General features: G+C 70.8%; 100 protein-coding genes and 3 tRNA genes (2 of these 103 running past the window's edge). 55 read left to right on the plus strand and 48 right to left on the minus strand.

Annotated elements, in window-relative coordinates; genetic code table 11:
• Nucleotides 1–406: the 5' end (the start) of a molybdopterin oxidoreductase family protein gene (locus ACWFR3_RS04600; protein ID WP_453733073.1), read on the minus strand. The gene continues 1,715 nt to the left of window position 1, outside the view; the window shows 406 of its 2,121 coding nt (coding positions 1–406); its start codon is at nt 404–406; its stop codon lies beyond the left edge, outside the window.
• 204 nt (nt 407–610) lie between these two features.
• The gene (locus ACWFR3_RS04605; protein WP_453733074.1) at nt 611–1,390 is read right to left on the minus strand and encodes a SanA/YdcF family protein; all 780 of its coding nucleotides are present in this window, start codon (nt 1,388–1,390) and stop codon (nt 611–613) included.
• Between the two features lie 163 nt (nt 1,391–1,553).
• Between ACWFR3_RS04605 and ACWFR3_RS04610 the strand changes: the two genes are divergently transcribed.
• The 5 genes from ACWFR3_RS04610 to ACWFR3_RS04630 all read left to right on the plus strand — a co-directional run bounded on the left by ACWFR3_RS04610 (nt 1,554) and on the right by ACWFR3_RS04630 (nt 8,653).
• On the plus strand, nt 1,554–2,498 hold the full coding sequence (locus ACWFR3_RS04610; protein WP_453733075.1) for a sirohydrochlorin chelatase: 945 nt from the start codon (nt 1,554–1,556) through the stop codon (nt 2,496–2,498).
• A gap of 57 nt (nt 2,499–2,555) precedes the next feature.
• Nucleotides 2,556–3,869, plus strand: a complete 1,314-nt coding sequence (locus ACWFR3_RS04615) for a deoxyguanosinetriphosphate triphosphohydrolase (RefSeq protein WP_453733076.1) — start codon at nt 2,556–2,558, stop codon at nt 3,867–3,869.
• 128 nt (nt 3,870–3,997) lie between these two features.
• Complete coding sequence (locus tag ACWFR3_RS04620; RefSeq protein WP_453733077.1) at nt 3,998–5,260, plus strand: NAD(P)/FAD-dependent oxidoreductase; 1,263 nt, start codon at nt 3,998–4,000, stop codon at nt 5,258–5,260.
• Nucleotides 5,261–5,304: 44 nt separating this feature from the next.
• Nucleotides 5,305–7,212: a DNA primase gene (gene dnaG, locus ACWFR3_RS04625; RefSeq protein WP_453733078.1), complete on the plus strand. Its 1,908-nt coding sequence runs from the start codon at nt 5,305–5,307 to the stop codon at nt 7,210–7,212.
• Between the two features lie 118 nt (nt 7,213–7,330).
• A complete protein-coding gene (locus ACWFR3_RS04630) occupies nt 7,331–8,653 on the plus strand; it encodes an RNA polymerase sigma factor (protein WP_453733079.1) in 1,323 nt (440 codons plus the stop codon).
• Between the two features lie 31 nt (nt 8,654–8,684).
• On the opposite strand, the gene ACWFR3_RS04635 is transcribed toward ACWFR3_RS04630, so the two are convergent.
• From ACWFR3_RS04635 to ACWFR3_RS04650, 4 genes are all read right to left on the minus strand, one after another.
• Nucleotides 8,685–10,607: an ABC transporter ATP-binding protein gene (locus ACWFR3_RS04635; protein WP_453733080.1), complete on the minus strand. Its 1,923-nt coding sequence runs from the start codon at nt 10,605–10,607 to the stop codon at nt 8,685–8,687.
• A complete protein-coding gene (locus ACWFR3_RS04640; RefSeq protein ID WP_453733081.1) occupies nt 10,607–12,340 on the minus strand; it encodes an ABC transporter ATP-binding protein in 1,734 nt (577 codons plus the stop codon). Before ACWFR3_RS04640 ends, ACWFR3_RS04635 begins: the two co-directional genes overlap by 1 nt.
• A 177-nt stretch (nt 12,341–12,517) precedes the next feature.
• Nucleotides 12,518–13,954, minus strand: coding sequence for a xylulokinase (locus ACWFR3_RS04645; RefSeq protein ID WP_453733082.1), 1,437 nt, complete (start codon nt 13,952–13,954; stop codon nt 12,518–12,520).
• Between the two features lie 62 nt (nt 13,955–14,016).
• Nucleotides 14,017–14,319, minus strand: a complete 303-nt coding sequence (locus ACWFR3_RS04650) for a YtxH domain-containing protein (protein WP_453733083.1) — start codon at nt 14,317–14,319, stop codon at nt 14,017–14,019.
• A 181-nt stretch (nt 14,320–14,500) separates the two neighbouring features.
• On the opposite strand from ACWFR3_RS04650, the gene ACWFR3_RS04655 reads away from it, so the two are divergent.
• The 3 genes from ACWFR3_RS04655 (at nt 14,501) to ACWFR3_RS04665 (ending at nt 14,901) form a co-directional block, all read left to right on the plus strand.
• A tRNA-Asn gene (locus tag ACWFR3_RS04655) sits at nt 14,501–14,573 on the plus strand.
• A gap of 5 nt (nt 14,574–14,578) precedes the next feature.
• Nucleotides 14,579–14,651 (plus strand) — tRNA-Asn (locus tag ACWFR3_RS04660).
• Nucleotides 14,652–14,827: 176 nt separating this feature from the next.
• A tRNA-Ile gene (locus ACWFR3_RS04665) sits at nt 14,828–14,901 on the plus strand.
• Between the two features lie 154 nt (nt 14,902–15,055).
• On the opposite strand, the gene ACWFR3_RS04670 is transcribed toward ACWFR3_RS04665, so the two are convergent.
• Nucleotides 15,056–15,457 (minus strand): nitroreductase family deazaflavin-dependent oxidoreductase, encoded by a 402-nt coding sequence (locus tag ACWFR3_RS04670; protein ID WP_453733084.1) that lies wholly within the window; start codon nt 15,455–15,457, stop codon nt 15,056–15,058.
• 242 nt (nt 15,458–15,699) lie between these two features.
• Between ACWFR3_RS04670 and ACWFR3_RS04675 the strand changes: the two genes are divergently transcribed.
• The 22 genes from ACWFR3_RS04675 (at nt 15,700) to ACWFR3_RS04780 (ending at nt 39,575) form a co-directional block, all read left to right on the plus strand.
• Complete coding sequence (locus ACWFR3_RS04675; protein ID WP_453733085.1) at nt 15,700–15,933, plus strand: hypothetical protein; 234 nt, start codon at nt 15,700–15,702, stop codon at nt 15,931–15,933.
• 386 nt (nt 15,934–16,319) lie between these two features.
• On the plus strand, nt 16,320–16,928 hold the full coding sequence (locus ACWFR3_RS04680; protein WP_453733086.1) for a response regulator transcription factor: 609 nt from the start codon (nt 16,320–16,322) through the stop codon (nt 16,926–16,928).
• 325 nt (nt 16,929–17,253) lie between these two features.
• Entirely contained in the window at nt 17,254–17,946 is a 693-nt protein-coding gene (locus ACWFR3_RS04685) for a dTDP-4-dehydrorhamnose 3,5-epimerase family protein (RefSeq protein WP_453733087.1), read from the plus strand.
• A gap of 54 nt (nt 17,947–18,000) precedes the next feature.
• Complete coding sequence (locus ACWFR3_RS04690) at nt 18,001–19,500, plus strand: FAD-dependent monooxygenase (RefSeq protein ID WP_453733088.1); 1,500 nt, start codon at nt 18,001–18,003, stop codon at nt 19,498–19,500.
• A 50-nt stretch (nt 19,501–19,550) separates the two neighbouring features.
• Nucleotides 19,551–19,880: a TcmI family type II polyketide cyclase gene (locus tag ACWFR3_RS04695; protein WP_453733089.1), complete on the plus strand. Its 330-nt coding sequence runs from the start codon at nt 19,551–19,553 to the stop codon at nt 19,878–19,880.
• A complete protein-coding gene (locus ACWFR3_RS04700; RefSeq protein ID WP_453733090.1) occupies nt 19,877–21,148 on the plus strand; it encodes a beta-ketoacyl-[acyl-carrier-protein] synthase family protein in 1,272 nt (423 codons plus the stop codon). Before ACWFR3_RS04695 ends, ACWFR3_RS04700 begins: the two co-directional genes overlap by 4 nt.
• A complete protein-coding gene (locus tag ACWFR3_RS04705; protein WP_453733091.1) occupies nt 21,145–22,359 on the plus strand; it encodes a ketosynthase chain-length factor in 1,215 nt (404 codons plus the stop codon). The genes ACWFR3_RS04700 and ACWFR3_RS04705 overlap by 4 nt, the downstream gene beginning before the upstream one ends.
• Before the next feature lie 82 nt (nt 22,360–22,441).
• A complete protein-coding gene (locus tag ACWFR3_RS04710) occupies nt 22,442–22,708 on the plus strand; it encodes an acyl carrier protein (RefSeq protein WP_453733092.1) in 267 nt (88 codons plus the stop codon).
• A gap of 15 nt (nt 22,709–22,723) precedes the next feature.
• Nucleotides 22,724–23,509: an SDR family NAD(P)-dependent oxidoreductase gene (locus tag ACWFR3_RS04715; protein ID WP_453733093.1), complete on the plus strand. Its 786-nt coding sequence runs from the start codon at nt 22,724–22,726 to the stop codon at nt 23,507–23,509.
• 48 nt (nt 23,510–23,557) lie between these two features.
• Nucleotides 23,558–24,505 carry an aromatase/cyclase gene (locus ACWFR3_RS04720; protein ID WP_453733094.1) on the plus strand — a complete coding sequence of 316 codons (948 nt, stop codon included), beginning with the start codon at nt 23,558–23,560 and terminating at the stop codon, nt 24,503–24,505.
• On the plus strand, nt 24,502–26,865 hold the full coding sequence (locus ACWFR3_RS04725) for an SDR family oxidoreductase (RefSeq protein WP_453733095.1): 2,364 nt from the start codon (nt 24,502–24,504) through the stop codon (nt 26,863–26,865). The genes ACWFR3_RS04720 and ACWFR3_RS04725 overlap by 4 nt, the downstream gene beginning before the upstream one ends.
• Before the next feature lie 23 nt (nt 26,866–26,888).
• Nucleotides 26,889–28,169 (plus strand): activator-dependent family glycosyltransferase, encoded by a 1,281-nt coding sequence (locus tag ACWFR3_RS04730; RefSeq protein ID WP_453733096.1) that lies wholly within the window; start codon nt 26,889–26,891, stop codon nt 28,167–28,169.
• Nucleotides 28,170–28,194: 25 nt separating this feature from the next.
• Nucleotides 28,195–29,478, plus strand: coding sequence for a nucleotide disphospho-sugar-binding domain-containing protein (locus ACWFR3_RS04735; RefSeq protein WP_453733097.1), 1,284 nt, complete (start codon nt 28,195–28,197; stop codon nt 29,476–29,478).
• On the plus strand, nt 29,460–30,671 hold the full coding sequence (locus ACWFR3_RS04740) for a nucleotide disphospho-sugar-binding domain-containing protein (protein ID WP_453733098.1): 1,212 nt from the start codon (nt 29,460–29,462) through the stop codon (nt 30,669–30,671). The genes ACWFR3_RS04735 and ACWFR3_RS04740 overlap by 19 nt, the downstream gene beginning before the upstream one ends.
• Nucleotides 30,668–31,819: a nucleotide disphospho-sugar-binding domain-containing protein gene (locus ACWFR3_RS04745; RefSeq protein WP_453733099.1), complete on the plus strand. Its 1,152-nt coding sequence runs from the start codon at nt 30,668–30,670 to the stop codon at nt 31,817–31,819. Before ACWFR3_RS04740 ends, ACWFR3_RS04745 begins: the two co-directional genes overlap by 4 nt.
• 85 nt (nt 31,820–31,904) lie before the next feature.
• Nucleotides 31,905–32,972: a glucose-1-phosphate thymidylyltransferase gene (locus ACWFR3_RS04750; protein WP_453733100.1), complete on the plus strand. Its 1,068-nt coding sequence runs from the start codon at nt 31,905–31,907 to the stop codon at nt 32,970–32,972.
• Nucleotides 32,969–33,955 (plus strand): dTDP-glucose 4,6-dehydratase, encoded by a 987-nt coding sequence (gene rfbB / locus ACWFR3_RS04755; RefSeq protein WP_453733101.1) that lies wholly within the window; start codon nt 32,969–32,971, stop codon nt 33,953–33,955. The genes ACWFR3_RS04750 and rfbB overlap by 4 nt, the downstream gene beginning before the upstream one ends.
• Entirely contained in the window at nt 33,942–35,009 is a 1,068-nt protein-coding gene (locus tag ACWFR3_RS04760) for an NAD-dependent epimerase/dehydratase family protein (protein WP_453733102.1), read from the plus strand. Before rfbB ends, ACWFR3_RS04760 begins: the two co-directional genes overlap by 14 nt.
• Entirely contained in the window at nt 35,009–36,343 is a 1,335-nt protein-coding gene (gene rfbH / locus ACWFR3_RS04765) for a lipopolysaccharide biosynthesis protein RfbH (RefSeq protein WP_453733103.1), read from the plus strand. The genes ACWFR3_RS04760 and rfbH overlap by 1 nt, the downstream gene beginning before the upstream one ends.
• A 1-nt stretch (nt 36,344) precedes the next feature.
• Complete coding sequence (locus tag ACWFR3_RS04770) at nt 36,345–37,094, plus strand: NAD-dependent epimerase/dehydratase family protein (protein WP_453733104.1); 750 nt, start codon at nt 36,345–36,347, stop codon at nt 37,092–37,094.
• A gap of 43 nt (nt 37,095–37,137) precedes the next feature.
• On the plus strand, nt 37,138–38,571 hold the full coding sequence (locus ACWFR3_RS04775) for an NDP-hexose 2,3-dehydratase family protein (RefSeq protein WP_453733105.1): 1,434 nt from the start codon (nt 37,138–37,140) through the stop codon (nt 38,569–38,571).
• Complete coding sequence (locus ACWFR3_RS04780) at nt 38,568–39,575, plus strand: Gfo/Idh/MocA family protein (RefSeq protein WP_453733106.1); 1,008 nt, start codon at nt 38,568–38,570, stop codon at nt 39,573–39,575. The genes ACWFR3_RS04775 and ACWFR3_RS04780 overlap by 4 nt, the downstream gene beginning before the upstream one ends.
• Nucleotides 39,576–39,699: 124 nt before the next feature.
• Here the strand turns inward: ACWFR3_RS04780 and ACWFR3_RS04785 are convergent, their stop codons facing one another.
• Nucleotides 39,700–40,650: a transposase gene (locus ACWFR3_RS04785; protein WP_453733107.1), complete on the minus strand. Its 951-nt coding sequence runs from the start codon at nt 40,648–40,650 to the stop codon at nt 39,700–39,702.
• A gap of 193 nt (nt 40,651–40,843) precedes the next feature.
• On the opposite strand from ACWFR3_RS04785, the gene ACWFR3_RS04790 reads away from it, so the two are divergent.
• The 4 genes from ACWFR3_RS04790 to ACWFR3_RS04805 all read left to right on the plus strand — a co-directional run bounded on the left by ACWFR3_RS04790 (nt 40,844) and on the right by ACWFR3_RS04805 (nt 45,871).
• A complete protein-coding gene (locus tag ACWFR3_RS04790) occupies nt 40,844–42,361 on the plus strand; it encodes an MDR family MFS transporter (RefSeq protein WP_453733108.1) in 1,518 nt (505 codons plus the stop codon).
• A 134-nt stretch (nt 42,362–42,495) separates the two neighbouring features.
• Nucleotides 42,496–43,083 carry an NADPH-dependent FMN reductase gene (locus ACWFR3_RS04795; protein ID WP_453733109.1) on the plus strand — a complete coding sequence of 196 codons (588 nt, stop codon included), beginning with the start codon at nt 42,496–42,498 and terminating at the stop codon, nt 43,081–43,083.
• 175 nt (nt 43,084–43,258) lie between these two features.
• Nucleotides 43,259–44,641 carry an MFS transporter gene (locus ACWFR3_RS04800; protein ID WP_453733220.1) on the plus strand — a complete coding sequence of 461 codons (1,383 nt, stop codon included), beginning with the start codon at nt 43,259–43,261 and terminating at the stop codon, nt 44,639–44,641.
• A 33-nt stretch (nt 44,642–44,674) separates the two neighbouring features.
• On the plus strand, nt 44,675–45,871 hold the full coding sequence (locus ACWFR3_RS04805) for a nucleotide disphospho-sugar-binding domain-containing protein (RefSeq protein ID WP_453733110.1): 1,197 nt from the start codon (nt 44,675–44,677) through the stop codon (nt 45,869–45,871).
• A gap of 31 nt (nt 45,872–45,902) precedes the next feature.
• Here ACWFR3_RS04805 and ACWFR3_RS04810 read toward each other — a convergent pair whose 3' ends face one another.
• Together ACWFR3_RS04810 and ACWFR3_RS04815 are read right to left on the minus strand one after the other, a co-directional pair.
• A complete protein-coding gene (locus tag ACWFR3_RS04810) occupies nt 45,903–46,685 on the minus strand; it encodes a hypothetical protein (RefSeq protein ID WP_453733111.1) in 783 nt (260 codons plus the stop codon).
• Nucleotides 46,686–46,810: 125 nt separating this feature from the next.
• On the minus strand, nt 46,811–47,563 hold the full coding sequence (locus tag ACWFR3_RS04815; protein ID WP_453733112.1) for a response regulator transcription factor: 753 nt from the start codon (nt 47,561–47,563) through the stop codon (nt 46,811–46,813).
• A gap of 299 nt (nt 47,564–47,862) precedes the next feature.
• Here ACWFR3_RS04815 and ACWFR3_RS04820 point away from each other — a divergent pair, with 299 nt between their 5' ends.
• On the plus strand, nt 47,863–49,122 hold the full coding sequence (locus ACWFR3_RS04820) for a nucleotide disphospho-sugar-binding domain-containing protein (RefSeq protein WP_453733113.1): 1,260 nt from the start codon (nt 47,863–47,865) through the stop codon (nt 49,120–49,122).
• A gap of 15 nt (nt 49,123–49,137) precedes the next feature.
• On the opposite strand, the gene ACWFR3_RS04825 is transcribed toward ACWFR3_RS04820, so the two are convergent.
• The 7 genes from ACWFR3_RS04825 to ACWFR3_RS04855 all read right to left on the minus strand — a co-directional run bounded on the left by ACWFR3_RS04825 (nt 49,138) and on the right by ACWFR3_RS04855 (nt 55,833).
• Nucleotides 49,138–50,934 carry an ABC transporter ATP-binding protein gene (locus ACWFR3_RS04825; RefSeq protein ID WP_453733114.1) on the minus strand — a complete coding sequence of 599 codons (1,797 nt, stop codon included), beginning with the start codon at nt 50,932–50,934 and terminating at the stop codon, nt 49,138–49,140.
• A 24-nt stretch (nt 50,935–50,958) separates the two neighbouring features.
• A complete protein-coding gene (locus ACWFR3_RS04830; protein WP_453733115.1) occupies nt 50,959–52,701 on the minus strand; it encodes an ABC transporter ATP-binding protein in 1,743 nt (580 codons plus the stop codon).
• A 120-nt stretch (nt 52,702–52,821) separates the two neighbouring features.
• Nucleotides 52,822–52,974 (minus strand): hypothetical protein, encoded by a 153-nt coding sequence (locus ACWFR3_RS04835; RefSeq protein WP_453733116.1) that lies wholly within the window; start codon nt 52,972–52,974, stop codon nt 52,822–52,824.
• 40 nt (nt 52,975–53,014) lie between these two features.
• A complete protein-coding gene (locus ACWFR3_RS04840; RefSeq protein WP_453733117.1) occupies nt 53,015–53,143 on the minus strand; it encodes a lasso RiPP family leader peptide-containing protein in 129 nt (42 codons plus the stop codon).
• Nucleotides 53,144–53,214: 71 nt separating this feature from the next.
• Complete coding sequence (locus ACWFR3_RS04845) at nt 53,215–53,652, minus strand: lasso peptide biosynthesis B2 protein (protein WP_453733118.1); 438 nt, start codon at nt 53,650–53,652, stop codon at nt 53,215–53,217.
• Nucleotides 53,652–53,906 carry a lasso peptide biosynthesis PqqD family chaperone gene (locus tag ACWFR3_RS04850; RefSeq protein WP_453733119.1) on the minus strand — a complete coding sequence of 85 codons (255 nt, stop codon included), beginning with the start codon at nt 53,904–53,906 and terminating at the stop codon, nt 53,652–53,654. Before ACWFR3_RS04850 ends, ACWFR3_RS04845 begins: the two co-directional genes overlap by 1 nt.
• 82 nt (nt 53,907–53,988) lie before the next feature.
• A complete protein-coding gene (locus ACWFR3_RS04855; RefSeq protein WP_453733120.1) occupies nt 53,989–55,833 on the minus strand; it encodes an asparagine synthase-related protein in 1,845 nt (614 codons plus the stop codon).
• Between the two features lie 269 nt (nt 55,834–56,102).
• Between ACWFR3_RS04855 and ACWFR3_RS04860 the strand changes: the two genes are divergently transcribed.
• Together ACWFR3_RS04860 and ACWFR3_RS04865 are read left to right on the plus strand one after the other, a co-directional pair.
• Complete coding sequence (locus tag ACWFR3_RS04860; protein ID WP_453733121.1) at nt 56,103–56,879, plus strand: class I SAM-dependent methyltransferase; 777 nt, start codon at nt 56,103–56,105, stop codon at nt 56,877–56,879.
• The gene (locus ACWFR3_RS04865) at nt 56,880–57,908 is read left to right on the plus strand and encodes an NAD-dependent epimerase/dehydratase (protein WP_453733122.1); all 1,029 of its coding nucleotides are present in this window, start codon (nt 56,880–56,882) and stop codon (nt 57,906–57,908) included.
• Between the two features lie 39 nt (nt 57,909–57,947).
• Here ACWFR3_RS04865 and ACWFR3_RS04870 read toward each other — a convergent pair whose 3' ends face one another.
• The 3 genes from ACWFR3_RS04870 to mreB all read right to left on the minus strand — a co-directional run bounded on the left by ACWFR3_RS04870 (nt 57,948) and on the right by mreB (nt 60,966).
• The gene (locus ACWFR3_RS04870) at nt 57,948–59,546 is read right to left on the minus strand and encodes a GAF domain-containing sensor histidine kinase (protein WP_453733123.1); all 1,599 of its coding nucleotides are present in this window, start codon (nt 59,544–59,546) and stop codon (nt 57,948–57,950) included.
• On the minus strand, nt 59,543–59,809 hold the full coding sequence (locus ACWFR3_RS04875; protein ID WP_453733124.1) for a CBU_0592 family membrane protein: 267 nt from the start codon (nt 59,807–59,809) through the stop codon (nt 59,543–59,545). Before ACWFR3_RS04875 ends, ACWFR3_RS04870 begins: the two co-directional genes overlap by 4 nt.
• A gap of 119 nt (nt 59,810–59,928) precedes the next feature.
• Entirely contained in the window at nt 59,929–60,966 is a 1,038-nt protein-coding gene (gene mreB, locus ACWFR3_RS04880; RefSeq protein WP_453733125.1) for a rod shape-determining protein MreB, read from the minus strand.
• Nucleotides 60,967–61,216: 250 nt separating this feature from the next.
• On the opposite strand from mreB, the gene ACWFR3_RS04885 reads away from it, so the two are divergent.
• Nucleotides 61,217–62,479 carry an MFS transporter gene (locus ACWFR3_RS04885; RefSeq protein WP_453733126.1) on the plus strand — a complete coding sequence of 421 codons (1,263 nt, stop codon included), beginning with the start codon at nt 61,217–61,219 and terminating at the stop codon, nt 62,477–62,479.
• Nucleotides 62,480–62,496: 17 nt separating this feature from the next.
• Here the strand turns inward: ACWFR3_RS04885 and ACWFR3_RS04890 are convergent, their stop codons facing one another.
• Nucleotides 62,497–62,904, minus strand: a complete 408-nt coding sequence (locus tag ACWFR3_RS04890) for a CU044_2847 family protein (protein ID WP_453733127.1) — start codon at nt 62,902–62,904, stop codon at nt 62,497–62,499.
• A gap of 232 nt (nt 62,905–63,136) precedes the next feature.
• Here ACWFR3_RS04890 and ACWFR3_RS04895 point away from each other — a divergent pair, with 232 nt between their 5' ends.
• Complete coding sequence (locus tag ACWFR3_RS04895; protein ID WP_453733128.1) at nt 63,137–66,859, plus strand: S8 family serine peptidase; 3,723 nt, start codon at nt 63,137–63,139, stop codon at nt 66,857–66,859.
• A gap of 560 nt (nt 66,860–67,419) precedes the next feature.
• Here ACWFR3_RS04895 and ACWFR3_RS04900 read toward each other — a convergent pair.
• Entirely contained in the window at nt 67,420–69,108 is a 1,689-nt protein-coding gene (locus ACWFR3_RS04900) for a protein kinase domain-containing protein (protein ID WP_453733129.1), read from the minus strand.
• A 267-nt stretch (nt 69,109–69,375) separates the two neighbouring features.
• Between ACWFR3_RS04900 and ACWFR3_RS04905 the strand changes: the two genes are divergently transcribed.
• The 4 genes from ACWFR3_RS04905 (at nt 69,376) to ACWFR3_RS04920 (ending at nt 72,928) form a co-directional block, all read left to right on the plus strand.
• Nucleotides 69,376–69,657 (plus strand): hypothetical protein, encoded by a 282-nt coding sequence (locus tag ACWFR3_RS04905; RefSeq protein ID WP_453733130.1) that lies wholly within the window; start codon nt 69,376–69,378, stop codon nt 69,655–69,657.
• Nucleotides 69,658–69,757: 100 nt separating this feature from the next.
• A complete protein-coding gene (locus tag ACWFR3_RS04910) occupies nt 69,758–70,492 on the plus strand; it encodes an HAD family hydrolase (protein WP_453733131.1) in 735 nt (244 codons plus the stop codon).
• Nucleotides 70,493–70,631: 139 nt separating this feature from the next.
• Entirely contained in the window at nt 70,632–71,516 is an 885-nt protein-coding gene (locus ACWFR3_RS04915) for an ATP-grasp domain-containing protein (RefSeq protein WP_453733132.1), read from the plus strand.
• Between the two features lie 218 nt (nt 71,517–71,734).
• On the plus strand, nt 71,735–72,928 hold the full coding sequence (locus tag ACWFR3_RS04920) for a Cmx/CmrA family chloramphenicol efflux MFS transporter (protein ID WP_453733133.1): 1,194 nt from the start codon (nt 71,735–71,737) through the stop codon (nt 72,926–72,928).
• Here ACWFR3_RS04920 and ACWFR3_RS04925 read toward each other — a convergent pair.
• From ACWFR3_RS04925 to ACWFR3_RS04970, 10 genes are all read right to left on the minus strand, one after another.
• Complete coding sequence (locus tag ACWFR3_RS04925) at nt 72,870–73,511, minus strand: hypothetical protein (RefSeq protein ID WP_453733134.1); 642 nt, start codon at nt 73,509–73,511, stop codon at nt 72,870–72,872. The two genes, ACWFR3_RS04920 and ACWFR3_RS04925, sit on opposite strands and share 59 nt — an antisense overlap.
• On the minus strand, nt 73,492–74,352 hold the full coding sequence (locus tag ACWFR3_RS04930) for an FkbM family methyltransferase (protein WP_453733135.1): 861 nt from the start codon (nt 74,350–74,352) through the stop codon (nt 73,492–73,494). Before ACWFR3_RS04930 ends, ACWFR3_RS04925 begins: the two co-directional genes overlap by 20 nt.
• Nucleotides 74,349–74,576 carry a Trm112 family protein gene (locus ACWFR3_RS04935; protein WP_453733136.1) on the minus strand — a complete coding sequence of 76 codons (228 nt, stop codon included), beginning with the start codon at nt 74,574–74,576 and terminating at the stop codon, nt 74,349–74,351. The genes ACWFR3_RS04930 and ACWFR3_RS04935 overlap by 4 nt, the downstream gene beginning before the upstream one ends.
• The gene (locus ACWFR3_RS04940) at nt 74,576–75,481 is read right to left on the minus strand and encodes a hypothetical protein (RefSeq protein WP_453733137.1); all 906 of its coding nucleotides are present in this window, start codon (nt 75,479–75,481) and stop codon (nt 74,576–74,578) included. The genes ACWFR3_RS04935 and ACWFR3_RS04940 overlap by 1 nt, the downstream gene beginning before the upstream one ends.
• Nucleotides 75,482–75,497: 16 nt before the next feature.
• Complete coding sequence (locus ACWFR3_RS04945) at nt 75,498–76,232, minus strand: class I SAM-dependent methyltransferase (protein ID WP_453733138.1); 735 nt, start codon at nt 76,230–76,232, stop codon at nt 75,498–75,500.
• Nucleotides 76,229–77,881 carry a condensation protein gene (locus ACWFR3_RS04950; RefSeq protein WP_453733139.1) on the minus strand — a complete coding sequence of 551 codons (1,653 nt, stop codon included), beginning with the start codon at nt 77,879–77,881 and terminating at the stop codon, nt 76,229–76,231. Before ACWFR3_RS04950 ends, ACWFR3_RS04945 begins: the two co-directional genes overlap by 4 nt.
• Entirely contained in the window at nt 77,878–82,437 is a 4,560-nt protein-coding gene (locus ACWFR3_RS04955; protein WP_453733221.1) for an alpha-(1->3)-arabinofuranosyltransferase domain-containing protein, read from the minus strand. Before ACWFR3_RS04955 ends, ACWFR3_RS04950 begins: the two co-directional genes overlap by 4 nt.
• On the minus strand, nt 82,434–83,153 hold the full coding sequence (locus ACWFR3_RS04960; RefSeq protein ID WP_453733140.1) for a class I SAM-dependent methyltransferase: 720 nt from the start codon (nt 83,151–83,153) through the stop codon (nt 82,434–82,436). Before ACWFR3_RS04960 ends, ACWFR3_RS04955 begins: the two co-directional genes overlap by 4 nt.
• Entirely contained in the window at nt 83,150–84,352 is a 1,203-nt protein-coding gene (locus ACWFR3_RS04965) for a glycosyltransferase family 4 protein (RefSeq protein WP_453733141.1), read from the minus strand. Before ACWFR3_RS04965 ends, ACWFR3_RS04960 begins: the two co-directional genes overlap by 4 nt.
• Nucleotides 84,353–84,587: 235 nt before the next feature.
• A complete protein-coding gene (locus ACWFR3_RS04970; RefSeq protein WP_453733142.1) occupies nt 84,588–85,622 on the minus strand; it encodes a DUF3068 domain-containing protein in 1,035 nt (344 codons plus the stop codon).
• A gap of 135 nt (nt 85,623–85,757) precedes the next feature.
• Here ACWFR3_RS04970 and ACWFR3_RS04975 point away from each other — a divergent pair, with 135 nt between their 5' ends.
• From ACWFR3_RS04975 to ACWFR3_RS04990, 4 genes are all read left to right on the plus strand, one after another.
• Nucleotides 85,758–85,976, plus strand: coding sequence for a hypothetical protein (locus ACWFR3_RS04975; RefSeq protein ID WP_453733227.1), 219 nt, complete (start codon nt 85,758–85,760; stop codon nt 85,974–85,976).
• 12 nt (nt 85,977–85,988) lie between these two features.
• Nucleotides 85,989–87,293 (plus strand): PucR family transcriptional regulator, encoded by a 1,305-nt coding sequence (locus ACWFR3_RS04980; protein WP_453733143.1) that lies wholly within the window; start codon nt 85,989–85,991, stop codon nt 87,291–87,293.
• 27 nt (nt 87,294–87,320) lie between these two features.
• The gene (locus ACWFR3_RS04985) at nt 87,321–88,169 is read left to right on the plus strand and encodes an SMP-30/gluconolactonase/LRE family protein (RefSeq protein ID WP_453733144.1); all 849 of its coding nucleotides are present in this window, start codon (nt 87,321–87,323) and stop codon (nt 88,167–88,169) included.
• Between the two features lie 145 nt (nt 88,170–88,314).
• Nucleotides 88,315–89,019: an SCO2400 family protein gene (locus tag ACWFR3_RS04990; RefSeq protein ID WP_453733145.1), complete on the plus strand. Its 705-nt coding sequence runs from the start codon at nt 88,315–88,317 to the stop codon at nt 89,017–89,019.
• 24 nt (nt 89,020–89,043) lie between these two features.
• Here the strand turns inward: ACWFR3_RS04990 and ACWFR3_RS04995 are convergent, their stop codons facing one another.
• The gene (locus tag ACWFR3_RS04995; RefSeq protein WP_453733146.1) at nt 89,044–89,493 is read right to left on the minus strand and encodes a MarR family winged helix-turn-helix transcriptional regulator; all 450 of its coding nucleotides are present in this window, start codon (nt 89,491–89,493) and stop codon (nt 89,044–89,046) included.
• 127 nt (nt 89,494–89,620) lie between these two features.
• On the opposite strand from ACWFR3_RS04995, the gene ACWFR3_RS05000 reads away from it, so the two are divergent.
• Both ACWFR3_RS05000 and ACWFR3_RS05005 read left to right on the plus strand, forming a co-directional pair.
• A complete protein-coding gene (locus ACWFR3_RS05000; RefSeq protein WP_453733147.1) occupies nt 89,621–90,667 on the plus strand; it encodes an NADP-dependent oxidoreductase in 1,047 nt (348 codons plus the stop codon).
• A 117-nt stretch (nt 90,668–90,784) separates the two neighbouring features.
• Nucleotides 90,785–91,213 carry an organic hydroperoxide resistance protein gene (locus ACWFR3_RS05005; RefSeq protein WP_453733148.1) on the plus strand — a complete coding sequence of 143 codons (429 nt, stop codon included), beginning with the start codon at nt 90,785–90,787 and terminating at the stop codon, nt 91,211–91,213.
• Between the two features lie 99 nt (nt 91,214–91,312).
• Here the strand turns inward: ACWFR3_RS05005 and ACWFR3_RS05010 are convergent, their stop codons facing one another.
• Entirely contained in the window at nt 91,313–92,470 is a 1,158-nt protein-coding gene (locus tag ACWFR3_RS05010; protein WP_453733149.1) for a serine hydrolase domain-containing protein, read from the minus strand.
• Between the two features lie 258 nt (nt 92,471–92,728).
• Complete coding sequence (locus ACWFR3_RS05015) at nt 92,729–95,338, minus strand: M14 family zinc carboxypeptidase (RefSeq protein WP_453733150.1); 2,610 nt, start codon at nt 95,336–95,338, stop codon at nt 92,729–92,731.
• 134 nt (nt 95,339–95,472) lie between these two features.
• Here ACWFR3_RS05015 and ACWFR3_RS05020 point away from each other — a divergent pair, with 134 nt between their 5' ends.
• A complete protein-coding gene (locus ACWFR3_RS05020) occupies nt 95,473–96,303 on the plus strand; it encodes an EI24 domain-containing protein (protein WP_453733151.1) in 831 nt (276 codons plus the stop codon).
• On the opposite strand, the gene ACWFR3_RS05025 is transcribed toward ACWFR3_RS05020, so the two are convergent.
• From ACWFR3_RS05025 to ACWFR3_RS05040, 4 genes are all read right to left on the minus strand, one after another.
• Nucleotides 96,284–97,504: a pyroglutamyl-peptidase I family protein gene (locus tag ACWFR3_RS05025; protein ID WP_453733152.1), complete on the minus strand. Its 1,221-nt coding sequence runs from the start codon at nt 97,502–97,504 to the stop codon at nt 96,284–96,286. The two genes, ACWFR3_RS05020 and ACWFR3_RS05025, sit on opposite strands and share 20 nt — an antisense overlap.
• A 144-nt stretch (nt 97,505–97,648) precedes the next feature.
• Nucleotides 97,649–98,551: an aminoglycoside phosphotransferase family protein gene (locus ACWFR3_RS05030; RefSeq protein ID WP_453733153.1), complete on the minus strand. Its 903-nt coding sequence runs from the start codon at nt 98,549–98,551 to the stop codon at nt 97,649–97,651.
• A gap of 104 nt (nt 98,552–98,655) precedes the next feature.
• Nucleotides 98,656–98,997: a DUF5713 family protein gene (locus ACWFR3_RS05035; protein WP_453733154.1), complete on the minus strand. Its 342-nt coding sequence runs from the start codon at nt 98,995–98,997 to the stop codon at nt 98,656–98,658.
• Between the two features lie 75 nt (nt 98,998–99,072).
• Nucleotides 99,073–100,068, minus strand: coding sequence for a LysR family transcriptional regulator (locus ACWFR3_RS05040; RefSeq protein WP_453733155.1), 996 nt, complete (start codon nt 100,066–100,068; stop codon nt 99,073–99,075).
• Between the two features lie 58 nt (nt 100,069–100,126).
• On the opposite strand from ACWFR3_RS05040, the gene ACWFR3_RS05045 reads away from it, so the two are divergent.
• Both ACWFR3_RS05045 and ACWFR3_RS05050 read left to right on the plus strand, forming a co-directional pair.
• Nucleotides 100,127–100,945 (plus strand): NAD(P)-dependent oxidoreductase, encoded by an 819-nt coding sequence (locus tag ACWFR3_RS05045; RefSeq protein ID WP_453733156.1) that lies wholly within the window; start codon nt 100,127–100,129, stop codon nt 100,943–100,945.
• Nucleotides 100,946–100,973: 28 nt separating this feature from the next.
• The gene (locus tag ACWFR3_RS05050; protein ID WP_453733157.1) at nt 100,974–101,357 is read left to right on the plus strand and encodes a RidA family protein; all 384 of its coding nucleotides are present in this window, start codon (nt 100,974–100,976) and stop codon (nt 101,355–101,357) included.
• Here ACWFR3_RS05050 and ACWFR3_RS05055 read toward each other — a convergent pair whose 3' ends face one another.
• The gene (locus ACWFR3_RS05055; RefSeq protein WP_453733158.1) at nt 101,358–101,951 is read right to left on the minus strand and encodes a TetR/AcrR family transcriptional regulator; all 594 of its coding nucleotides are present in this window, start codon (nt 101,949–101,951) and stop codon (nt 101,358–101,360) included.
• A 157-nt stretch (nt 101,952–102,108) separates the two neighbouring features.
• On the opposite strand from ACWFR3_RS05055, the gene ACWFR3_RS05060 reads away from it, so the two are divergent.
• Nucleotides 102,109–104,562, plus strand: coding sequence for a beta-glucosidase (locus tag ACWFR3_RS05060; RefSeq protein WP_453733159.1), 2,454 nt, complete (start codon nt 102,109–102,111; stop codon nt 104,560–104,562).
• Nucleotides 104,563–104,589: 27 nt separating this feature from the next.
• On the opposite strand, the gene ACWFR3_RS05065 is transcribed toward ACWFR3_RS05060, so the two are convergent.
• Entirely contained in the window at nt 104,590–105,579 is a 990-nt protein-coding gene (locus ACWFR3_RS05065; protein WP_453733160.1) for an aldose epimerase family protein, read from the minus strand.
• 44 nt (nt 105,580–105,623) lie between these two features.
• The gene (locus tag ACWFR3_RS05070) at nt 105,624–106,532 is read right to left on the minus strand and encodes an SGNH/GDSL hydrolase family protein (protein WP_453733161.1); all 909 of its coding nucleotides are present in this window, start codon (nt 106,530–106,532) and stop codon (nt 105,624–105,626) included.
• 302 nt (nt 106,533–106,834) lie between these two features.
• Here ACWFR3_RS05070 and ACWFR3_RS05075 point away from each other — a divergent pair, with 302 nt between their 5' ends.
• On the plus strand, nt 106,835–107,329 hold the full coding sequence (locus tag ACWFR3_RS05075; RefSeq protein WP_453733162.1) for a DUF3145 domain-containing protein: 495 nt from the start codon (nt 106,835–106,837) through the stop codon (nt 107,327–107,329).
• Nucleotides 107,330–107,416: 87 nt separating this feature from the next.
• On the opposite strand, the gene fabF is transcribed toward ACWFR3_RS05075, so the two are convergent.
• The 5 genes from fabF to fasR form a co-directional block, all read right to left on the minus strand.
• Nucleotides 107,417–108,679 carry a beta-ketoacyl-ACP synthase II gene (fabF, locus tag ACWFR3_RS05080; RefSeq protein ID WP_453733163.1) on the minus strand — a complete coding sequence of 421 codons (1,263 nt, stop codon included), beginning with the start codon at nt 108,677–108,679 and terminating at the stop codon, nt 107,417–107,419.
• A 102-nt stretch (nt 108,680–108,781) separates the two neighbouring features.
• A complete protein-coding gene (locus ACWFR3_RS05085; RefSeq protein ID WP_453733164.1) occupies nt 108,782–109,030 on the minus strand; it encodes an acyl carrier protein in 249 nt (82 codons plus the stop codon).
• 97 nt (nt 109,031–109,127) lie between these two features.
• Entirely contained in the window at nt 109,128–110,159 is a 1,032-nt protein-coding gene (locus tag ACWFR3_RS05090; protein WP_453733165.1) for a beta-ketoacyl-ACP synthase 3, read from the minus strand.
• A 17-nt stretch (nt 110,160–110,176) separates the two neighbouring features.
• Nucleotides 110,177–111,124 carry an ACP S-malonyltransferase gene (locus tag ACWFR3_RS05095; RefSeq protein ID WP_453733166.1) on the minus strand — a complete coding sequence of 316 codons (948 nt, stop codon included), beginning with the start codon at nt 111,122–111,124 and terminating at the stop codon, nt 110,177–110,179.
• An 89-nt stretch (nt 111,125–111,213) separates the two neighbouring features.
• Entirely contained in the window at nt 111,214–112,353 is a 1,140-nt protein-coding gene (gene fasR / locus ACWFR3_RS05100; RefSeq protein ID WP_453733222.1) for a fatty acid biosynthesis transcriptional regulator FasR, read from the minus strand.
• A 185-nt stretch (nt 112,354–112,538) separates the two neighbouring features.
• Between fasR and ACWFR3_RS05105 the strand changes: the two genes are divergently transcribed.
• Nucleotides 112,539–113,204, plus strand: coding sequence for a pirin family protein (locus ACWFR3_RS05105; RefSeq protein ID WP_453733167.1), 666 nt, complete (start codon nt 112,539–112,541; stop codon nt 113,202–113,204).
• 36 nt (nt 113,205–113,240) lie between these two features.
• Here the strand turns inward: ACWFR3_RS05105 and ACWFR3_RS05110 are convergent, their stop codons facing one another.
• Nucleotides 113,241–113,376 carry the end of a serine hydrolase domain-containing protein gene (locus tag ACWFR3_RS05110; protein WP_453733168.1) on the minus strand. 680 nt of this gene lie beyond the right edge of the window, so the window shows 136 of its 816 coding nt (coding positions 681–816); its start codon lies off the right edge, out of view; it ends in the stop codon at nt 113,241–113,243.

Here is a 113,376-nt window from a genome sequence, read left to right on the forward strand (position 1 = left end):
ACCGGCCGTTGTAGTCGATCTGCGACGTGCCGAGCGCCACCCGCGCGAACTTCCCCAGGGCGTACGCCTTCTCATTGGTCAGCCCGCCGCCGCCGAACACCCCGCACGCGTCCGCGCCGTGCTCCGTACGTGTGCGGGAAAGCCCCCCGGCGACGCGGGCGATCGCCTCCTCCCAGGTGGCCGGTTCGAGCCGGCCCGTGGCGTGGGATCGGATGAGTGGCTCGGTCAGGCGCACCCGGGAGGAGAGCACAGCGGGTGCCGTGCGGCCCTTGCCGCACAGCGCGCCCCGGTTCACGGGGAACTCCGGACGCTCCACGACCTCCACCCCGCCGGGGCCGCCGGCCAGGCTCATCCCGCATTGCAGCGCGCAGTACGGACAGTGGGTGGGTGTCGCCTCGGTGTGCATGCGGTCCAGCGTCCGCCGAGCGTGTTACGCGCCCCGACGCGATCGCGTTACACACGCGGTAAGCCGACCTCAGCGAGGACTGCACCCCGCTGTGAGCCCCTTCAGGGGCGCGGGGAACTGCGCGAGGACGGACCACGACCCGCACCCGGCCGACGAGCGAAAGCAGGCAGACGCAACCCCCGCTCAAGGCCCGGGGGCCAGGGATCAGCGGGGTGCGGCCAGCGCCCGGTCCACGCCCGGCTCCCGGGGGCCGAGGAAGCGCGGATCCGGTTGAAACGCCGAGTCCAACGCCGCCTTGCCCGCCGCGAACACTTCCCTCGCGCCGCCGTAGTACCAGGTCGCGTCGTGCTTGGCGTCGACCCCGACGCCGTACGACGTGACGCCCGCCGCGCGGCAGAGCGCGACGGCCCTGCGTATGTGGAAGCCCTGGCTGATCAGCACCGCACGGTCGACGCCGAACACCTTCTTGGCGCGCACGCAGCTGTCCCAGGTGTCGAAGCCGGCGTAATCACTGACGATCCGCCGGTCCGGCACACCGCGCTCGGTCAGATACGCGCGCATGGCGTCCGGCTCGTCGTACTCCTCGCGGCTGTTGTCGCCGGTGACGAGCACGACCTCTATCCGTCCCGCCTCGTACAGCTCGGCCGCCGCGTCGAGCCGGTGCGCGAGGTAGGGCGAGGGCTCGCCCTTCCACAGGCCCGCGCCGAAGACGACCGCGACCCGCGTGCGCGGCACGTCGGCCGTCGTGCGCAGGCCCCCCTGCGCCGTCACGAACAGCCAGGTCGCGGGCAGCAGCGCGAGGACGCAGACGGCCATGAAGACCTGCACGGCCCGCCGCTGTCCCCGCCGTGTGCGCGGCAGCCTCACATACGGCCGCAGTCGCGACCGCAGGCGGCCAAGCCGGGCCGCACCGCTGCGGGCCCCGGCCCGCACGCCGGAGCGCACGCCCGTCCCCGACCGCCGCATCCATCCCGGCAGCTCCATCCCGTTCCCCCGTGCCCCGATGCCGGATCCCCCCGATCCGATCACTGTGCACAACGGTAAGCGACCGCACTGACAACGCCGCGGCGCCGCCGGTGAGCCAGGCCGAAAGGACCCGTCACCGGCGCGCAACGCGACCGAAATGCGGCACGGCCATCCTCGGTCCATGACGCCGTCGAACCTTCTTCGCGACGAGTCCGGCAGCAACCCTCTCGAAAGTACGGCGCAAATCATGGACCGGATCACCAGCCAGCTCGGCAGCCAGCTGAACCTCGTCTCCCTCGACGGCAGGCGCCGCCCCGCACCCCGCACCGCACCCCGCCCCGCACCGCCCGCCGCACCGGCGCCCGACCTCGTCGTGGTCGCCCACGGCAGCCGTGACCCCCGCGCGCTCGCCACCGTCACGGCGCTCCTCGAACAGGTCCGTGAGCTGCGGCCCGGACTCGCCGTGCGCCTCGGCCACATCGAGCTGAACGAGCCGCTGCTCACCGACACCCTCGCCGCGACGACCGGTGCCGCCGTCCTCGTGCCGCTGCTGCTCGGCCGCGGCTACCACGTCAAGCACGACATCCCCGGCGCCGCCGCACAAGCCCGGCACCTCGACACGCGGGTCGCCGCCCCGCTCGGCCCGCACCCCCTGCTCGTCGACGCGCTGTACGACCGGCTCGTCGAAGCGGGCTGGCCCGCCGGGTCCGGCGGCCGTCGCACCGACGCGGTGATCCTGGCCGCCGCGGGCTCCCGCGACCCGGACTCCGCCGCGGACACCCGGCGCACGGCGGACCTCCTCGCCCGGCGGCTCGGCGTGCCGGTGGTGCCCGCGTACGCGTCGCCGACCGACGCCTCCGCGCTCAGCGTGCCCGCGGCGGTGCGTGCCCTCGCCGCCCGTGGCCGCCACCGCACCGCCGTGGCCTCGTACTTCACGGCGCCCGGCCGCTTCGCCACCCAGTGCGCCGATGCCGCCCCCCGGATCGCGTCGGCCCCGCTCGGCGCCCACCGGGCCATGGCCCGCCTCCTCCTGCACCGCTACGACCAGGCCCGCGCGAACGCCGCCGTGACCCCGGCGACACCTGCCGCCACGCAGGTTCCGCCCCGTCAGCTGACCTCCGCCTGACGGCCGCGCAGGGCCCCTGAAGCCCTCTTTGTCACTGCTTGCGTTTACTGTCGGTGCATGGAAGGCACTGCATCGAATGCGTACGGCGCTGAGGCGGCCTATGACGAGGCCGCCGTCGAGCGATGGGCCACGGAGCCGGACAAACGGCCGGGGCGCACCGCCTTCCAGCGGGACCGCGCGCGCGTTCTGCACTCCTCCGCGCTGCGCCGCCTCGCCGGAAAGACCCAGGTGGTCACCCCGGGCACGCGCAGCAACGAGGCGTGGGACGCCAGCGCTCGCACCCGACTGACGCACTCCCTGGAGTGCGCCCAGGTCGGCCGCGAGCTCGGCGCCGCCCTCGGCTGCGACCCCGACCTGGTGGAGACCGCCTGCCTCTCCCACGACATGGGCCACCCGCCCTTCGGGCACAACGGCGAGCAGGCGTTGAACGAAGTCGCCGAGAGCTGCGGCGGTTTCGAGGGCAACGCCCAGTCCCTGCGCCTGCTCACCCGCATCGAACCGAAGCGCTTCGTCACGAACGAGGACACGGGCGAACCGGTCAGCGTGGGGCTCAACCTGACCCGTGCCGCCCTGGACGCCGCCACCAAGTACCCCTGGCCGCGCGGCGCGCACCCCACCGATCCAGATTCCCCCAAGTTCGGGGTCTATGAAGACGACCGGCCGGTCTTCGACTGGGTCCGCAAGGAGGCACCGGGCCGCCGCACCTGCTTCGAGGCCCAGGTCATGGACTGGTCGGACGACGTCGCGTATTCGGTGCACGACATCGAGGACGGCCTGCACGCCGGGCACCTCGACCCGAACCTGCTGCACGCTGAGCCCGAGCGCCGGGACATCTTCGCCGTCGCCATCGGTCGCTACGTACCGGCGGACACCGACCCCGAAGAGCTCTCCGAGGCCCTCGACCGCCTCCTGGACCAGGAGTGGTGGCCGCACGGGTACGACGGCTCGGCGATCGCCCAGGGCCGCCTGAAGGACGCGACGAGCCAGCTCATCGGCCACTTCTGTCTCGCCGCGGAGAGCGCCACCCGCGAGCGGTACGGCAAGGGCCCCCTCACCCGGTACGCGGCCGAACTCGTCGTCCCGCGCGAGGCCCGCCACGAGTGCGCGGTCCTCAAGGCCGTCGCCGACCGATATGTGATGCAGCGCCCCGCCCAGGAGCGGCTGCGCGCGGACCAGCGGATCGTCGTCGCCGAGCTGGCCGAGGCGCTCACGGCGCGCGCCCCCGAAGGACTCGACCCGCAATTCCGCGCGCTGTACGACACCGCGTCCGACGACCGCGCGGCGCTGCGCGTGGTCGTCGACCAGATCGCCTCGCTCACGGACGCCGCCGCGCGTTCCCTGCACGCGCGGCTCACGGCAAGACACCCCTGACATATGCGAAATGAGCCGTTCGACCACGGGGCGTGACGAAAACTGGCCGGATCGGTTCGCAACCCCTTCCCCCATCACGCTCCGTGCGGGACGCTCCCCCTGACGGCAAGGCTTTGAGGAGGCATCAAGTGGTCGACGCGGATCAGACGTTCGTCATTGTCGGAGGAGGTCTCGCGGGCGCGAAAGCGGCCGAGACACTCCGGTCCGAGGGCTTCACCGGCCGGGTGATCCTCATCGGCGACGAACGCGACCACCCGTACGAGCGCCCACCTTTGTCGAAGGGGTACCTCCTGGGCAAGGAGGAGCGCGACACCGTCTTCGTCCACGAACCCGCCTGGTACGCGCAGTCGGACGTGGAGCTGCATCTCGGCCAGACCGTCGTCTCCATCGACCGCGCCGCCAAGGCCGTCCACCTCGGTGACCGGGCCGTCATCCACTACGACAAACTCCTCCTGGCCACCGGCGCCGAGCCGCGCCGCCTGGACGTCCCCGGCACCGGCCTGGTGGGCGTGCACCACCTGCGCCGGCTCGCGCACGCCGACCGGCTGCGCCAGGTTCTCGCCGGTCTCGGCCGGGACAACGGCCACCTGGTGATCGCCGGTGCGGGCTGGATCGGCCTCGAGGTCGCCGCCGCCGCGCGGACGTACGGCGCCGAGGTCACCGTCGTCGAGCCCGAGACCACCCCGCTGCACGCGGTGCTCGGCCCCGAGATCGGCCAGATGTTCACCGACCTGCACGCCGAGCACGGCGTGCGCTTCCACTTCGGCGCCACGCTCACCGAGATCGCGGGCCAGGACGGCATGGTCCTCGCCGCCCGCACGGACGACGGCGAGGAGCACCCGGCGCACGACGTGCTCGCAGCGATCGGCGCCGCACCGCGCACCTCGCTGGCCGAGGCCGCGGGACTCGAGATCGCCGAGCGGGCGCACGGCGGAGGTGTCGTGGTCGACGCCTCCCTGCGGACCTCGGACCCGGACATCTACGCCGCGGGCGACGTGGCCGCCGTCCACCACCCGCTCTTCGACACCAGACTGCGCGTGGAGCACTGGGCGAACGCCCTGAACGGCGGCCCGGCCGCGGCCCGCGCGATGCTCGGCAAGGACGTGGCGTTCGACCGGGTGCCGTATTTCTTCTCCGACCAGTACGACGTGGGCCTGGAGTACTCCGGCTGGGCGCCGCCCGGGTCGTACGACCAGGTCGTGGTCCGGGGCGATGCGGGCAAGCGGGAGTTCGTCGCCTTCTGGCTGAGCGAGGGACGCGTCCTCGCGGGGATGAACGTGAATGTGTGGGACGTCACGGACACCATCCAGAAGCTGATCCGCACGGGCGCACGACCGCCCGCCGAGTCGCTCTCGGACCCGTCCGTCCCCCTGGAGTCGCTGCTCGGGTGACGGGGCAGGGCGGGAGTGTCGGAGCAGGGTCGTAGTATTCCAACGTGGCTGGCAGGATCAATGACGAGGACGTGAAGGCGGTTCGGGACGCGGTCCCGATCGACGCCGTGGTCTCCGACTACCTCCAGCTGCGGAACGCGGGCGGAGGCAACCTCAAGGGCCTGTGCCCCTTCCACGACGAGAAGTCACCGTCCTTCCAGGTCAGCCCGGGCAAGGGTCTCTTCCACTGCTTCGGCTGCCAGGAAGGCGGCGACACGATCGCCTTCGTGATGAAGATCGACCACCTCACCTTCTCGGAGACGGTCGAGCGCCTCGCCGCCCAGGCGGGCATCACGCTGCGGTACGAGGAGGGCGGGTACAACCCCACCAGCCAGCGCGGCGAGCGCATCCGCCTGGTCGAGGCCCACAAGATCGCCGCGCAGTTCTACATCGACCAGCTGGAGAGCCCCGAGGCCGAGATCGGCCGGAAGTTCCTGGCCGAGCGCGGCTTCGACCAGGCCGCCGCCGCGCACTTCGGCGTCGGCTACAGCCCGGCGGGCTGGGACCACCTCACCCGGTTCCTGCGCGGCAAGGGCTTCTCCGACAAGGAGCTCATCCTCTCCGGCATCTCCCAGGAGGGCCGCCGCGGTCCCATCGACCGCTTCCGCGGCCGGCTGATGTGGCCGATCCGCGACATCAGCGGCGAGGTCGTCGGCTTCGGCGCGCGCAAGCTGCGCGAGGACGACAACGGCCCGAAGTACCTCAACACCCCCGAGACGCCGATCTACAAGAAGGGCCAGGTGCTCTACGGAGTCGATCTGGCCAAGAAGGAGATCGCCAAGACCTCCCGCGCGGTCGTCGTCGAGGGCTACACGGACGTCATGGCCTGCCACCTCGCCGGTGTCACCACCGCCATCGCGACCTGCGGCACCGCATTCGGCGGCGACCACATCAAGATCCTGCGCCGCCTCCTGATGGACAACGGCTCGGCCCGGGTGATCTTCACCTTCGACGGTGACGCGGCGGGCCAGAAGGCCGCCCTGCGCGCCTTCGAGGACGACCAGAAGTTCGCCGCCGAGACGTACATCGCCATCGCGCCCGAGGGCATGGACCCCTGCGAGCTGCGCCTGGCCAAGGGGGACGGGGCCGTCGCCGACCTCGTCGAACCCCGCACGCCGCTCTTCGAGTTCGCGCTGCGCCAGATCGTCGGGCGGTACGACCTGGAGACCCCCGCGGGCCGCGCCGCCGCCCTGGACGAGGCGGCGCCGGTCGTGGCCCGCATCAAGAACAGCGGCGCGCAGCACGAAGTGGCCGTACAGCTCGCGGGGATGCTCGGCATCATGGACACCCAGTTCGTGGTCAAGCGCGTCGGCCAGCTCGCGCGCTGGGCCCGCGACCGGGGCGGCCGGGGCCCGGCCCCGCAGCAGCAGCGGCCGCACCAGGGCCAGCAGCACACGGCCTCGGCGCCGTCCGCGCCCTCCGGCCCGGCGCTCACGCTCCGCAGCCCGGCGCACCGCACCGAGCGCGAGCTGCTCAAACTGGCCCTGCAACGCCCGGAGCTGGTCTCCCCGGCCTTCGACGCGTATGGGGTGGACGAGTTCACCGCCCCGCCGTACGCAGCGGTGCGCCAGTGCGTGGAGGAGGCGGGCGGCGCGGAGGCGGGCATCCCCGAGCCGCAGACCTACCTCGCCCGCGTCCTGGACGCCGCACCGGACAACACGGTCCGCGCCATGGTCACCGAGCTGGCCGTCGAGGCGATCCTGCGCAAGCAGGTCGACGAGATCTACGCGGGCATGCAGCTCGTCCAGGTCAGGCTGCGTGCCGTCGACCGCCGCATCCGCGATGTCCAGGGCAGCCTGACCCGCCTGACCGCCCAGGGCGACGCCGCTCAACTGGCGGCCGTGCAGAACGAGTTGTGGGTCCTCCAGCAGTACGGCAGGGCGCTTCGCGAGCGCGGCGCAGACGCTCTCTGAGGTTCACGTAGCGCGGGACTGGTTACCCGCGGGGTAACCACGCGGTTACGGACCGGACTCAAAAAGTCACCGCACGCCCCTCGTGGCGGCCGTGTGTCGTGCCCCACACTGGGTTGCGGTGCCTGAGTCCTCGGAGCGCGGCCGGCCCGCAGACAGCGGATGCGGATCCGGTGAACCCGCGATTCCACACATCGTGTTCGGGACGGACAGCGGCGAGGCCGTCGAAGCCGATCCCGCTGTACCGCTGCCGCACGCCTCAGCAGCGATCATCATGGAGGTCGCCCCCGTGCAGACCCAGACCCTCACCCAGACCGAGACCGCCGTTGCCGCGGAAGCGGAGGCGGAGGCGGATACGGACGTCATCGCGGCCGTGCCCCCACAGAGCCGCGCCGCACGGCACCCGGAAGCGGGGCCCGAAAGCCCCGAAGCGGAGACCATCCCCGACCCGCGGGAAGCCCCGGAGGCACTCGAACCGGAGAGCGGCACGCTGCCGCTGCCGCCCGCCCCCCGCGGCCGCGCCGACACCGGCGGCCCCTCGTCCGACCTGTTCCGGCAGTATCTGCGCGAGATAGGCCGCATCCCGCTGCTCACGGCGGCGGAGGAAGTGGAACTCGCGCGCGGTGTGGAGGCCGGTCTCTTCGCCGAGGAGAAGCTGCGCCTTGCCACCGACCTGGACTCACAACTCGCCCTTGATCTGGACAAGTTGGTCGTCATGGGCCGCATGGCCAAGCGCCGCCTGATCGAGGCCAACCTCCGCCTGGTCGTCTCCGTCGCCAAGCGGTATGTCGGGCGCGGACTGACCATGCTCGACCTCGTCCAGGAGGGAAACCTCGGCCTGATCAGGGCCGTCGAGAAGTTCGACTACGCACGCGGCTACAAATTCTCCACGTACGCGACCTGGTGGATCCGCCAGGCGATGTCGCGGGCCCTCGCCGACCAGGCCCGCACCATCCGCGTCCCCGTGCACGTCGTCGAGCTGATCAACCGCGTCGTCCGCGTCCAGCGCCGCATGCTCCAGGAGCGGGGCTACGAACCGACCCCCGAAGAGGTCGCCGCCCAGCTCGACCTGCCGCACGAGCGCGTCAGCGAAGTCCTGCGCCTGGCCCAGGAACCGGTGTCGCTGCACGCGCCCGTGGGCGAGGAGGACGACGTCGCGCTCGGCGACCTCATCGAGGACGGCGACGCGACGAGCCCCGTCGAATCGGCGGCGTTCCTGCTGCTGCGCGAACACCTGGAGGCGGTGCTCTCCACGCTCGGCGAGCGCGAACGCAAGGTCGTCCAGCTGCGCTACGGCCTCGCGGACGGCAGGCCCCGCACCCTGGAGGAGATCGGCCGGATCTTCGGCGTGACACGCGAACGCATCCGCCAGATCGAGTCCAAGACCCTCAACAAGCTGCGGGACCACGCCTTCGCGGACCAGCTTCGGGGCTATCTGGACTGAGGCTCAGGTCGGCTGAACCCCGGTCCCGCCCTCAGTCGACCTCGGCCACGGCCTGCGCGAACTGAGCGGCATACAGACGGGCGTAAGCCCCTTCCTGCGCCAGCAACGCGTCATGCGTGCCCTGCTCGACGATCGCGCCGTCCTCCATCACCAGGATGGTGTCCGCGTCGCGGATCGTGGAGAGCCGGTGGGCGATGACGAACGAGGTCCGCCCGTGGGCGAGCCGCGACATCGCCTTCTGGATGAGCACCTCGGTGCGGGTGTCGACCGAACTCGTCGCCTCGTCGAGCACCAGGATCACCGGGTCGGAGAGGAACGCCCGCGCGATCGTGATCAGCTGCTTCTCGCCCGCGCTCACCCCCGTGCCCTCGTCGTCGATCACGGTGTCGTAGCCGTCGGGCAGCGTGCGGCAGAAGCGGTCGGCGTGGGCCGCCCGCGCCGCCTCCTCGATCTCCTCGCGCGTGACGTCCTTGGCGGCTCCGTACGCGATGTTCTCGGCGATGGTGCCGCCGAACAGCCAGGTGTCCTGGAGCACCATGCCGATGCCGGAGCGCAGTTCGTCGCGCGACATCTTCGCGATGTCGACCCCGTCCAGGGTGATGTGTCCGCCGGTGACCTCGTAGAACCGCATCAGGAGATTGACCAGCGTGGTCTTGCCCGCGCCGGTCGGTCCGACGATGGCCACCGTGTGACCGGGCTCGACCTTCAGGGACAGGTCCTCGATGAGCGGCTTGTCCTTCTCGTAGCGGAAGGAGACCCGCTCCATCTCGACCCGGCCGCGCAGCTGGTCGGGGCGCTCGCCCGGCACCGGGTCGGCCTCCTGCTCCTCCGCGTCGAGCAGCTCGAAGATCCGCTCGGCCGACGCGACACCGGACTGCACCAGGTTCGCCATCGACGCGACCTGCGTGAGCGGCATCGAGAACTGCCGCGAGTACTGGATGAAGGCCTGCACGTCACCGATCGACAGGGCGCCGGACGCGACCCGCAGACCGCCCACCACGGCCACGAGGACGTAGTTGAGGTTCGACATGAAGAACATCAGCGGCTGCATGGCCCCGCTGTTGAACTGCGCCTTGAACCCGGCCTCGTACAGCGCGTCGTTCTGCTCGGCGAAGGCCTTCGCCGACTCCTCCTGGCGCCCGAAGACCTTCACCAGGGTGTGCCCGGTGTACATCTCCTCGATGTGCGCGTTGAGCTTGCCGGTGGACTTCCACTGCTGCACGAACTGCGGCTGCGACCGCTTGCCGACCTTCGTCGCCACGAAGAACGAAAGGGGCACGGTGACCAGGGCCACCAGGGCGAGCAGCGGCGAGACGTAGAACATCATCACCAGTACGCCGACGATGGTGAGCAGGGAGTTCACCAGCTGGCCCATGGTCTGCTGCAGGGTCTGGCCGATGTTGTCCAGGTCGTTCGTCGCCCGGCTGAGCACCTCGCCGCGCTGCCGCTTGTCGAAGTACGAGAGCGGGAGCCGCGACAGCTTCGCCTGCACGTCGCCGCGCATATGGAAGACGGTCTTGTTGATCGCACGGTTCGAGAGCCGCGTCGCCACCGCCATCAGCAGTCCCGCGATCAGGAACGCGCAGAGAGCGAGCAGCAGGACTTCGCCCACGGCGCCGAAGTCGATGCCCTTGCCCGGCGTGAAGTCGACCCCGGAGAGCATGTCGGCCATGCCGCCGTCGCCCTTGTCGCGCAGGCCCTCGATGGCCTGGTCCTTGGTGATGCCCGCCGGCATGTCACGGCCGACGATGCCCGCGAAGAGCAGGTCGGTCGCCTTGCCGAGGATCTTGGGGCCGAGCACGCTGAGCGCCACGCTGAGCACTCCGGCGGCGAGCATCCCGTACATCGTGGTGCGCTCGGGCCTGAACTGCGCGAGCAGCCGTTTGCCGGACCCCTTGAAGTCCATCGACCGGGAGTCCGGCCCCATCATCTGTCCGCCACCCGGACCGGCCATTACGCGGCCTCCGCTTCCGTCAGCTGGGAGAGCACGATCTCCCGGTAGGTCTCATTGCTCTCCATCAGCTCGTGATGGCGTCCCGTCCCCACGACCCGGCCCTCGTCGAGGACGATGATGCGGTCGGCTTCCCGGATCGTCGCCACGCGCTGGGCGACGATCACGACGGTCGCCTCGGCGGTCTCGCGGCCGAGCGCGGCGCGCAGGGCGGCGTCGGTCGCGTAGTCCAGGGCCGAGAAGGAGTCGTCGAAGAGATAGATCTCGGGGCGCTGCACCAGGGTCCGCGCGATCGCGAGCCGCTGGCGCTGGCCGCCGGAGACGTTCGTGCCGCCCTGCGAGATGGGCGCGTTCAGCCCCTCTTCGAGACCTTCCACGAAGCCCTTGGCCTGGGCGACCTCAAGCGCGTGCCAGAGCTCCTCGTCCGTCGCGTCCGGGTTCCCGTAGCGGAGGTTGGTGGCGACCGTGCCGGCGAAGAGGTACGGCTTCTGCGGGACCATGCCCACCGTCCGCGCCAGCAGCGCGGGCTCGATGGTGTGCACCGGGACGCCGTCCACCAGGACCTCGCCCTCGGTGCTGTCGATGAGCCGCGGCACGAGGCTCAGCAGCGTCGACTTGCCGCTGCCGGTCGAGCCGATCACGGCGGTCGTCTCACCGGGCCGCGCGACCAGGTCGACGGCCTTGATGACGGGCTCCTCGGCGCCGGGGTAGCGGAAGCCCGCGTCGCGGATCTCCAGGTGGCCGTGGCTGCGCAGCTCCGTCACGGGGGAGGCCGGGGGCACCACGCTGCTCTCGGTGTCCAGGACCTCCTCGATGCGCTCGGCGCAGACCTCGGCGCGCGGCACCATCATGAACATGAAGGTGGCCATCATCACGGACATCACGATCTGCATCAGATACGCGAGGAACGCGGTGAGCGCCCCGATCTGCATGCCGCCGCTGTCGATGCGGTGCGCGCCGAACCAGACCACGGCGATCGACGAGACGTTCACGACCGTCATGACGATCGGGAACATCAGCGCGAGCAGCTTGCCGGTGCCGAGCGACACGTCGGTCAGCTCGGAGTTGGCCTTGCGGAAGCGATCCTTCTCGTAGTCGTCGCGGACGAAGGCGCGGATCACGCGGTTGCCGGTGATCTGCTCGCGCAGCACGCGGTTCACGGTGTCGAGGCGCACCTGCATGGTGCGGAAGAGCGGGCGAAGGCGCTTCACGATCAGACTCACGCAGATCGCGAGTACGGGCACGACCGCGACCAGGACACCCGAGAGCGGTACGTCGAGCCCGAGGGCCATGACGATGCCGCCGACGCACATGATCGGCGCCGACACCATCAGCGTGAACGACATCAGGACCAGCATCTGTACCTGCTGGACGTCGTTCGTGGTCCGGGTGATCAGCGACGGCGCCCCGAAGTGCCCCAACTCGCGGGCGGAGAACGACTGCACGCGGTCGAAGACGGCGGCCCGGACGTCGCGGCCGAGCGCGGAGGCGGTGCGGGCGCCGTAGTAGACGGCGCCCACGTTGCAGACCACCTGGGCGACGGTGACGGCGATCATGATGCCGCCGAACGAGAGGATGTAACCCGTGTCGCCCTTTACGACACCCTTGTCGATGATGTCGGCGTTGAGGGTGGGCAGGTAGAGCGAGGCGCAGGTCTGCAGGAACTGCAGCAGCACCAGCAGGGCGATGGGCTTCTTGTACGGGCCCAGGTGGGCCCGAAGGAGTCGTATGAGCACGGAGTCTCTTCGAGAGGCGTGGGCGGGGTTCTTGGCGAGGTCGCCCCCATACTCCGGCACCGCACCCGGGTACGTGCAACCGATTAAGCCATGACCCGGTAAAAATATGGGCTGGGTCAAGAAGTGGTGTGCTCTTCTGCGGGTGCGTCGTGGCTGATCGCGCAGTTCCTCGCGCCCCTAGAAGCCGCTCGCTTCGAACGCCCCCGGATGCGACTGCTCGCGCACTGTCCGGTACTGCTGGCGCACCGCCTGGCCCACGGAGTGTTCCTCGCCCGGCTCGAAGACCTGTGCCGATGCCCCCTGCCAGTACGGCAGCTGGCCGTTCAGTGCCCAGGCCGCCTGGCGTGCCGCGCCGATCGCCGCGTAGTCCGCAGGCTGCGGCACCACGACCTGCGTGCCGAACAGCATCGGCGCCGCGGCCTGCACCGCGGGCAGCTCGGCCGCCGCGCCGAGCAGGAAGACCCGGCGCACCTCCACGCCACGGCCCCGCAGCACGTCGAGCGCGTCGCCGAGCCCGCACAGCATGCCCTCGAACGCGGCCCGCGCCAGATGCTCGGGCCGCATCGACTCGCGCCGGAGGCCGGTCAGGGTGCCCGCCGCGTGCGGCAGATTCGGCGTCTTCTCGCCCTCCAGATACGGCAGGAGTACGAGCCCGTGCGCACCCGGCGTCGACTTCATGGCCAGCTCGGAGAGTGCTTCGAGGTCGGCCGCCCCGAGCATCTCGGCGGCGCCGCGCAGCACGCGCACCGCGTTCAGCGTGTGCACCACCGGCAGATGCATGCCGGTGGCGTCCGCGAGCGAGGTGATGGTCCCGCTCGGGTCGACGAGCGCCTCGTGGTGCACGGCCATCACGGAACCCGAGGCCCCCAACGAGACGACCGCGTCGCCCTGTTGCACCCCGAGCCCGAACGCCGCCGCCATCGTCTCGCCGGTCCCCGCCGAGATCAGCAGCCCCTCGGGCGTCGTCCCTGCGGCCTCTGCGGGGCCGATCACCTCGGGCAGCATCGCCTGGTGCCCGAGCGCGAGATCGACGAGATCGGGGCGGTACGAACCGGTCGCCGCCGACCAGTAACCGGTCCCGGAGGCGCCGCCGCGGTCGGTCGTGCGCCGCGCGGGCCTGCCGAGCAGCTGCCACACCAGCCAGTCGTGTGCCTGCATGAGGGCGGCGACGCGCTGCGCGGCCTCCGGCTCGGACTTCGCCAGCCAGCGCAGCTTCGTCACGGGGTGGGCCGCCTGCGGGACGCAGCCCACGGCCTGTGCCCAGGCCTCGCGGCTGCCGAGTCCGTCGATCAGATCGGCGGCGGCGACCTGCGCCCGACGGTCGTTGCCGACGAGCGCGGGCCGCACCGTGTTGCCGTGCCGGTCGAGGGGGACGACCGCGTTCTGCTGCGCGGAGACGCCGATGGCCTGCACGCCTTCGAGCAGACCGCCGCCGGCCGCCTCGCCGAGAGAGAGCAGCCAGGCCTGCGGATCCACGTCCGAGGGGCGCCCGCCGTCGGGGTTCTCCGTCGGATGCGGGGCATAGCCCTGCTTGAGTACGGCACCCGTGTCCGCGTCACAGACCACGATGCGTGTGAAATCGGGCGAACTGTCCAACCCTGCGACTATCCCCATGCCTGGAATTCTGCCGCACCGCGCGACGTGTCCCGTACCTCAGCTCCCGGGAGTTGTCCCGGCTACGTGTTGCTGGTGCCCCAGTCGTCCTCGCCGCTGCCCTGCCCGCGCTCGCGCAGCGAGCGCACCCGGTCGCTCACCGAGTCGGGGACCCGGTCGCCCACCTTCTCGGACACGGAGTGGAAGGCCTTGCCCGCCACGTCCCTGCCCTGCTGGGTCGCGGACTCGACGGTGTTGCGCACGGCCGGGTTCTGCGCGATCTCCCGGGCGGACTTCTTCAGCTTCTCGTAGCGCTCGCGGCCGGCCCGGGTACCGAGCACGTACCCGAGAGCCAGACCCGCCACGAATGTGAGCCGGTAGCGCATGTCTGCCACCCTTCCCTTACGTCGGCGTCGAGCGTCTGTTCGCTCGTCTGCTGGTCTGTGTCGGCGGTGGGGGGATACCGATTGGCGGAGCACCCCCCTGCTTGCGCTAATGTATGTGTCGCAGCGACCGCCCGCCGCCTGGAGAGTTCCCGGTTCGGTGCGATCGATGCAAACGAGACGATCCCCTGTAGCTCAATTGGCAGAGCAGCCGGCTGTTAACCGGCAGGTTACTGGTTCGAGTCCAGTCGGGGGAGCTCGGTCTCCTGTAGCTCAATTGGCAGAGCAGCCGGCTGTTAACCGGCAGGTTACTGGTTCGAGTCCAGTCGGGAGAGCAAGTGAGAAGGGCCCTTGAGATTCCACTCAGGGGTCCATTTTCATGCCTGGTGGAACCATGCGGGCAGCCCTGCGGTCCTCATGGTCGAGCGATGCCGACCATCCGAAGCAGGAGATCGTATGAGCGGCTATGCTGCGGCAGACGGCGCGCACAAATGTGCGCGACGCGCCGTTAGGGGCGGTAGCTCAGCCGGTTAGAGCAGCGGACTCATAATCCGTCGGCCGTGGGTTCGAGTCCCACCCGCCCCACCGAAGCGCTGGGGCGCAGGAACGATTCCACCTGCGTCAACAGTGCAAACCTCCTGGTCCTGCTCTTTGCGGTGACATCCGGGTGCGGGACAAGCGGTGGCCCCGCCGATCGGCGCGGGGTGCCACCGCGTCCCGTCGCTTGTGGCTCCGGCCCTCAGACGCGCTCCAGGACCACGACCGGGATCGACCTGTCGGTCTTGGTCTGGTACTCGTCATAGGCGGGCCACGTCGCGGCCATGGTCCGCCACATCCCCGGCTTCTCGTCCGCCGTCGCGGTGCGCGCGCGGGCGGTGAAGCGGTCGCCCTTGATCTGCACCTGCACCTCGGGGTCCGCCTCCAGATTGCGGAACCAGAGGGGCGGGGTGTCGGCTCCGCCGTTCGAGGCGACCACGAGCACCGCGTCTCCGTGCGGCCGGTAGATCAGCGGGGTGCTGCGCTGCTCGCCGCTCTTGCGGCCGGTCGTGGTGAGGATGAGCACCGTGGTGCCCTGCCAGTCGTGGCCTTCCTCGCCGTCGGTCTCGACGTAGCGCTTGACGTGTTCCTTGCCGAACAGCATCTGCTCTCTCCTTCGTGTCTCGTCCTCGCGGGCTCGCGCCGGGCCGGCCCACGTCATGGACACCCTGCGCTTTCCCGCCCGCCCGGCGCCGAACCGACGCGCCCGATCACGAAGTGAGCTTCCTGATCGTGAAGCGGGCATCAGGTCCGTGATCCGGGGAACCCGGGCATCATGAAGATATTGATCGTCCTGGTGGTCATAGGCCTTGCCGCGGCCTGGTATCTGCAGTCACGGAAGCGCCGGTGAGCGCGCACACCGGACGTACGTCCGCCGCACCGGTGACCGTGCATCCGCCGCTGGGCACGGGTGGCCGCAGGGTGACGGTCGAGGGGGAGATCCTCGGCCTCGCGCACTGCGATGCCGATGTCGTCGAGTTCCTGCGTCAGGCCGGGCTGACGGACGCGGAGGGGCTGCTCGACGATCCCGGCTGGGTGAAGTGGCGGGGCGGGGACGCGCATCACTACGAGGCGGCATGAGCGGCGCCTGACGCCCGGCGGCGAGACGTTCCGCAGAGGTGTCGCCCGGCAGGGGATCGGACGCGGGGCAGTGGATCTTGGCGTTCGTCATTGGCATATGCCAAAAGGTGGGCGGGGTGATCGCGAAGCCTGGTGCGGGGGTAGCGTCTGTTAGCGTAGAACTGGCTTGTCCGATGAGCCGATTGACACTACGGGGAGGTCCGTCGATCGCGCATTGCGGACGGCGTATTCAAGGTCTTAACGGGGATTCACTAAATACATTTCGCGGTCTCACTCTCTGGAAAGATCTGCGTCGACGTCGGCTCATGCGTGTGCAACAGGCGATGGGTTGATTTTCTCACCGGTAGTAATAACCGGCTCCTGGCTCTCCGGAACCTGGAGGATCCATGACGCGTGTTGTACGCGCGCTCATCGCCAGCGATCAACTCTGGCTGAGCGACGCGGTCGCAGGGCTGCTGGAGACACAGGGTAGTGCCGCTGTTGTCGGCTGGTCCGCCGACGACGGTGAAGTGGAATCCCTGGCTGGTGAGTTACAACCCGATGTCGTCCTTATTGCAATGCGTACGGGAACCGCGGGACCTCTCATCAGACGCGTCCGTGTCAGATCGCCTTCCGCTCGAGTGGTGGCGCTGCAATTGGGTCGGCGTCCGGACGCCCGACTGCAACTTATGCGCGCCGGTGCGCACTTCTTCATTCCGTGGTCCGCCAGGCTGGGAGATGTTCTCGACGTACTGCACGGCGCGGTGCCGGATACGTCGGCACAGGTTTCGTCCCCGATCCTGACCGAACGGGAGCAGCAGGTCCTCAACTTCGTCGCGCGTTCCTGGACCAACCGGCAGATCGCCAAGGAACTGCAGTTGAAGGAGGGGACCGTGAAGCGGCATCTGCACAGCGTCTTCCAGAAGTTAGGGGCCACGTCCCGGCTGGACGCCGTCACGAAGGCGGTGCGCGCCGGCCTCCTGTCGGGCCTGCAGGTTCCGGACGTCGCCTCGTGACCGTGACGGGCCACGATCCGGCTTCCACCTGCTGGCCTTGGTAGTTGACGATTCTCTGACCTGGATCTGCCGGACTCTTCCGCAGGTAAATACTCCCCGATCCTGAATTGACACAAGTCTGACATGGAGGCCATTGAGATCCTGACCTCGGGCGAAGAAACTTATAACTAGCTTCCAAAGTATTGCGCCTTCAGCCGGTGCACGGTGTGAAGCGATGCCCCCGAGCCCGTTCACGGGCACGGGGGACTTTTCATGGCCCGAGTCGGCGGATTCTTCTTCCGTGGGCCTGGCTTTTGCCCCCGTACGCCTGCCCCCGGAGGGACTTATGAAAGCGCGGAAACTTGCGGTCGAAGGCGCGATCGAGTTCACCCCGCGTGTGATTTCGGACGCGCGTGGAGTGTTTGTTTCCCCGTTCCAGCGCGAGGCCTTCGAAGAGGCGAAAGGCGGGGAAATGTTCCGCCTGGCGCAGAGCAATCACAGTACTTCTCGCAGGGGTGTTGTCCGTGGAATTCATTACACCCTCACGCCGCCGGGTTCCGCGAAATATGTGTACTGCCCGCAGGGCAGGGCCCTGGACATCGCCGTCGACATCCGGATCGGCTCACCGACCTTCGGCAAATGGGAGGCGACAGTCCTGGACCCGGTCGAATTCCGCGGCGTGTACCTGCCCGTCGGCGTCGGCCACACCTTCATCGCGCTGCAGGACGACACCGTCATGTCCTATCTGATGTCGGAGTCCTACGTGGCCGAGCACGAACTGGCGGTCAACGTCCTGGACCCCACGCTCGGCCTGCCCGTTCCCGACGACATCGACCCGATCCTCTCCGAGCGGGACACGGTCGCTCCCACCCTCGCAGAAGCCCGGGAGCGCCGGATGCTGCCGGACTACCGGGACTGCCTCGAACTGGAGGCGTGGCTCAGCCGGGCAGGGCAGCGCGACGAGCCCCCGGCGCCGGGGGGCGCGCGACAGGCGGCGGAAGGCATGCCGGGGGAGCGGGGAGTGACGCGGGCTCGCTGAGCCGGGTCCCTGGCCCCTCATCCCGAGCGATCACCGATATCGGAGGAGCAGTCCATGGACGCAGCAGTCATTGTGGTGGGCGCGGGCCCGACAGGTATGACGCTTGCCGCCGAACTGAGGCTGGCGGGTGCGGAAGTCATCGTGCTGGAGCGGCTCGCGCAGCGGACGGGAGAGTCGCGTGGGCTGGGATTCACGGCCCGCACGATGGAGGTCTTCGCCCAACGCGGGCTCCTTCCCCGCTTCAAGGGCCTCGAACTCAACAACCTGGGGCACTTCGGCGGGCTCCCCGTGGACTTCGGCGTGCTGGCCGGACACCGTGCGGCCAAGGCGATCCCCCAGTCGGTCACCGAAACAGTGCTGGAGGAGTGGGCCGTCCAACTGGGTGCCGACATCCGCCGCCGTCACGAGGTGCTCTCGCTGCGCCAGACCGACGAGGCGGCCGAGGTCACGGTGCGCGGCCCCGAAGGGGAGCAGACACTGCGCGCCCGCTACGTGGTGGGCTGTGACGGCGGACGCAGCCTGATACGCAAGAAGGCCGGGTTCGAATTCCCGGGGACCTCCGCGACCCTGGAGATGTTCCTGGCGGACGTAAGGGGCGTCGAGCTCGAGCCGCGGTTGATCGGGGAGACCCTCGCCGGCGGCATGGTCATGGTCGGTCCCATGCCCGGCGGGGTCACGCGCCTGATCATCTGTGAGCGCGGCACACCGCCCCAGCGGCGTACGACGCCGCCGTCCTGGGAAGAGGTTGCCACGGCGTGGAAGCGGCTGACCGGGAGCGACATCTCGCACGCCGAGCCCGTGTGGCTGTCCTCGTTCGGGGACGCCACCCGGCTGGCCACCGAGTACCGCAGGGGCCGTGTGCTGCTGGCAGGGGATGCCGCGCACATCCATCTGCCTGCCGGCGGCCAGGGGATGAACACCGGGATCCAGGACGCGATGAACCTCGGCTGGAAGCTCGGAGCGGTGGTACGGGACCGCGCGCCGGAGGGCCTGCTGGACTCGTACCACGCCGAGCGGCATCCGGTCGGGGAGCGGCTGATGCTCAACACCCGAGCGCAGGGACTGCTTTTCCTGTCGGGTCCGGAGGTGCAGCCCGTACGGGATGTACTCGCTGAACTGATCCGCTACCCCGAGGTCAGCCGGCACTTGGCCGGAATGGTGTCGGGCCTGGAGATCCGCTACGACGTCGGCGGCGGGTCGAGCCCGCTGCTCGGTTCGCGCATCCCGCCGGCCGAGCTGACGCGACGGGCCGACGGCTCGGCCGGCGGGTCCGCGACCGACACCCACCGGGAACTGCACCGCGCTCGCGGAACTCTTTTCGACTTCGCCGACAGTGCCAGGCTGCGCGAGCGCGCGCGCCCCTGGCGGGACCGGGTCGACATCGTCACCGCGGCCCCCCGCGACCAGGAAGCGGCGGCCCTGCTGCACGGTACATCGGCGGCGCTCGTCCGCCCTGACGGCTACGTCGCATGGGCGGCGCCCGGTACGCACTGTGGGCTCAGCGCCGCGCTGAACCGCTGGTTCGGTCCCGCGGCCCCGTCGGCGACCACGTGAGCCCAGCAACTCATCGATTCCCTACCCGGCCGGAGAGAACGAGGAAGAGCATGTACAGCACACTGATCGTGGCCCGCATGGAGCCCGGTGCGAAAGCGGACGTGGCGCGCCTGTTCGATGCCTTCGACGAGACGGAGATGCCCCACCTCATGGGCACCCGTCGACGCCAGCTCTTCGCCTATCGAGGGCTGTACTTCCACGTACAGGACTTCGACGGCGAGAACGGTGGCCAACGGATCGAGGAAGCCAAGGACGACCGGCGCTTCACCGCCATCAGCGCCGACCTGAAGCCGTTCATCCAGGCGTACGACCCCGCCACCTGGCGCTCGCCGGCCGACGCCATGGCCGAGCGCTTCTATCACTGGAGGGCCGGCGCGTGACGGACAAGCGCGTGGTCGTGACCGGAATGGGCGTGCTCGCGCCGGGCGGCACGGGGACGAAGGACTTCTGGAGTCTGCTGAGCGAGGGGCGCACCGCGACCCGGGCCATCACCTTCTTCGACCCCACGCCCTTCCGGTCCCGGGTGGCAGCGGAGATCGACTTCGACCCTGAGGTCCACGGCCTGAGCCCCCAGGAGGCCCGCCGCATGGACCGGGGCGCGCAGCTGGCCGTCGTCGCCACGAGGGAGGCACTCGCCGACAGCGGTCTCGACCCGGGGGGCCGCAACCCGCACCGGATGGGCGTCAGCATCGGCACTGCCGTCGGGGCCACCATGGGCCTGGACACCGAATACCGGACGGTCAGCGACGGCGGCAGGCTGGAGCTGGTCGACCACACCTACGCCGTGCCCCACCTCTACGACTACCTGGTCCCCTCCTCGTTCGCCGCCGAAGTGGCCTGGACCGCGGGGGCCGAGGGCCCGGCCACGGTCGTGTCCACGGGCTGCACCTCCGGAATCGAGGCGGTGAGTTACGCGGCCGAACTGATCCGGGAGGGTTCCGCGGACGTGATGGTGGCCGGTGCTTCGGACGCGCCCATATCGCCGATCACCATGGCGTGCTTCGACGCGATCAAGGCGACGACCCCCCGTTGCGACGAGCCCGGCTCGGCGTCGCGGCCCTTCGACGGGACACGCAACGGGTTCGTACTCGGTGAGGGCGCCGCCGTGTTCATCCTCGAGGAACTCCAGGCGGCGCGGGCCCGTGGGGCGCGCGTGCACGCGGAGATCGCGGGCTTCGCCACCCGCAGCAACGCGTACCACATGACCGGGCTGCGCCCCGATGGAGCCGAGATGGCCGAGGCCATCCGCGTCGCACTGGACGAGGCACGGCTCGATCCGGCCGACATCGACTACGTCAACGCGCACGGCTCGGGCACCAAGCAGAACGACCGGCACGAGACGGCGGCGTTCAAGTCGGCGCTGGGCCACCACGCCTACGACGTACCCGTCAGCTCCATCAAGTCCATGATCGGGCACTCCCTCGGCGCCGTCGGCGCTCTGGAGATCGCCGCGAGCGTGCTGGCCATGGAGCACGACACCGTCCCGCCGACGGCCAACCTCCACACTCCCGACCCCGAGTGCGACCTGGACTACGTCCCGGTGACGGCAAGGGAGCAGCGGACCGACACCGTGCTCACCGTGGGCAGCGGATTCGGCGGGTTCCAGTCGGCCATGCTGCTCAGGAGCGGGAAGAGGAACGCCGCGTGAGCCGGAGAACCGTCTTCACGGGCATCAGCGCCGTCGCACCCAACGGCCTGGGGACGCGCGCGTTCTGGGACGCGACCTGTGCGGGCACCAGCGGCATCGGCCCGGTCACCCGTTTCGACGCGAGCGGCTATCCGGCGACGCTCGCGGGAGAGATCAGCGGCTTCACCGCCGGCGAGCATCTGCACTCCCGCCTCATTCCGCAGACGGACCACATGACGCAGATGGCGCTCGCGGCGACGGACTGGGCGCTCGCCGACGCGGCCCTCTCGCCGCAGGACCAGGAGCCCTTCGACATGGGAGTGGTCACGGCCAGTTCCTCGGGGGGATTCGAGTTCGGACAGCGGGAGCTGGCCAAGCTCTGGAGCCTGGGCCCGGGAAGAGTGAGCGCCTACCAGTCGTTCGCCTGGTTCTACGCCGTCAACACCGGCCAGATCTCCATCCGTAACGGGATGAAGGGCCCGAACGCCGTCGTCGTCAGCGACCAGGCGGGCGGTCTTGACGCGCTCGCCCACGCACGGCGGCTGATCCGCAAGGGCAGCCGGATCGTCGTGTCGGGCGCCGTGGACGCCTCGTTGTGCCCCTGGGGCTGGGTGGCTCAGCTCACCAGCGGCAGGGTTTCCACGGGCAGCGACGCGCAGACGGCCTTCCTGCCGTTCGACGCGCGGGCCGCGGGACATGTGCCGGGCGAGGGCGGCGCCATCCTGATCACGGAGGAGGCCGCCGCCGCCAGGGAGCGCGGTGCCCGCGTGTACGGCGAACTCGCGGGATACGCCGCCACCTTCGACGCCAGACCGGGCAGCGGGCGGCCCGCCGGATTCCGGCGCGTGATCGAACTGGCCCTGGAGGACGCGGGGGCGACGCCCGGCGACATCGATGTTGTCTTCGCCGACGCGGCTGCCGTGCCCGAGCTGGACCGTGCCGAAGTCAACGCACTGACATCGGTCTTCGGCCCCGGCGGGGTCCCCGTCACCGCGCCGAAGACGATGACGGGACGCCTCCACTCGGGCGGTGCACCGCTGGACGTGGCCGCGGCGCTGCTCTCGCTCGGCGAGGGCATCATCCCACCCACCGTTCACGTCGAGACAGCGCCCGACTACGCGATCGACCTGGTCACCGGTACCGCACGGCGTAGGGACCTGCGCGCGGCGCTCGTGCTGGCGCGTGGCCAGGGCGGCTTCAACTCGGCCGCCGTCATCCGCCGCGCCGACTGAACGAGGCCGGCTGCCCCGGCGCACCCCACGACCACCCCCCTCAACGTCCATCCCCTCCCCTATCGGAAGGACCCATGCCGTCATGGAACAGCCAAAGTTCACCGTCGAACGCCTGAAGGAGATCCTCGTCGAGGTCGCGGGAGCCGACGAGAACGTCGACTTCGACGGCGACATCCTGGACACCGACTTCGAAGCGCTCGGCTACGAGTCCCTGGCGCTGCTGGAGACCGGCGGACGCATCGAGTCCGAGTTGAAGATCACCCTGGCGGACGACGCGTTGATCAACGCGACCACTCCCCGCGCCCTCGTGGACCACGTCAATGCCGAGCTGGTGAGTCTCACCGCCTGACCGAAGGAGAAGGCCATGGAACGAACGAACCAACCCCTCGCTCTCGTCACCGGCGCCACCAGCGGAATCGGGCTCGCCGTGGCCCGGCTGCTGGGCGAAGGCGGCTACACAGTCTTCCTGGGAGCGCGGAGCGCCGAAAGCGTTCAGGCAACGGTCAAGCAACTGCGCGAGGAGGGCATCAGCGCCGACGGCATGCCCATGGACGTGCGATCCGACGCCGACGTCAAGGCGTTCGTCGCCGGAGCCGTCGGCCGGTACGGCAGCGTCGACGTACTGGTCAACAACGCGGGCCGCAGCGGCGGCGGCGTTACGGCGGACATCACGGACGAGCTGTGGCACGACGTGATCGACACCAACCTCAACAGCGTCTTCCGCGTCACCAGGGAGGTCCTCGGTACCGGACGGATGCGGTACAAGAGCAAGGGCCGCATCATCAACATCGCCTCCACCGCAGGCAAGCAGGGCGTGGTGCTCGGCGCCCCGTACTCGGCGTCCAAGCACGGGGTCGTCGGTTTCACCAAGGCGCTGGGCAACGAACTCGCCCCGACCGGCATCACCGTCAACGCGGTCTGCCCCGGCTACGTCGAGACCCCCATGGCACAGCGGGTCCGCCAGGGCTACGCCGCGGCATGGCAGACGACCGAGGACGCCGTGCACGCGAAGTTCCGGGCCAAGATCCCGCTCGGCCGGTACTCCACGCCGGAAGAGGTCGCGGGCCTGGTCGGCTACCTGGTCTCCGACACCGCCGCCTCGCTCACCTCGCAGGCGATGAACGTCTGCGGCGGCCTGGGCAACTTCTGATCCCTTCGAGCAGCAGGCCGCGAACGGCCTCCAACCGAGGAGCAGTACATGTCTCAGCACGGTCCGCGCGATGTGGAGCACACCGTCACGGTCTCGGCACCTGCCGAAACCGTCTACCTGCTGCTCGCCGAGGTGCGGAACTGGCCCCGGATCTTTCCCCCCACCATCCATGTCGACCAGATCGAGCGCGAGGGGAACGAGGAACGGATACGGATCTGGGCGGTGGCCAACGGCGAGCCCAAGAACTGGTCGTCGCGTCGCGTCCTGGATCCGGAACGGCGCCGCATCGGATTCCGCCAGGACGTTTCGACCCCACCCGTCGCCGAGATGGGCGGCGAGTGGATCGTCGAGGAGCTGTCGCCCGCCGAATCCCGGATACGACTGCTGCACGACTACCGCGCGATCGACGACGACCCCGCGGACCTGGACTGGATCGACCGGGCCGTGGACTCCAACTCCCGAGCCGAACTGGCCTCGCTCAAGGGCACTCTGGAGGCCGCGCACGCGGCCGAGGAGCTGACGTTCTCCTTCGAGGACACCGTCCGCGTCGCCGGCAGCGCCAAGGACGTCTACGACTTCATCAACGAGGCCCACCTGTGGTCCGAGCGGCTGCCCCACGTGGCCAGGGTGAAGTGCGAGGAGAAGGCGCCTGGCCTCCAGACCCTGGAGATGGAGACCAGGGCGAAGGACGGCTCGACCCACACCACGGTCTCCCACCGGGTGTGCTTCGACGCCCGGGGCATCGCCTACAAGCAGGTCACGCTGCCGGCGCTGATGACCCTGCACACCGGCTACTGGACCTTCGACGAGGACGACGACGGGAACACCGTGGCGTCCTCCCAGCACACGGTCACGCTCAACCCCGCCAACATCGCCGCTGTGCTGGGATCCGACGCCACGGCCGAAGACGCCCGGCAGTACGTGCGCAACGCGCTGAGCACCAACAGCCTGGCCACCCTCGGCCATGCCAAGGAGTACGCGGAGCTGCGGCGTTGAGCCCGGCCGGCGGGCTCGACACCGAGATTGTCGTCGTCGGAGCCGGCCCCGTCGGCCTGCTGCTCGCCGCCGAACTGCGGCTGGGCGGTGCCTCGGTCACCGTGCTGGAACAGCGGCTCGCCCCCACCACCGAATCCCGCGCCTCCGTTCTGCACGCGCGCACCATGGACATCCTCGACAGCGCGGGGCTGCTCGAGCGGTTCGGGCAGCTGCCCGGCACACCGCGGGGCCACTTCGGCGGCATGCCCCTCGACCTGAGGACGCCGGGACCTCACGCCGGACTGTGGAAGATCCCGCAGACGCGCACCGAAGAGCTCCTTGAGGAGTGGGCCCGCGAACTGGGTGCCGGGATTCGCCGTGGCCACCGGCTGACCTCCCTGACGGTGCGCCCGGAGTTCGTCGAGGTCGGTTCGGAGACCGGAGGCGGCGCCGGTCGGCTGCGCGCCGGCTACGTCGTCGGTTGCGACGGCGAGCACAGCACAGTGCGCCGGCTGGCCGGTGTCGCCATGGCGGGGCAGGAGGCCCGCAGGGAGCTGCTGCGGGCCGACGTGAGCGGGGTCCATATCCCGGCGCGCAGGTTCACCCGCTCGGCGCGCGGGCTCGCCAACGCGGCTCCGGGCCCTGACGGGATCACCCGGGTGATGGTGCACGAGTTCGGCAGGCCACCCGGGCGGCAGCTCACGGACGGGGACTTCGCTGAGGTCGGTGCGGCATGGCAGCGGGTGACCGGGGAGGACATCAGTGCCGGGACCCCGCTGTGGGTCAACTCCTTCACCGACGTCAACCTGCTGGCCGATCGCTATGTGGCGGGCCGGGTGCTGCTGGCGGGCGACGCGGCCCACCGGCAGATGCCCGTCGGCGGGCAGGCCCTCAACCTCGGCCTCCAGGACGCCTTCAATCTGGGCTGGAAACTCGCGCTCCGGGCGCGCGGTCCGGCCGACGACGGACTGCTGGAGAGCTATCACGAGGAACGGCACGCCGTGGGGCTGCACACTCTGGGCAACATCCACGCCCAGGCCCAGCTGCTGCTGGGCGGGCCCGAGTCGGAGGGGCTGCGCGCGCTCTGGCGGGAGCTCCTCGACGGCGAGGGCGAGGGCAACGCCGGCGGGGACACTCGTGCCCGGCTGGCCGGCCTCATCTCCGGCCAGGACACCCGGTACGCGCATGACCCTTCGGGGCACCCCCTGGTGGGCCGCCCCGTGCCGCACACCCGACTGGTCCTGGCGTCGGGGGAGACCACCACGCCCGCCGCCTTGTTGCGGAGCCGGCGCGGCCTGCTCCTGCACCTGAGCGCGGACGGCTCGTCCGGCCCAGCGGGGCGGGAGGCCCTGGACTGGTCGGACCGGGTGATGACGGTCGCTGCCACCGCGCCGCGCGGCGCGCCCCTGGCTGACTGCGGCGCGCTGCTCGTCCGGCCGGACGGCCACATTGCCTGGGCCGGCGATCGGGAAGGCCGGAGCCTGCCCGAAGTTCTGCGGCGCTGGTTCGGGCCGCCCTCCGCACGGAGCGCCCCGGCAGCGAACCCCACGGGCGTACGGAAGCCCACCAGCAAACCGACCAGCAGACCGACCAGCAGACCGAAACGAAGGGAAGGCCGCATGGCCCAGCTCACAGGACGAACCGCACTGGTCACCGGGTCGAGCCGCGGCATGGGGCGGGCCATCGCGCTCCGCCTCGCCTCCGAGGACGCGCTCGTGGTGGTGCACTGCGCCACCGGCGAGGAACAGGCCGCACGGACCGTGGAGCGGATCGAGGAGGAGGGCGGCAGCGCTTTCGCCGTCGCCGCGGACCTTGCGGCCCCCGGCGGTGTGCACGAACTGTTCCTCGCGCTGGAAGAGGGGCTCACCGAGCGCACCGGGTCCAACGGGCTCGACATCCTGGTCAACAACGCGGGCGTCATGGGCGGGGTCAAGCCCGAGGACACCACACCCGAGGAGTTCGACCGGCTGATCGCGGTCAACGCGAAAGCGCCGTTCTTCCTGATTCAGCGGGCGCTGCGGAACATGCCTGATGGCGGCCGCATCGTCAACATCTCCTCGGGACTCACCCGCATGGCCAACCCGCAGGAGATCGCCTACGCGATGTCCAAGGGCGCGCTGGAACAGCTCGCCCTGCACTTCGCCAAGCACCTGGGCCCGCGCGGGATCACGGTCAACAGCGTCGCACCGGGGATCACCCGCAACGACAGCCCCGTCTTCTCGATGCCGGAGGCCGTCGAGCAGATGGCAGGGATGTCCGCCTTCAACAGGGTCGGCGAACCGGAGGACATCGCCGACGTGGTGGCGTTCCTCGCCTCGCCCGAGGCGCGCTGGGTCACCGGCGCCTTCCTCGACGCCAGCGGCGGAACGCTGCTCGGCTGACGAGAACGGAGACCTGATATCTGATGCGTGTCCTATTCACGATCATGCCGGCGGCATCCCACCTCCAGCCCACCGTGCCGCTGGCCTGGGCCTTGCAGAGCGCGGGGCACGAGGTGTGCGTGGCCAGCCACCCCGACATGAATGACGTCATCACCAGCGCCGGGCTGACCGCTGTATCGCTCGGCCAGGCGGAGGATCTCGGGGCCCTGATGCGCGGCGCCGGGGACAATCTGATGCTGGAGGAGATCACCGAGGCGCTGCGCATCGACCCGCAGGACCTCAATTTCCGCAACGCCCTGCGCCATTACCAACTGGCGGCGTTCTCGCTGTACTACCCGGGGAAGCCGCACGCGCCCGGATACCGGCCGTTCGCCGATGATCTGGTCGAATTCGCCCGGGCCTGGCGTCCCGACCTGGTCCTGTGGGACCCGCTGAGTTTCCCGGGGCCGCTGGCCGCGCGCGCCTGCGGCGCCGTACACGGGCGGTTGCAATACGGCCTTGACTACACCGCGTGGGCGCGGCAGCGGTTCGCCGAACTGGCGACCGCGGCAGGCCGCCCCGCCGGTGAGGACCCGATGGCCGACGCCATGCGGCCCGAACTCGACCGACTCGGCGAGGAGTTCGACGAGGAGCTGGTGCAGGGGCAGTTCACCGTCGATGTCGTGCCGCCGCGGATGCGGCTGCCGCTGGACCTGACCTGCGTACCGATGCGGCGGGTTCCCTACGACGGCGCGCACATGTACCCGCAGTGGCTCCACGAGCGACCCGAGCGCCCCCGGGTGTGCCTGACCCTGGGCCTGAGTACCCGCAAGTTCCTGGCCGCCGACAGTGTGGCCCTGGTCAACGACCTGTTGGAGATGGCGTCGGGAGTGGACGCCGACTTCGTCGCCACCCTCGACGCCGCCCAGCTCAAGAACGTCAGCCGCGTCCCGGACAATGTCGCCGCGCTCGACTACGTGCCCCTGAGCCTGCTGCTGCCGTCCTGCTCGGCCATCGTGCACCACGGGGGCGGCGGCACCTTCGCGAGCGCCGTGACGTACCGGGTGCCGCAGCTCATTCCCTCGCCGGGGGAGGGCGGCGACCGGCTGGCCTACGCCGACTACACCCACGAGCGCGGTGCCGGACTGAAGCTCGGCAGGGGCGAGTTCACCGTGCCCGAGCTGCGCAAGCAGATCCTGCGACTGCTCCACGAGCCCGCCTTCAGGCAGGGCACCGACGATCTGCACGCCGACATGCTCGCCACCCCGGCCCCGCAGGAGGTCGTTCCCATCCTGGAGCGGCTTGTCGCGGAGCGCGGGTGCTGAGACCGGAACCAGAGAGGAATCAGGCATGCGTGTCCTGTTCACCGTCTTCCCCAGCGTCTCCCACCTGTTTCCGGTCGTGCCGCTCGCCCGCGCCCTGCGTACGGCGGGACACGAGGTCTGCGTCGCGGCACACGACGGCATCGCCGAGTCGGACATGGCGGCGGCCATCACCGCCACTGGCCTGACGGCCGTACGACTGGGACCGCGTGAGGAGCTGCGGGAGATGGTGGCCGCGCACCGCAGCGACGATTCGAGCCGTGCGCGAGAAGCGCTGGCGCTCGACCCGCTGGGGGAGACCGGCTGGGAGCCCGTCAGGGACGTACTCCTTGGCATGTTCTCGAACTACTACCCGACCCGTCCCGGGCCCGAGCCCTGGCCGATGCTCGACGCGCTGGTCGGCTTCGCCCGTTCCTGGCGCCCCGACCTCGTGCTGTGGGACCCGTTGTGCCCCCCGGCGGCCATCGCGGCGCACGCCTGCGGCGCCGCGCACGGGCGGCTGCTGTGGGGCCTGGACAACATCGGCTGGATAAGCCAGGCGCAGGCACCGGGCGACGACAGGTTCGCGGAGTGGATGCGGCCGCTGCTGCGCCGCTACGGCCAGGACTACTCTCCCGAGGCCCTGCTCGGGCAGTGGTCCGTGGATCTGCTGCCGCCCCGGATGCGGTTGCCGGTGGAGGGGCGCTCCCTCTCCGTCAGGCGCGTGCCGTACGCCGGAGCCGTCACCCTGCCCCCTTGGCTGCACGAACCGCCGAGCCGTCCACGGGTCGTGCTCACGCTGGGGATGAGCGCCCGGAAGGAACCCGAGGGGAACAGCGGACTGCCGCTCGGCGACGTGCTCGACGCGGCGGCCGGGCGGGACATCGAGCTGGTCGCGACGCTGGACCCCGGGCAGCTTCCCGCGCGTGAGCTGCCGGACAACGTCCGTGCGGTCGGATACATGCCACTGGATGTCCTGCTGCCCGGTGCATCCGCCGTCGTGCACCACGGCGGTGGCGGAACCTTCGCCGCCGCCGTGGCCCACCGGGTGCCGCACGTCATCGTGCCCGTGCCCAAGTGGGACGAGCGGGCCACGGCCCGCTATGTCCGGGAACGCGGCGCGGGTGCCGTACTCGCGCGCGACGGCCTGTCCGTCGACGAGTTGTACCGGCAGATCGAACGGGTACTGAAGGACTCCTCCTGCCAGGAGGGAGCCACCGCGCTGCACCACGAGTCGCTGGCCCTGCCGGGACCGCCGGAGACGGCCGTGCTGCTGGAGCGGCTCACCGCCGAGCACCGGAGAGGCGGTATCCGATGCGGGTCCTCATCCTGAGCAGCCCGATCCCGACCCACTGCACCCCCATGCTGCCGCTCGCCTGGGCACTGCAGGGAGCGGGCCACACGGTGTTGGTCGCCGGGCAGCCTGACGTCCTGGACGCGGTGTGCGGGGCGGGAGTGAGTGCCGTCAGCGTGGGCGATCGCTTCGACGTCCTCGGGATGCTCGCCGCCGGCCTGGGCGAGGAGGAGCGTCCGCTGCAGGCACGGCCGCGCCCCGCCCGCACTTCCTGGGGAGGGTACGGCCAGGTGTGGTGGGCGAACGCCGGAAAACATCTCGACGAAGTGCTGGAGTTCGCGCGGGGCTTCGGGCCAGATCTGATCGTCGCCGACCCGCTGGAGTACACCTCGCTGTTCGCCGGGGCAGTGCTCGACGTGCCGGTCGTGCACCACCGCTGGGGTGTCGACGCGTTCTCCGGTCCGGCCCTGGAGTTCGTCCGCGAGCCCCTGCGCGAGGAGGGCGAGAGGCGGGGCATCGAAGTGCTCGAACGCCCCACCGCGATGCTCGACCCCTGCCCGCCCGCCCTGCAGAACCCGGATGCCGAGCCCGGCATCCCCATGCGCTATGTGCCGTCCAACGGCAGTGGCGTGCTGCCCGGCTGGCTGCGCGCGGATGCGGCGAAGGGGCGCACCCGAGGGCTGCGGGTCGCTGTTTCCTTCGGCACACAGATCCTGGCGCTGAACGGCGTCCCCTTCACGCGCCGGGTGCTGCGGGCGTTCGAGGACTTCCCGGGGGTGGAGGTGGTCGCCACCATCCCGGCCGAGTACCGCGCGGCCATCGGCCCGGTGCCCGGCAACGTGCGGATGGTCGACCCGGTGCCGCTGCGGCTGTTCCTGGACACCTGCCGGGCCGTGATCCACCAGGGCGGTGCCGGCACCAGCATGACCGCGAACGCCTTCGGCCTCCCGCAGCTCGCTCTCCCGCAGCTCGCCGACGGCTTCGAGCACGGCGACCGGCTGGCCGCCGTGGGTGCGGGGATCACCATCGACGACGCGGCGGAGCAGGACAGCCCCGAGCGGCTGCGTACGGCGCTGACCGTGTTGCTCCAGGACACCGGGATGGCGACCCGTGCCCGGGAGCTTGCGCGTGCGATCGAGGCGGCACCTTCGCCCGCCGACGTCGTCGCACACCTCGAAGCCCTCACCCGTCAGGACCCGACCGAGCGATCGCGCACACCTACCGAGGAGTGAATCCGTTGAGAGTTCTCTTCGTCGCCGCGGGCAGTCCGGCGACCGTCTTCTCCCTCGCACCCCTGGCCACCTCGGTCCGCAACGCGGGACACCAGGTCCTGATGGCGGCGAACGAGGACATGATGCCGTTCGTCGCGGGCGCGGGGCTGGCGGGAGTACCCACCACGTCGCTGCCCATCGCGCACTTCATCACCCTGGACCGCGAGGGCAACCGGGAGGAAATACCGGCGGACCCGGTCGAGCAGGCGCTGTTCACCGGGCGTTGGTTCGCCAGGATGGCCGCCTCCAGCCTGCCGCACATGGTGCGGGTGGCCGAGGAGTGGCGCGCTGACCTCGTCGTCGGCGGCACCATGAGCTACGTCGCGCCGCTGCTCGCCGCCCGCCTCGGCATCCCCTTCGTCCGGCAGGCGTGGGATGCCGTCGAGGCGGACGGCATCCACCCCGGTGCCGAGGCCGAACTCCGCGGCGAACTGGCGGACCTGTCGCTGAGCGGGCTTCCCGAGCCCGACATGTTCATCGACATCTGCCCGCCGAGTCTGCGGCCCGTCGACGCACCACCCTCGCGGCTGATGCGCTACGTCCCGGCGAACGGGCAGCGGCAGCTCGAGCCCTGGATGTACCGGAAGGACGGCCGCGGCCGGCTGTGCGTCACCTCGGGCAGCCGGGTGGCCAAGGACAGCTATGACCAAAGCTTCGGCTTTCTGCGCGGGCTCGCCCGCGAGGCCGCGGGATGGGACACCGAACTGATCGTCGCCGCGCCGGAGAGCGTGGCCGGGCAACTGCGCGAGGAACTGCCCGGTGTCCGCGTGGGCTGGGTGCCGCTGGACGTTCTCGCCCCGACCTGCGATCTGCTCGTCCACCACGCGGGCGGTGTCACGACGCTGACCGGGCTTCAGGCGGGTGTTCCCCAACTCCTCATTCCGCGCGGTGCCGTCCTGGAGAAGCCGGCCCAGCGCGTCGCCGACCACGGCGCGGCGATCACGCTCCAGCCGGGCCAGGACGAGCCCGAGGCGATGGCGGCCGCCTGCCGCGAGCTGCTGGAGGAGGCCTCGTACGGCCTGCGTGCCAAGGAGATCTCGGCCGAGATCAACGCCCTCCCCGCGCCCTGGGAGCTCGTGGGCGACCTGGAGAAGCTGACCGCCGCCTGACGCCCCGCCCGGGGCGGTCGGAAGCGCGGTCCGCCGGCTCCTGATCCCTGACCGCACAACCATCTTTCCGAAAGCAGGAGATTTCATGAAAGCGCTGGTGCTCTCAGGCGGGTCTGGCACCCGCCTGCGCCCCTTCAGTCATTCGATGCCCAAGCAACTCATCCCGATCGCCAACAAGCCCGTACTGGAACATGTGCTGGAAAACATCCGAGAACTCGGAATCACCGACATCGGCGTCGTGGTCGGAGACCGCGGGGCCGAGATCGCCGCCGGTGTGGGTGACGGATCGCGGCTCGGAGTCCGACTCACCTACCTGCAGCAGGACCGACCCCGTGGCCTGGCGCACACCGTGGTCGTGGCACGCGAGTTCCTGGGCGAGGAGGACTTCGTCATGTACCTCGGGGACAACATGCTTCCCGAGGGCGTGCGCTCCATGGCCGAGGACTTCGAGGCCGAGCGGCCCGATGCGCAGATCGTGGTCCACCGCGTCGCGGACCCGCGGGCCTTCGGCGTCGCGGAGCTGGGACCGGAAGGCGAGGTCCTGCGGCTGGTGGAGAAGCCCGCCGAGCCGAAGAGCGACCTTGCGCTGGTCGGCGTGTACTTCTTCACCCCTGCCATCCACCGGGCGGTCGCCGCCATCGAGCCCAGCAAGCGCGGCGAACTGGAGATCACCGACGCCATCCAGTGGTTGGTCGCCGACGGCGCGCGCGTGCGGGCCAGCGAGTACGAGGGCTACTGGAAGGACACCGGCGAGGTCGACGACGTGCTGGAGTGCAACAGCTATCTGCTCCAGCGGCTGAAGCCGTCGGTGCGGGGCGAGGTGGACGCCGAGAGCGTGCTGACGGGCTCCGTCGTCGTCGAGGACGGGGCGCGCGTGGAGCGGTCCCGCATCGAGGGCCCGGCCATCGTCGCGGCCGGCTCGCTGGTCGAGGACAGCGACATCGGACCGGACACCACGATCGGCCGCGACTGCCTGGTCCGCGGTGCGCTGCTCGAATCGACGATCGCTCTGGAAGGCGCCTCTCTCGTCGACGTCCGCGGGATGCACGGTTCGATCATCGGCCGGGGTGCCTCCGTCGGCCCGGCCGACGGCGGCTCGGACCAGCACCGGATGGTCGTGGGGGATCACACAAGGGTGGAGTTCGTGGCATGAGAATCCTGATCACCGGCGCGGCCGGTTTCATCGGCTCACATTTCGTCCGCACGCTGCTCCAGGACGGGTTCCCCGGTTGGGAGGGCGCCCGCGTCACGGCACTGGACAAGCTGACCTACGCGGGCAACCGCGACAGCCTGCCGCCCGACGGGCCGCGGCTGGAGTTCGTACGCGGCGACATCTGCGACCGCGCGCTCCTGCGCGAGGTCATGCCGGGACACGACGCGGTCGTGCACTTTGCGGCCGAGTCCCACGTCGACCGGTCGATCGCGGCGTCCGAGGAGTTCTTCCGTACGAACGTGATGGGCACCCAGTCGGTGCTGGACGCCGTCCTGGCCACCGGCGTCGAGCGGGTCGTGCACGTCTCCACCGACGAGGTCTACGGCTCGATAGCCGAGGGTTGCTGGACGGAGGACAGGCCGCTCGAGCCCAACACGCCCTACGCCGCCTCCAAGGCGGGCTCCGACCTGGTGGCCAGGGCAGCCTGGAAGACACACGGGGTCGACGTGTCCATCACCAGGTGCTCCAACAACTACGGCCCCTACCAGCACCCGGAGAAGCTGATCCCGCTGTTCACCACGCGGCTGCTCGCGGGCGAGACGGTGCCGCTGTACGGGGACGGGAGCAACGTCCGCGAGTGGCTGCACGTCGACGACCACTGCCGCGGCATTCACCTGGTGTTGAACAAGGGCCGGGCCGGCGAGATCTACAACATCGGCGGCGGCGACGAGCGGACCAACCGGCAGATCACCGAGCGGTTGCTCGAACTCACCGACTCCGGACCGGAGTTGATTCGCTGGGTGGCCGACCGCAAGGGGCACGACCTGCGCTATGCCATCAACGAGGACAAGATTCGCGGAGAACTGGGCTACGCGCCGCGTGTCCCCTTCGAGCAGGGCCTGGCCGAAACCGTGGCCTGGTACCGCGACAACCCCGGCTGGTGGAAGGAAGCGGAACAGGGGACCGGGCATGCGGCTCACTGAGGCCGGAGCACCGGCTGGATCCGGGGCCCAGTCCCCGGCCGCGCCCCGCGCCCTGGCCGCCTCTTCGCTGCGGGGACGGAGGGTTGTCCTGCTGGGCAGCACCGGGTTCGTCGGCCGGCACCTGCGCCGTTCACTGCTCGCCGAGGGCGCCCGGCTGCTGGAGGTGTCCCCTTCCGCCACCGTGTCGCAGGGCTCGTCGCACGGGCCGCCCGTCGGCGCCGTCGCACTCGACCTGCTGCATACGGACGCCGCCGGCATTGCCGAACTCCTCGATTCCTTCCGGGCAGAGGTCGTCGTGAACGCGGCGGGCCGACTGTGGGAAGTGAGCGAGGAGGCCATGTGGCGCAGCAACGTCGAGCTTGTCCGTCAGCTGGTGGCCGCGCTCACGTTGCTCGACCGCCGGCCCAGGCTGCTGCAACTCGGCAGCGTGCACGAATACGGCCTCGGCGACCCGCGGATCGCCACGAGTGAGGACCAGGAACCGGCACCGCTCGGCGCCTATGGGCGCAGCAAGCTGGCCGCCACCCGAGCAGTGCTGGCGGCGTCCGGTCCTTCCGGGCTCGACGGCGTTGTCCTGCGGGTCGCCAACGTGACGGGCAGCGGCCAGCCCCCGGGCAGCTTGTTCGGCCGGATCAGCGCGCACCTCGCGGAGGCGGGGAGCGCCCGGGGGAGGGGGGAGCAACCGGATCCGCTGACGCTGAAGCCGTTGCGCGCCCACCGGGACCTTGTGGATGTGGCGGACATGTTCGCCGCGGTGGCCGCGGCGGCCTGCGTACCGGAGGAACGGCTGAGTGAGCGGCTGTTCAACGTCGGCAGCGGCCGTGCCGTCGTGATGCGGGACGTGGTCGAGGACATGATCCGGCTCAGCGGACTTCCCGTGCCGTTGGTGGAGGTTCCCGACGAGCGGCCCGCTCCCGAGTCCCCCGACTGGCAACAGCTGGACATTGCTCGCGCCCGGCGGGTCCTGGGCTGGGTTCCGCGGTACGAACTGCGTGAGTCGCTGCGGGACATGCTCCCGCGGACGACGGCTAGTGGCGAAGAGGGGACATGGTAATGAGCGAGGCCAAGGAACTCCTCCTGGACCAGGTGCGGAGTTACCACGACAGCAGCGAGCCCGGCCGGGAGTTCATCCCCGGAGTCACCGAGATCTGGCCCTCGGGCGCCGTACTGGACGCGAATGACAGGGCGTCGCTGGTCGAGGCGGCTCTCGATCTGAGGATCGCGGCGGGGAGCAGCTCGCGAAAGTTCGAGTCGCGGTTCGCCCGTCGGCTGGGGCGGCGCAAGGCGCACCTGACGAACTCGGGATCGTCGGCCAACCTCCTGGCGACCTCCGCGCTCACCTCCCACCTGCTCGGTGACGCCCAGCTGCGTCCGGGCGACGAGGTGATCACCGTGGCGGCCGGCTTTCCCACCACGGTCAACCCGATCCTGCAGAGCAAGCTGGTGCCGGTCTTCGTGGACGTGGAACTGGGGACCTACAACACCACGGCGGAGCGGGTGGCGGCCGCCATCGGCCCCAGGACGCGCGCGATCATGATCGCCCATGCCCTCGGCAATCCCTTCGAGGTCACGGAGATCGCCCAGCTCGCGGCCGAGCACGAGCTCTTCCTGATCGAGGACAACTGCGACGCGGTCGGTTCCCTCTATGACGGGAAGCTGACCGGCTCGTTCGGCGACATGTCGACGGTCAGTTTCTATCCCGCGCACCACCTGACGATGGGTGAGGGCGGCTGCGTTCTCACCTCGAACCTGGCGCTCGCCCGCATCGTGGAGTCACTGCGCGACTGGGGGCGGGACTGCTGGTGCGAGCCCGGCGAGAGCAACAAGTGCCTCAAACGGTTCGACTACCAAATGGGCAGCCTCCCGGCCGGATACGACCACAAGTACATCTTCTCCCATCTGGGCTACAACCTGAAGACGACCGATCTCCAGGCATCGCTGGGGCTGTCGCAGCTGGCCAAGCTGGACGACTTCATCGCGGCCCGGCGGCGCAACTGGGCGCGGCTGCGGGACGGGCTCGACGGGCTACCCGGTCTGATCCTTCCGCGCGCCACCCCGCGCAGCGAACCGAGCTGGTTCGGGTTCGCGCTCACCGTCGATCCGAAGGCGCCGTTCTCCCGGGCCGAGCTGGCGAACTTCCTGGAGGGGCGCAAGATCGGCACCCGTCGGCTGTTCGCGGGCAACCTGACCCGGCACCCGGCCTACACGGGACAACCACAGCGTGTGGTGGGGGAGTTGACCAACAGCGACATCATCACCGACCACACCTTCTGGATCGGCGTCTATCCGGCGCTCACCACGGAGATGCTCGACTACATGACCTCCTCGATCAAGGAGTTCGTCGCCGCACACAGCTCGCACGTGACCTCACCCGGCAGCAGGACGTGACATGGAGATAGTGGGAAACGGCTTCCTCGCCCGCAATCTGCGGCCCATCAGCGACCGGCACCCCGACACGCTCGTGCTGGCCGCCGGGGTCTCGTGGGCGAGCGGCACCTCCGAGGCCGACTTCGCGAGAGAGGAGGCACTGCTGAGGGATGCCGCCCGGCGGTGCGTGGCCACCGGCCGCAGACTGCTGTTCTTCTCCACGGCGGCCACCGGGATGTACGGCAACGCCGGCGCGCCGGGCCGTGAGGACATGCCCATTGTGCCCGGCACGCCCTACGGGGCTCACAAGCTCGCGTTGGAGGAGCAGCTGCGTGCCGACGGCGCCGACCACCTGATCCTGCGCCTGGGCCATCTGGCGGGACCGGGTCAGCCGACGCACCAACTGCTGCCCACGCTGGTCGAGCAGATGCGCGGCGGTGTCGTGCGCATCCACAAGGGCGCGGCACGCGACCTGATCGCGGTGGCCGACGTGATCGAGATCGTGGACCGGCTGCTCGAACTCGGGCTGCGGGCCGAGACGGTCAACGTCGCGTCAGGCCACGCGGTGCCGGTGGACGACATCGTCGACCACCTCGGCCGGAACCTCGGCCTCACCTTCCGGCGGGACTACCGGGGTGAGGGCAGTCACCACACCATCTCCATCGACAAGATGCGCTCCTTGGTTCCCGAGGTCGAGTCCATGGGCTTCGGCCCCGGCTACTTCCGGCGCGTACTCGACCTCTTCACGCAGTCCCGCCCGGCCATCGCCTGAGAGCGAGCGAATGAAGCAGAAGACAGGAACCGGAGGATTCGGCATGCTCACGGGCGCCGAGAACACGACAGAGCGAGCGGGCACGCGCGGCATCCGGCCGCGGGAAAACCCCGGTCCAGGGGAGCGCCTTGCGCTGTCCGCGGCTGCCACGAGCGGTGCGTACATGACGTCCGGGGAGGTGCGTGACTGGCTGACGGAGCGCAGGGCAGCGGGCGGTTTCCACGTCGAGCGCATTCCCTTCGCCGCGCTCGACGGATGGTCGTTCGAGGAGGGTACGGGCAACCTCGCCCATCGCAGTCGGCGGTTCTTCACCGTGGAGGGGCTGCACGTCGTGGAGAACGGCGAGCCCTACGGCGACGGCCCGTACCAGGAGTGGCAGCAGCCTGTGATCAAGCAGCCCGAGGTCGGGATCCTGGGCATCCTGGCCAAGGAGATCGACGGCGTGCTGCACTTCCTGATGCAGGCGAAGATGGAGCCCGGAAACCCGAACCTCCTGCAGCTCTCGCCCACGGTGCAGGCGACGCGCAGCAACTACACCAAGGCGCACCGCGGCGCGGACGTGAAGTACATCGAGTACTTCATCGATCGCGAGCCCGACGGGATCGTGGCCGACGCGCTCCAGTCCGAGCACGGCGCGTGGTTCTACCAGAAGTCCAATCGGAACATGGTGGTCGAGGTGACCGGCGAGGTGCCGTTGCTGCCGGACTTCTGCTGGCTGACACTCGGACAGATCGCCGAACTCCTGCACGACGACAATGTCGTGAACATGGATGCGCGCACCGTGCTCTCCTGCCTTCCGTACCCGGCCGTCTCCGACGAGGGGCTGCTGTCCGACACACAGGTGCTGGCCTGGTTCACCGGCGAGCGCAGCCGGCACGACGTACACGCCTCCCGTGTGCCGCTCGACTCGGTTCCGCTGTGGAGCAGGGACGAGCGCTCGATCCGGCACGACGAGGACCGCTACTTCCAGGTCGTCGCCGTCGCCGTGCGGGCTGGAAACCGCGAGGTGAGCGGCTGGACACAGCCGCTGTTCGAGCCGATGGGCCGCGGCGTGACCGCGTTCCTCACCCGGACCTTCGGCGGGGTGCGGCACGTCCTTGTGCACGCACGCGTCGAGGGAGGATTTCTGGACACGGTCGAACTGGCCCCCACCGTGCAGTACACCCCGGAGAACTACGCCCACCTGCCCGCCGGGCGACGGCCCCTCTTCCTGGACCATGTGCTGAACTGCGCCCCCACAGACATCCGGTACGAGGCGGTGCACTCCGAGGAGGGCGGGCGCTTCCTCAACGCGGAGAGCCGTTACATGATCATCGACAGTGACGGGGATCCGGCGGTGCCGGCCGACCCGCCGCGCGGCTACGCCTGGATCACCCCGGACCAGCTCACCTCGCTCACCAGGTACGGGCATTACCTCAACGTGCAGGCTCGCACCCTGCTCGCCTGCCTGCACGCCTCCCGGAGCGTGCGGCGATGAGCGTCCTGCCGCTGCGCTTCGGGATCCTGGGCGGCGCCGACATCGCGGTCCGGCGGATGCTGCCGGCCATGGCGGCGCTGCCGGAGACCAGAATCACGGCCGTCGCCAGCCGGACAGCGGCCAAAGCCGCAGTGGTCGCGGAACCCTATGGCGCGGCACCGGTGGAGGGGTACGAGGCGCTGCTGCGGCGCGACGACGTGGACGCGGTGTACATCCCGCTGCCGGCGGCCCTGCATGCCGAGTGGGCCGAGGCGGCCCTGTGGGCGGGCAAGCACGTGCTCGGGGAGAAACCGCTGACCACCGATGTGGCGGCCACGGCACGGCTGACGGCACTGGCGGAGGGCGCGGGCCTTGCACTGATGGAGAACATCATGTTCCTCCACCATCCGCTGCACGAGGCCGTACGCGGGCTCGTCGCGCGGGGCACGATCGGTGAGGTCCGCTCGTTCCAGGCCGCCTTCGCGATTCCGCCGTTGCCGGAGAACGACATCAGGTACGACCCGGAGCTTGGTGGCGGAGCGCTGTGGGATGTGGGTGTCTACCCGCTTCGCGCGGCGCAGCACTTCCTCGACGGGCAACCCGGGCCGGGCGGCGACGGCTCCGGCGCCCTGGAGGTGATCGGTGCCTCGCTCCACGGTGGCGAGGGCCGCGGCGTGGAGACCTCGGGTGCCGTGCTGTTGCGTGCTCCCGCGGGGGTGACGGCGCAGCTCACCTTCGGCATGGAGCACGCCTACCGCTCCTTCTACGAACTGTGGGGCAGCGCGGGGAGGATCACTGTGGAGCGCGCCTACACACCGCCGTCCGACCGGTGCCCCGTGATCAGAGTGGAGTGCGGTGGTGAGGTTGAGGAGATTCTTCTGGATCCCGCGGATCAGGTCACCCGTACTCTGCGGGCCTTCGCGCTGTCGGCGAGCTCGGGCACGGGGCAGGCCTTTGACAGGGCAGCCCCCCTGAGACTGGCGCAGTTGCTCGAGGCGGTTCACCGAGCGGGGAGAGGTCGTTGATCCAAAGGTAAGCTTCCGGGGGTGGTTTCTTTTGGATCACTGGACATGACCCGGACCTCGGCGGTCGGTCCAGTACGCGGGCGTCGGGGCCCGGCGCGGCTGCGCGGCCCGCGCGCACGGGCCCCTAGTGCCGGGCCCCGGCGGCATGCCGAGGGCCGTGAGCGACGGCGGAGTCGGCCGACGCGACCCAGGTCAGGTCCTCGTCGGCGCCGGCTCCGGCCAGCAGCGCGTCCACCACCTTCTCCCAGGTGCCGTCGGCCACCCACTTGCGCAGCCGGTTGTGCACGCCCTTCCACGAGCCGTACTCGGCGGGCAGGTCCATCCATGCGCAGCCGGTTCGGTACTTGCAGGCGATCGCGTCGATCACCTGCCGGTGATCCCGCCATCGGCCGCCCCGCTGCGGCGTCCTGTCCGGCAGGAGCGGTTCGATCCGTGCCCACTGTGCGTCGGTCAGAGAGGTGTCCGGCTCGGCCGTTGCGCGATCCGAAGGAAACGGCTCACGGGAACCCGCCGGGTAGGCGGAATTGAGCATGTCGGTCGCGCAGCCGAGCAGAGCCTTGCGCTTCTCCTCGGCGTCACCCTCGATGTTCTGGATCGCGAAGACGCCGAAGTGCAGCGTGAGCAGGGCACTTACGGAGCGTACCTGGACCTCGACGGAGGCATCCGGCTCTTTGAGCAGGTCCGCGATGGTGCTGGTTCTGAGGCCGAACTGCTGCCCCACGGACAGTTCGCTGATGGTTGCGTGATTCTGTTGGATCATGGCCACAAGCGGTGCGGCATCGCTGAAGATCACGCTGTACCGAGCGAGCAGCTCCCGCTTGGTCTCCGGCGTGCGGGGACGGCTGTTCACCCACGTGATGAGCCCGTCGAGATCGTCGATCACGGTCTGGGCCAGGCTGATGAGGATGTCTTCCTTGGTCTTGAAGTGGTGGTACAAGGCGGCCTTGGTGACCCCCAGTTCCTCGGAGATCTCCCGTAGGGAGGTCTCCGCGTAGCCGCGCTCGCAGAACAGCTCCAGGGCTGTCTTCCTGATGCGTTCCCGGGTGCCGCTCACGGGTGCCTGCGTGATGGTCATCTGTGCCCTTCTCCTTCGGTCCCTACTTGACGACCGGCTAGGCCATGCCTACGCTCTCAATCTATCGGCCCTGTCGGCCGGCAGGTAACCACATACCCGCAGAGATGGGGGAAGCATGCCTGAGGGCAGCACAGCAGCTGGTCAGCCCGCCGAGGCGGCGGTACAAGCTCTCCCGCAGCCGCGAGGACTGTGGATGGCGCTGTTTCCTCTGGTTCTCACGATGGCCCTGTCGCAGCTCGACCACCTCGTTCTGACGTCGGCGACGCCCGCCGTCGTCTCCGAGTTGGGCGGGCTCGACTATCTGGCGTGGATGGCGACCTCCTACACACTCACCGTGGCGGTCACCACCCCCGTGTGGGGCAAGCTCGGTGACATGTACGGCCGCAAGGGCGCGTTCATGACATCGATCGGCATCTTCCTGCTCGGCTCGGTGCTCGGGGGGATGTCGCAGTCCATGGGGCAGATGGTGGCCTTCCGTACCCTCCAGGGGCTCGGTGCCGCCGGGCTGATGGTGGGAACGTTCGCCATTGTCGGCACGCTCGTGCCGGGTCGGGACAGAGCGAAGTACCAGGGCCTGTTCTCCGGAGTCATGGCTGTGGCGATGGTGGGGGGCGGGCCCGTCGGCGGCCTCGTCACCGACACTCTCGGCTGGCGCTGGGCCTTCTACATCAACGTCCCGATCGGCGTCGCCGCCCTCCTTCTCACCGCCGGCTGCGTACGACTGCCGCACAACCGGCTCAAGGCCCGCCCCGACTACAAGGGTGCCGCGCTGCTGGCCGTTTCGGTGGCATCGGTGCTGCTGCTCAGCACCTTGGGCGGTCGGCAGTTCGACTGGCTGAGCCCGCAGGTCGTCGGGCTCGCGCTGCTCTCACTGGGCGCCGGCTTCTATTTCGTCCGCGTCGAGCGCCGGGTCGAGGAGCCGGTCCTCTCGCTCCGCCTCTTCCGCGACATCAACTTCACGCTCGGGACCCTCATGGGCTTCCTGGTCGGCCTCGTGCTCTTCGGCGCGATGACGTACTTACCGCTGTTCCAGCAGGTGGCGCAGGGCGCTTCTCCCACCCGGGCCGGGCTGCTGCTGCTTCCGATCATCGGCGCGATGACGATCGTCAACGTGATCGTGGGCCAGGTGATCAGCAGGACGGGCAAGTACCGCACCTTCATGATCGTCGGCTCTGTGCTGATCCCCGTCGGCCTGCTCCTGATGACCCGGATAGGGCCCGACACACCACAGTCGGTCGCCGGCGGATACATGGCGGTCTTCGGTTCGGGCCTCGGCCTGCTGATGCAGGCCACGATGCTCATATCGCTGGAGGCCGTGGAGATGAAGGACCTCGGAGTCGCCTCCTCGACCGCACTCCTCGCCCGCACCGTGGGCGGCTCGGTGGGCGCCGCCGTCATGGGCACGCTCTTCACCGACCGGCTCGAGACCAGCCTCGCCGAGCACGCGGGGGAGCCCGGTGCATCAGGCCTCCCCGCTGCGCAGCAGCTGGACACCGCCGTGGTGGCGAAGCTGCCCGAAGCGGCACGAAACCTCTACGAGCAGGCCGTTGCCGACGGAATGCAGCTCGTGTTCCTCGTCGGTGCGCTGATAACCATCGGGGCCGCCATATCGGCCTGGTTCATCAGAGAGGTCCCGCTACGCGGTACGGAAGCACCACAGGAAGACGCCCCGGAACCCTCCCCCGGAGGAGCGCCGGCCCCGCGTCCCTAGAACCGCCCCTCGGGGCGCCGGTGGTGCGGCCCTGTCCCCCGTCGGGGCCGCACCACCACTCCCGGATTTCCAGCGGGGCACCTCCGGTATCGAACAAGCCCCGCATGCTCACCAGTTGGACCAAGGAGACAGTCATGACTGACAACCCGCTGCGCCTCGCCGTCATCGTGGGAAGTATCAGGCCCCAGCGATTCGGGCCCACGGTCGCCCAGTGGTTCGTCGACATCGCCCGGCGCAGGGACGATCTGGAGATCGACCACATCGACCTGTCGGACTTCCCCGTGGGGGCCGGCGCCCCCTCGATGACCCCGCCCGAAGACGTCGTCGAGGTGCTGGGCGAGCTGTCGCCCCGCCTGGAGGCCGCGGACGGTTTCGTGGTGGTGACGCCCGAGTACAACCACAGCTACCCGGCCTCCCTCAAGGCCGCGATCGACTGGCACCAGGCGCAGTTCCACGCGAAGCCCGTGGCGTTCGTCTGCTACGGCGGCATCTCGGGAGGGCTGCGGGCCGTGGAGCACCTGCGTGGTGTCTTCGCCGAGCTGCACGCGGTCACCACGCGCGACACCGTCAGCTTCCAGCACTGCCACGGCCAGTTCGACCCCCAGGGGCAGCCCGTCGACACGGAGGGCCCCGCCGGCGCGGCCAAGGCGCTTCTCGACCAGGTCACCTGGTGGGCCCGCGCACTCAAGGATGCCAAGGCCAAGACCCCGTACGGGGAGTGAGCGGCACGCTTCCGCCGTGAGGGCGGCAGTTTCGGAGCACGGGAGGAGGGGTGGCTCCATGGCACCGGGCATATCCGGCACTTCGGCGGCGCCAGACGGACCAGGGGTCCCCGCTCGGCCGACCGCACGCCCTCCCGTGGACTGGGACGACCGCCTCCGCGGAGGGCTGTTGGCGGTGCTGGCCGGCAACATGCTCATCGATGCCACCGAGGTGGCGGTCGCCGTCGTCGCCCTGCCGTCGATGCGCGCTGATCTGCACCTCTCCCTGGCGTCGGCGCAGTGGCTGGTCACCGGGTTCGCGGCGGGGTTCGGCGGGCTGATGCTCTTCGGGACGCGCCTTGTGCACCGGTACGGACGCCGCCGCGTCTATCTGACGGCGATTGTCGCCTTCGCCGTCGTCTCCCTGCTCGGCAGCCTGGCCCGCGATCCCGGACTGCTGCTGACGGCCCGGCTGGTCAAAGGGTTCTGCGTCGCCCTCACCGCGCCCACGGGACTGGCCATCATCACCAGCGCGGGGCCCGGGGGCAGGGTGCGGGACAGGGCGATATCGGTTTACACGCTGTTCGGGGCCGTGGGATTCTCCGCGGGACTGGTGCTGTCCGGCTTTCTCACCGTGGCGAGTTGGCGCTGGACCTTCGTGCTGCCGGGCCTCGCCATGCTCGCGCTGCTCCCCGGAGCGCTCAGACTCATTCCGCCGGACCCCCCGCGGACACCGGCTGCCGAAGGGCGAGCGCGAAACGGCGGGGCGGGAAGTCCGCGCACCCTCGAAGCGCTCTGCTTCACCGGGGCTCTGGTGGCGCTCGTTCACGGAGTCACCGGCGTACCCGCCCACGGCTGGCTTGCTGTCCGGAGCGTCACCTCGCTGACGCCGGCCGTGCTGCTGCTCGCCTTCGTCGCGTGGAGGGGCGCAGGGACTCCCGACAAGCTGTTGAAGGTGTCGCGGTTCGGCAACCGTGATCTGCGGGGCGCCGCGTTCTGCGCCGCCTCGCTCAACGGCTCCTATCTGGGGCTGTTGCTGGTGGCCACTCTCCAGTTGCAGGAAGAGCAGGGTTGGAGTCCTCTGACTTCGGCCTTGGCGTTGCTGCCGGCCAGCCTGCCGCTCGCGCTCTCCGCGCCGTTCGCCGGTCGCCTGGTGCGCCGGTTCGCCCCCGCGAGGCTGATCGCGGTGGGGCTGTTCTTCCCGGTGCTCGGCTACGGCTGGTACCTCTGGCGTCACGAGCCCTTCAGCTATGCCACCGGGCTGCTGCCGACGCTGCTCCTGGTCGCTGCCGGATTCGTGCTGTCCTTCACGGCGCTGAACGTGGAAGCGACCGCCGGGGCTCCTGCCGAAGACAAGGCGGAGATTTCCGGCACTTACCAGACCGCCGTCCAGCTCGGTGCCGTGTTCGTCCCCGCCGTGGTGGCGGCCCTGCTGAGCGACGCGAGCGGCGGCGTCACCGTGGGACGCCCCGCGCTTGCCGTGGTGTGTGCGGTCGGGGCGGCCGGCTTCCTGCTGGGGTTGTCAGGGCTGCGCCGGGCGCACCGGGCGGGAGACCGCCACGTGACCGGGGCCCCGTGATCGGCGTCATACGAGACTTCTGGGAGGAAACCGATGCGTGTCCTGATGCTGTCCACACCGGTGCCGACGCACTTCACTCCGCTCGTCCCGCTGGCGTGGGCCCTGCGGGTGGCCGGGCACGAGGTGCTGATCGCCGTGCAGCCGGACGTCCTGCCCGCCGTCGAGGCGGCAGGCCTTGTCGGCGTGAGCGCCGGTGTCGGATTCCACTACGAGGAGCGCCAGGGCGCGGAACTGGACCCGGGACAGCGGCCGTTGGAGCGCCACGGGCGCGCCGCGCTGGAGGACGGCAGCCCCGGCTTCGTGTTCGCCACGCACTCCCGCTACCTCTGGAAGGAGTACCTGGACATCGCCCGTGCCTTCGGGCCCGACATCGTGATGTCCGACGCGCTGGAGTTCACGGCGCTGATGGTCGGCGGGGCACTGGATGTGCCGGTCGTGCAGCAGCGCTGGGGCGTCGACCCGTGGTCCGCCACGGCCCATCAACAGGCTTCAGCGATGCTGCTCGGACCCTGTCGGCGGCTGGGTCTCGAAGGTCTGCCCGAGCCCACCGCGCTGCTGGACCCTTGCCCGCCCTCGCTCCAGCTGCCGGAAGCCGCGTCCGGCCTGCCCATGCGGTTCGTGCCCTACAACGGCCCGGGCAGGCAGCCCCCGTGGGCGCACCGGCCGGCTTTCGCGGGGACACGACCGCACCGGGTGCTGGTGACGCTGGGGGGACGCACCCTGGAACTGAACGGTGTGCCGTTCGTACGGAAGTTCCTGCAGGCCTTCGGCGAGATGCCGGGGACGGAGGTGTTCGCCACCGTGGCGGCGCGGCACAGGAAGCAGATCGGCCCGCTGCCGGACACGGTCCGCCTGGTCGACCCCGCGCCGCTGAACCTGGTGCTCGACAACTGCGACGCGGTGGTGCACCACGGCGGGGCGGGTACGGCCATGACCGTCACCGCCTACGGCGTCCCGCAGTTGATACTGCCCCAGCTCGCGGACCAGTTCGCGCACGGCGACCGGCTGGCGGCGGCCGGCGCCGCACTCGCCTTCGATACCGCGGAACAGCAGAACGACCCGGAGTGCCTGACCGACGCGCTCGGCACCCTGCTGTCCGCCCCGCGCTACGCCAAGGCGGCGGCGGAGTTGCGGCGGGAGATGCGGGACATGCCCCCTCTGGGCCAGGTCTGCGACGAACTGGCCGCAAACCTGGCGAACAGGCGGAACGCGCGTGCTGTACCCCGCTGAACAGCGCCGGACCGAGGCCGGCGGCCCGGACTCAGGACGCCGGTGTCCCGTGGTCCGCGAGGCTGGAGCGGATGTCCGTGACCGCGTAGTAGGTGCGGCCGGCGTGCCGGCGTCTGCGCCACGCGTGCTGGGAGGCCAGCCGGTAGACGGTTCCGGTGGGGGTCGTGAAGAGCGCGGAGACTTGCGACGCCGTCAGCCACTTCTCGGTGGTCGCTCCCGTCCGACCGGCCTCCTCTCCCGCATCGCCGGTCTCCGAGCCTGTCCTGCCGGCCTCCGCTCCGGCAGGACCGCTCTCCAGGAGTTGCTGCAACCGGGTCCACTCGTGGCCTGGCCAGGAGTGTGCGGGATCCAGATCGCAGACGATCGTGTCGGAGCGCTCGCCGGCGCGCCCGTACAGGAGGGCGTTGAGTGTTCCCTCGCATCCGCGCTGCGCACACGGGCCGACGGTGAGCCGGTGCGGGACCTCGGGGCGGGCGACGCGACGCGCCCTGGCGTGCGCGCGGGCGATCTCCTCGCTGGCCTCACCCACCGCCGGGTGGGCACCGAGCCAGGAGACATGGCGGCTGAGGAAGGCCGTCATGCCGTCGACGGTGTACGGAGGAGGGGTGACCCGGCGCTCCTCGGCGACCAGACAGCTCCATGTGGCGAGGAGCGTGAGTACCTCGCTTCGTACCTCGACCGCGGCCGTGTTGAGAGGTATGCCCGGAAGCGAGCCACCAGTGATCTTGCTGCGCAACCGGACGGAGCGGGTGCCCGTGAGCACGTCCTCGCACTCCCGGTACAGCCCCGGAAGCTGCTGGATCTCCATGGCCATGCGTCGTCGGCACATGTCGCACAGGTGCTCTCGGGCGGCTGCTCTGCCGGCGGGGCCCCCGGTCGCGGGCGGCCGGCAGCCGGGGCCCGGGCATGCGGCGGGGTCGCCGCTCTCAGCGGCCCGGGTCACGAGCACCCCAGTCGGAAGCCGACGCCACGCACCGTCGTTATCCACTGTGAGGAACCGAGCTTGCTGCGCAGGCTGTTGATGTGCGTGTCGAGTGTTCTGCTGCGGCTGTTTCCCGGGTCGTCCCACACCTGCCGCAGGATCTGGCGTCGCGAAATGATCAGGCCCGGTTTCGTGGCGAGCAGGTGGAGCAGGTCGAACTCCTTGCGCGTCACCGGCACGTCGGCGCCGCAGACCTTGACCGTCCGCGTCGCCGCCTCGATGGTGAGCCCGCCGAGGGTGAGGCTCTCGGCCACCGGGGCGGGAGGCGCGGCGCGCCGCATGACTGCCTCCATCCGGGCGAGCAACTCCCTGAAGCTGTAGGGCTTGGAGAGGTAGTCGTCGGCTCCCGCCTGAAGGCCGAGGACGCGGTCGACCTCGCTGTCGCGCGCCGTGACGATGAGCAGTGGGGTCTCGCTCGTGGCGCGGATGTCCCGGCACAGATCCACGCCGTCCATGTCCGGCAGGTCGAGGTCGAGCAGCATCAGGTCGGCGGTGCCGTAGTTGAGCGCCGCGGCTCCGGTCTCGGCCACGTGGACCGTGTGCCCGTGCCGCCGCAGCCCTTCCTCCAGGAAGAGGGCTTCGCCGGGTGTCTTCTCGGTGATCAGTATGTGCCAGCTCGGCCGAACCGGGTGAGTACGAAATCCGGTTCTTTGATTGTGAATTTCGGACGACAGGGTCAGATCGTGCAGCTCGGGTGCTTCCTGGGACATCTACTTCTCCTGTGGGGGATTTGGAAGTGGTGGCCGAGGGGGTGGTCTTCGCCGTAGTTCATTCCGTGATTCACCTGGACGTTGAGCCGCTCCAGGCCAGCCGCAGTGGAAGCCGGTGTTCTGGATCCTGGCACAGGGGAGCGAGAGGCAGTTGATAAGGGAACGAAAGTTGGGGTGAAAAAGTATGTGTGTAACTAGCAGTGACAATCGGAGTCTTTAATTCCGCCATCGGGGATTTTGTAATCCAGCCGATATTGCGTCCTCTCTGTTCTGCGTTCTTCCTTTCACAGGAGACCAACATGCGTGTACTCTTCACCGTTTATCCCGCCACCGCTCACGTCCACGTGCTGGTTCCGCTGGCGTGGGCTCTCAGGAACGCCGGGCACGAGGTGTATGTCGCCCTCCACCCCGACGCGCAGGAGCTGGTGACTCATGCCGGCCTCAACGCTGTCCCGGTCGGCTCTCCCGACCATCTGTGGCAGATCATCGAGGCCAACAAGAACGCCGAGATGCTGGGCACCCTGGATGATTCGCTGGCACTTGACCTCGACCGCGCCGACCGGTGGGAGGAGCAGTGGAGCCGGCTCACCCGGATCCTCTCCGTGTACCTGCCCGTACTGCCCGACCTGGTGGACGTCTGCCGGCGCTGGCAGCCCGATCTCGTGCTGTGGGACCCCTTCTGCATCCCGGCGGCCGTGGCCGCTCGCGTGACCGGCGCCGCGCAGGCACGGCTGTTGTGGAGCAGGGACAACATGGGGTGGCTGTTCGCCAAGTCCCGTGAGCGCAGGGCATCGGGCACTTCCGGGCTGGGGGAGGAGCCGGGCCGCACCCTGCTTGAGCCGATGCTCACGGCCCACGGACTCGACTATGACGAGGAACTGCTGATGGGCCAGTGGACGATCGACCCCTCGCCCTCCGGGATGCGGCTGCCGCTCGACCTGACGTACTTGCCCATGCGCCGTATTCCGTTCAACGGCACCGCCTCCACCCCTGCCTGGGTCTACGAGAAGCCCGATCGGCCCCGGGTGTGCCTCACGCTCGGTATCGGCGGGCGCGGGCGGCAGCTCTTCCAGGAGAGCGGGGTGTCCTTGGGGAGCCTCGTCGAGCAGATCGCGCGACTACCCGTCGAGTTGGTGGTCACCGCGGACGCCGAGCAGCAGGCGACGGTCGGCACCGTGCCCGAGAACGTCCGCATGGTCGACTACGTGCCGCTCAACACGTTGCTGCCCACCTGCTCGGCCGTCATCCACCACGGTGGGGGAGGCACCTTCGCCGCCTCGGTCGCCGGCGAGGTTCCGCAGTGCGTCATACCGATGCAGTTCTGGACCGAGCGGGAGATCGGCGAGTACGTCGTCAAGCGCGGTGCCGGAGTGCTCCTCGACAGCGGTGAGATCTCCGCCGAAGGCGTGCGGCGCGAGGTCGAACAGCTCCTTGCCGATCCCTCCTACCAGGAGGGCGCCCGGGAATTGCACCGCGAAATGCGAGACACCCCCTCGCCCGCCGACGTCGTGGGGAGCCTGGAGGAATTGGTGGGGCAACACCGTGCGGGCAAGAGCTGACAGGGGCCGGACGCCTCAGCCGTGCGCTTCCTGCCAGGCGCCCGCCAGGTCCGCGTAGGTCTCGGACTCGCGCAGCAGGGTGCGGTGTTCGCCGAGTCGAGCGGTGTTCCCGTCGAGGACGAGGACCTGATCGGCGCGCAGGGCCGAGCTGATGCGGTGAGCCACCACGATCAGCGTGCCCGGGCGCTCGGCGAAGGCGGCCTCGACCCGCGCCTCGGAGGTGGGGTCGAGGTGGCAGGTCGCCTCATCCAGCAGGACGATCCGCGCCGACGAGACGTACGCCCGGGCCAGCGTGATGAGTTGGCGCTCTCCTTGGGAGAGCCGGCCGTGGGACCCGGTGAGGTCGGCGTCCAGCCCGCCGACCTTCTCCGCGGCCGCCCGCAGCCGGAGCCTGTCCAAGGCGTCCTCCAGCAGGGCGTCGTCCGCCTCGGGCGCCAGATACCGCAGGTTCTCCCGCAGAGTCCCCGCGAACACGTAGTCCTCCTGCGGGATCAGGGCCACCTCGTGCCGCAGCCGGGCCTGCCCCAGCGCGGACAGCGGTGTGCCGCCCAGAAGGACCGTGCCACGCTGCGCGGTCTCCAGGCCCGCGATCAGGTTCACCACCGTCGACTTGCCGATGCCGCTCGGGCCCACCACCGCGAGGTGCCCGCCCTCCGGGACGCGCAGGTCGAAGTCCCGCACGATCGGGCACGAGTAGGGCCCGTACGCGAATGTCACCCCGCGCAGCTCCACGGCGAACCCCCCGCCGTCGGCGTCCCGCGAACCTCCCTGCTCACCACGGGGGTCGGGGCCCGGCTGGGCGGCGGCCACGGTGTAGCGCGTCAGATGGCGCAGCACCACACCGAGCCGCAGCCCGGTGTTGCCCAGGCTCTGCACGATCTGGCGCAGCGCGGGTTCGAGGCCCTGGACGAAGTACATTCCGGCACCGATGATCTCGCCCGGGGTGGCCGCTCCCGAGCGCACCAGGCCGGGCGCCATCAGCAGGGTGATGGCCAGCGGCACCCGGGCGCCCACCGCGACGATGCCGACCCGACCCGCCCCCAGCCGCGCCGTGTCCATCGCCCGTTCGGCGTGCTCGTCGATCATCCGTCCCACTTCGGCCGATGCACGCTCCTCGGCGCCGCCCGCGCGGATGTCGCGCAGCGCCGAGATGACGCGGGCCGCCGACGCGGTAGCGGCCTCCTCGGCGATCAGTTCGGCTTCGCAGCGCCGGCGGAGCCTGCGTGAGAGCAGGGAGAGCAGCACCCCGGACAGGAGGAGTGAGGCCAGCGTGAACCAGGCCAGTTGCGGCAGCAGCGTCAGCATGCCGATCAGCGCCGAGGCGATGGTGAACACCACCGAGCGCACGACGATCAGCATGGCACCGGAGATCTGGCGCACCGACTCCGCCTGCCGGGTGGCACGGTTGACGACCCGGGTGTCCTGCGGGGTGTTGGTGACGGCCGCCGCACGCAGGCTCGCGGTGACGACTTGGTGCACGATGTGGTCGCGGACCGACTCGACCACCGAAGCCAGCGGGCCGAGCACCTGTCGTGAACCGAAGGCGCCCAGCAGCATCACCATCCCGTAGAAGACCAGCAGTCCCAGGCCGGTGACCAGGTCGCCGGAGAGGAAGCCCCGGTCGACGGCGCGCGCGAGGAGCTGGCCGGACAACAGGATCGGCGCCGCCTCGACCAGCGACCAGCCGGCCAGGGCCGCTATCGAGCGGCGCTCGGCCTTGGCCACCGGGCGGATCAGCACCCATGTGCGGCCCCGGGGCGACTCCCGTGCCGGGTCCGCAATCGCCGTGGGAGCCCTCTTCAGGTCCGTCACCCTCTTCGTCCTCTTCGGCAAGGCTCAGCTCTCGGTCCGGGTGGGCCCCGGCCCGGCGTCCGCGTGGAAAAGCGCCGTGTAGCGGGGGTCGGCGAGCAGGTCGGTGTGCCGCCCCGCGCCGGCGATGCGTCCGCCCTCCAGCCAGAGGACCAATTCGGCGCGGGACGCCGTGGACAGCCGGTGGGTGACGAGGAACCGGGTGCCGGTCTGCTCTTGGAGCGCGCGGGTGATCCGCGCCTCGGTCGCCGTGTCCACGCTGGACAGCGCGTCGTCGAGCACCGTCACCCGGGTCTCGCGCGCAAACGCGCGCGCCAGGCCCAGGCGCTGGGCCTCGCCGCCGGAGATACGCAGGTCCTCCAGCGCCGTATCGAGTCTCCGGGGAAGCCGGTGGACGAACTGGTCGGCCGCACCGGCCCGCAGCCCCGAGGTGACGGCTGCCGCGCCGGGCGGCCGGTCCGCGTAGGCGAGTGCGTCGCCGACCGTACGGCCCAGCAACACCGGGCGTTCGAACGCGTACGAGACGACCTCGGCAGTGGCGCCGGACACGGCCGTGGCCGTATCCACGCCGTCGATGGTGACCCGCCCGGTGTCCGGCCGGCGCAGGTTGCCGATGAGCGCGGCGAGCGTCGACTTGCCCGAGCCCGAAGCCCCCACCACTGCGACGGTGGTTCCGGCGGGGACGGTGAGCGTGATGTCTTCCAGGAGTGTCGCGCCGGTGGCCGGATCATGCGCTCCCGCACCGTGCAGCCGTACCTCACCGCCGCCCGCCGGGAAGACGGTGTTCCCGGCGGCCGCCACCGGTAGGGCGAGCAACTGCTCGACGCGGTCGGCGGAGCCGCGCACCCTGCCGTACATGGCGGCCACGTTCACCTGCCGGAAGATGCCGCCCGCGAAGGCGAGGTAGCCGGTGACGGCCAGCATCTGGCCGGGGGCGAGCCGGCCGTTCAGGAGCCCGGTGCCGGCCGTGCACAGGACCGCCACGTTGAGCACCGGCAGGATCACCCCGATCTGCCATCCCGCGTCTCGCTGTACCCGCCAGAACTCCAGTCCCGCGGCCCGTAGTCGGGGCAACGGCGCGAGTACGCGGCGTACCTCGCGCTCCACGGTGCCTGCCGCGCGGATCGTGCGATGGCCGCCCACCGCCTCCAGGAGCCGCCCGGTTATCTCGCTCTGGACCCGCTGATAATCCCGTGTCAGCGCGCTGGACCTGCGCAGGAAACCTCGCGCTATCGCCCATACGAGAGGGGCGCCGAGGCAGAAGACCGCACCCGTCCAGATGTCGATGACGGCAAGTGCCACCACACCGCCGACCGCCGTCAGCAGCGAGACCAGCGCCGAGACGCCGGTAGGGATCACCAGTGCTGCTGTGCCCGCGCTCTCCAGCAGCCGGTTCAGCATGTCGCCGCTCGTGTAGCGCCGCTGACCGGCCAGATCGAGGCGGACCAAGTGCTCGGTCAGCACCCTGCGCAACCCGGCTTGTGCCCTGGTGCGGGTGGTCACCTCCAGCAGCTCGCTGAGAAACTCTGCAAGCGTGGCCGTGGCGAGCAGGGCGCACAGCGGCACGAGCGCCTGCCAACCCCCGCCTTTTCCGAGCGCCGCGTTCACCGCCTCGCCCAGGAACGCGGGTATCAGCAGTCCCGAGCCCGCCAGGAGCAAGGCCGTGGCCAGGTACCCGAGCAGAGTCAGCGGATGCGACCACAACAGCCACCCCAGCAGCCCGCGCCGCAACGGGCCGGGGGCACTGCCTGATGAGGTCGATGCGGTCACTGCCGGCTCCTCGTCGCATGGCTGGCGCGGAAAGGGCGGGGCCCCGGGGAAGCGCGTCCGATACGGCATCGCCGCACGTCCGGCCCTCCGGGGCCCCTGTGGCACTGGAGGGGAGGGACGTCAGTCCCTGCTCTCCAGGCTGTGGTAGACCCAGTCGAAGACCGGGTACCCCCACTCCTCCTTGCTGGCCTGGCCCTCGCCCGTCTCCACGGCGAAGTCGCCGAGGAGACTGACCTCAGGAGCCTCGTAGGCCATGCCTGTCACGTTCTCCATGGTGGGTCCCTTCTGTAGGGGAGATACCTGGCCGGGGGGCTCAGCTGAAGTCGAGCTGGTCCCAGTAGGACTCCAGGGTGTTGCCCAGGTCGAATCCGGTCTCCTCGCTGAAGGAGCCGAGCTGGTCGATCCGGGGGGCCTCGTAGACCTCGAAGGTCGTGTTCTCCATGAGCCGTTCTCCTTTTCGTGGGTGTTTCTCTCCCGACCGGCGAACGCCGGCCAAGTCTGTGTGTGCCGGGCTCAGGTGCGGGGCACGGAGCCGGGCGGCGCGACCCTGAAGAAGCTGCGGTAGAAGTCACTGCCGATGGGCTCGTCGACGATGTCCCCGTCCACTTCCAGCCACGCGTGGGCGCCGAACGGTGGCGAGGCGACGACGCCGACGCACCAGGTCGGCCAGATCCCCCGGGTCCGGCACAAGAGCGCCGTGGAGATCGACCGCGGCAGGCAGGCGTTGCGGCCTCTGCAAGCCGGGCTGATCATGAGGATCTCGTCTCTGGCGAGCTTGGCCTCTTCGTAGGTGGCGGCACGGGCCCCCGAGCTGGCCCGCACGAGGATCTCCCTCAGCCGCTTGGGCGGCTTGCCCGCCAACTTCCCGGCCGCCGCGACCGCCAGCCGACCGGTCAGCCGAGTGGCGGGTGACACCCGCACGGGCACCTCGGGGAGCACGAACTCGGCCATCAGGCGACGACCCCCAACCGGCGCAGCTGTTCGACGACGAGGCGCACGTCGCCCCGGGCGGTTTCCGCGTCGGTGTCGAAGGTCTTCACGATCACGCTGACGGCGCTCTCGATTTCGCCGCTGTCCTCGATCGCGTCGAGGACCATCGCCGCGGTCGCGTTCGCCTCCCAGTAACGGCCGTCGACTTCGTCGAGCAGCACTGAGCCGTACTCGGTGGTGACCCGGGAGACCCCCGGGCGTAGCCGCAAGGCCATCGTCTCTTCCTCCTGCTCGCTGCTGCTCGGTGGTATCGGGATCGCGGTGGTCAGTCGTTCGCGAGGGTGGCCGCTCGGGCGCTCACGAGGCATTGGCGCGCTGCTCGTCGGCAACTCGCGGCCCGCCGTGCACGGCGCCGTGACGACGGTAATTACGCAGGAAAACGCTGGAGTTGACGACCTCGTGCACATGGGAGTTCGGTGGCTTGCTCGCATGCGGGCGCGTGCTGCGCCGGAAGGCGGCCAGGTCGATGATTCCGGAGCCGACCAGCGCGGACTCCTCGCACATCTCCAACAGGCGCGGATAGTGCGCCTGGTAGCCCTTCACGGCCTGCGGAGAGCCTCCGACCTTCGACGTACGCCGCAGTGACGCATCCGGCAGCGAGCCGCGCATGGCTTCCTTCATCAGCGGCTTGAACTCCACCGGCGTGACCCGCTCCTCCCGGCGGACCGCGAAGCATGCCTCCACCACCCGGTCGTCGAGCAGCGGTGAGTCGTAGCTGACGCCCCAGACGGCGCCGAGCTGCATGTTGGTGCGGACGATGCGCGCACCCTCACGGATCGCGTACAGCTCCATGTGCGCCGCACGGTCGCGGCCCAGCTGTTCGGGCCGCGCGCAGGTGTCCTCCAGCGCCTTGCCGATGGCGGCCACCGCGTCGTCACTGAGCCAGGAGGGCCAGGAGAACTGGACGGACCAGTCGGCCAGGCTGGGCGGCTCGTCCAGCGGATCCCCTTCGAGCGCCAGCTGTCTGGCGTCCCGCAGCCAGGTGCGGTAGTCGCGGTTGTCCCTCAGCTGCCGGAAGGTGGTGCGCAGGGACTGGCCTCTGGCGATCTGCATCTCGCGTGCCCGGCGCCAGCCGAGCAGGGGCCTGTTCCGGAACAGTGCGTGCTCCCAGTTGGGGCGGCCCACCGTGATGTGGTCGCCGCCGAGCCCGTTCAGGTACATCGAGATGCCGTCTTTGGCCGCGACCTGGATCTGCGCCTTGGCGCGCGGGCCGGCCGAATAGCTCTGGTTCGGCTCGTCAAGTAGCTCGGGCAGCCCGTCGAAGCCGCCGAAGAACCCGGGAAGGTCGGCCAAGTCCCGCAGGACGTGCCGGATGCCGGGCATGCTCGGCAATGCCATACGGGCCCAGCGCAGGTCCTCCATGCCGCCGGGGTCGTCGTTGTAGGCGGTCGTGGCCGTGAGACCGCCGGGCGCCCGCGCGGCGAAGTAGCACAGGGGAGTGGAATCGAGGCCGCCGGACAGATCGGCACCGACCGGAGCGCCGTCGCGGGTGCGCACGTGCACGGCGGATTCGATCGCGCTGTGCAGTCGCCTCGCGCCCTCGGCACGGCTCAGTTCCGGATCGGGCCTGCGCCACCAGAGGGTGGTCCGTGTCGAGCGGCCGTCCCTGTCGACCACGAGAGAGCTTCCCGAGGGGACGGGCTCCACGCCGCGCCACATCACCCGGTCGCCCAGCGGCGCCGGCAGCGCCCGCACTTGTCGCAGCGCCAGGGTGGTCTCGTCCAGCGGGAAGCCGCCGAGCTCGGCCAGCACGTCCGCGCGGTCACTGATGACGCGGACCCCGTCGATCAGGGAGTGGAAGATCCGCCGTACGCCGGAAGCAGTGCCCTGTGCGACCAGCCTGCCGTCGACGGCGCTCACGGCGCAGAAGCTGCCCGCATGGTGCGAGGAGACGGCTCCCAGATCCCTCGCGTGCCGAGCCAGGTCCCCCGGCGTCGCCGAGCTGGAGCCCAGCACGGCCACCCGCTCCGAGCGGCCGCGGTGGATGACCGCTTGTCCGGCGGGGAGGTGTCCGATGAGCCAGGGGCGTCCCGAAGGGTGGTCGACCACGAACGCGGCGCCGACGCTCGCCCGCTGCGCGATACGGGCAGCCTCGGTCCTGTCGGGCAGGGCAAGGAAATACCAGCCCATTTGATTCGCCATCCCGCCGTCCTCTCGTGGCACGCACTTTGTGTACGGGAGCGGTGCACGAACATCGAATTGCCGTTCGTGCTGGATGAAGCCTAGGGAGGCGGAAGGCCCGGTGGATAGGCCCGGAAAGTGAATTCGAGGAAAGATCGGGACGGCTTGATCACGTCTGTGCAAGACGTCGGTCAGCGGAACGTCAATTCCATGTAAGCCCACTCTGATGAGTGATGGAAAGAGAGGTGCGCTGCTAATCTCGGCGAGGAATTCCACGAGAGGGGAAGCCCATGACCGCAGGGGAATACAGGGATCCGCGCACGGTTCCGCACGAGTCGGACAGGGAGCGCGAGTCACGGGAGCGGCTTGCGGGCCTCTTGGCCGAGACGCCCATCCCCGTCGAATACCTCATCGACAATCTTCCGGTGTATCTGCGCAGGAACCAGCTTGCCGATCTGCTCGCCATCGACGCCCTCTACAAGATGGTGGCCGATGTGCCGGGGACAATCATGGAGTTCGGTGTGCTGCACGGGCGTCACCTGGCGTCCTTCACCGCTCTTCGCGGCATCTACGAGCCGTACGACTCCATCCGCAGGATCATCGGATTCGACACCTTCCAGGGCTTTCCCGATATCGCGGAGATCGACCGCGCGACACCGAGCGCCGAAGTCGGGAGGTTCGCCGTTCCCGACGGTGAGATCGCACATCTGCGGGAGGTGCTGACCGCGCACGAACTGTCGGAGCCACTGGGTCACATGCAGCGCAGTTTCGTGGTTCCGGGTGATGTGCGCAAGACGGTTCCGCAGTACCTGGAGGAAAACCCGGAGACCGTCGTCGCACTCGCCTATTTCGATCTCGATATCTATGAGCCGACACGCGAGATCCTCGACGTCATACGTCCCCATCTGGTGGAGGGGAGCATCCTTGCCTTCGACGAGATAGCGCATCCCAAGTGGCCTGGTGAAACCCGTGCGCTGAGCGAGTTCTGCGGACTTGGAAATGTCAGGCTGCGAAAACTTCCGCACCGCGAGTCCCCCATCACCTACCTCGAATGGCGAGGGAACTGAATGGCCGGGCAAGCGCGGCGTCCGCTGATCGTCGTCCTGGGGGCTTCCGGGTTCATCGGCTCGGCTGTCACCGCGGAGTTCGCCGGGCAGCCCGTGCGGCTGCGGACGGTAGCCCGCAGACCCGTCGTCCTGCCGCCGGGTTCCTTGGCCGAGCACGAGCACCACGGCGCCGATCTCACGGAACCCGGCAGCATCGCCGCGGCAGTGGCCGGGGCCGACGCGGTGATCTACCTCGTCGCGCACATCAGCGGGCAGTCGGCGTGGCGCGCCTCCGCCGACGATCCCGAGGCCGAACGGGTCAACCTCCAGCCCGTGCGCGACCTGGTCGAAGCCCTGCGCGCCCGGGGCGGCTCCGACACGTCGGGCGGATGCCCCGCCGTCCTGTTCGCCGGTACGACGATGCAGGCCGGTCTCAAGGACACGCTCCGGATCGACGGGTCCGAGTCCGACGCGCCCCACACGGCCTACCCCCTCCAGAAGCTGTCGGCCGAATGGACCCTGAAGTCGGCCGGTTCGGAGGGCGTCCTGCGCGCCGTCTCGCTCCGCTTTCCCACTGTCTACGGGCGGCCGCGCGGAGAATCCGCCGAGGCCAAGGGCGTTGTCTCCGTGATGGCGCAGCGTGCGCTGGAAGGCCGGCCGCTGACCATGTGGGACGGCACGGTTCGGCGCGACCTCATCCACGTGGACGATGTCGCCCGCGCGTTCACCGCCGCGCTGCGCCACACGGATGTCCTCGCCGGGCGGCACTGGGTGGTGGGCAGCGGACAGGGCGTACGGCTGAGCGACCTGTTCGGCGACATCGCCGCTGCCGTGGCTGCCCGTACGGGGGAGCCACCCGTACCGGTGGAAACCGTCGAACCACCGGACTATGCCGAGGCGATGGACTTCCACAGCGTGGAGATCGACTCCTCGGCCTTTCGGCAGGCGACTGGCTGGGAGCCCCGTGTGACCCTCGCCGAAGGGCTGCTCCGTACCGTGGAGTCGCTGGCCCCGACTCCGGCTTCTGCCCGGCCGGGGCCACTGCGCTGACTGCGGGGCGGCCTCTGGAGGGGGCTTGCCGAGGGGGCGTCAGAGAGGCGACTGCCACGTCGTCGTCGTGCCGGAGCCCGCGCCCTCCGTCGTGCCGTCGTCGTACACCGTCAGGCGCACCGCCGTCCGGCCGTCGGGGAGCGTCGCCCGTGCGTCCACCGCGACCTCGATGCGGGTCACGTCGGGGCGGCGCGACGCGGTGGCCAGGGCGCGGCGCAGGGCGGCGAGGAGATGGCCGGCCGCCGGGTCCGTGACGCGGGTGTCGACGGCGCCGGAGAAGTGCACCGAGGGCTGTACGCCGACGACCGCGGCGGCGCCCGCCGTCTCGCGCAGCACCTTGCCGCGGAACGTGGTCGGGGCGTCGGCGGGCGGCTGCTGGAGCGCGAAGATCGCCGTACGGACTTCCTGGATGGTGGACTCCAGCTCGTCCACGGCCTGGTCGAGGGTGGTCCCGACCTGGGGCGAGTTGTCCCTGCGCCGGGTCGACTCCAGCATCATGCCGGTGGCGAAGAGCCGCTGGACGACCAGGTCGTGCAGATCGCGGGCGATGCGGTCGCGGTCCTCGAACACCGCGAGGCGCTGCCTGCTCTGCTGGGCGTCGGCCAGGACGAGGGCCAGGGCGGCCTGTGAGGCGAACTGGGTGGCGAGGAGACGCTCCACGGAGGTGTAGGCGCGCTCGCCCCTGCGGCGGGGCAGCGCGAGCGTCCCGATGAGCCGTCCGCCGGCCTGCAGCGGCAGCATCAGGCTGGGGCCGAAGTTGGACCGTACGTGGGTGGTCATCCGGGGGTCGGTCGCGGAGTCCTCGATGAACACCGGCTCGCCTCCGAGCAGTTGTTCGAGTACCGCGCTGCCGGGCTCGATGGTGGTGCCGATGAGGTCGTTCTGGAGGTCGGCGGAGGGGGCCGGTGCGGTGCTCGGCGGATCGTCGGTGTCCTGCGCCGTCGCCGCCGCGACGATCCGCATGCCGCCCTGGTCCGTGGGCTGCAGGATCACCCCCGCGGAGGCGTTCGCGAGGACGCGGGCCTTCTCGGCGACCGTCATCAGGGCGTCGGCCGCCGGTTCGCCGGTGAGCAGCGCCGTGGTGACCGCGGCCGCCCCGTCGATCCACCGCTCGCGCTGCCTGGCCGCCTCGTAGAGACGGGCGTTGCCGATCGCGATGCCCGCCTGGCTCGCCAGGACGCGCAGGAGTTGCAGGTCCTCGTCGGTGAAGGGGCCCCCGCGCTTCTCGGCGAGGTAGAGATTGCCGAACGCCTCGTCGTGGACGTGCACGGGAACGCCCAGGAAGCTGTGCATCTCCGGGTGCCCCGGCGGTACGCCGCACGAGCGCGGGTCCGCCGTCAGGTCGTCCAGGATGAGCGGCCTCGGCTCGCGGATCAGGGTGCCGAGCAGGCCCGAGTGGCCGTCGGGGAGCGGGCCGATGCGCTCCCGCTCGGCCTCGGTCAGGCCCGCCGTGAACAGGTCGGTCAGCCTGCCGTGCGCCGGGTCGATGACGCCGAGCGCGCCGTACCGGGCACCGGTCAGCTCGGCCGCGCTCTCCACGATGTGCTGGAGCGTGGTGTGCAGTTCGAGGTCCGAGCCGACGCCGAGCACCGCGTCCAGGAGCGGCACGAGGGGCAGGGGCAGGTCGGTGCCGCTCATCGCGCGGCACCGGCCGGGCTCCCGGCGCCTCCGCCGCGCCCCGCCTTCTTGATCAGGCTCAGCAGCGAGACCACCATCCATGCCCCCTCCAGCAGCAGAAACCCCCATTGCTCTTCGTAGAGAGCATCGCCCGCCGTGAGTCCCGACCCGGCGAAGTTCAGCCAGAGGTAGGACCAGGTGCCGGTGCCGAGCCTGCCCGCCTGGGCCAGGACGAAGGCGAGCAGGATCAGCGCGGAGCCGACCAGCTGCACGGTCATCGACATACGGGAACTCTTCCGCGGGGTGCTGCGATCAGCGGGGTGCTGCGATCAACTGGGGGAGAGGAGCAGCGGGGGAGCAGAGCAGCGAGGGAGGAGGGCGGCGTGGGAGCGGAGAGCCGGGATCAGCCGGACAGGGGGTTGAGGGCCAGCGGCTGGATCTTGCCCTCCAGCATCGCCCCGAGCCCCATCACGGCGCACACGTCGGGCCGCTCGGCGATCTCCACGGGCATCCCCGTCGCGTCCCGCAGCATCTGGTCGAGCCCCGGCAGCAGCGCGCTGCCGCCGACCATCATGATCCCGCGATCGGCCAGGTCGGCCACCAGGTCCGGCGGGCAGTCCCGCAGCACCTTGCCGATGCCGTCGAGCACGGCGGTGAGCGGGGTGTGGATCGCGTCGCGGACGGCGGCGGTGTCGACGTGCACCGAGCGGGCGAGCCCCGTGGCGACGTCGCGGCCGTGGATCTCGGTCGACTCGGGCCCCTGCGAAGTGAGCCCGTTGCCGCGCAGGGCGAGCTGAAGGGGGCGTACCGACTGGCTGGGCAGCATCAGTTCGTGGTGGTGGCGCAGGTGCTGGACGATCGCCTCGTCGATCACCTCGCCGCCGACCGGGATCCGCTGGGCGGTGACGATCGACCCCATCGACAACACGGCGACCTGCGTGGTCGCGGCCCCGCACACCAGGATCATGGTCGCTTCCGGCCGCTCCACGGGCAGCCCGCAGCCGACGGCGGCCGCGATGAGCGTGTCCACGAGTTCGACCCTGCGCGCCCCGAGCCCGACCATCGTCTCCACGGCGGCGCGGCGCGCCAGCGGGTCCGCGTCGTGCGGAGTGCAGGCGGCGGCGCGAAGGCGCGGTTTGCGGCGCAGGTTGCGGCGGAGCTTCTCGCCGATCAGGTGCCGCAGCATGCGCTGGGCCATCTCGATGTCCACGACGGTGCCGCCGGAGACCGGCCGTACGACCCGGATGTAGCCCGGCGTACGTCCCGTCATCTGCTCGGCGAACCGGCCGACCGCGATGAGCGCGCCCGTCCGTGTGTTCACGGCGGCGGCGCTCGGCTCGTCGACGACGAGACCCGCGCCCTTCACGAACACCCGGGTCCTCGCGGCACCCAGGTCGACGGCGATGTGGCAGCGGCGCAACTGCTCCAGACTGACGGTCATGGCAGATCCTCCCGAGAGCGCAGACCGTACGGACCGCCGGACGACGGTCCCAACTCGCATCGTGCGGTGGCCGCGGGCGGCGCGCGCGTTGGACTGAGCCGGGCGGGGTGCCGCCGCACGGGTGGTCTTGATCGCGTCGCGGGCGGCGCAGTTAGCATCCCGTGTGAAGCAAACGCCCCCTGAAGAAGACGAAGCCGACGGCCCCCGCATACCCGAAGCCGCCAGCAACCCCCCGCTGTCCCCGCTACCAGTGGAGCCCCGGGAGCCCGTCACGAAAAGGCGGATACTCGCCGATCTGACGCCTTTGCGTACGTCCGTCGACTACCGCCGGCTCTGGGTCGGCAACACCATCTCCTGGATGGGGCAGGCGATGACCGCCCTCGCGGTCTCGCTCCAGGTGTACGACATCACGCACTCCAGCTTCTCGGTCGGCCTGGTGGGGCTCTTCTCGCTCGTCCCGCTCGTGGTGTTCGGCCTGTACGGGGGCGCGATCGCCGACACGGTGGACCGGCGGAAGCTGGGTCTCTACTCGTCGCTCGGCTCGTGCGGACTCTCGGTCGCCCTCGCCGCGGGCGCCTTCGCGGGCTTCCACCACGTGTGGTTCCTGTACTCCGTGGTCGCGCTGCAGGCGGTCTGCGGGGCGCTGAACTCACCGGCGCGCTCGTCGATGATCCCGCGCCTCCTGCCTCCCGAGCAACTGCCCGCGGCCAACGCGCTCTCGTCGATCACGACCACGTCGGGCACGATGCTCGGCCCCATGCTGGGCGGACTCTTCGTCGGCCTGTGGGGATACCAGGCGGCGTACACGGTGGACGCGGTGGCCTTCAGCGCGGCGCTGTACGCGATGTGGCGGCTCCCGGCGATGCGGCCGGAGGGCTCGGAGGAGGGGGTTCGCAGGAAGCGGGCCTCGGTCCTGGACGGGCTGCGGTTCCTGGCCACGCGGCCGAACCTGCGGATGACCTTCTTCACGGACATGTGCGCGATGGTGCTCGCGCATCCGCGGGCGTTGTTCCCCGCGGTCGCCGTGGTGTGGTTCGCGGGCGACGCGAAGACGGCGGGCCTGCTGGTCGCCGCGCCCGCGGTGGGCGCGCTGCTCGGCGCGGTGTTCTCCGGGTGGCTCGGGCGGATCCGGCGGCACGGGCTCGCGATCCTGTGCGCGGTGGCCGGGTGGGGCGCGGCGATCGCCGTCTTCGGCCTGACGCGGAATCTGTGGCTGGGGCTGTTCTTCCTCGCCCTCGCGGGGTGCGCGGACACCGTCTCGATGGTGTTCCGGAGCACGATGCTGCAGGCGGCCGTGCCGGACGAGATGCGGGGGCGGCTCCAGGGAGTCTTCATCGTGGTGGTGGCGGGCGGACCCCGGCTCGGGGACTTCATCGCGGGGTCGGTGGGGGACCTGAGCTCGCCGGGAGTGGCGGTGGTGGGCGGCGGCGTCGCGTGCGTCGTCGCCGTGGGGCTGCTTGCGCTGCGGTGGCGGGGCTTCGCGCGGTACGACTCGCGGGTGCCGGAGGCGTGAGGGCCCCGGCGGTCCGCTCACGGGGTGGGGCCGGCCTCCGGCGGGCTCGCGGGCACGGGCGGCGCGGCGGCCGCTTCCGCGGTCGTCACCGCACCCCGCGTCGCGGCGGGCCCTTCCGGGGTCCACGCCAGGCGTACCACCAAGTGGCCCTCCGCCGTGCCCTTCACGATCACCGCGCCGGACTCGGCCGACATCCGTACGCCGAACTCGATCTCCACCGAGTCCGGGCGGAGGCTGCCGTCGCGGAACACCCGCAGCGCGGATTCCGCGGCCGCGCGTGCCCCGGCGAGCGACTGCTCGAAAGTGCGGACCGCCCGGGAGGGGCCGTTGCCGCGGGAGACGAGGTGGGAGCCGTGTGTGTCCTCCACGTCGGCCATGACGACGCTCGTTCCGTCGTCGGTCGTGAACTCCACCAGATCGTCCATCAACGCCCCCGTCGGACTCTCGTCGCACACTCGCCAACTGCATTGTCACGGACGGCCCTTGCGGCTGTCAGCCAAGTCACGGGCAACGCGGGCGCGCGTACACGGCTGGCGGGAAGGTGCCCTGGCGGCTTCCCGCCAGCACCGGTCAACACCCCCGCAACACAAGCCCCCTGACACTCATCGCAGCACCCGGGAACCACCCCCGCCCGGGTCCGACGAAGAGAGGGCACCCATGACCCGATCACCCGCCAAGCGAAGAGCGAGGCTGCTGCCGGCCGTCGGCCTCGCGTTCGCGCTGCTCCCGGCGGGGCAGAGCGCCACCGCCGCCCCCGCGGACGCACCGCAGGCGCGGGCCACCCCCGCCGCCCGCGCCGCCCACACGGTCACCTTGGTGACCGGCGACAAGGTCACCGTCACGGACCTCGGCGGCGGCAAGAAGACCGTCACCGTCGACCGGCCCGCCGGGGCCACCGGAGCCGTCCGGAGCGAGATCGCGGGCGACCGCATCACCGTCGTACCGGACGAGGCGCGGCCCTATCTGAGCGCCGGCACCCTCGACAAGCGGCTCTTCGACGTGACGGAGCTGATGCGCCAGGGGCTCGGGGACGAGAAGGGCGGCGCGCTTCCGCTCATCGTCACGTACGAGAAGAGCGCGCGCCGCGACGCGGGTCCGGCGACGCCCCGTGGCGCCGAGAAGGTGCGCGCGCTGCCGAGCGTGGGCGGTGTGGCGGTGAAGGCGGAAAAGCCGGGCACGTTCTGGCGGGATGTCGCGCCGGACGCCGCCAAGTCGGCACGCAAGAGCGCCACTTCACGCGGCGCCCTCGCCGACGGCATCGACAAGATCTGGCTCGACGGCCGTGTCGAGGCCGACATGGCGCAGAGCAACGAGCAGATCGGCACCCCCGCGGCGTGGGAGGCCGGGCTCACCGGCAAGGGCGTCAAGGTCGCCGTACTCGACACGGGCGTCGACGTCGGCCACCCCGGTCTCAAGGACCGTGTGGCCGCCACCAAGAGCTTCATACCCGGCGAGGAAGTCGCCGACCGCAACGGCCACGGCACCCACGTGACCTCGACCGTCGGCGGCAGCGGAGCCGAGTCCGAGGGCAACAAGGAGAAGGGCGTGGCGCCCGGCGCCGACCTCTCCGTCGGCAAGGTGCTCAGCGACGAGGGCTCCGGCAGCGAGTCGCAGATCATCGCCGGGATGGAGTGGGCGGCCAAGGACGTCGGCGCCAAGGTCGTCTCGATGAGTCTCGGTTCGCAGGAGGCGAGCGACGGCACCGATCCGATGGCCGCCGCCGTCAATACGCTCTCCAAGGACACCGGCGCCCTCTTCGTCATCGCCGCGGGCAACAACGGCGCCCCCGCCTCGATCGGCTCGCCCGGCGCCGCGGATTCCGCGCTGACCATCGGCGCAGTCGACTCCGACGACCGGGCCGCGTATTTCACGAGCCAGGGCCCGCGCTACGGAGACAACGCCCTCAAGCCCGACCTCTCCGCACCGGGCGTCGACATCCTCGCCGCCCGTTCGCAACTCGCGCCCGGCGAGGGCTACTACACCGAGATGAGCGGTACGTCGATGGCGACCCCGCACATCGCGGGCGTCGCCGCCCTGCTCGCCGAGAAGCACCCGGACTGGAGCGGGGTACGCCTCAAGGACGCGCTGATGTCGACGTCAAAGCAACTCGACGCTTCCGTCTATGAGCTGGGCTCCGGGCGCGTCAGTGTGCCCGACGCCATCGACGCGCAGGTCACCGCGAGCGGGAGCGCCGACCTCGGCTTCTACTCCTGGCCCTACGAGGACAACAAGCCCGTCACGAGGACGGTTACGTACAGCAACTCGTCCGACGCAGCAGTGGAGTTGAGCCTCGCCGCCGAAGGTGCGGCGGAGGGTGTCGCGACCCTCGCCGACAAGACGCTCACCGTCCCCGCGCACGGCACCGCGTCGACCACGGTGACCGGTGACGGCGCGAAGGCGACCGTCGGCAACACCAGTGGCCGTATCGTCGCGAGCGCCGCCGGGAAGCCGGTCGCCCACACCGCGTTCGGCCTGGTCAAGGAGGAGGAGCGGTACACGCTCACCGTCCGCGTCAAGGACCGTGACGGCGCCGCGACCGGCGCCGGTCTGGTGCTGCAGCGACTCGCCGAGCAGGTCGACCCCTTCCCGGCCGAGGTCGGTGAGTCCGGCACCCTCCAGCTGCGCCTGAAGCCCGGAACGTACGCCCTCTCCTCCTTCCTCGACGTACGCGGCAGCAAGGGCAAGGACTCCCTCGGCCTCGGCTTCCTCACGGCGCCGGAGATCGTCCTCGACAAGGACCGCGAGGTCACTCTCGACGGGCGGAAGCTGCGCGAGGTCGGCGTGGACGTCGGCAAGCGGACCGAGACCCGCCAGCTCCTGATGGAGTACGACCGCCGGGCGAACGGCGCCAGGCTGCAGGGCGCGGTCCAGGTCCCGGTCAAGTACGACAGCATCTTCGCGGCGCCCACCGCGAAGGTGGCCGACGGCAGCTTCGAGTACCGCACCGTCTGGCGCCTCGGGAAGCCGACCCTGCACGTGAAGGGCCTCGGCGAGGTCGTCGCGCAGCCCGGCGGCACGGTGACCGACGGCCGGAGCAAGCTGCGGCTCGTGGATGTGGGCGGCGGCACCGAGGCCGAGTACGCGGGCAAGGACGTGAAGGGCAAGGCGGTCGTCGTACGGCGGACCGCGGCCGCCGACGTGACGCCCGCTCAGCTCGCGCAGTACGCCCAAGACGCGGGCGCCAAGGCGCTGTTCGTCACCGATGACGAGCCGGGGCGGCTCAACGCGTGGTTCGGCACGGACGACAACGCCGACCGGCCGCTGCAGATCGGCACGGTCAACGCGGCGGACGGCGCGCGGCTGCTCGCGGCGGCGAAGGCGGGCCGGACCGTGCAGACGACGGCGACGTCCCGCACGCCCTTCGTCTACGACGTGTCCGAGGGCCACAAGGGAGCCGTGCCCCGCGACCTCACGTACGAGCCCTCCAAGCGGGAACTTGCGGTACTCGACACGAAGTTCCACGCGGTGAAGCCGGTGGCGGGCGGCGAGTTCCGCTACTCGCTCACGGACACCTTCGACGTCGGATTCGGCTTCCAGGAGAAGATCGACTACCCGGTCGAGCGCACGGACTACGCCTCCACCGGGACCGGCCAGCTGTGGCACGAGTCGGTGTCGGTCGGACCCGGCGCCCTGGAGGAGCGCAGCGGTCTGGTCAGTTACCGGGGCGGCAAGCACGGCGAGCTGAACTGGTTCAAGCCCGTGTGGCACCCGTGGCTGGGTACCGGCCTCGGCTGGGGGCAGCAGCGGACCGGGAACTCGCTGCAGTTCAACGTCCCCGGCTGGGGCGATTCCGGACCCGACCACACGGGATTCGGCGACGTCTGGAACGACGACTCGATGACGCAGGTCAGCGAGGTCTACGCGGACGGGAAGCTGGTCGACCGGAAGCAGAGCTCGGGTGTGTACGTGTGGGACGCGAATCCGGCGCTGACGACGTACAAGGTCGTCACGGACACGACGCTCGATCCCGGGCGGTGGCGGCTCGCCACGAAGGGCCACTCGGAGTGGACCTTCAAGTCGAAGGAGACGGCGGCCGACCGGAAGACGTTCCTGCCCCTGCTGAACCTCGGCTTCGACGTGGACACGGATCTCGCGGGGGATGTCCGCGGCGGGCGTTCCGTGGGCGTCGGGATCTTCGCCGAGTACGTGAAGGGGGCCGTCGACACCGGGGCCGTCGGCGGCGGAAAGCTGGAGGTGTCCTACGACGAGGGCAAGACCTGGAAGGGCGTCGACCTGGACCGCGACGGCAGCAGGGCCGCGTGGGACGGGAAGCTGAAGGTGCCCGGCTCCGCCGAGTTCATCTCGCTGCGGGCCTCGGCGAAGGATGACCGGGGCGGCTCCGTCACGCAGGAGATCGTGCGGGCGGTGGGGGTGAAGTAGAGAAGGGCCGAACGCGGCGACGCCGCCTCCCCTGGGACGGGGGAGGCGGCGCCGCTGTGTGAGTACCCGGGGTGCGTGCCCGGGCGAGTCTCCGGGTGACGTCAGATCAGCCAGCCGAGGAAGTGGGCGATACCGGCGACGACGTCAGTGATGATGTTCATGGTGGTGCTTCTCCTTGTGGGACTTTCTCAGGATCTTTCAACTACCGGCCCTCGTATGGGACATGGACCGGGAACGCGGCAACTACGGTCTGCAGCCCGTTGCTTGCGTTCCGTAATCATCGTCAATCGCATGCGTCACATGCAATCCCTGGCGGAACGATCACCTGTTCCAGGGAACAACTGCTCCCGTGTTCGTATTTTCGAGATGCGGAGGCCTTGAGACGCGTGACGATGGGACGGCATCGAGCACCTGCGCGAGCTCGCGGCGGCCGGGACGGTCACGCTGGTCACGGCGGTGAAGGACCTGGAGCACGGCCATCTGCCCACGTTGCGGGCGGTGTTGAGGGGGGAGCGGGCCTGAGGCGGACGTACCCGCCGGTGGTGTGAAGGCCCGGTGGTTCAGCCCGTCCGCGTGAAGGAGCGGTGCGCCTCGACGAAGTGGCGCTCGCCCGCCGCCGCCTTCCCGGCGGGTGCGGAGACCCACAGGTCGTACATCTTGCCGCCCTCGTCCCAGCTCAGGTCGAAGGTGCGGCGCGGTCCGCCGTCGCCGGAGCCGCCGTTCCAGGTGAACTCCCATACGGCGGCGGGGTGGCCGTTGTGCGTGGTCTGCCGGACCGACCCGTCGCGGTAGCCGGGGTAGTCCGACGGGCCGTCCCTGTGCGCCTGCCGCATCACCGCGAGGGGGCCGTCCGGGTCGAGGAGCTGGGGGTGGACGCCGATACGGAAGGCGTTGTCCGCCGAGTTGTAGAAGACGCGGGGCGGTTCGGAGGAGCGGGTGAAGCCGGTGGGCGCCGCCATCTTGAAGCCGGTCGGGTCGGAGACCGTCCGGTAGCCCTTGGGGGCCGGGTCGGTGTCGGCGGGCTTGTCCGGATCGTCGGGGGCGTCCGTCCCCGCCGGAGTTTCCCTGCCGGTGCCCTCGGGGGATGGCTTGGGGGCGGCGGGGCTCTTCTTGCCGGGGTTCTCCGGCTTGTCGGCGCTCTTGAAGGGCGTCTTCGACGGCTCCTCGGTCTCCTCCTTCTCGCGCACCTCGGCGGCGGGGCCGCCGCTCGCCGTCGCCTCCGGCCCCGACCCGGAGTCCCGCGTCAGCAGCCAGGCGCCGGTGCCGCCCACCGCGAGGGCGGCGACCAGGGCGCCGGCCAGGAGCGCCGTACGCAACCGGGGGCGGGCGGAAGGCACGGGGGCTGCGCCCAGCACGATCGCCTCGTCGGGCGGAGGCGGCTGTACGGGCTTGGGGGCCACCGGCGTACGGGGCACGGTGGGCATCCGCTCCTCCACCAGGAAGCCCCGGAGCGCCTGCTCGGCCTCGTCCGCGCCCAGCCGTCGCTCCGGGTCGCGCTCCAGGAGGCCGCGCAGGACGGGAGCCAGCGGACCCGCCGAATCCGGGATCCGGATCTCGTCCATGACCACGGCGTGCAGGACGCCCGCCACCGAGTCGCGCCGGAACGGCGACTCGCCCTCGACGGCGGCGCAGAGCAGCACCCCGAGCGACCACAGATCGGACTCCGGGCCCGATCGCCTGCCCGCCATGCGCTCGGGAGCGGTGTACTCCGGGGAGCCGACGAACGCGCCCGTCTCCGTCAGTGTCGTCTGCCCGTCGACCTGCGCGATCCCGAAGTCGGAGAGCACCACGCGCTCCGTCCCCGCCTCAAGCAGGACGTTCGCGGGCTTGAGGTCGCGGTGCAGGACGCCGGCCGTGTGCGCGGCGCGCAGGGCGGCGATCAGGGCGAGACCGATACGGGCGGCCTCGGCGGGCGGGACCGGGCCCTCCAGGGCCATCCGGTCGGCGAGCGAGCGGCCGTCGATCAGCTCCATCACGAGCCAGGGCTGATCGTCGTGCTGGACGACGTCGTGCAGGACCAGGATGCCGGGGTGCTTCACCTGCGCGACCGTGCGCGCCTCGCGCAGCGTGCGTTCGCGCCGGCCCGCGGCTTCGGCGGCCGACTGGCCGGCGTCGACGTGCAGCTCCTTCACCGCGACGGCGCGGCCCAGGAGGTCGTCCTGTGCCCGCCAGACCGTGCCCATGCCGCCGCGCCCGAGCGGCGTCGTGATGCGGTAGCGCCCCGCTATGAGATCCCCGTGACTCGCCATGGCCGCATCATACGAACTCCCGTTGCAAAAGGCGCAGTTGGGCTGATTGGTGACCGTGGTGCGTGAGTGGCGTGACCGAGCGGTGAAGAGAGGCGGGGGGAAGCGAAGGGCGCACGTGCGGGAGGCAAGTGCAACCGCACGCCGGATACGTGGCGTGCCTGATCGCCTACGTTGGGTGACTCCAGCGGATCGCGTGGGAGCGGTCCGCACGGTGGAGGGGATCTCAACATGATGCGACGCGTGATGCGACACATGATGCGACGACGCATGGCCGTGACCCTGGGGGCGCTCGCGGCCGCCGCGACCCTGACGATCTCGGTGCCGGGCTCGGCGTACGCGGCGGAGGGTGTCCTGATCGTCAACGGCGCCGAGTACACGGACCCGAGCGGCTGCTACGGAAGCGACTGGTACCCGTCGTCGGTGACCAACCACACCGACGCCATCGCCGAGGTCCACTCGGGCCCCGACTGCGGCGGGCCGGTCGAGTGGCTGGTCTACCCGGGTGAGACGTACTACACGGAAACCGCTCAGAGCGTCTTCATCCTCTGAGCCACGACACGCGGCGCCCCGCTCCCCCGGGGCGCCGCGTGCACACGACCGGGAGACCGCCTTCATCGCGGCTTTACGCGACGGCCGATAGGCAGACCCCATGCCAACTCCCCTTGTCCTCCCTGTCGCAGGCCCCGAGGGTCCGATCCGTGCCGCGGCCCCCGCCCCGGTGACGCGCCCCGAGGCGGTGCTCTTCGACTTCTCCGGGACGCTGTTCCAGATCAAGGCGTACGAGGACCGCATCCGCGCCGTACTGCCCGCCCCGGTGGACGAGTCCGCGATGGACGCCATCCTCACCTCCCTGGAGGCGGGCCTGGCGGACCCCGCCGTCATCGCGGCCCAGCGCGCCCGCGACGTCTCGTCCGATGCCCACCGCCACGCGTTCACCACCTGGTACGCCTCCGCCCCTGCGCTCGCCCCCTTCGCAGACGTCCTCTACGACCAACTCCGCTCCCCCGAGCACTGGTTGCCGTACGCGGACGCCGAGCGGACCCTCTCCGGGCTCGACGCACGCGGCATCGCGCTCGGCGTGGTCAGCGACGTCGGCTGGGACCTGCGTCCGACGTTCGCCCGGTACGGCCTCGACCGCTGGTTCGGCAGTTGGGTCCACTCGTACGAACACCACACGGAGAAGCCCGACCCGCGTCTCTTCGGCCACGCGTGCGCGGAGTTGGGCGTCGCCCCCGCGGACACCCTGATGGTCGGCGACCACCCCGCCAAGGACGGCGGGGCCGCGGGCGCCGGGCTGCGGTCCTACGTGCTGCCGGGCGGCGCGGCGCCGGGAGCGGTGCGAGGTCTCGACGCGGTGCTCCGCCTGGTGGACGCGCCGCGCTGATCGCGGCGCCGCGCTCGCCGCGCTCCTGCGTGCCCGCTGACCTGGGGAAGGGGCACGTCGGGAAGGGGAAGGGGCTTGTCGGGAACACGACGAGAAGTTGTTAGCCTGCGGGGCGGATCATCGAACCCAGGAGGCCTCCGTGTCACCAGACCGCCCCACGATTGCCCTGGTCACCAGCAGGCCTCAGCTGGAGACCGGCCTCGACCGCGACCTCCCGGGGCTTGCGCGTTCCCTCGGCGCGGCGGGCGCCGAAGTCGCCACCGTGTCCTGGGACGACCCCAGGGTCGACTGGGAGCGGTTCGACCTCGTCGTCATCCGGTCCGCCTGGGACTACAGCGAGCGCGTCGCCGAGTTCGTGGCCTGGGCGGGGCGCGTCGCGCGGCTCACCGTCCTGGCCAATCCGGCTTCCGTGGTGCGGTGGAACACCGACAAGCGGTACCTGGAGGCGCTGGCGGCGGCGGGGGTGCCCGTCGTGCCCACGCGCTATCTGGCGCCCGGTGACGCGATGGAGATCCCGGACGACGGCGCGTTCGTCGTCAAGCCCACGTCCGGGGCGGGCGCGCGCTATGCGGGCCGGTACGAGAAGGGCGAGTACGACGCCGCCGTACGGCACATCGAGCGGATGCACGGCGAGGGGCTGACCGCGATGGTGCAGCCCTATGTGCCGCGCATAGACGAGACCGGTGAACGCGCGCTCGTCTACGTCGGCGGGCGCTTCCTGCACGCCATACAGAAGGGCGCGGTGCTCGCGCCGGGCACGGCGTACGACGACGAGAAGATGCCGCATCCCGACCTCCGGCCGTGGCAGCCGACGCCCGCCGAACTCGACCTCGCCGAGCGGGCGCTGGCCGCGGTCCCCGGGTCGCCCGAGTTGCTGTACGCGCGGGTCGACGTCGTCGACGGGGCAGAGGGGGATGCCCCCTGCGTCATGGAGCTGGAGCTCGTCGAGCCCAACCTCTTCCTCGACCTGCATCCGGGGTCGCTGCCCGCGGTGACCGAGGAGATCCTCGACGCCGCGGGGTAATCGGATGGACGCGGCGGCCAGGGGCTGCATACTCTGCCGCCATGTCCAGTCCCGAGTCCGACAGACCCTAGCCACCGGCCCGGCATGTCCGGTGGCCAAGTAGTTCTGTCGGGACTGCAGCGTTCGACTGCGGGTGCGTCGTGGCTGATCGTGCAGTTCTCCGCGCCCCTTACGGGGCGCTCTCGTGCGGACTGACTTTTCCTTCGCGGAGTTTCCTCATGCCATTTTCCCTCTACATGCTCGGACTTGCCGTCTTCGCGCAAGGCACCTCCGAGTTCATGCTCTCCGGTCTCGGCCCCGACATCGCCGCCGACCTGGACGTATCCCTCTCGACCGCAGGCACGCTGACCTCGGCCTTCGCCGTGGGGATGGTCATCGGCGCCCCGGTGATGGCCCTCCTCAGCCGTCGCTGGCCGCGCAGGACCGCGCTGCTCGGCTTTCTCGTCACCTTCCTGCTCGTCCACGTCGTCGGCGCCCTGACCGACAGCTTCGCCGTGCTGCTCCTGACCCGTGTCGTCGGTGCGCTCGCCAATGCCGGGTTCCTCGCGGTGGCCCTGGTCGCCGCCGTCGGCATGGTCGGGCCGGACGCCAAGGGGCGGGCCACCTCGGTGCTGCTCGGGGGCGTCACCCTCGCCTGTGTCGCGGGAGTACCCGGCGGCGCGCTGCTCGGGCAGTTCTGGGGATGGCGGTCCGCCTTCTGGGCGGTGGCCCTGGTGTCGGTGCCCGCCGTCCTCGCGATCCTGCGGTCCGTGCCCGGCGGTGCGCCCGGCACGGCGGGCACGGGCGCACGCGGGGAGCTGCGGTCGCTGCGCGCGCCGCGGCTCGTGGTGACCCTGCTCCTCGGGGCGCTGGTGAACGGCGCGACCTTCTGCACGTTCACCTATCTCTCGCCGGTGGTCACCGAGGTCACCGGGTTCTCGGAGAGCTGGGTGCCCGCGCTGCTCGCGCTCTTCGGCGCGGGGTCCTTCATCGGGGTCACGGTCGCGGGGCGGTTCGCGGACGCGCGGCCCGTTCCGTTCCTCGTCACGGGCGCGGTCGCGCTGCTCGCCGGGTGGGTGCTCTTCGCGCTGACCGCCGGGAACCCGGCGGTCGCGGTCGCGCTCGTCCCCGTACAGGGCGCGCTGTCCTTCGGCGTCGGCTCTGCGCTGATCACGCAGGCGCTGTACGCGGCCACCGGCGCCCCCACCCTCTCCGGCGGCTTCGCCACGGCGGCGCTGAACGTGGGCGCCGCGATCGGTCCCGCCGGCGGCGGCCTCGCCCTCGCGGCGGGACTCGGTCACCGCTCGCCCCTGTGGGTCAGCGCGCTGCTCGTGGCGCTGGCCCTGGCCGTCGGGGCGACGGCACTGCGCGGCGTCAGCCGGGGGAGCCGGGGGAGTCGGGGAACGACAGCCGCTGCAGCAGCCCCCAGGTGAACTCCGCGACGCAGCGCCGCGGCTGACCCGCCCCGTCCGGTCCCGTGAAGGCGAGCCGCCAGCGCGTGGGTGCCGTGCCCTCCATGGGGCGGGCCGGGGCGAACGCGCGGGCGGCCTCGTCGACCGTGCACGACCAGGGGGTGAGGTCGTCGAGGGTGCGCAGTGCGGGCCCCGCGGTGCCCGGCGCGCGGATCAGCCACTCGTTCCACACCGAGCCGTTCGGTGCGCGCAGGACCTCGAAGCGCAGGGTCGGCCAGAGCGGCACCGGCCACAGCAGGGCCTCGCACTCCAGGTCGCCGATCTGCCGGGTGACGGTGGCTTCGGGGGCGCCGAGGATCGAGCGGTAGCGGGAGGCCGCGCCCCGCGAGCGGGCGGAACGGGTCATCGCCTGCCAGCGGCGGTTGGCCTCGCGCATGTCCGCGATGGAGACGCCGAGCTCGTGCCGGGCCGCTTCCACGAGGTCCGGGTTGTGGTCGGCCATGCGGCGCAGCAGGACCAGCTGGAAGTCGAGCGGAGTGAAAGGGCCGGAGGGCTTGGGGCCGGGGCCTGGCCCGGCGGCGGAACTAGCGGACATGTGCTCCATGGTCGCGCACCGCCGCGACTCCGGGGCGGCGCCCGCCGGGAAGGAACAGGACCGAATTGACGTACCGGGGGCGGCGCGGTGTGAGGACCCTGCGCAGCAGCCCCTGCGACACGACGTACGACGTGTCGTTCTGGTGCGCCTCCAGGTCGAAGTCGGCCAGCGGCAGCCAGGTGCGGTGGGGCAGGACCCAGCCCTGGTAGCCGTGGTGCCGGGTGAGCAGCTCGACGATCGGCTCGATCGGCTGGATGCGGGACTCCAGCTCGATGAAGAGGGCGGGGCGGTCGCGGGTGAGCAGATCGTGGGCGCCGTGCAGGACCGGGAGTTCGTTGCCGTCCACGTCGATCTTGATGAAGTCGACGTCGCGCAGGCCGAGCCCGTCCAGGGTGAGGCAGGGCACGTCGACCGCTTCGGCGTGGATGTCCCTGCGGATGAGCGAGGAGACCCCGCGGTCGCCGCGGTCGCCCCGCGGCAGCCAGAGCCGGGCCGTGCCGGGGCGGTCGGTGGCCGCGGCCTGGATCACCCGTACGTTGCCGGGCGTGGAGGTCTCCAGGAGCCGGGCCAGGTGCGGGACGGGCTCCACGGTCACCACGCGGCGCGCACGCGAGGCAAGGCGGCGCGACCAGGGGCCGTACCAGCCGCCGACGTCCACCGCCGTGCCGCAGCCGGCCGGGCAGAGGTCCGCGAGGCGGGCCAGCTCCGGCTCGAAGCGGGGGTAGACGAGCCGGGCCAGGGAGGCGATGAGCCGGGCGGGGAGGTGCGGGGCGAGGCGGGCGGCCACGGTCTTGTGGGGGCTCGCCTCGGACTTGTGGGGGCCCGCCCCGGGCGTATGCGGGCCCGTCACGTGGATATCCGCTTCAGGAGCTGCTCGTGCTCGTCCTCCGACAGCTGCTCGCCGGAGGAGGGCAGGAGCTGCGGTATGCCGTCGACGATCGGGTAGCGGCGGCGCAGTCGCGGGTTGTAGAGCACCTCCTCCGGTACGAGGGGTTCCGCCGGTTCGAGGAGATGCAGCGGCCCCTTGTCCAGCGGGCAGGCGAGGATCTTCAGGAGCGGATCTTCGGGGTTCATCAGCTCGTCAACTCCTTTGTGGGGGGCGTTGGTTGGGGCGGCGGCGCGTCATGCTTGGGCATGGCGAGGAGCACGGACACCGCGAGCGCCGTGCCCGCGATCCGCAGGGCGAGCCGCAGCGGCTCGTCGGGCAGCGGCTCGCCGAAGGCCAGCGTCCCGAGTACCGCGGTGAACAGCGCGGTAACCGTCGTACAGACCGGGACGATGAGCGAGGCCCGGCACCGCTGCAGCGCCGCCTGGGACATGACCAGGCCGAACGCCCCGGTGAACAGCAGGAGATACGGATACGGGGAGGCGAGGAGGTGGAGCAGCGCTGAGCCGAGGCCCTGCGTGGTCAGGTAGCTGGACACGCCCTTGATGGCGAGCGAGCTGACTCCGTAGAGAAGCCCGACGGCGACCCCGTACTCCACGCCCGTCGTCGGGAGCCGGTGCCGGTGTTTCGCGCGGCGCTCGGCAGAGCCGTAGAGCAGGACCCCCGCGGCCAGCGAGGGCAGGCAGACCGTGAGGACCAGCGGCACGGGCGCGCTGCGGCTCACTGTGTCCGACTCCTCGCTCAGCGAGAGGACGACCATGAGCAGCGCGAGGAGGATGGCCCCGACCGCGTACCGCTCGCGCCCCGAGGTCTGCTCCCCGAGCAGCACGGAGGAGAGAAGGAGCAGGAGCACGAGTCCGGAGACGAAGATGCCCTGCGCGGCGGCGATGGGCAGCGTCCGGTAGACGGCGAGCTGCGCGCCGAACCCGGCGGCGAGCGCGAGGGATCCGCCGATCCACAGCGGGCTGGAGATCACCTGCTTGAGCAGCCGTGCCGGGCTGCGCACGCTGACGGACGGCATGGCGGTGAGGGCACGTTTCTCCAGGACGAACCCCGTGCTGTAGAGGACGTTCGCGAGCAGTGCGGCGGTCACACCCCACCACATGGCGTTACGCCCTTCGGGCGTGCAGCAGCAGGATCGACGAGGCGCTCGGCACGGCGCAGGCGAGTCGGTCCAGGGCGCGCAGCGGACGGGGCACGCCGTGGAAGGGCGCACCGGCGACCCGTACGACGTCGAAGCCGGACGCGGCGACGAACTCCCGCAGCGCGCGGGCGGTGTAGAGCCGCAGATGTCCGACGACCTCGCTGCCCGGCCTCCCGTGGATGCCGCGCAGGCTGACCTCCGAGAAGACCGGCTGCACCCCCGCGAGCAGGAGCCCGCGGTTGTACCAGGCGGCGAGGTTGGGCGTGGACAGCATCAGATGGCCGCCCGGCCTGAGCACTCTCCGCAGCTCGTCGAGCGCGCTGTCGGGGTCGACGAGATGCTCGATGACCTCGCTGAAGAGGACGGCGTCGGCGGCGCCGTCCGCGAACGGGAGCCCGCCGTCGGTGAGTTCACCGCGCACGACGTACGGCAGATGCGCGTGGGCCCGCTTCAGGGCGTCCTGCGACCAGTCGACACCGACCACGCGGTGGCCCGCGAGGAGCGGGGCCGCGGTCGCCGCCGCGGTGCCGTCGCCGCAGCCGATGTCGAGTACGACGGACGTGTGGGCGGTCGCGGGACCGATGGCGTCGGCGAGCATCCGGGCCTGGCGGATGCTGCGGGCGTCGCCGGACGCGACGGGGACGGAGGGGTCCTCGTAGAAGTCGCGCAGATCGCGGGGCGCGGTACTGGTGCTCGTCATTGCTTCGTTCCCTCCTCCGTGTGCTCCGTGGCGTGGAGATAGTGCTCGAAGAGGTCGCGCAGGTGGGCTCCGTCGCCGCTGCTGAGCAGGGTCTTCGACCAGCGCAGGGCGACGTGCAGGCGCCCCGCGGTGGCCGCCGTGGTCACGGTCAGGCCGCGGGGAAGACGGGCGGGTGCGGAGAACCAGACGGCGTGCGCGCGTCCGGCGTCGCCGAAGTCGAGCGGGTAGGGGACGCGCCCGATGTTGCTGAGCAGCGTGGTGGAGGTCCAGGGCGCGGCGGCCCTGCGCAGGCCGCGCGTGACGGCGGCCCTGAGGGTGACGGGCAGGACGGGCGAGGTCAGCAGGGCGGCGCCGCGGCCGAGTTGGGGGCGGGGCAGTGCCTTGAGGGCGCGGGTGCGCTCGGCGGTGCGGCGCAGGAGAGCACCGATGTCCTCGGGCCCCCAGTCCTCGGAGGTCAACTCGGCCGCGGTGAACGGCACTTCCACAAGGCGGGTGCCGTTACCGATGGGCATGTCCATGCTGCGGGGGCGGTCGTCGACGGGCATGGTGATGCGGAACGGCTTCGGCCGCGCCCCGTGCTCCCGGTTCCAGTGCGCGATCATCAGCGCGGTCGCCACCATGAGCTGGTCGTTGACGGTGAACGGCGCCCCCTTGGGCCGCTTCGGCACGGCCAGCTCGGCGACGAGCATGCCGTTGCCGGGAGAGGGCTCTGGCGTCCCGCGCGAGACACGGGCAGGCGGAGCCCAGCCACCGGGCGCGTCCCCGACCGCCTCCGTGTCGCTCTCGGGCGCGGAGGGCGAGGGCGTACGCAGAGGAGGCGCGGCGGGCGAGTTGTCCTGCCCGCCGTACAGCTCGGCGGCGGTGGCGAGGACGCGGAGGCAGGCGGGGCCGTCGAGGGCGGTGTGATTGATGGTGAGGAAGAGGACACTGCCGTTTCTGGCGGGGCGCCCTGAGCCGGCGGGTGCGGGGGCGGTGCCGGGGCTGCTGACCCCCGCCCCGGGGAGCGGGGTGTCGCCGGGGCTGCCGCCCTCGCCCGACCGGGCGCCCGCGTTGTCGCCGCCGGGGGCGGCGGTCGTGCCCGGGGCGGGCACGGAGCCTGTGCCGTTCGCCCCGCCGAGGGCGGTGTCCTCGCTGCTCGTGTCGTCGTCCCGGCCGGGGGCGGCGTTCGCCCGGTCGTTCCGCGAGGCGGCTGTCCCGCCCTTGCTGTCCACCCCGCCGGAGGCGGTCGTAGCCCCGGCCTCCTCGGCCGCGATCACCTCCAGGCGGATCGGTGGGGACGCCGACAAAGGGGGTGCCTCGGAGAGGGAGCGGGTGCGGGCCTTCTTGAGGGCGTCCCGTTCCGGGGGCGGGAACGTCACCACCTCCACGTCAGGTGCCGCCGTCAGTTCCCACTCGTAGCGGCGGCGGTACCAAGGCCCCCGCGCCTCCCGCATCAGGATGCGCGGGTGGCGGCGCAGGGCCTCGGCGAACGCGGCCTTCAGGCGGTCCGGGTCCGGGGTGCCGGGCAGGTGGACCTCGATGTGTACCGTCTCCGGCTCCTCCTCCTGGAGGCAGTGCCGGGCGACCTCGTCGACGACGGGGAACGGCACGCGCTCCGGGGGCCGTTCGGGTCCGTCCGCGTGACGTGCCGGGTGATCGAGTGCGGTCATCGGTTGGTGTCCTCCCCGGGGGCGGACGGCGCCGCGGCTCCCGCGAGCCCCTCCGTCGTCCTTGGCCTGCGCCGCCTGAAGCGCGTGGTCCGCGCGGTCCGCGCGCCCGGCGGCGGAAGTTCCGCCTGTGCGGACGCGGGGCCCCTGGCGGAGATGGTCGAGCTCGCGGCCTGCGGCGCGCCGCCCGCGTCCATACTGCCGCCATCGCCCGCTTCGGCACCCGGCCCGCTCTCCCCGCGCTTGCGGCGGGGCAGCGGCCTCGTGCCCGGGTCCTGGTCGGGCCCGAGGGGCGGCGTGTGCGTGCCGCCGCTCGCGGGCGGAGGCATCACCGGCACAGTGGCGGGCGGCGGCTGGTGCGGAGGCGGCTCCCACGCGGCGGTCGTGCCGCCTCCATCGGAGTCCCCGGAGTCGGCACGGGCCCCCGCGGCGGCGCCCCGCACACTCACCAGCGCCGCGAACAGCGCTATCAGCGCGAGGAGTTGGGCGGCGGGACTGAACGCACCCGCGTCCGACGTGGTCGGCTCACCGGCATTCACGGCAGCCACGATCCCCGCTCCCGCCATCGCGAGGAAGGCCAGCGGGACAAGGAGCGCGTGCCGGCGCCACGCGAGCAGCGCGAGCGCGGGCACGAGCAGCGCGAACCAGCCCGCGATGACCACACCCACCAGCGTCAGGGCCACCGTGCCCAGGATCAGCCCCGGCGCGGGCGGCGCCAGGTCCGGTCCGTCCGGGTTCGGCTCCCGGCGCCGGAACAGGACCAGGCCGATCAGGGCGAGCACGCCGACACCGCCGCCGATCAGACCGATCTCGTAGATCCGCGAAGGCTCGTAGGACAGCTTGACCGTGCCGCCCTCGCCCTGCGGGATCAGGAAGCCCTGCTGCCACCCGTCGAGCCGTACGGACGACAGCTCCTTGCCGTTGAGCGTGGCCTTCCAGCCGTCGTTGATGTTCTCGTACGTCGAGAGGTACGAGGCCGAGCCCGCGCCCACCGACACCTCGCGCCGGTCGCCGAGCCAGTCCTTGATGTTCAGGGAGCGCGACTCCTTGTCCACCGTCCCCGGCGTCCCCTGCGTCAGCGAGACGTCCATGAGGGAGAGCGGGCCCGCGTCACCGGCCTCGACGGTGTGCTCGCCGGAGCCGAGCGACATCGTCGTGTTCTGAGAGCCGCGCGAGCAGAGCGTCACCTCGATGGGCCGCCGCTCGGTCAGGTCCCGTACGGAACCCTTGGCGCTCGTCGCGTGCAGCTTGCCGTCGACGGCGAGATCCGGTCCTTCGCCGCAGGCGAGCTCGAACTTCTCCGAGGCCGGCGGCTGCTCCGTGCGGAACTTGTCGAGGGCCGGGACGTAGACCTCGGTGAGACCCACCGGCAGCTGCAACTGGGCGTCCGCCACCGGGTTGTGGACCGTAAGGGGTGCGGTCTGCGTGACGGTGATGGTCAGCTCGTCCGTGGTGATCGGATTGAACCGCGCGTTGCCGTTCTCGTCGACCCCCGCGACCGCGGCGCCGTCCGGCGAACTGATCTCGATCTTCTCGGGGCGCGTGGAGAGTCCGCCCGCCGCCGGCAGGACGATCTCGCCGATCGGCTGCTTGCCCTTCCACTTCAGATGGACCACCGGACTGTCGCCGGCGATCCACGCCGTCGTCAGATCGCCGTCCGTGAGATTGCGCGGGGACAGACCGCCGCCGAGCTTCGACGTGGAGTCGGCGCTCGCGATGATCTGGTCCTTCTGCTCCGGAGCCACCTTGTAGAGCAGCTCGTCGAGCTCGGGCCCCGCAACGGGGAGCGCGCTCGCCCTCACCTCGTACTCGCCCTCGGCGGGCGTCGTGAAGCGGCGGTGCAGACCCGACTCGGCGTTCACCGCGTTCAGCGCGCCCGGGTCGGAGGAACGGTGCATCGAGTACGTCGTCGCGTCGGCGCCCGCCGCGGCCTCGCGGCCCGCGGCGGACCCGGTGTCCTTCGGGAGCTGGAGCAGCTTCGTCACGCGCACGCCCGGCACGGTGATCTCCGAGAACCCGGCGCCCGTCAGACCCTCCTTGCCGATCTGCGCGTCAAGGATGGTGACCTTCAGCCAACTCGACTCACCGGCAGGCGCCTTGATGCTCTGCCGCATGCCGTTGGGCTGCAGGAAACTCGTGCGGCTGCCCTGCTCCGTCTCCACCCGCACCTGGGTGGGTGCGGCCCGCATACCTTCCTGCGGCAGCGGTATGACCTTGATCGAGGACGGGATCGACTCCTTCGACCTGAACTCCGCCTTGATCCACGCGCCCTTGGGCTTTCCGGGGCTGCCCTCGGCCCACGCCGTGTTCGGGTTGCCGTCGAAGGCGTTCACGGGGTCGTACTGCGGCAGGTGGAAGAGCCAGTTGCCGTAGCTCGACGCCGTCACGGACTTCGCGCCGCGCAGCACCGCCGTCGTCTGGTGCTCGATCCCGTCGGTGGGCAGGATCTGGTGCGGCTTCTTGCCCGGATCCTGCAGCGCCCCGGGCGCGTTGCGTTCGCCCGGTGTGTACGTATAAGAGGTGTTGGAGCTGACCAGGCCGAAGCGCGTGTCGGCGCGGCGCAGACCGTCACCGACCGCTTGCAGCGCGGGAGTTCCGACACCCGGGTGGTTGTCACCGGTCAGGACGGACGGGCGGTCCCGCATCGAGGGATCGGCGGACAGCTGGAGCAGCGCCTCGGGGCCGCCGCTCACCACGGCCGTGTTCGACACCGGCTTGATCCCGGCCTGTCCGGGCCGCTCGGCGCCCGACTTCGGGGCGTAGATCTCCACCGCGCGCTCGCGCGGGTAGAGGCCCTCGACCTGGAGAGGCGTGTCGTTGGGGATGATCCCGCCGGTCTCGGTCGGGCCGAGGCCCTTGACGCGGTCGTAGCCCGACTCCTCCAGGGTCCGCTTCACGGTCGAGGTCGGCACGTTGCCGATCTGGTCGGGGTCGAGGTCATTGCGTACGACGACGTAGTACAGGCCCGCGCGGGTCAGATAGTCCTGGAGTCCGGGGACGGCACCGCCCGTCGCGAGCGCCTGCTCCACGGCGTCCATCGCGCGCCGGTTGCCGGGCGTGCCGAACGGGACGTAGTCCCGCTGGGCCCAGCGCGAGTCGGCGAGCACGTCGAGGGGCTGGTCGATGGGCGAGCCCCAGGTGTAGATGCCGTGCGCGGTGGCGGGCACCACGAGCGCGCGGGAGTCGGGGGAGTACTTCTCCAGCCAGTCGGCCGTCGCCTGCCAGTAGGTCGGCAGCTTCTTGAACGAGCCGGGCTGCAGGATCGAGCCGTTCAGGTAGGGGAAGGCGAGGCCCGGCAGCACGAGCACGGCGGCGATCAGCGGCGCGTAGCGCCGCCCCCGCACCGGCCGCGCCCCGCGCGACTGCGCGGCCACGCCCACGAGGTGCATGAGGCCGAAGACCAGGGCGAGCGCGAGGCCCGTCTGGAACTTGTAGATGTTGCGGAAGGGGACGAGTCCGCCGTTCAGCCACGACTGGACGGTGTCGTGGAAGGGCGCGCCGAACGCGCCGCCGTACCCGGCGAGCGTGACGAGCACGACCGAGAGCACGGTCAGGACGAGCCAGCGCCGCTCGGGCAGATCGCGCCGCGCGAGCCCGGCAAGCCCCAGGGCCGCGGCGAACGCCGAGCCGAGCACGACGATCACGGACGTCGCGACCGCCCACCCGGCGGGCAGCCACGCCTCGCCGAAGTTCAGGTACGCGACCCAGTTGCCGGCGCCGCGCAGTGTCTCCGTGGCCGACATGGTGCCGGTCGTGGTGGCCGAGGTCTCGATGAACGGAAGGAAGTTCTCGCCGTAGATGCCGAGCATCAACAACGGCACCACCCACCAGGCGGTGGCGAGGATGACGCCGGGCACCCACCAGAGGATCAGCTTCCGCTTGCGCGGCCCGTTCGGTCTCGACAGGAGATACAGGCCCACGGGGAGGAGGGACGCCAGCGTCGCCGCCGCGTTCACACCGCCCATGAAGGGGATGAAGAGCGCCGAGCGCAGGGCGGCCGAGCGCGCGCTGATGCGGTCGTTCGTCAGCGGGAGCAGCACCCACGGGAGCAGGGCACCGGGCAGCGCCGCCGCCGACGTCGACCCGATGACGACGGTGAACGTCGGCCACAGGGCGTAGGCCACCGCGCCGAGCAGCCGGCTCCCGCTGCTGCCGATCCGCAGCCGCTCGGCGAGCCGCAGCGCACCCCAGAACGCGGTGGCCACGATCAGCGAAAGCCAGAGCCGCTCCGCGAGCCACACCGGCAGCTGGACGAGGTCCGCGAGGCCGTAGAACGGCAGCATCGGCCAGGCGTAGCCGACGTACTGGTCCTGGATCCCGCCGAACCCGCCCCGGTCGTGCCACAGCTGGCCCAGGTCGGAGAGGAACTGCCAGGGGTCGACGGCCACCCCCAGCTTGGTGTCGAACGTCATCCGCCCCGGTTGCACGGCGAGGAAGAGGCCGAAGACCACGGCCCAGAACCCGAACAGCCAGCGCTTGGAGCGCGGCCCCCGCCCGGGTTCGGGGGCGTCAGCCGTGGGCCGGACAGACGCCGGGGGTGGGGCCTGCACCGTGGTCATGGACACCGCCTGAGGATGAGGAGGAGATTCCAGGTGGCGAACTCGCGTACACCCGGCACTTTGGTGATGCCGCCGGCCAGGAAGGGCCAGTAGCGGGACCGTGCGGACACGACGGACACGTCTTCCCTCGCCCGCACTTGGCGCAGGGTCGGGCCGACGTGGTGGGCGAAGAGGTTCTCGCCGAGCGTGTGTTTGGCTGGTTTGCCGGTACGCCGTTCATAGCGGGCCCGCGCGCGGGCGCCGCCCAGATAGTGCCAGGGCGCCCACTCGTGGCCGCCCCACGGCGAGTACCAGTTGGTGAAGGAGACGTAGATCAGGCCACCCGGCCTGGTCACCCGCACCATCTCGCTGAGGAACGTCTGCGGATCGTCCACGTGCTCGAGGACGTTGGAGGAGAAGGTGACGTCGGCGACGCCGTCCGCCAGGGGGAGCAGATATCCGTCGGCGACGACGGAGCCCTCCGGCGGCTTGGCGCCCAGTTCGGCCGGGTCCGGCTCGAAGAGGAAACTGTGCGCGCCGCGCCGCCGGAACTCCTCGGTGAAGTAGCCCCCGCCGCCGCCGACATCGACGACGACGCGGTCCCTGACCGGTCCATAGGCCTCGACCTGGTCGGCGGCGTCACGGGCGAGCAGGGTGTAACACCGCTCGGGCTCCTGCTGCTCGCGCAGGAAGGCCCGGAAGAGGGTGACGGAACGGCGCAGGGACGGGTCCTTCACACGGACCCCTGTGATGCCTTGTGCGTGACCGGACGCGTGGCCTGTTGCGTCGCCTGGTGCGTGGCGACCGCCTCGGCGGCCACCGTCTGGAACTCGCGTACGGAGTTGGCCCACCGATAGCCGGTGGCCCGCTCGCCGGCGGCCTTGCCGAACGCCCTGCGCCGCTCGGCGCTCAGCGCCAGCGTGCACCAGGCGGCTGCGAAGGAACTCTCGCCACGGGCGAGGAGCCCCGTCACACCGTCCTCGATGGAGTCGCGTACACCCGGTACGTCGAAACCGATGGCCGGTGTCGAACGGCTCGCCGCCTCGGTGATCACCAGGCCCCAGCCCTCCACGGCCGACGGATGCAGCAGCATCCACGCCTCGCAGAGCAACCGGTGCTTCTCGGCCTCGGAGACATGGCCTTTGAACTCGACGCCGGGTCCCGCGAGTTGCTGCAGCCGCTCCCGCTCGGGTCCGTCGCCCACGATCACCAGACGTCCGCCGGTGACGGGCCTGACGCGCTCCCAGAGCCGCAGCAGCAGATCGATGCGCTTGTACTCGACGAGGCGTCCCATCGCCAGGAACAGCGGTTCGTCCGAGCGGGGGTGCAGTGTCCCCGGCTCCTCGACCCCGTTGTGGACTATCCGTATTCGCTCACGCTCGACGCCTATCGCGCGCAGCGCGGTGGCCGTCGACGGCGAGACGGCCACCAGGAGATTGCCGCGCTGGGCGCCGGAGAGCGACCAGTGCTCGAGTCTTCGGCCGAGCCGGGCCGCGGGGGCGAGGGCGCCCTGGAAGCGCATCCCCCACAGGTCGGTGTGGACGTGGTTGACCAGGCACAGCGTGGGACCGCGGTGCCACAGCGGTGCCAGGTAGGGCATGCCGTTGCAGACCTCGACGAGGAGGTCGCAGTCGCCGACCTGCCGGGTGAAGGCGGAGCGCGAGCGCAGGTAGTGCCCGAGGTCGCCGCCCGCCGACACGACGCGGTAGTCGCGGGAGACGGCCGGGCCCCCGCACAGGAGGGTGACCTGATGGCCGAGCTTGCTCAGGCCGTCGGCCAGTCGGTCGACGAGCAGTTCGGACCCGCCCGCGGCCGGGTTCGCGAGATCGCGGCGGGCGAGAAAAACGATCCGGCGCGGCTGCGGGGGAAGTGCCGGAAGCCGTTGCGCTACCCGCGGGGCGGCGGCGCGCAGCGGAGAAGGCACGTGCTGGGGCATGCGTGCTCCAACTCGTCAGGGTGCGGAACCGTGAGGCGCTTATGGGGGGTTGCACCGTTCGGGGGTCGCTTGCGGACGTGCTGTGCTCGTACTGCGCTGTGCTCGGACTGTGCGGGGGTGGTGCGGGGGTGGTGCGGGGACTGTGCTCGGGTGGGGTCGTTAGTTTTCGCCGCAGTCTTCGACGCGGCTACTCACCGAAGTGATAAGTTCTGGGCTTTCAACAGCTGACGTCTCATCACATCGTGCTGGCTTGCAGGGTGGTTGGGGACGTATCGCCATTCGGACCGTTCGGCTCCGCCGCACTGCCCGGCCCGTTCGTCCCTTGTGTCCCACTGTCGGACCGTCGTCCCCGCAGCACCAGAATGCCTCCCGCGATGGCGAGCAGCCCACCCAGCACGGCCGCCCCCAGGGGCAGCGTCTCGCCCACCAGCTTCAGCCGGCTGCTGTCGTCGTCCGCGAGCTTCACCTGTGCCTTCTGCGTCTTCGTCGTGAACGCGATGCGCTTGCTGTCGAGCAGCACCGTCGCGTCCTTGTCCGAGCCGGGCGCGCGCAGCGTCTTGCGGGGGCCGATCGCCGCGTAGATGATCCGGCCCGTGCGCTTGTCGGCCACCAGCTCGACGCCGTGGTTGGCGTACCACTCCTCGGCGAGCACGTTGCTGCGCTTGGGCTGCCCCACCAGACGGCCCGGCACAAGACGCGTTCCGGTCTTCGCGGGCTTCACCTTCGCGGTGAAGCGGTAGCCCTCGTACCCCTGGATCTTCTTGGTGCCCCGGAAGGTCAGCGGGACGGTCGCGCCCAGGGTGTTGTCCCACCAGATGTAGGAGCGTTTCTGCACGTCGAAGGGGAACTTGAGGTAAGCCTCGCCCTCGAAGTACGGCTTCTCGTCGCAGCAGTGCACCGGCCTGTTCGTCTCGCGGTCGGTGACCCAGCGCTCCGTCGTGAACTGGAGCGAATCGTGCGGGTCGGAGGCCGGAAGCGACGAGTCCGGATCGACGGACGTGACCACGTCCCAGACCGCGTGTTCGTCGTTGCTGTCCTTCACGTCGCCGCGCACCTGCCGCGTGATCGTGAGGTTCTTGTCGTTCACGGTCTTGATCTTGTCGGTGTCGAAATAGCTGCCTCTGCCCTTGAAGACGGTGGTGGTGTCGATGTCGACGGGCGTGCGTTTGGCTTGTGGCGAGACGTACCACGCGAGCATCGGGGCCAGGACGAGCAGAAAGACGCCCAGACCGAGGAGAATCAGCGAGAGGGGTGAAGCTGTGCGGCGCATCCGGCACTCCTGGGGGCGGGTGAGAAGTGTTACCGAGCCGTATGGGGCCGGAACGCTAGGCGGACCCTTGACGAAGTGTCAATGCGTTGATGAGACTGTGCACTTGCCGGGCGGGGCCGGTAAGGGACTGTGCGCATGACGTCAACTGACATCCGCGCGACCTGGGTGGGGACGACCTCCAGCAGAGAGGCTGACCCTGACATGCACCGATTGCTAGCCGCCGGTCTGACCGTCGTGGCCGCCGCGGGACTCGCCGTGGCCGCCGCGTTCGGCGTCGTCGCCCTCCTGAACGCGACACCGGACCAGCCCAACACGCCGCTTGTGCACTACGAAACTGCCCCTCGGGGACAGTGAGTGGCCGTCCCCGTGACCGAGAGCCAGGGTTCGCTGTCCGTCCGCTCGGCCTGGCGCGACGTGCCGCCCGTCCTCGTCCGGCGGTTCGCGGCGCTCGCCCTGGACGAAGTGCCCGCCCTGGCCCAGGACATCCTGCGGGAGATCCGCGCCGAGTATCCGGGTCTCCCCGTCGTCCTGGACGACTCGGGCGAGCCCATGGCGCTCATCGGCATACGCCGTGCGCTGGAGGGATTCGTCCAGCAGATCGCGTCCGCCGAGGGCCGGCCCTGCTACCCGCTAGAGGTCTTCCAGGAGTTCGGCAGGGGCGAGGGCCTGCACGGCCGCAGCCTCGACTCGCTCCAGGCGATCTACCGGCTCGGCGTGCGGCTCGCCTGGCGCCGCCTGGCCGAGATCGGCCAGCAGATCGAGATCCCGCCACCGGCGATGTACGAACTCGCCGAGTCGGGCTTCGAGTACCTCGACGGTCTGGTCGACCAGTCCGTACGCGGATACGCCGAGGCCGCGGCCCGGCAGGCGGGCGAACGCCTGCGCCTGCAGCGGAAGTTGATGGAACTCCTGCTCTCCGAGCGGCGCGGTGAATCGGGGGCGGGTCCGGCGGCCGATTCCGGTTCCGGTTCTGGTTCCGGTTCGCACTCCGGGCAGCGGCAGCCCGGTGTCCGCAGCGCGCTCGACGAGCGGGCCGCCCGCGTCGGCTGGCAACTGCCCGAGCGGGTGGCCGTCGGCGTGCTCCTGCGCCCGGCGAGGGAGGCCGTGGCGCCCGCCGTGGGCCAGGGCGTCCTGCTCGACATGGAGACCGAGCAGCCCCGCATGGTCGTCCCCGACCCCGAAGCGGCGGGCCGCCCCGAACTCCTGCGGCGCACCATGGCCGGCTGGTCCGGCGCGATCGGGCCGCCCGTGCCGCTCGCCGACGCCGCGAAGTCACTGCGCTGGGCGGAGGCCGCGGTGCGCCTGATGGAGCGCGGACTGCTGCCCTCCGGCGAGGTCCTGCACTGCACCGAGCACACCGAGGCGCTGGTCCTGCTCCAGCCCGAGGAGCTCATCGAGGATCTGGCCCGCCGCTGCCTGGCCCCCCTCGCGCACTGCGGGCCCGCGCACGGCCGCCGCCTCGCCGAGACGCTGCTCGCCTGGCTGGAGACGCGGGGCGGCGCACCGGAGGTCGCGGCGCGCCTCGGGGTGCATCCGCAGACGGTGCGCTACCGCCTGCGGCAGATCAGGGAGCTGTGGGGCGACGAGGTCGACGATCCCGACCGCCGCTTCGAGCTGGAACTGGTGCTCAGAGCACGCCGGTTGCGGGGCGAGCTCGGGAGGGTGGGCTGAGCGGGGGTGTGCGGGTAGCCTGCGGCAATGGACATAGCGGTACGCGCGCAGGCAGCACTCGGCGAGGGTCCCACCTGGGATCATGCCGCCCGGCGGCTGATCTGGGTCGACATTCTCAGCTCCCGCGTGCACACGTACGACCCGTCGAACGGGCGCCGCTCGGTCATGGCCACGGAGCAGCACGTCGGCGCCGCGAAGCCGCGCGCGGGCGGCGGCCTGGTGGTCAACCTCCGGGACGGCGTGGCCCTCTATGACTCCATGGCCGACGGCGGCGCGTTCCGCTGGCTGCACCACGAGCCGGTGCCGGGCCGCCGGGGCAACGACGCGGCGGTCGCCCCCGACGGCTCGCTCTGGGCGGGCACGATGCGCTACGACGAGGCGACGGGCGGCGGCAACCTGATCCGGCTGACCGGCGACGGCACCGTGACCGAGGTCTTCGACGACGTGTCCGTCAGCAACGGCACGGGGTGGAGCCCGGACGGCCGCTCCATGTACTACATCGACACCCTGACCCGGCGTATCGACGTAATGGACATGCGTGACGGCCAACTCGACTCCGCGCGGCGCACTTTGGTGGCGATCGAGCCCGAGGCCGGATACCCCGACGGGCTCGCCGTCGACGCCGACGGCTGCGTCTGGGTCGCCCTGTGGGACGGCGCGGCCGTCCGCCGCTACACCCCCTCCGGCGCCCTGGACCGGGTGATCGAGCTCCCGGTGGTCCGCCCGACCGCGTGCGCGTTCGGCGGTGCGGGCCTGCGCGACCTGTACATCACCTCCGCCCGTACGGGACTTGAGGCGCCGCACCCCTTGTCCGGATCCGTGCTCGTGGTGCCGGACGCCGGGCAGGGCGTGGAGCAGCCGGCGTTCGCGGGTTAGATCCGAGCCGGGCCCCGCGACCGGCACGGAAGAGGCGGTTTGCCCCATAGCGGAAGCGGGCGCCGCTGGAACATTCGATTCCGCACACAACCTTCACGGCAGCGGCTTCCTCTGTTACCCGCGCCTCACTTAGCCTCCATGCCTCATGGACTACTGCCACCCGTGCCACAGGCACCTCAACGGCGCCCTGGCCTGCCCGGGGTGCGGAACCCCGGCCGAAGCCTGCCGTGAGTACGCGGAGGCGGTCGCCGCGCAGAACGAACCGGACGGTTCCGAGCGCGCGTACGACGACGAGGCGCCGCGCGGCAGGAGCCGCCGCCGGGAGCGCGGTCGCCGGGCGCACCGGCGCAGACGCCGCAAGGTCCTGCTGATCACCGCCGGGCTCGCGCTCGCGGCCGGCGGTCTGAGCCTGGCCGAACTCGGCATCGAGGGCCCCTCGGACGAACCCGCGGCGGCGTCGTCGCCGGACGGCGGGACGAGCGAGCCCGCGTCACGGACACCGGACGACCCGGAGAGCGGCACGGCGGCGGACGCCGAGCCCGCCGCGGACGCGTCGGCCGACCCTTCGGCGTCGGCTTCGGCGTCCGAGTCCGCGAAGGACAAGAAGGACAAGAAGTCCGGGGAGTCGAAGACGGCCGAGGACGGCGGGAAGACGGGCGAAGCCGGGACGGGCCCCGATTCCGCCCCTCCGGCCTCCTCGCAGGCGCCCGGCACCCCGGACTCCCCGGACGCTCCGGACACCCCCGGAACGACGCGCCCCACGCCCCCGCCGACCACGCAGCAGCCGGACCCGACGCCCGATCCGGAACCGTCGGAGACGTGCGACCGCTTCCTGTGGTGGTGCACGTAGCGGTCGGTCACGGCCGTGCGAGGGTCAGCCCGCGTCCTCGCCGACCATCCTGCGCAGCAGCCCGCGCAGCGAAAGCCGCTCCTCGCGGGAGAGCTCGGCGAGCGGCTCCCGCGCGAAGTCCAGCGACTCGCGCAGGCTGCGGGCGACCGTAAGGCCCTCCTCCGTCGGCGCCGCCAGCTTCACGCGGCGGTCGACCGGGTCGGGCCGCCGCTCGACGAGTCCGCGCGCCTCGAGCCGGTCGATGATCCCCGTGATGTTCGACGGCTCGCACTTCAGCTTCTGGGCTATGCGCCGCATGGGCAGCGGTTCGAGGGAGAGCAGCCCGAGGACGCGCGCCTGCGCCCCGGTGAGGGCGTGCTTGCCCGCCGCGGCGTCGTACTCCTCGTAGTAACGCGCGACGACCGTGCCGATGAGCTCGACGACTTCGAGCGTCAGGGGGTCGGTGCGCGGGGTGCGGGAGCTGGTGGTGGCCATGCACTCCAGGCTACCCGGTTACTTGACATCATGAAATATGTAGGAGCATGGTTGTTTCACAACATGAAGCATTTCCGCAACGTCAGCCTGCCGGTGACGGCAGTCTGAGCAGGAGGAGGACGCCCGCATGTCCGTCACCCCCGAGGCCCCCGGGTCCGCGCAGCTCCCCGACGTCAGCCGCGAGTGGCACCTCGTGCGCCGCCCGCACGGCTGGCCGGTCCCGGAGGACTTCGCGCTGCGCGAGGCCCCTGTCTCCGCCCCGGCCGACGGCCAGATCCTGGTCCGCAACCTGCACTTCTCCGTGGACCCGTACATGCGCGGCCGGATGAACGACGTGAAGTCGTACACCCCGCCGTTCAAGCTGGACGAGCCCATGCAGGGCGGTGCGGTCGGCGAGGTCGTCGCGTCGAACGCCGAGGGCTACGAGGTGGGCGACAACGTCCTGCACTTCGGCGGCTGGCGCGAGTACGCGGCCGTCCCGGCCAAGCACGCCGTCAAGGTGGACGCACAGGCCGCGCCGCTCTCGGCGTATCTCGGTGTGCTCGGCATGCCGGGCCTGACCGCGTACGCGGGCCTCTTCGAGGTCGCGTCGTTCAAGGAGGGCGACGCGGTCTTCGTCTCCGGCGCCGCGGGCGCCGTCGGCTCCCAGGTCGGCCAGATGGCCAAGCTCAAGGGCGCCTCGCGCGTCGTCGGCTCGGCGGGCTCGGACGAGAAGGTCAAGAAGCTCGTGGAGGAGTACGGCTTCGACGCCGCGTTCAACTACAAGGAGTCGAAGCCGGTCGTCGAGCAGCTGAAGGAAGCGGCCCCCGACGGCATCGACGTCTACTTCGACAACGTCGGCGGCGAGCACCTCGAAGCGGCCATCAGCCGCATGAACGTGCACGGCCGCGCCACGATCTGCGGCATGATCGCGGCCTACAACGACACCGAGCCGACGCCGGGCCCGCGCAACATGGCCATGATCATCGGCAAGCGCCTGCGCCTGCAGGGCGTGCTCGTCGGGGACCACGAGGACCTGCAGTCGCAGTTCGTCTCTGAGGTCTCCGAGTGGATCCGCTCCGGCAAGCTCAAGTACGACGAGACGTTCGTCGAGGGCGTCGAGAACGGCGTGGAGGCGTTCCTGGGCATGCTGCGCGGCGAGAACACCGGAAAGATGGTCGTTTCCCTGGCCTGAGGCGAGGGCACGCGAGACGCACCGCCGGAGGTTATTTTCCGGCATCCGATAAAGTGATTCCACATTGTCGCGACTGTGGGCGCGCATCGCGGAACATCTCAGGAGGAACCGGCACTTATGTCCATCCAGAAGATCGACGTCAAGTACACCGCCGTCGCCACCGCCGAGAACGGCCGTGACGGCCGCGTCGCCACCGACGACGGCAAGCTCGACGTAGTCGTGAACCCGCCGAAGGAGATGGGCGGCAGCGGCGCGGGCACCAACCCCGAGCAGCTCTTCGCGGCCGGCTACAGCGCCTGCTTCCAGGGCGCGCTCGGCGTGGTCGCCCGCAAGGAGAACGCCGACATCTCCGGCTCGACCGTGACCGCCAAGGTCGGCATCGGCTCGACCGAGGCAGGCGGCTTCGGCCTGGAGGTCGCGATCGTCGCCTCCATCCCGAACGTGGACACGGCCACCGCGCAGTCCCTGATCGAGAAGGCGCACCAGGTGTGCCCGTACTCGAACGCCACGCGCGGCAACATCAAGGTGGAGCTCGCGGTCGCCTGACCGTCTCCTCGCATCCGTGACGGAGGGCCGCACCCCGGACAAGGGGTGCGGCCCTCCGCCATGTCGCTCAGCCGCTCAGCCGCTCGGCCGCTCAGTCGTTCAGCGGCTCACGGCGGCCGTGTGGATCGCCCGCACGAGGGGCTCGTCCTGCGGGGTCGGCCCGCCGGGGAAGGGGAACCGGCGCCGCGTATAGCCGTAGGCGAGCCCGCTGCGGGGATCGGTGAACGCCTGTGAGCCGCCCACGCCCTTGTGTCCGATGGACCCCGCGCCGAGGAACGGGTACCCGGCTTCGGCGGTGTTCTGGAACCCCACCCCGTACGACTTGTGGGCCTGCAGCACCAGGTCGTGCCCGATGGAGTGGATCTGCCCGAACTCGGCCACGGTGTCCGGCTTCAGGAGCGGACTCCGCCCGTCGAGCCCGCTGACGGCAGCCGCGTACATCCCGGCTAGGCCGCGCGCGGAGGCGACGCCGCCGGCGGACGCGGGACCTTGGGCGCGCACCCGGCGGGAGTTGGGGAACGCCTCCAGGCTGGTGGGCTTCGCGCCGTTGCGGTTGAAGGCGATGGAGTTCAAGGTGCCCGGCTGCGGCGGCTGCGCGTCGAGAAGAGCCTGCTCCGTGGCGGTCGGGATCATGGGCAGCACGGGCCGGAAGCGGGGTTCGAGCTCCTCGGGAAGCCCGAGGTAGAAGTCGAGGCCGAACGGGGCGCGGACCCGCTCCTCGTACTGCGCCTGCAGTGTCTGCCCTGTGGCCCGGAACACGACCTCGCCGGTCAGCGCGCCGATGGAGAGGGCGTGGTAGCCGAAGGCGGTGCCCGGGCGCCAGTACGGCCGCTGTCCCGCAAGGCGGGCGGCGATGGCGCGGTCGTCGGCGACCTCTTCCGGGGTGAACCCGGAGTCGGTGCCGACGATGCCCACGCGGTGCGAGAGAAGCTCCCTGAGGGTGACCTCGCCCTTGCCCTCGGCGGCGAACTCCGGCCAGTAGTCGGCCACTTTGCGGTCCAGCTCCAGGATGCCGTCCTGGACGAGGAGGGCGACGACGAGGTAGGCGGCGCCCTTGGTGGAGGAGTAGACGGCGAACAGGGTGTCGGGCCCGGTGTCGGGCCCGACCCACAGGTCGACGACCTGCTGTCCCTTTACGTACGCGGAAAGCTGAGCGGCGTGATCGGGTTTCTCTCCGGCGAGTAGCGCGGTGAACTCGTCGCGGACGGCTTCGTATCCCGGTGCGGTGGTGCCTTGCACTTTGACTTCACGGGTCATGGCTTTTCGATTCCCCTAACCGCCCCTTCCCAGAAACCCGCTGGCGCAGGGGCCTTGTACGTGCCGTCATCACCGGCTTCGCCGAGTTCGTCCTCAAACGCCGGACGGGCTGGAATTTCCGCCGGTCCGGGAAGCTTTTCAGCCGTCCGGCGTTTGAGGACCGGGGTCTGGGGCGGAGCCCCTGCGCGGCGGAGCCGCCAATGGATACAGCCGGGAAGGGGCGGGATTGGGGAGAGCCCCGCAGGGACCGCCCGAACCTCAGCCCACGCTCAGCAACGCCCTCCCCACCTGCGGAAACACCCCCTTCGGGTGGTCCCGGAACAGCGGCTCGGTGCCGAAGAGGACCACGCGGGACCCCGCGGCGGCCCCGCTGACGACAGAAGCCTGCCCCGCGGCATCCGCGGGGCCACCCGCCCCGTCAACCCCCCGCCAGTGCCCGGAGACCAGCGGATTCCCGCCCCCATAGGACTGCTCGACCCGCACCCCGCTCCCGAGCCCGGTAAACCACATGGGCGCGTACACGAACGAATGCTCAGGCGCACCCCCGGTCACGGGCCCACCGGAATTGACGACCCGCACCACCCCATTGGCATCCCCGTTCCCGGAGACCGCCTCAACGGAAAGCAACTTCGCGTCGGAGTTCAACGAGGCCCCCTCGGACCCACGCCCGACAAGCCCGCCACCCCCGGCGAGGAAACCGTCGAGCCCGGCCTTGGCCCCCGCGTTCAGCTCACCGTACGAAAGCCCCGCCGACACGAACAGCGCGTCCGCCCCCGACTTCTTCCAGTCGAACCCGGCGTTGAGGACATCGGTCGACACCGGCACCACATCGAAGTTCATCTCCCGCAAGGCGAACAGCTCACCCGGAGTGACAGCCGCCGCGACCCGGGTCGAGCGGACGAAAGACCCGCCCTTCGCCTTCGTCGCGTCGAAGGCGACGTCGTACTTCTTCGCCGCCGCGACCGCCGCACCCCGCGCCGACGACGGCAGGATCACGCTCCCGTCATCAGCCCTCCGCACGGAAGTCCCGCGTGCCAAAAGCCAGTTGAGAGCGGCCACCTCGCGCGCATCGTCCAGCCGCAGCCGAAGATCCCCGCGCGACGCGACATGCCCGACCCGCGACGCGGAGTCCACGACACCCGACCGCACGCCGGACAGCGAGCCACCCTTCACCGGCTCCACCGTCGCACCCCACAACCGCCCGAGGCTCCACCCCGAGATGTCGTACATGGTGGACACCTTGTCGCTGATGTCGCGCCCGTCGGCGAGCATCACGTTGGCGAGTCCGCGCTTGGGCTGGCGCATGTCGATGACGTAGGAACCCTCGGCGTACGAGTTGCCGCCGAGCCTGAAGTCCTTGGTGGCCCTGCGGACCTGGACGTCGTTGTCGAGCAGGTGCTCCACGAGGCGCGAGGCGGCCGCAGCCGAACGCTGGCCGCGCTGACCCTTCTCCTTGCCCCTCGTCTCCTTGCCCCGCGGAATCACGTACGCACGCGGGAAGTCGGTCGTGTAGACGTCCTCCGGACCGATGCCGGGCACCCCGGGCACGGTCTCCGGCGAGACCGGCACCTGCTTCGCGCCCGTCGCGCCCCGCCGGAACGTCTCGATCTGGTCGGCGATCACCGAGGTCCGGTGCTCCTGGGTGTACTTGAGCGTCGCCGACATCGCCGCGCCCGCGATGTCCACGTTGATCGCGGAGCGGCGTCGCAGCTCCGGCACCGGCAGTTCGTCGTACTCGTCGTTGTTGACGGTCATCGGGAACTCGATGGTGTGCGCGGCGACCGCCCCGTGGAACGGCATGTACTGCGGGGTGAAGATCGGCGGCCAGTCGTCCCAGCCCTCTTCCTGGTCGCGGAAGGGGATGATCGCGGGCTCCACGCCGTCCTTCTCGGGGGTGTAGCCGAGGCCGTTGACCGCGGCCTCCATGCCGAGGGCGTTGGCGTAGGTGTTCTTGAGGAAGAGGTCGTACTCGTAGTTCTCGCCGTGCGGGGGAGTCGTCGGCTCGATCAGCGTGCCGTTGACGTACCCGTGCAGGTCGATCATGACCGCGGGCTGCTTGTCGATCGCGATCTGCCGCATCGCGCGGACCTCGGGCTGTGACGCGGTGATGAAGTCGCGGTTGAGGTCGAAGCCGTTGGCGTTGGCGCGCGTGCCCGCGATACGGCCGTCGGGGTTGGCCGTGACGTTGAAGTAGAGGCGGTTGTGCGCGAGCAGGTCTCGCGTCGTGCCGTCCTTCGCCTTCGCGAGCTTCTCGATGAGCTTGAGGGCGGCGTCCGTGCCCTCCCACTCGTTGCCGTGGATGTTGTTGTTGATGAAGACCGGGGTCTTGTAGGAAGACTTGATCGCCGGGTCCTTGGCGGCCGTGCCGGGCGCGTTCTCGATGAGGTCGCGCATCCGCTCCTGGCGGGCGGTCTCCTTGGCGGACTCGGGGGAGGTGACCGTCACCAGATAGAGCTGGTGCCCGCCCGCCGAACGGCCCGCGATCTCCACGCTGACCCGGTCGCCGATGCCCTGGATGTCATTCAGCTTCGGGGCTATGGAGTGATAGGGGGAAAGGCCCAGCTTTATCGATTTGTCGGCCGAATCGACCGGCGGTGGAGTGAGCTTCTGCTCGCGGGGATAGCCGCGGCTCTTGCCGCCGTCGAGGCCGGAACCGGCAGATGCCGCCAGCGACCGGTCGGCGGCGCTCTCCGGATTCCTGGCGGCCCGTTCCGTGCTGCTGAGGGGCGAGCCCTCGCGGAGGATGTCGCGGCCGCCCGGGCGGGGGTCGGCGGTCGCGCTGCCGGGGGCGAGCGTGGTGAACAGGAGAGCTCCCGCCGAGGCGAGCGTGGTGAGCAGAACGGGTCTTGATGGCCGGGATATCCCCATACGTACCTCCTGGAGAGTAGTCAGTACGCGTGGTCTACCGTTTCAACCCCCTTGCAACAAGAGGGCCTTCAGCCTCACGCGTCCCCACGAGTCCCCTGGACCGCAGGCCCCCGACCGGCGGATAGGCTGTCCGCATGCGTGATCTGGGACGAGGCTTCGGCTACTTGATGAAGGGCCAGCGCTGGGTCGCCCAGCACGGCAAGCAGTACGGAGTCGGCCTGCTGCCCGGCTTGATCACCCTGCTCCTGTACGCGGCGGCACTCGTGGCGCTCGCCCTCTGGGGCACGGACTTCGTCGGCTGGGCCACGCCCTTCGCGGACGACTGGTCCTCGCCGTGGATCGGTCTGTTCCGCGGCTTCCTCACGGCGCTGCTCTTCGCGCTCGCGCTCCTCCTCTCGGTGATCACCTTCACGGCCGTGACCCTCCTGATCGGCCAGCCCTTCTACGAGTCGCTGTCGGAGAAGGTCGACATCTCCGTCGCCGGGTTCGCCCCCGAGTCGGGTCTGCCGCTCTGGCGCGAGCTGTGGATCTCCGCACGCGACAGCCTGCGCATCGTCGTGCGGGCCGTCATCTGGGGCATCCTGCTCTTCGCCCTCGGCTTCATCCCGGTCGTCGGCCAGACCGTGGTCCCGGTGCTCGGCTTCATGGTGACCGGCTTCTTCCTGGTCGAGGAGCTCACCGCGGTGGCGCTGCAGCGCCGTGGCGTCGAACTCCGCGACCGGCTCAGGGTGCTGCGCGGCCGGAAGATGCTGGCGTGGGGCTTCGGCACCCCGCTGGCCGTGGCCTTCCTCGTCCCGTTCGTCGCCGTGTTCCTGATGCCGGGTGCGGTCGCCGGGGCGACGCTGATGGCACGGGAGCTCGCGGGCGAGAACGCGGGGGACGACACGGGGGACGACGACCCGCAGGGGCCGGACGGTTCGCCCGGCCCCGGCGGCCGGATTCCCGCTACCGGCGAGCGTCCATAGCGGTCGTCAGGATCTGCCGCACCTGCGCGATGATGTCGAGGCGGTTGCGCACGAACTCGGGATCGGTGATCTTGCCCGTGGCCGGGTCCGTGTTGCCCGCACCGAACTGCAGGATCGGCGTGTGCACATGGCCGCCGGGCAGGCGGTCGTGCAGCCCGAGACGGTCGCGCAGGAGCGTCGCGCGGTAGGCGATCTCGTTCGACAGGTAGTTGCCGCCGCCGCCCTCACGGGCCGTCGAACCGTCGGTGGGCCCGTCGGGCCGCACCACGGGGGCGCTCTGGCCCGCCGGGATCTCGGTCACCGAGGTGTTGTCGTACACGGGGAAGCGGCCCGTCTCGGCGCTCACGATCTCCTTGTACGGGAGGGTCGTGGACGTCCACTGGGGCTGCGAGGCCGGATCGGCCACCGGGACCGTCTCCGTGCGCGAGAGGTTCTCGTTGTCGGGGAATCCGCCCCGCCAGGCCCCGTTGGTCCGCTCGATGTCGAAGCGGCCTGCGCGGCCCTGGCTGATGGTGGTGAAGAGGTCGACGCGGGGGAGACGGTCGCGCAGGGTGCGCTCGACCGTCCCCTCCTTGAAGTCCTCCCAGCGGACGGGGAAGACGGCGGTCTCCACGCGGGCCGGCCCGTCCGCGGTCTGGATGACGGTGCCGTCGAGCGCGAGGGCGGTCGCGCCGGACGGGTTGCTGATGCGGACGTCCCGGTCGAGCGTGAAGGGGTCGAAGCCGGTGACGAGGATGCGCTTGAGGCGGTGGCCCGCGGCGTCCTTCTTCGGGTAGCTGATGGAGTTGTGCCCGCGGGACGCGTCCTCCAGGGCCCGTATGAGAGACCGCTGCCGGGCATCGCTCACCCCGAAGCGGGTCGGCTCCCACTGGTGCAGCTCCCGCGTCATCCCGAGCCGCGCCCAGTACAGCGGCCGGTCGTCGTCCCGGCTCAGCTCATCTGCGGGACCCCGCCCCTGCGCCCGGTCGACGGCACGCCGCCACAGCGCCTCTCCCTGCCGTACGACGACGCGCTTGGCCTCGCCGTACGAGTGGGCGCGCTCCAGGGCCCGGGCGAAGCGCGGTGCCACGGCGTCGAATCCGCTGCTCCGCAGGATCTCCTGCGGCGCGGCCCGGTCGAGGCGCTGCTCCTCGGTGGTGGCGGCCGGCGCGGTGGTCGCCGACGCGGGCGGCACGGCGGCGAGGGAGCAGAAGGGTGACACCGATCGCGGCGAGCCGCGGGGAGACGTTGGTCGAGAGTGACACGGGAGTCCTTCCGTGGCCGGTGGGGTGATCGCAGTATTCCGGCAGGAAGGCGGCGCCCGCCAGGGGCTTCTGACGGATCCCTGGCGGTTCACCCCGGATCCCTAGCGGTCCACCCCGGCATGATCCGCGAGAACCTCCTCGATCACATGGCGCGCGATCCTCGCGATGGTGGCGTTCCTGGTCCGGTAGTAGGGCAGCTCGATGAGCGCGATCGAAAGCGCCCAGCCGCGCCCGCGCGCCCACGTCGCGTCGTCGACGCCCAGGGCGGTGCGGAAAGCTTCCCTGGCCTCGGCCGTCAGCAGACTCCAGGCGGTGATCAGGTCGACGGCGGGTTCGCCGTGCCCCATGCACCCGAAGTCGATGACGGCGCTGAGCCGTCCGCCGTCGGTCAGCAGATTCCCCGGCTGCAGATCGGCGTGGACCCAGACGGGCGGCCCGTCCCACCGGGGCGTGCGCAGGGCCGCGTCCCAGGCCGCGGTCGCGGCGTCGGTGTCGATGACGCCGTGGAGCTGCGAGATCGCGTCACGGGTCTCGGCGTCACGGGGCGCGAGGGGCCCACTGCGGTACGCGGCAGGTGCGCCGGCGGTGTCGACGCGCCGCAGGGCCATGACGAACTCGGCCAGATCAGCGGCGAACAGAGCGGACTGGCCCGCCCCACCGACGGCGGGGTTCGCACCCTCCAGCCACCGGTAGACGTACCAGGGCCACGGGAATCCCTCACCGGGCTCGCCCTTCCCAAGCGGCGCGGGAATGGCGACGGGCAGCGAGGACGCGAGCCGCGGCAGATGCAGCACCTCACGCTCCACGTCCGCGACGCCCCCCTCGATGCGCGGGAGCCGGACGGCCATGTCGTCGCCGAGCCGGTAGATGGCGTTGACGGTTCCGTTCGACTCGACGGGCCCGACGGGAAGATGCGCCCAGCCGGGAAACTGCGCGGCGAGCAGCCGACGTACGAGGGGCGTGTCGACGTCGGCTTCGTGGGCGTGCATCTTGGTGGAGGGCATGGGGGACTTTCCGTGCGACGGGAGAGTGCGGACCGAGGCCGATCGAAGCGGGCCGTGGACGGTGGGTCAACTCGATTGAGGGGCCCGCGCAGGCAGGTGCCGGCTCACCACTCCCGCTCGGCGACCAGTTCTTCCACATCCGCGTCGGTGAATCCGTAGGCCGACGCCACAAAGGCGAAGTCCTCGGCTATCCCCTCCCGCGCGACGGTCTCGATCTCGCTGCCGGCCTCGTCGAACTCCGCCTCCAGGACGTTGAACTCCTCCGTCGCCACGGCCGTCAGGGCGTACAACGCTTCGAGGTCGCCCGGCCGTTCGGCTTCAATGCGCTCGCAGAGGCGCACCAGGATCGCCTTCCCCTTGTCGAGCACGTGATCGGGGTAGTAGGAATCCCCGTACAACTCCCGCAGAAACGCGTGCCCGGTCACCTGCTGGTTCGTGATCGACATGGGGCCTCTTCTCCAAGATCCGACGGACACTCCGATGGTGCACCACGCCACTGACAACGCAGGCGTCCGCGCCCCTCAGGCGACTTGAGCAGCCCGCAGCGCTTGCAGGAACGGCCCCGCCGCGGGCGGAGCCGCCCGGCCCCGTGCCGTCGCCGCGTACACGGTGCGCGGCGGCGCGTACTCGTCGCGCACCGGTACCAGGGTGATGTCGGGGCGCACGGACTCGGCGGCAAGGGCGGGCACGAGCGTGACCCCGAGACCGGCGGCCACGTAGCCCTGCTTGGCGGTCCACTCGGCGACGACGTGGGCGACCCGCGGGCGGAAGCCGTGCCGGTGCGCCTCCTCCAGGAGGGTGCCCTCGGCCTGCGTGCTGCCGGAGATCCATTCCTCGTCGGCGAGTTGGGCCAGGCGAACGGACGCGTGGCCCGCCAGGGGGTGGCCGGGCGGAACGGCCACGTACAGCGCCTCGTCCAGGAGGTGATGCAGCTCGTACGCGTCCAGGTCGCCGCTCAGCGCCCCGCCCGTGGAGGAGACGATCGCGAGGTCGAGATCACCGTCCCCGAGGCGGGCGAGCAGCCGGGGCGTCAGGCCCTCCTCGCGGATGAGCGTCACGCCGGGATGCCGGGCGCGGAACGACGCGATGGCCCGCGGCACGAGCGCCGCGTCCGCCGTCGCGAACGCCCCGAAGCGCAGGGTTCCGCCGGTCAGGTCTCGCAGGGCCGTCAACTCCCGCTGCATGAGACGCAGTCGGTCCACTGTCTCCTCGGCGTGCGGCAGGAGCGTACGGCCGTGTGCGGTCAGGCGTACGCCCCGCGGCAGCCGGTCGAAGAGCGGGACACCGCCGAGAGCCGTTTCGAGCGAGGAGATCTGACGCGAGACGGCGGACTGTGTCCAGCCGAGTTCGCGGGCGGCCACGGTGAAGGAGCCGTGCCGCGAGACGTCCAGAAAGACGCGGAGCCAGACGGTGGAGAGGTCGGGCGGCGCCGTCCGGGGCTGCGTCGCCGGGGCCGTCCGCGTGGCCGGGGCCGTCTGCGTCGCCGGGGCGACTCGTGCGGTATGCGAGGTGGGCATGGCTCGCATGCTAGACATTCGCTTGTCGCATCTCTCGGGCGGGCCTAGCGTCGGATCCATGGAGAAGATCGCGTTTCTTGGACTCGGCCACATGGGCGCGCCGATGGCTCGCCAACTCATTGCTGCAGGGCATTCGTTGACGGTCTGGAACCGCACCGCCGAGAAGGCGGGACCGCTGGTGAAGGAGGGGGCCCGGCTCGCCGCAGGCCCCGCGGAGGCCGTGCGCGACGCCGACGTCGTCATCACCATGCTGGCGGGCCCCGACGCGGTGCGTGCCGTCGCCGACGCCATCGTGCCGGAGTTGCTGCCGGGCACCCACTGGGCGGAGATGTCCACCGTCGGACCCGATGTCGTAAGGGAGTTGGGGGCGAGGGTGCCGGACGGCGTGACCCTCGTCGACGCGCCCGTCATGGGCAGCACCGACAAGGCCGCATCGGGGCGGCTCGGCATTCTCGCGGGCGGCGACGCGGACGGGGTCGCGCAGATCCTCGCCCGCTTCGGCACGGTGACCCGCACGGGGCCGCTCGGCTCGGGGGCCGCGCTGAAGCTCGTCGTCAACACCGCCGTCATCGGGGGAGTGGCCCTCGTGGCCGAGGCGATGAAGCTGGCGGACGCGCTGGGCCTCGACGAGGAGACGGCCAAGGGGGCGCTCGCCGCGGGGCCGCTCGGCGGTGCGGTGGGCCGCGCCTTCGCCACGGGCGTCCACTTCGGCAGCGACCTCGCGGTGAAGGACGTGGCGCTCGCGACGGAGGCCGCCCGGCTACCGGTCATGGAGGCGGTCCTCGCCCACTATCAGGCGGCTGCCGCGGACCCGGAAGTCGTCCACGAGGACATCGCGCGGGCGGTCGCCCACATCCGCGCCCGGAACACTCACTAGTCGCGTCTCACGAGGAGCAGCCCGCACCATGCGCGTCACCATCGACAACCCCGCTTCCGCGCCCCGTCCCCTCGGCCCCTACTCGCAGGTCGCCCGCGTCGAACTCGACGGCGGAGGAGCCCTGTTGTACCTCTCGGGGCAGATCGCCGAAGGCAACGGCGTCGCCGCTCAGAGCCACGGAATCTTCGAGACCCTCTCCGCCCTGCTCACGGCGCACGGCGCGACACTCGACGACGTCATCAACATCCGCACGTTCATGACGGACCTGGGCGACCTGCCCGCCTACGCCGCCGTACGCGCGCGGTTCCTCACCGCGACCCCGCCCACCAGCACGACGGTCGAGGTGCCCCGGCTCTTCCGTCCCGAGGCGCTCATCGAGATCGACGTCGTGGCGGCCGTCCGGGCCGTCTGATCACTCGCTCCCGCCGTTCAGCAGGGCCAGGAAATCCCTGAACGCCCCTGCCATGTCCACCGATTCGGGGTCCAGGAGCCACTGGTACTGGAGTCCGTCCATCACCGCGACGAGCAGCGGTGCCGCGGCCTCCGGAGTCAGGCCGCCGGGCAGGCGCTCCCCGTACTCCGCGCGCAGGAGTGCCGCGAACTTCTCCCGCACCGATCCGTACCGCTCGGTGAAGTACTCCCTTGCCGGATGTCCGTCCGTGACGCTCTCGCCGAGCAGCGCGGAGAAGGTCTGGATGATGCCGGGGCGCATCGCGTTGTACTCGACGAGGGAGCCGAGCAGATCGAGGCGGATCTCGTTCGACGGGACCGCGTCCCACTGGTCGCGGGCCTCCAGGACGGCGACCAGGAGGGCGTCCTTCGTGGGGAAGTAGTGCAGCAGGCCCTGCTGGGTCAGGCCGACCCGCTCGGCGACGGCGCCCAGGCTCGCGCCCCGGTAGCCGCGCTCGGCGATCACCTCGAAGGCGGCGCGGAGGATCTCCGCACGCCGCTCCTCGCTTCTGGCCCTGGTCGTGGCCTTGGCCGTGGTCCTGGCCTTGGGCGCCATCGCGTCTGCCCCTTCACGTTCTCGGTCATGCTCGCGGCACGACCGTACGTCATACCGATCAGAATATAACGGCCGGATTACGAAAACTACCGGTCTACAGGTAGTCGAGGCAGGATGGAGGCAACGTACGGAACGGACTTCAACGAGGAGGACCGCCATGGCGGGAACCAGGGGCCCCGGAGCCACGCAGGCCGACCGCGCGCGGGAGGCGGTCGTCCAGGCCGCGCTCGGCAAGCTGGACCTGGACGCGAAGACCCGGCTGCTCGGCGGGCGCGACATGTGGTCGCTGTACCCGCTGCCAGAGATCGGCCTGGCGTCCCTCGTGATGTCGGACGGCCCGATCGGCGTGCGCGGCACCCGCTGGACCGCCGACGACCCCTCCATCGCCCTGCCGTCCCCGACCGCGCTCGCCGCCACCTGGGACCAGGACCTGGCCCGCCGCGCGGGCGCCCTGCTCGCCCAGGAGGCCCGCCGCAAGGGCGTCCACGTCCTCCTCGCACCCACCGTCAACCTGCACCGCTCGCCCCGCGGCGGCCGGCACTTCGAGGCGTACAGCGAAGACCCGTATCTGACCGGCGTGATCGGCACCGGCTACGTCCAGGGCGTGCAGTCCGGTGGCGTCGGCACGACCGTCAAGCACTTCGTCGCGAACGACGCCGAGACCGACCGCTTCACCGTCGACAACAAGGTGGGCGCGCGCGCCCTGCGCGAGCTCTACCTCGCGCCCTTCGAAGCCATCGTCGCCAATGCCCACCCCTGGGGCATCATGACCGCGTACAACCAGGTCAACGGCTCGACGATGACCGAGCACCGTTACCTGGTCAACGAGGTTCTGCGCGGTGAATGGGGCTTCGACGGCTACAACGTCTCCGACTGGATGGCCGCCCGCTCGACCACCGGCGCCATCGAGGGCGGCCTAGACGTCGCCATGCCGGGCCCGCGGACCGTCTACGGCGAGGCGCTCGCGCAGGCGGTGCGCGGCGGGCAGGTCGAGGAGTCGACCGTCGACGAGGCCGTGCGCCGCGTCCTGCGGCTCGCGGCCCGCGTCGGCATCCTCGAAGGCGCCGAGCCCGTGGTCACCGACGTGCCCGCCGGGATCGACGGCGAGGCGCTCGCCCGCGAGATCGCCCGCCGCGCCTTCGTCCTCGTACGCAACGAGAACGAAGCCCTGCCGCTGAAGCCCACCGCCTCCCTCGCCCTCATCGGCGCCGCAGCGCGCGACGCCCGCGTCCTGGGCGGCGGCTCCGCCACCGTCTTCCCCGCCCACGTGGTCTCCCCGCTCGACGGCCTCACGGCGGCACTCGGCGACGACTTGCTGACCTACGCACTCGGCGCGGACCCGAGCGAAGAACTCGCCCCCGCCGACAAGGGATTCGAGCTGCGCGCCGTCTGCCGCGACGCGGACGGCAATGTCCTGGGCGAGGGCAATCTCCCCACCGGCCAGGTCCAGTGGATCGGCAACGACCTGCCCGAAGGCGTCACCCACGAGACGATGGCCGCCATCGAGGTCGTCGGCACGTTCACGCCGCGCGTGAGCGGCGAGCACTCCTTCGGCACCCGCGGCCTCGGCGCCTTCACGCTGAGCGTCGGCGGCGACGTAGTCTTCGACGGGTCCGAGGTGATGGGCCCGGAGTCCGATCCCTTCGAGGCGTTCTTCGGCTCACCGGTCGAGCGCGCCAAGGTGCGCCTGACCGAGGGCGAGACGGTCGAGGTCTCCCTCCTGCACCCGCTCGACAAGGAGTACGCGGCCCCGCTGCCCGGCGTCGTGTTCTCCTTCGTGCACCTGGAGCCGCAGCGCGACCCCGACGAGCTGATCGCGGAGGCGGTCGAGGCCGCGCGGGGGGCCGACACGGCGGTCGTGGTCGTCGCCACCACCGAGCGCGTCGAGTCCGAGGGCTTCGACCGCAAGGACCTGCGCCTCCCCGGCCGCCAGGACGACCTCGTCCGCGCGGTGGCCGAGGCCAATCCCCGTACGGTCGTGGTCGTCAACTCCGGCTCCCCGGTGGAGCTTCCGTGGCGCGAGGACGTCGCGGCGGTGCTGCTCGGCTGGTTCCCGGGCCAGGAGGGCGGCGCCGCGCTCGCCGACGTGCTGCTCGGCGCCGAGGAGCCCGGCGGGCGCCTCCCCACGACGTGGGGCGCCCTCGCGGACGCGCCGGTCACCGAGGTCACCCCGACCGACGGCGAACTCGCTTACGCCGAGGGTGTGTTCATCGGCTACCGCGCCTGGGAGAAGTCGGGCGCCATGCCCGCGTACGCCTTCGGCCACGGCCTGGGCTACACCGACTGGACCTACGAGTCCCTCGACGTGGACGGCACGACGGCCACGGTCCGCGTCCGCAACTCCGGCAGCCGCGCGGGACGAGAGGTCGTCCAGGTCTACCTCGCCCCCGCCGCGAACGACGGCCACCGCCCGGCCCGCTGGCTCGCGGGCTTCGCGGGCGTCGAGGCGGGGCCCGGCGAGAGCGCGGAAGTCCGGATCGAACTCCCGCGCCGCGCCTTCGAGACCTGGGACGAGGACAGCAACTCCTGGGCGTACCAGGGTGGTTCGTACGAGGTCCAGGCCGGCCGCTCGCTGACGGACCGCAGGCTGAGCGAGACGATCGCCGTCTGACCGACGCGGGCGTCCGCGCCGGACGAACTACCGGACCGAGAAGCCGTAGACCGTCTCCGACCTGTACACCTCACCCGGCCGCAGTACCGTGCTCGGAAACTCCGGCCGGTTGGGGGAGTCGGGGAAGTGCTGCGTCTCCAGGGCGACCCCGTCGCCGGGAGCGAACGGCAGCGGCTCCTCGAAGTGGTCCGCCGTGTACAGCTGGAGGCCCGGCTCCGTCGTCGCGACGGTCAGCACCCGCCCGGACGCCGGGTCGCCCAGCTCCGCCACCTCGACCGGCCGCTCGGTGACGCCCTTGTCGAGCACGTAGTTGTGGTCGATCCCGTCGCCGACCTTCCGGGCCGTCCGGAAGTCGAACCGCGTCCCGTCGACGTCCTCGTGCACCCCGGTGGGAATCTGCGTCCCGTCCGTCGGCGTCACGCGCGCCGCGTCGATCCGCAGCTCGTGCCCGCCCGTGCCGTTCCCGCTCCGGGCACCGGCGAGGTTCCAGTACGTGTGGTTGGTGAGGTTCACGACGGTCGGGGCGTCCGTCGTCGCCTCGTACGCGATCCGCAGCGAGCCCGCCTCGTCCAGGGAGTACGTAGTCGCCACCGCGAGCCGTCCGGGATAACCCTCCTCGCCGTCCGGGCTCACCCGGGTGAGGCGCACCCCGTGCTCGACCTCCGTGGCCTCCCACACCCGCTTGTCGAAGCCGGCCGTGCCGCCGTGCAGCGCGTTGGGGTCGTTGTTCCGCGCCAGGCGGTACGTCCGCCCGTCGAGCGTGAACTCGCCGCCCGCGATGCGGTTCGCGTAGCGGCCCACCAGCGCCCCGAAGTACGGTCCGGGGTGGTCGAGATAGCTCTGGAGGTCGTCGAAGCCGAGGGCCACCGTCTCGCGCCGTCCCGACCGGTCAGGAACTTCCGCCGACTGGATGATTCCGCCGTACGTCAGGACGCGTACCCGCACCCCGCCCCTTTCCAGGGTCCAGCGGTGGACGGAGGTGCCGTCGGGGAGCGTCCCGAAGAGTTCACTGCGCATGATCGTGACCCTACGCCGGGCCGGGGCGCCCGGGGCCTTCGGTATCAACTCCCGGGATTCTTGGCCTTCACCTGCCGGTAGGCCATCTCGGCCAGGCGCGACTGGCCGTTCTTGCTGGGGTGGAACCAGTCCCAGTGGCTCAACTGATCGCCGTCGAAGCGGTACTCGAAGACCGCGCCGCCGTCGTACCGGCAGCGCAGGTCCTTGGCGCACACATCCTTGAGCACCTTGTTGTACGCGACCACACGGCTCTGCACCGTGTCACGCCGCTCCGTCGCCGCCGCGTCCCGCGCGTCCGGATCGGCCAGCATCGAGGAGCAGATGCCCAGCTTCCAGATCTGCTTGCCCAGCGGGTTCGTGCGCCCCTGGGACCAGAGCCGCTTCAGGTCCGGCACCGAGCTGACGTACACCTGGGTCTTGGGAAGCTCGCGCCGCAGCGTGCGCATCGCCTTCTCGAAGTCGGCGCGGAACTCGGTGACCGGGGTCATGGAATCCGCCGAGGGGCGGCAGGCGTCGTTCGCGCCCGCCATCACCGTGAGCAGTTCGGGGCGGTTGACCACGGCCTGCTCGACCTGGCCGGGGAGATCCGCCATGCGCGCGCCGGTCTTGGCGTGGTTCCAGCTGTGGTCGGCGGCCCGCTCCTTGCCGAAAAGGCGCGTCGCGAGGCTGCGCACCTCGGAGTCGGTGCCGGTGGCCCAGGACGCCTCGGGGCAGTCGGCGAGCACCGAGCAGGCGTCGAAGCCGCGGGTGATGGAGTCACCGACGGCGGCCAGGGAGTCCGGGCTCGCGTTCCAGGTCGGAGTGGGCTTGGGGGACGGCTTCTGCGCCGACGGGCCCTTGGGTGCGGGGGAGTCGCCGCCGGCGGCGTCGCACGCGGTGAGTGCGGTGGCGCCGAGAAGAACCGCCGTGGCCATGGCGACGGCGGCGCGCGGGCGGTGGCTTCGATTCCGCATCCTCGGGTCCCCTCTGTTGCCGTAGGCCGATCCGCTCGTCGTAGGCCGACCGCGCCGTTTCGCCGCACCTGCGGGTGAATGGTGAGTGATTCCTGGCCTTGGGACCGACGGTACGTCACACTCCTTGCGCCGCCGCACGGTAGCCTCGCCACCCAGTGGCACCCAGCTCTTTCGGTTCCGCTAAATTACATCACGTCACATCTGTCCCGTTTTTGGGAGTTTCCCGGATTCGGGGCCGCAACGCTCGGCACGGGCGCGAGGCCGCTGGGGAAGGCGAACCTCGACCCACACTGGAGGTCCCGGTGACGACACGTGGAGTTCTGTACGTGCACTCCGCACCGCGCGCGCTGTGTCCGCACGTCGAATGGGCAGTCGCGGGCGTACTCGGCGCGCGCGTCAACCTCGACTGGATCAGACAGCCGGCGGCGCCCGGCAGCTGGAGATCGGAGTTCTCCTGGCGCGGCCCGGTGGGCACCGCGTCCAAACTCGCGTCCGCCCTGCGCGGCTGGCAGCTGCTGCGCTTCGAGGTCACCTCGGAGCCGTGTCCCACGGCCGAGGGCGAGCGGTACAGCGCCACGCCCGAACTCGGTATCTTCCACGCGGTCACCGGCATCCACGGTGACATCCTGATCCCCGAGGACCGTCTGCGCGCCGCCCTGGCCCGCTCCAAGGGCGGCGAGAGCGTTCTTGAGGACGAGCTCGCCAAGCTGCTCGGCAAGCCCTGGGACGACGAGCTGGAGCCCTTCCGGTACGCGGGAGAGGGCGCGCCGGTGCGCTGGCTGCACCAGGTCGTCTGAGGCATTTGCGGCCCGGACGCTTTTGTACGGCACGACGAAGGGCCCCCACCGTCTGGTGGGGGCCCTTCGTCACGTACAGCCGGTCGCTCAGACGCTCCGGAACGCGAGGACCACGTTGTGGCCGCCGAAGCCGAACGAGTCGTTCAGGGCCGCGATCCTGCCCTCGGGCAGTGCGCGGGCCTCGTCGCGGATGACGTCCGCGTCGACCTCGGGGTCGAGGTTCTCGATGTTGATCGTCGGCGGGGCGACGCGGTTCTTCAGCGCGAGCACCGTGGCCACGGTCTCCACGCCGCCCGCGCCACCGAGCAGGTGACCGGTCATCGACTTCGTGCTGGCGATCGCCATGTGGTCGACGTCGTCGCCGAAGGCCTTGCGCAGCGCCTTGATCTCGGCGACGTCACCCTGCGGCGTCGAGGTCGCGTGCGCGTTCACGTGCACGATCTCGGCGGGCTTGAGGTCGGTGGTGTCGATCAGGTTCTGCAGGGCCGCGGCGATGCCGTTGCCGGACGGCTCGGGCTGCGTGATGTGGTGCGCGTCGGCCGAGATGCCCTGGCCGACGGCCTCCGCGTAGATCTGGGCGCCGCGGGCCTTGGCGTGCTCCTCGGACTCCAGGACGATCACACCGGCGCCCTCGCCGAGCACGAAGCCGTTGCGGTCCGCGTCGTAGGGGCGCGAGGCGCCCTGCGGGTCGTCGTTGTTCTTGGACATCGCCATCATGTTGCCGAACGCGACGATCGGCAGCGGGTGGATCGCCGCCTCCGTGCCGCCCGCGACGACGACGTCGGCGCGGCCGGTGCGGATCATCTCGATCGCGTAGCCGATGGCCTCGGCGCCCGAGGCGCAGGCCGACACCGGGGTGTGGACGCCCGCGTGGGCGCCCAGCTCGATGCCGACGTTGGCCGCCGGGGAGTTGGGCATCAGCATCGGCACGGTGTGCGGGGAGACGCGGCGTACGCCCTTCTCCTTGAGCACGTCGTACTGGTCGAGCAGGGTGGTCACGCCGCCGATGCCGGAGGCGATGACCGCGCCGAGGCGGTGCGGGTCGACGGAGGTGTCCTCGCCGGCCTTCGCGGTGTAGCCCGCGTCGGCCCAGGCCTCCTTGGCCGCGATCAGCGCGAACTGCGCCGAACGGTCCAGCTTGCGGGCCTGCGGCCGGGGAATGACTTCGCCCGGCTCGACCGCGATCTGGCCCGCGATGCGGACCGGAAGCTCGGCCGCCCAGTCCTGTTCGAGAAGACTGACACCGGAACGGCCCGCGAGCAGACCCTCCCAGGTCGAGGCTGCGTCGCCACCCAGCGGTGTGGTTGCGCCGATACCGGTGACGACCACGGTGCGATTGGTCGGGTTCACAGGAAATTTCTCCACGGTGTTGAGGGGATCAGCGGCGCCACCGCCGGGTGGCGACAGCAGAGCAGCCTTGATCAGGCCGGTTGCTTCAGCAGAGAGGCCTGATCAGGCCTGGTTCTTGAGGATGTAGCTGGTCGCGTCGCCGACCGTCTTGAGGTTCTTGACGTCGTCGTCGGGGATCTTGACGTCGAAGCGCTCTTCGGCGGCGACGACGACCTCGACCATGGACAGCGAGTCGACGTCCAGGTCGTCGGTGAAGGACTTGTCCAGCTGGACGTCCTCGACCGGGATGCCGGCGATCTCGTTCACGATCTCGGCGAGACCGGCGACGATCTCTTCCTGAGTGGCGGCCATGTTGGCGCTCCTTCTATGTATCCAGAGGGTGTGGCGCCCGCCGCGGCAGCGGCAGGTTGGTTACAGCCGTACGGATCGGATGATCCGGACGTGATGCCTAGGGGAGGGTAACGACCGTGGCGGCGTACACGAGACCTGCCCCGAAGCCGATGACGAGCGCGGTGTCGCCGCTCTTCGCCTCGCCGGTCGCCAGAAGCCGCTCCATCGCGAGCGGGATCGAGGCTGCCGACGTGTTGCCGGTGGTGCGCACGTCACGGGCGACCGTGACGTGTTCCGGCAGTTTGAGAGTCTTCACCATCGAGTCGATGATCCGCTCGTTGGCCTGGTGCGGAATGAAGACATCCAGTTCGTCCGGGGTGATTCCGGCCGCGTCCAGTGCCTGTTGTGCGACCTTCGCCATCTCGAACACGGCCCAGCGGAAGACCGCCTGGCCCTCCTGCGTGATCGCGGGGAACTTGACGTTGCCCTCGCGGTCGAGCGGCAGCTTCGAGACGTCGCCGACGTGCAGGTCGTTCCACGCCACGGTCTGCTTGATCGTCTCGGACTTGTCGCCCTCCGAGCCCCAGACCGTCGGGCCGATGTGCGGCTCCTGCGAGGGGCCGACGATCACGGCGCCCGCGCCGTCACCGAACAGGAAGGCCGTCGCGCGGTCCTCGAGGTCGGTGAGGTCGCTCAGCCGCTCGACGCCGATGACCAGGACGTACTCGGCGGAACCATCGACGATCATGCCCTTGGCGAGCGTGAGGCCGTAGCCGAATCCCGCGCAGCCCGCGGAGATGTCGAAGGCGGCGGGCTTGCCCGCGCCGATCTTGTCCGCGATCTCGGTCGCGATGGCCGGGGTCTGCTTGAAGTGCGAGACGGTCGAGACGACGACCGCGCCGATCTGCTCCGGGGTGATGCCCGCGTCGGCGATCGCCTTGCCGGAGGCCTCGACGGACATCGCGGCCACGGTCTCCTCGTCGGAGGCCCAGTGGCGGGTCGCGATGCCGGAGCGGGAGCGGATCCACTCGTCGGACGAGTCGATCGTCTCGAGGATCACCTCGTTGGGCACGACACGAGTCGGGCGGTAGCCGCCGACACCCATGATGCGCGCGTACGGGGCGCCCTTACTGGGCTTGATCTTCGACATGCTCTCCTGGCTCCTTCTCAGGCACCCGCCGCGTCGGCGGCGGATGCGGTGTCGGCGATGAGCTCACGAGCGGCGTCGAGGTCGTCGGGTGTCTTGAGGGCCACCGTCCGCACGCCGGGCAGAGCGCGCTTGGCGAGACCGGTCAGCGTGCCACCGGGGCACAGCTCGATCATCGCCGTGGCGCCCAGATCCTTGAACGTCTCCATGCACAGGTCCCAGCGCACCGGGTTGGCCACCTGGCCCACCAGGCGGGACACGACCTCCGAACCGCTCGCCACGACCTGGCCGTCACGGTTCGATACGTACGCCAGCTTCGGGTCGGCCGGGTCGAGGGCCTTGGCGGCCTCCTCGAGCGTGGTGACCGCGGGAGCCATGTGGTGCGTGTGGAACGCACCCGCCACCTTCAACGGTACGACGCGGCGGACGCCCTCGGGCTTGTCCTCGGCGAGTGCGGCGATCTGCTCCGCGGTGCCCGCGGCGACGATCTGCCCGGCGCCGTTCACGTTCGCCGGCGTCAGGCCGAGCTTCTCCAGGTGCGGGACGGTGACCTCGGGGTCGCCGCCGAGCAGCGCCGCCATGCCGGTCTCCGTGACCGCCGCGGCGTCGGCCATGGCCAGACCGCGGGTACGGACGAGACGGAGCGCGGCGTCGTCACCGAGCACACCCGCGTACGCGGCCGCGGTGATCTCGCCGACGCTGTGCCCCGCGACCGCGCCGGGCTTGTTCGCGGCGAGGACGTCACTGAGTGCCCCGGCGGACAGCAGACCGGCGGCCACGAGCAGGGGCTGGGCCACGGCGGTGTCGCGGATGGCGTCCGCGTCGGCCTGCGTGCCGTAGTGGGCAAGGTCGAGCCCGATGGCGTCCGACCAGGCGGCGATGCGGTCTGCGGCACCGGGGAGGTCGAGCCAGGGGGTCAGGAAGCCGGGCGTCTGGGCGCCTTGGCCGGGAGCGACGAGTACGAGCACTCTCACACTCTCTCTTGTGGACGGTGGGAGCCGCCCGTGGGGACAGGGACGAAGAACGGCTGGGGGAATTGTAGAGGCCCGACAAAATCCTATGGTTGGAGATCTCCGTCGGCCAGACGCCCCAGGATCAGCGCGATCCGCAGAGTGAATGCGGAGCGCACATCGGAGGGTGACCAACCGGTGACGTCTGTCACACGTCGCAGCCGGTAGCGCACGGTGTTGGGGTGCACGAAGAGCATCCGGGCGGCACCTTCGAGGCTGCTGGCCTGTTCCAGATAGACGCTGAGCGTCTCCAGGAGCGCGGAGCCCGCTTCCTCCAATGGTCTGTAGATCTCCTCCACCAACTGCTCGCGAGCGGCTGGATCGCTCGCGATCGCGCGCTCCGGCAGGAGATCGTCCGCGAGGACGGGGCGCGGGGCGTCCTGCCAGGCGGCGCAGGCCTTGAGCCCGGCGGCCGCGGCTTGCGCGGACCGGGTGGCGGCGAGCAGGTCGGGGACGATGGGCCCGGCGACGACGGCCCCGGCCGCGTACGGGCCGATCAGGCTCTTGGCGACCTGCAGCGGATTGTCGCTGCCGCCCGCGATGACGACCAGACGGTCGCCGAGCACACCGGTCAGGACCTGCAGCTTGGCGTGGCGCGCGGCGCGGCGGATGGCCTCGACGGTGAGTTCGCTGTCGCCGTCGGGAGCGGTGCCCAGGACGACGCAGACATGTTCGGGGGAGTTCCAGCCGAGCGCGGCGGCCCTGCTCACGGCCCCCTCGTCGGCTTCCCCGGAGAGCACGGCGTTCACGACGAGCGACTCCAGGCGGGCGTCCCAGGCACCGCGTGCCTCGGCGGCCTGCGCGTAGACCTGCGCGGTGGCGAAGGCGATCTCGCGGGCATACACGAGGAGCGCCTCGCGCAGGATGGACTCGTCTCCCGGCGCCGCGATCTCGTCGACCGCGGACTCCATCACCTCGATCGTCGTACGCACCATCTCGACGGTCTGGCGCAGGGTGATCGCCCTGGTCAGCTCGCGCGGGGCGGTGCCGAAGACGTCGGTGGAGATGGCCTGGGGGGCGTCCGGGTGACGGAACCACTCGGTGAAGGCGGCGATGCCGGCCTGCGCCACCAGGCCGATCCAGGAGCGGTTCTCCGGGGGCATCGCCCGGTACCAGGACAGCGTCTCGTCCATGCGCGCGATGGCCTGCGCCGCGAGGCTGCCGGATGACTGCTCGAGGCGCTTCAGCGTGGCTGAGTGCGCGTGAGCCTTCCGGTGCGCGTCCTGGCGGGCGGCTTCCTCGTGGCGCGCGGCTTCCTCATGGGCTGCCTGATGGGCGTCCTGGCGGGCTTCGTTCGCAGAGGGTTCGGGCACGGGGACAAGACTGCCTTATCGGGACGGGGGTGTGCGGTGCCGGGTCTAACGTGGGGGGTGTGATTGATGTACGGCGCTCAGGCGACCGGTACCGCGGCGGGGAGCCCGGCGCCGGTATCGAGACCTTCCACGCCTTCTCCTTCGGGCCGCATTACGACCCGGACAACGTCCGCTTCGGCGCGGTCCTGGCCTGCAACGAAGAGCGTCTCGCGCCCGGCGCGGGCTTCGACGAACACCCGCACAGCCACACCGAGATCGTGACCTGGGTGGCGGAGGGCGAACTGACCCACCGCGACTCCGCCGGGCACGAATCGGTCGTGCGGCCCGGGGACGTGCAGCATCTGAGCGCGGCGGGCGGCGTCCGCCATGTGGAACGGAACGACGGCGCGAGCCCCTTGGTCTTCATCCAGATGTGGCTGTCCCCGCTTTCGCCGGGCGGCGATCCGTCCTACGAGGTGGTCCACGGCATCGCGGACTCCACTCCGTACGCGGTCCCGGCGGCGGGCGCCCTCCTCCACGTCCGCAGACTCGCCGCGGGCGAACGCACCGCGATCCCGGACGCGCCTTTCGCATACGTCCACGTGGTACGGGGCGAAGTCCGCCTGGGTCCCGAGAAGTTGCACTCCGGGGACGCGGCACGGATCACGAACGCAAAGAGCTTGGAGGCGGTGTCGGCTGCGGGGGGAGAGGCGGAGCTGCTGGTGTGGGAGATGGCCGGGGGGTGAGCCGGGAGTCCCGCAAGGCGCGAAGGGGCGGAACTCTTACAGCTCGGCAAGCACCGCATCGGTGAACGGAGGCCACGCCTCAGCCGCCCACGGCCCGAACGCCCGATCCGCCAGAGCGACACACGCCGCCCCCGCATCGGGATCGACCCACAGGAACGTCCCCGCCTGCCCG

It is taken from the genome of Streptomyces sp. NPDC055189 (assembly GCF_053606765.1).

Excerpts from the sequence above, each read along its gene's own strand:
- ACWFR3_RS04605 (WP_453733074.1), bottom strand. The coding sequence starts at position 1,390 with ATGGAGCTGCCGGGATGGATGCGGCGGTCGGGGACGGGCGTGCGCTCC.
- ACWFR3_RS04610 (WP_453733075.1), top strand. The coding sequence starts at position 1,554 with ATGACGCCGTCGAACCTTCTTCGCGACGAGTCCGGCAGCAACCCTCTC.
- ACWFR3_RS04615 (WP_453733076.1), top strand. The coding sequence starts at position 2,556 with ATGGAAGGCACTGCATCGAATGCGTACGGCGCTGAGGCGGCCTATGAC.
- ACWFR3_RS04635 (WP_453733080.1), bottom strand. The coding sequence starts at position 10,607 with ATGGCCGGTCCGGGTGGCGGACAGATGATGGGGCCGGACTCCCGGTCG.
- ACWFR3_RS04645 (WP_453733082.1), bottom strand. The coding sequence starts at position 13,954 with ATGGGGATAGTCGCAGGGTTGGACAGTTCGCCCGATTTCACACGCATC.
- ACWFR3_RS04650 (WP_453733083.1), bottom strand. The coding sequence starts at position 14,319 with ATGCGCTACCGGCTCACATTCGTGGCGGGTCTGGCTCTCGGGTACGTG.
- ACWFR3_RS04670 (WP_453733084.1), bottom strand. The coding sequence starts at position 15,457 with ATGCTGTTCGGCAAGGAACACGTCAAGCGCTACGTCGAGACCGACGGC.
- ACWFR3_RS04680 (WP_453733086.1), top strand. The coding sequence starts at position 16,320 with ATGACGCGTGTTGTACGCGCGCTCATCGCCAGCGATCAACTCTGGCTG.
- ACWFR3_RS04685 (WP_453733087.1), top strand. The coding sequence starts at position 17,254 with ATGAAAGCGCGGAAACTTGCGGTCGAAGGCGCGATCGAGTTCACCCCG.
- ACWFR3_RS04690 (WP_453733088.1), top strand. The coding sequence starts at position 18,001 with ATGGACGCAGCAGTCATTGTGGTGGGCGCGGGCCCGACAGGTATGACG.
- ACWFR3_RS04695 (WP_453733089.1), top strand. The coding sequence starts at position 19,551 with ATGTACAGCACACTGATCGTGGCCCGCATGGAGCCCGGTGCGAAAGCG.
- ACWFR3_RS04710 (WP_453733092.1), top strand. The coding sequence starts at position 22,442 with ATGGAACAGCCAAAGTTCACCGTCGAACGCCTGAAGGAGATCCTCGTC.
- ACWFR3_RS04715 (WP_453733093.1), top strand. The coding sequence starts at position 22,724 with ATGGAACGAACGAACCAACCCCTCGCTCTCGTCACCGGCGCCACCAGC.
- ACWFR3_RS04720 (WP_453733094.1), top strand. The coding sequence starts at position 23,558 with ATGTCTCAGCACGGTCCGCGCGATGTGGAGCACACCGTCACGGTCTCG.
- ACWFR3_RS04730 (WP_453733096.1), top strand. The coding sequence starts at position 26,889 with ATGCGTGTCCTATTCACGATCATGCCGGCGGCATCCCACCTCCAGCCC.
- ACWFR3_RS04735 (WP_453733097.1), top strand. The coding sequence starts at position 28,195 with ATGCGTGTCCTGTTCACCGTCTTCCCCAGCGTCTCCCACCTGTTTCCG.
- ACWFR3_RS04740 (WP_453733098.1), top strand. The coding sequence starts at position 29,460 with ATGCGGGTCCTCATCCTGAGCAGCCCGATCCCGACCCACTGCACCCCC.
- ACWFR3_RS04750 (WP_453733100.1), top strand. The coding sequence starts at position 31,905 with ATGAAAGCGCTGGTGCTCTCAGGCGGGTCTGGCACCCGCCTGCGCCCC.
- rfbB (WP_453733101.1), top strand. The coding sequence starts at position 32,969 with ATGAGAATCCTGATCACCGGCGCGGCCGGTTTCATCGGCTCACATTTC.
- ACWFR3_RS04760 (WP_453733102.1), top strand. The coding sequence starts at position 33,942 with ATGCGGCTCACTGAGGCCGGAGCACCGGCTGGATCCGGGGCCCAGTCC.
- rfbH (WP_453733103.1), top strand. The coding sequence starts at position 35,009 with ATGAGCGAGGCCAAGGAACTCCTCCTGGACCAGGTGCGGAGTTACCAC.
- ACWFR3_RS04770 (WP_453733104.1), top strand. The coding sequence starts at position 36,345 with ATGGAGATAGTGGGAAACGGCTTCCTCGCCCGCAATCTGCGGCCCATC.
- ACWFR3_RS04775 (WP_453733105.1), top strand. The coding sequence starts at position 37,138 with ATGCTCACGGGCGCCGAGAACACGACAGAGCGAGCGGGCACGCGCGGC.
- ACWFR3_RS04780 (WP_453733106.1), top strand. The coding sequence starts at position 38,568 with ATGAGCGTCCTGCCGCTGCGCTTCGGGATCCTGGGCGGCGCCGACATC.
- ACWFR3_RS04785 (WP_453733107.1), bottom strand. The coding sequence starts at position 40,650 with ATGACCATCACGCAGGCACCCGTGAGCGGCACCCGGGAACGCATCAGG.
- ACWFR3_RS04790 (WP_453733108.1), top strand. The coding sequence starts at position 40,844 with ATGGCGCTGTTTCCTCTGGTTCTCACGATGGCCCTGTCGCAGCTCGAC.
- ACWFR3_RS04795 (WP_453733109.1), top strand. The coding sequence starts at position 42,496 with ATGACTGACAACCCGCTGCGCCTCGCCGTCATCGTGGGAAGTATCAGG.
- ACWFR3_RS04805 (WP_453733110.1), top strand. The coding sequence starts at position 44,675 with ATGCGTGTCCTGATGCTGTCCACACCGGTGCCGACGCACTTCACTCCG.
- ACWFR3_RS04810 (WP_453733111.1), bottom strand. The coding sequence starts at position 46,685 with ATGGCCATGGAGATCCAGCAGCTTCCGGGGCTGTACCGGGAGTGCGAG.
- ACWFR3_RS04815 (WP_453733112.1), bottom strand. The coding sequence starts at position 47,563 with ATGTCCCAGGAAGCACCCGAGCTGCACGATCTGACCCTGTCGTCCGAA.
- ACWFR3_RS04820 (WP_453733113.1), top strand. The coding sequence starts at position 47,863 with ATGCGTGTACTCTTCACCGTTTATCCCGCCACCGCTCACGTCCACGTG.
- ACWFR3_RS04835 (WP_453733116.1), bottom strand. The coding sequence starts at position 52,974 with ATGGAGAACGTGACAGGCATGGCCTACGAGGCTCCTGAGGTCAGTCTC.
- ACWFR3_RS04840 (WP_453733117.1), bottom strand. The coding sequence starts at position 53,143 with ATGGAGAACACGACCTTCGAGGTCTACGAGGCCCCCCGGATCGACCAG.
- ACWFR3_RS04845 (WP_453733118.1), bottom strand. The coding sequence starts at position 53,652 with ATGGCCGAGTTCGTGCTCCCCGAGGTGCCCGTGCGGGTGTCACCCGCC.
- ACWFR3_RS04850 (WP_453733119.1), bottom strand. The coding sequence starts at position 53,906 with ATGGCCTTGCGGCTACGCCCGGGGGTCTCCCGGGTCACCACCGAGTAC.
- ACWFR3_RS04855 (WP_453733120.1), bottom strand. The coding sequence starts at position 55,833 with ATGGCGAATCAAATGGGCTGGTATTTCCTTGCCCTGCCCGACAGGACC.
- ACWFR3_RS04860 (WP_453733121.1), top strand. The coding sequence starts at position 56,103 with ATGACCGCAGGGGAATACAGGGATCCGCGCACGGTTCCGCACGAGTCG.
- ACWFR3_RS04865 (WP_453733122.1), top strand. The coding sequence starts at position 56,880 with ATGGCCGGGCAAGCGCGGCGTCCGCTGATCGTCGTCCTGGGGGCTTCC.
- ACWFR3_RS04870 (WP_453733123.1), bottom strand. The coding sequence starts at position 59,546 with ATGAGCGGCACCGACCTGCCCCTGCCCCTCGTGCCGCTCCTGGACGCG.
- ACWFR3_RS04875 (WP_453733124.1), bottom strand. The coding sequence starts at position 59,809 with ATGTCGATGACCGTGCAGCTGGTCGGCTCCGCGCTGATCCTGCTCGCC.
- mreB (WP_453733125.1), bottom strand. The coding sequence starts at position 60,966 with ATGACCGTCAGTCTGGAGCAGTTGCGCCGCTGCCACATCGCCGTCGAC.
- ACWFR3_RS04890 (WP_453733127.1), bottom strand. The coding sequence starts at position 62,904 with ATGGACGATCTGGTGGAGTTCACGACCGACGACGGAACGAGCGTCGTC.
- ACWFR3_RS04895 (WP_453733128.1), top strand. The coding sequence starts at position 63,137 with ATGACCCGATCACCCGCCAAGCGAAGAGCGAGGCTGCTGCCGGCCGTC.
- ACWFR3_RS04900 (WP_453733129.1), bottom strand. The coding sequence starts at position 69,108 with ATGGCGAGTCACGGGGATCTCATAGCGGGGCGCTACCGCATCACGACG.
- ACWFR3_RS04905 (WP_453733130.1), top strand. The coding sequence starts at position 69,376 with ATGGCCGTGACCCTGGGGGCGCTCGCGGCCGCCGCGACCCTGACGATC.
- ACWFR3_RS04910 (WP_453733131.1), top strand. The coding sequence starts at position 69,758 with ATGCCAACTCCCCTTGTCCTCCCTGTCGCAGGCCCCGAGGGTCCGATC.
- ACWFR3_RS04920 (WP_453733133.1), top strand. The coding sequence starts at position 71,735 with ATGCCATTTTCCCTCTACATGCTCGGACTTGCCGTCTTCGCGCAAGGC.
- ACWFR3_RS04925 (WP_453733134.1), bottom strand. The coding sequence starts at position 73,511 with ATGGAGCACATGTCCGCTAGTTCCGCCGCCGGGCCAGGCCCCGGCCCC.
- ACWFR3_RS04935 (WP_453733136.1), bottom strand. The coding sequence starts at position 74,576 with ATGAACCCCGAAGATCCGCTCCTGAAGATCCTCGCCTGCCCGCTGGAC.
- ACWFR3_RS04945 (WP_453733138.1), bottom strand. The coding sequence starts at position 76,232 with ATGACGAGCACCAGTACCGCGCCCCGCGATCTGCGCGACTTCTACGAG.
- ACWFR3_RS04950 (WP_453733139.1), bottom strand. The coding sequence starts at position 77,881 with ATGACCGCACTCGATCACCCGGCACGTCACGCGGACGGACCCGAACGG.
- ACWFR3_RS04955 (WP_453733221.1), bottom strand. The coding sequence starts at position 82,437 with ATGACCACGGTGCAGGCCCCACCCCCGGCGTCTGTCCGGCCCACGGCT.
- ACWFR3_RS04965 (WP_453733141.1), bottom strand. The coding sequence starts at position 84,352 with ATGCCCCAGCACGTGCCTTCTCCGCTGCGCGCCGCCGCCCCGCGGGTA.
- ACWFR3_RS04970 (WP_453733142.1), bottom strand. The coding sequence starts at position 85,622 with ATGCGCCGCACAGCTTCACCCCTCTCGCTGATTCTCCTCGGTCTGGGC.
- ACWFR3_RS04975 (WP_453733227.1), top strand. The coding sequence starts at position 85,758 with ATGACGTCAACTGACATCCGCGCGACCTGGGTGGGGACGACCTCCAGC.
- ACWFR3_RS04985 (WP_453733144.1), top strand. The coding sequence starts at position 87,321 with ATGGACATAGCGGTACGCGCGCAGGCAGCACTCGGCGAGGGTCCCACC.
- ACWFR3_RS04990 (WP_453733145.1), top strand. The coding sequence starts at position 88,315 with ATGGACTACTGCCACCCGTGCCACAGGCACCTCAACGGCGCCCTGGCC.
- ACWFR3_RS04995 (WP_453733146.1), bottom strand. The coding sequence starts at position 89,493 with ATGGCCACCACCAGCTCCCGCACCCCGCGCACCGACCCCCTGACGCTC.
- ACWFR3_RS05000 (WP_453733147.1), top strand. The coding sequence starts at position 89,621 with ATGTCCGTCACCCCCGAGGCCCCCGGGTCCGCGCAGCTCCCCGACGTC.
- ACWFR3_RS05005 (WP_453733148.1), top strand. The coding sequence starts at position 90,785 with ATGTCCATCCAGAAGATCGACGTCAAGTACACCGCCGTCGCCACCGCC.
- ACWFR3_RS05010 (WP_453733149.1), bottom strand. The coding sequence starts at position 92,470 with ATGACCCGTGAAGTCAAAGTGCAAGGCACCACCGCACCGGGATACGAA.
- ACWFR3_RS05015 (WP_453733150.1), bottom strand. The coding sequence starts at position 95,338 with ATGGGGATATCCCGGCCATCAAGACCCGTTCTGCTCACCACGCTCGCC.
- ACWFR3_RS05020 (WP_453733151.1), top strand. The coding sequence starts at position 95,473 with ATGCGTGATCTGGGACGAGGCTTCGGCTACTTGATGAAGGGCCAGCGC.
- ACWFR3_RS05030 (WP_453733153.1), bottom strand. The coding sequence starts at position 98,551 with ATGCCCTCCACCAAGATGCACGCCCACGAAGCCGACGTCGACACGCCC.
- ACWFR3_RS05035 (WP_453733154.1), bottom strand. The coding sequence starts at position 98,997 with ATGTCGATCACGAACCAGCAGGTGACCGGGCACGCGTTTCTGCGGGAG.
- ACWFR3_RS05040 (WP_453733155.1), bottom strand. The coding sequence starts at position 100,068 with ATGCCCACCTCGCATACCGCACGAGTCGCCCCGGCGACGCAGACGGCC.
- ACWFR3_RS05045 (WP_453733156.1), top strand. The coding sequence starts at position 100,127 with ATGGAGAAGATCGCGTTTCTTGGACTCGGCCACATGGGCGCGCCGATG.
- ACWFR3_RS05050 (WP_453733157.1), top strand. The coding sequence starts at position 100,974 with ATGCGCGTCACCATCGACAACCCCGCTTCCGCGCCCCGTCCCCTCGGC.
- ACWFR3_RS05055 (WP_453733158.1), bottom strand. The coding sequence starts at position 101,951 with ATGGCGCCCAAGGCCAGGACCACGGCCAAGGCCACGACCAGGGCCAGA.
- ACWFR3_RS05060 (WP_453733159.1), top strand. The coding sequence starts at position 102,109 with ATGGCGGGAACCAGGGGCCCCGGAGCCACGCAGGCCGACCGCGCGCGG.
- ACWFR3_RS05065 (WP_453733160.1), bottom strand. The coding sequence starts at position 105,579 with ATGCGCAGTGAACTCTTCGGGACGCTCCCCGACGGCACCTCCGTCCAC.
- ACWFR3_RS05070 (WP_453733161.1), bottom strand. The coding sequence starts at position 106,532 with ATGCGGAATCGAAGCCACCGCCCGCGCGCCGCCGTCGCCATGGCCACG.
- ACWFR3_RS05085 (WP_453733164.1), bottom strand. The coding sequence starts at position 109,030 with ATGGCCGCCACTCAGGAAGAGATCGTCGCCGGTCTCGCCGAGATCGTG.
- ACWFR3_RS05090 (WP_453733165.1), bottom strand. The coding sequence starts at position 110,159 with ATGTCGAAGATCAAGCCCAGTAAGGGCGCCCCGTACGCGCGCATCATG.